We start from the raw sequence: 115,343 nt of genomic DNA, 5'->3' as shown, positions 1-115,343 counted from the left end.
TCTGCGCGCAGACCCGCGAGATCCGGAAACACCCCGCTGTTGACCTCGACGACGCAGCGCTGCAGTTCCTCGACGTAGACGTCGCCGGGCAGGCGCGCGAGCAGTTCCGGGGCGCGCGGCGTGAGGCGCCGGGTCTTCGCGTCGATGAGGTGGAATTCCTCCTCGACACCAAGCTTGCGGGCACCGCCATCGAACATGCGTTTACACGCTACGCGGCCTGAATCGTCCTCGCAGAAGGAAACCGCGGGTCACGGACATCGAAGTGGCCCTCGACCGTGTCCCCGCCCCGCGCGCCGGGACGGGGAGATGGAATCACCAGTCGTCGCCGGCCCCGATGACCGGGGCGGTCGCCGGCGGCACCTCGCCGATCACGGAGGTGGTGTTCGCCGCGGTCACCAGGATCGTCGGACGCGCCCGCCGCGGCGCGTCCTCGTCGGCGCGTCCGGCGCCCGGGACGGCGGCAGGGAGCGGATGACGTGCGGCCGCAGCCGCGGCCGTCACCGGAGCGGACGTGGGCGGTCGCGGGCCCGACGGCGCGCCGGCGAGGCTCCCTCCCGCGGTACCGAAGGCCGTGGCACCGCCCGCGCTCAGCGGCCCGGCGCCCAGCGCCCCGGCACTCCCGGCGCCCAGCGCCCCGGTGCCGGTGCTCGCCGGTGCGGTCGCGGCGGTCACCGTGGGCCCGGCGGTGACGGTGCCACCCCCGAACGCCGCGGCGTGCGTCTGCGCGGGAAGGTCGCCGGACGCACCGACCGCGCCGGCGACGGTATCCACCGCTCCCGTGGCCGCCGCTGTGACGTCGGCCGGAGCGGGCAGGCCCGGCGTGGAGACGGGGGCGGGCACGGCGATCGGTGCGGCGAGAGCGTTCATCGCCGTGGTGTGGCCGAGAAGCTCGCCGCGGGTGCGCGCGACCACCGCCAGTGCCGCGGACACGTGCTCGGCGGCGGCGGTGAGCAGCGCGACCTGGCCCGGCGGCGTCAGCGCGACGGGCGCAGTCGCGGTGGCGAAGGCCAGGAAGGACTGGGCGATCCCGCCGAGTTCGACGTTGCCCCGCTCGACACTCGCGGTGGCGGCACGCGTGACCGCCCCGATCTCGTCGCCCCGTTCGCTCAACTCGACCGCGCTGACCTGGGCCTGGCGACCCTTGTCGAGCGCCGCCTCGGCGGGTGCGCCCTCCCACGAGTCCGGCAGCGCGTGCAGTGCCGTGCGGGCCAGCGACGCCGCCCCGTCGAGCACCCGCGACGACTGCTGCAGGACCGCCGACGGGTCGAGCGCGTCGGCGATGCCGGTACCGAACAGGTCGCCGAGATCGCGCAGTGGACGCAGCATCTCGTCGATTCCCGGCACTGCCGGAACCGGAATGGACTGCAGTACTTCTGTTATCGCGTCGAGCCCGGGTTCGGGCAACCACGTCGGCGGGACCGGCGGCGGTGCGGGCAGCGGCAGGTCGAGGACCGGGCCGGCAGGGGACGCGCGCAGCGCGTCCAGGACGGTGGGCGAGGCGACCGGCGTCTCCTGTGTGATCACCGCGCGCCCCCCAGTTCCGTCGCGGCCGCACCGAGGCCCGCGGCGACCGCGGCCGCACCGAGGCCCGCGGCGACCGCGGCGTCGAGCGCCTCGTACCGGGTGGCGGCGTCGTGCGCGGCGACACCGCCGGACGCGTAGACGTATGCCAGCTGCGCGACGGTGCGGGTGTGCGCACCCTGCGTGACGGCGAACGCCGCGACGAAGTCCGCGCCGATCAGGCCCATGGCCGGACTCAGCGACGAGACGTTGGCCTGTAGATCCATCGCGCCCGCACGGGCGACCTCCTCCGCGGCGCGCAGGGATGTGCTGCCGAAGGCCCGGACACCGTCGGGCACGACACGGACGCCGCCTCCCGCCGAGAACGAGCCGACAGCGTCGAATGAACCGCTCATGATGACCCCCCAATCAGATTCGCGTGCGCAGCACTCTAACTCGAGTCGGCGACACGGGCGACGAGCGTGCGGGCGACCGCGCGCACGGGCTCCGCGGGCGCGGTGAACCCGAGCACGCGCAGCGCCGCCTCCGCCAGCACGTCGGGCAGGTCGGCGACGGCGTCCGTGCCCCGGTCCGCGCGGATGTTGATCGCGGATTCGACCAGCCGGAACGGCAGATCGGCGCGCGGGTCGTCGGCGTCCGCACCGGTGCCGAGGTGGTCGAGGACAGCGACCGTGAGCCGCCGGTAGCACTCGCGCAGGCCGGTCCGGGCGGTGTGGAACTGCGCGAAGCGCTCGGTGCGCACCTCCGGAAGCAGGTACAGCGCACCGAGATTCCAGCGTCCCGCGACGAGCTGCGCGGTGTCGAACAGTGCCAGGGCGTACAGCCGCGTCTCGGCGGGCGCGTCGTCGCCGAGGCGCTCGCAGAACGACAGGGTTGGGGTGACGGTCTGCTCGAGCAGCGCCGCGAGGATGTCGTCCTTGGTGGCGAAGTGGTTGTACAGGGAGGCCTGCCGGACGCCGACCGCCTCGGCCACCAGCCGCGTCGAGGTCGACGCGAATCCGCGAGTGGTGAACAGTTCCGCTGCGGCGTCGAGGATTTCGGCGCGCGCGGTGGAGCCGGGCCGGCGTGGCCGGTGCAGTCGGGGGCGTCCGGGACGGGCGTGGGTCACGTCCTCGACGATGGCACAGATCGGACGGTGACAGTGCCCCGGGCGGGCGGTGAGCAGACCGTCACACGGAGGAAACGTCGGTCACGAACTCGTTACGCCGCGGTCATTCGGACAAGACGTGACCTCGCGAAAACTGTCACTCGACAGTTTTTCGACGGTCACCCGGCCGCCGTCACCGCGCACAGAAACGGACACCGCCATGAGCCTGACGCTCACCCGGCCGGCTGCCGCTGCACCGACCGCCTCGCACCAGGACGCGGGCGACCTGGGCGAATTCGGTTACCAGCAGCAGTTGCACCGCAACCTCGGCAAGTTCGCCTCCTTCGCCGCCGGCTTCTCGTTCGTCTCCATCCTGACGACCATCTTCCAGCTGTTCGGCCTCGGGTTCGGCTTCGGCGGCCCCGCGTTCTTCTGGACGTGGGTGGTGGTCTTCGCCGGTCAGTTCATGGTCGCCCTGAACTTCGCCGAACTCGCGGCGCGCTACCCGATCTCCGGGGCGATCTACCAATGGGCCCGCCGGATGGGCGGCGAGGTGGTCGGCTGGTTCGCCGGCTGGTTCATGATCCTCGCCCAGATGGTCACCGCCTCGGCCGCCGCGATCGCCCTGCAGGTGGTCCTGCCGAACATCTGGAGCGGATTCCAGATCGTCGGCGACGACCCGTCGCTGACCTCCTCCTCGGGCGCCGCCAACGCCGTCCTGCTCGGCTCGGTGCTGCTCGTGCTCACCACGATCATCAACAGCATCGGCGTGAACTGGATGTCGCGGATCAACAGCATCGGCGTCACCTGCGAGATCGTCGGTGTCGTCGCCGTGATCGGCATGTTCTTCACCCACGCCGTCCGCGGCCCGCAGGTCGTCCTCGACACCGGCGTCGCCGGGGAGGCCCCCGGCTACGGCTGGGCGTGGATCGTCTCGGGTCTCATGGCCGCCTACGTCATGGTCGGTTTCGGCTCGGCCGGCGAACTCGCCGAGGAGACCCACAACCCGCGGCGTGTCGCACCCCGCACCATCCGCCTCGCCCTGTCGGTCTCCGCGATCGGCGGCGGCCTGATGATCCTCGGCGCCCTCATGGCCGCCCCCAGCCTCACCGACGGCCGCCTCGCCGCCGAGGGCCTGCCCTACGTGCTCGGCGCCATCCTGTCCTCGCCGTGGGGCACGCTGCTCCTCGTCGACGTCGCCATCGCCGTGTTCATCTGCACCCTGGCCATCCAGACCGCTGCGTCGCGCCTGATCTTCTCGATGGCCCGCGACGAGCGTCTGCCCGCCTCGAAGATCCTGTCGCACGTCAACGCCCGCACCGGCACTCCCATCGCGCCGGCCGTGCTGATCGGCGTGGTGTGCATCGGCATCCTCGCCGTCAACATGGGCAACAGTGCGATCTTCGCGACCCTGTCGAGCGTGTGCATCGTGCTCATCTACCTCGCGTACCTGATGGTCACCGTGCCGCTGTTGCTGCGCCGGCTGCGCGGCTGGCCGCACGACGGCGCGGCGACCGACGCCGACGGCAACCCGCTGTTCTCCCTCGGCCGATGGGGTCTGCCCGTCAACGCCCTCGCCGTCGCGTACGGCCTGCTGATGGTGATCAACCTGTCCTGGCCGCGCGCCGAGATCTTCGACCCGGACGGCACCATGCCGCTGCTGCAGTGGGCCGCGCCGCTCACCGTCGTCGCCGTCGTCGCCCTGGGCGCCCTGTGCTTCCCGCGCCGCGCCGCCCACCCGAACCCCGTCACGATCGGAGCCTGAGATGACCGAGGTCCTCGACACCGCCACCACCCGCGCCGCCAAGGCGCACGCCCGCGCGCAGGCCGGCACCGTCACCGACGGCATGCCCACCGTGCCCGCCACCGCGTACCCCACCCCGCCCGGCGGCCGCACCGCCGCCATGAGCTGGGCGGAGACCGTGCCCGGCGGCCGCTACACCGCCAAGGTCCTCGCCCGCGGGACCCGGCTGCGGCTGCGCGACATCGACGGCGCCGCCTGCGCCCACCTGCTGCTCTTCCGCGCCGGCGCCCCGCACGAGCGGCTCAATGTCGCCGACACCGTCAAGGTGCCGTGGCAGGCCTACCTCGGCGTCGGGCACCCGCTGCTGTCGGACCAGGGCCGGGTGCTCGCCACCGTCGTCGCCGACACCTCCGGTCGCCACGATGCCCTGTGCGGCACCACGAACGTCGCCGGAAACACGGCGAAATACGGTGCGGGCAGCCTGCATTCGCACGCCCCCGCCGGGCGGGAGCTGTTCACCGTCGCCGCCGCGAAGCACGGCCTCACCCCGCGCGACCTGCCGCCGTCCCTGTCGTTCTTCCACGGTGTGCGCGTCGCGGCCGACGGGGCCCTGACCAGCACCGGCACCGCCGGCGCCGGAGCCTGCGTCGAACTGCTGATCCACCTGCCGGTGATCGCGCTCATCGCCAACACCGCCCACCCCCTCGATCCGGCACCCGGGTTCCCCACCACCACCCTCGAGGTGCTCGCCTGGCACTCCCCGCGCGACCTCGACGCCCTGCCGAACACGGGCCCCGAATACCGGCGCGCCGTCCTCAACACCGAGGACGCGTGGACCGCCGCCACCGGAACGGAGCACTGATCATGACCTCGACCCTCGACCTGCCGGCGCTCGTCGCCGGGACCGTGATCCGCGACGAGATCGCCGGTGCCCGCGGACCGTGGTCGGCCGTCGTCGCCGCCGGCGACGTGCTCACCGTCGTCGACCTGCACGGCAACCAGGCCGTCGACACCCTGATCTACGACGCCCACGACACCACCGTCCGCTACAGCGCCGCCGCCACCGTCGCCGCGCAGGGCAATCTGTTCCTCACCGCCGGCTCGGTGCTGCGCGCCGCCGACGGCGAGGAACTGATGACCCTCGTCGCCGACGAGGTCGGCAACCACGACACCGTCGGCGGCGCCTGCTCGCAGGAGTCGAACACCCTGCGCTACGGCCACCACACCAAGCACCAGCACGCGTGCGTCGAGAACTTCCTCATCGAGGGTGCCCGGTGGGGCCTGGGCAAACGCGACCTGGTTTCCAACATCAACTTCTTCATGAACGTGCCCGTCGACGCCGACGGCACCCTCGGCATCGTCGACGGCCTCTCCGCGCCCGGCAAGCGCCTCGCGCTGCGCGCCGACCGCGACGTGCTCGTCCTCGTCTCCAACTGCCCGCAGATCAACAATCCGTGCAACGGTTTCGACCCTACCGAGGTGCGGATGATCGTCACCCGACCGGAGGCCCGACCGTCATGACCACCAAGATCACCGTCGACCGTCCCGGCATGCTCACCACGGTGCAGGACTACCCGGGCCGCACCGGCTACTGGCAGATCGGGGTCCCGCCCTCCGGCCCGATGGACGACCTGTCGTTCCGCCTCGGCAACGCCGCCCTCGGCAACCCCGAGGGCGCGGCCGGCCTCGAATCCACCATGGCCGGGCCGGCACTGCGCTTCACCGACGCCACCGAGGTGTGCGTCACCGGCGCCCCGGCGACCGTGACGGTGAACGGCATGGTGGTCCCGCAGTGGCGTCCCGTCACCGTCCCCGCCGGCGGCGTGCTCGACGTCGGCGCCGTCGCCGGCCCCGGCCCCGGCCTGCGCGTGTACGTACTCGTCGGCGGCGGACTCGACGTCCCCGAATTCCTCGGCAGCGCAGCCACCTTCACCCTCGGAAGGTTCGGCGGCCACGAGGGCCGCACCCTCACCGAGGGCGACGTGCTCGTCGTCCGGGAGGCGGCGACCGGCGCGGCCGCCCCGGTGCCGGCCGAACACGTGCCGGCCATGACCGCCCGCTGGGAGATCGCCGTCACCGAGGGCCCGCACGGCGCGCCGGAATTCTTCACCCGCAGCGACATCGACACGCTCTACGCCACCGATTACGAGGTGCACTTCAACTCCGACCGCACCGGCGTGCGCCTGACCGGGCCGAAGCCGCAGTGGGCACGCACCGACGGAGGGGAGGCCGGCCTGCACCCGTCCAATATCCACGACAACGCGTACTCCGTCGGCGCCCTCGACTTCACCGGCGACACCCCCATCCTCCTCGGGCCCGACGGCCCGAGCCTGGGCGGATTCGTCTGTCCCGTCACCGTCGTCGCCGCGGACCGGTGGAAGCTCGGCCAGCTCGCGCCCGGGCACGCGGTGCGGTTCGTGCCCGTCCGCGCCGAGCACGCCGCCTCGCGCCGCGCGCTCGGCGTCGCCCGCCGCGCCGGGTTGTCGCTGGTGGTCTCGCCCGGTGGCGACGGCGACGACGGCGTCCTCGCCCGCCGCGACGGCGACACCGCCGTCACCTACCGGCGCAGCGGTGACGACAACGTCCTCGTCGAATACGGCGACATGACGCTCGATCTCGCGCTGCGGGCCCGCGTGCACGCGCTGCACCAGCGGCTCGACGCCGAACGCCCCGCGGGCCTGCTCGAGCTCACCCCCGGCATCCGGTCGCTCCAGGTCAAGGTCGACCCCGACGTGCTGCCGGTGCCGACGCTGCTCGACCTGCTCGCCGAGGCCGAGGGGCAGCTCCCGGCGAGCGACGAGCTCGTGGTGCCGAGCCGGCGGGTGCGCCTGCCCCTGTCGTGGGACGACCCGGCCACCCGCGAGGCGATCCAGCGGTACATGCACGGGGTGCGGGCGGACGCGCCGTGGTGCCCGTGGAACATCGAATTCATCCGGCGGATGAACGGCCTCGACTCGGTCGACGACGTGTTCGACACCGTCTTTGCCGCCGACTACATGGTGCTCGGCCTCGGCGACGTGTACCTCGGGGCGCCCGTGGCGACCCCGCTCGACCCGCGGCACCGGCTCGTGACGACCAAGTACAACCCGGCCCGCACGTGGACGCCGGAGAACGCCGTCGGCATCGGCGGGGCGTACCTGTGCATCTACGGCATGGAAGGCCCGGGCGGCTACCAGTTCGTCGGCCGCACGACACAGGTGTGGAACCACCGCCATCCGCAGGCCGCGGGCCCGTTCGAGGCCGGCACTCCGTGGCTGCTGCGCTTCTTCGACCGGATCTCGTGGTATCCCGTCGAACCGGAGGAGCTGATGGACCTGCGCGCCGACCTCGCGGCGGGCCGCGGCGGGGGAGTGGACATCACCGACGGCACGTTCTCCCTGGCCGAGCATCAGCGGTTCCTGGTCGGCAACGCCGCGTCGATCGATGCCTTCCAGCAGGTGCAGTCGGTAGCGTTCGCCGCCGAGCGCGCCCGCTGGGCGGCCGCGGGCGCGTAGCGCCGGTGTGTCCTTCGGGCGGCAGGAGCAGCCCGAAGGACACACCGGCGGCGCAGCCGCCTACACGACGGCGTCGGCCTCGATCTCGATGAACAGGGCCTTGTCGATGAGGCTCGAGACCTCGAGGATGGTGGAGGCCGGGCGGATCTCGCCGAACACCTCGCCGTGCACGAGCGCGGCCTCCTCCCACCTCGACATGTCGGTGAGGTACATGCGCGTGCGGATCACGTCCGTCAGTGAGGCGCCGGCCTCGCCGAGCGCGGCCTCGATGGTCTTCAGAGCGGCGCGCGTCTGGTCGGCGAGGGTGTCGCCGGCGCCGGTGGTGCCGGACACGGCGATCTGGTTGCCGATGCGCACGGCGCGGGAGTAGCCGATCCGGGGCTCCCATTCGGAGCCGGACGAGATGTTCACGCGGGTCATGGCCCGGAATTCTGTCAGGCCGCCCCCGGCGCCCCGCACTTGACTGCCGTTAGCACGTATGTTCGACTGGCTGCATGCGGTGGGCGGCACAGACTCTCGACGTCGACGACGGCGCGCTCCCCGGCCTCGAACGGGCCGGGCTCGTCCGCAGCGTCCAGACCCCCGAGTTCGAGGGCATCACCTTCCACGAGGTGCTGTGCAAGAGCGCGCTCAACAAGACTCCCGAGGCGTCGAACCTGCCGTTCCGCTTCACCGTCAACACCTTTCGCGGCTGCTCGCACGCGTGCCGCTACTGCTTCGCCCGCCCGACCCACGAGTATCTCGACCTCGACGCGGGCCGCGACTTCGACAGCCGGATCGTGGTCAAGACCAACGTTGCGGCCGTGCTGCGCCGCGAACTCGCGCGACGGTCGTGGAGGCGCGAGCACGTCGCCCTGGGCACCAATACCGACCCGTACCAGCGGCCGAGGGCCGCTACCGGCTGATGCCCGGCGTCATCCGGGCCCTCGCCGAATCCGGCACCCCGTTCTCGATCCTGACCAAGGGCACGCTGCTGCGCCGCGACCTGCCGTTGCTCACCCTCGCCGCCGGGCAGGTCGACGTCGGCGTCGCCGTCTCCCTCGCGATCGGCGACCCCGACCTGCAGAAGCAGATCGAACCCGGCACCCCGTCGCCCAAGGCGCGCCTGGACCTGATCCGCGCGGTCAGCGACGCCGGCCTGCCCTGCCACGTCATGGTCGCCCCGGTCATCCCGTGCCTCACCGACTCCACCCGCCACCTCGACGACCTGCTCGGCGCGATCTCGGCGGCGGGGGCGACCGGCGTGACGGTGCTGCCGATGCATCTGCGCGGCGCCACCCGCGGCTGGTTCCTGTCGTGGCTGGGTCAAGAGCACCCCGCCCTGCTCCGGCGGTACCGGCAGATCTACGGCCGCGGCGCGTACGTCTCACCGGAGTACAAGGCGTGGTTGAAGGATCGGGTCGATCCGCTGGTGGCCCGCTACGGGCTCGGCGCGCGCGTGGCCGAGCACCGGCGCCCGGTCGCAGCGCCGCCGCGGCCGACAGCCGAGTCGGCGGACCCCACCCTGTTCTGAGCGGCGCCGCGAACCTGGGGACAGCGCATCGCCCTCGGGGTGAGGCAGGTACCCGCGAGGGTGACACCGGCCGGTCCGTCAGGTGGTTTCCGGGACCACGTCGGCCACCTCGGCCTTCGCGTCCACCGGCGCGACCGGGACGGCGCTGCGGCGCTGCCGGTAGACGCCGACTCCGACGACGACGGCGGCGAGGGCCGAGGACGTCAGCATCTGGCTGCGCGTGCTCTCCAGGGCGATCATGCCGGCGCACAGCGCGACGATCGCCGCGATGGTGAACCAGGTGAGGTACGGGAAGAGCCACATCCTCGGCGACAGCTCCCGGCCCTGGGCCTCGAGCGAGCGGCGCATGCGCAACTGGGACGCGGCAATGACGAGCCACACGAACAGGGCGATCGCCCCGGAGGAATTGACCAGGAACAGGAACACCGTCTCGGGGTAGAGGTAGTTCAGGCCCACGGTGAGGAAGCCGACCACGGTGGAGACGAGAACTGCGTTGCGGGGCACACCGGACCGCCCGATGGTGGCCAGCGACGGCGGGGCGTCACCACGGCGCGACAGGGAGAAGATCATCCGGCTGGCGGTGTACAGACCCGAGTTCAGGCACGAGAGCACCGACGTCAGCACGATGACGTCCATGATGGTGGCGGCTGCCGGGATGCCGAAGGAGTCGATGACCGCCACGTACGGGCTCAACGCCACCGAGGCGTCGTCCCACGGCAGCAGGGTGACGACGACGGCGATCGAGCCGATGTAGAAGATCAGGATCCGCCACACGACAGACCGCACCGCCTTGCGCACGGCCTCGGCCGGGTTGGCGGACTCGCCGGCGGCGATGGTCGCGATCTCGGCTCCGAAGAACGAGAACACCACGACGAGGACCCCGGCGAGTACGGCACCTGTCCCGTTGGGGAAGAACCCGCCGTGGCCGGTGAGGTTGCTCAGTCCCGGCGCCTCGACGCCGGGCAGAAAGCCGCAGATCGCGAGAATACCGAGCACGAGGAACGCCACGATTGCCGTGACCTTGATTGCGGCGAACCAGAACTCGAACTCGCCGAACGACTTCACCGACGCGATGTTGGTCAGCGTCAGCACGATCATGAGCACCAGCGCCCACGTCCACTGGGGCACGCCGGGCATCCAGCGGTTCATGATCACCGCGCCGGCCGTCGCCTCGATGCCCAGGACGATGATCCAGAACCAGGCGTAGAGCCATCCGATGGAGAACCCGGCCCAGCGGCCGATGGCCCGGTCGGCGTACGCCGAGAACGACCCCGTCTGCGGATTCGCCGCCGCCATCTCGCCGAGCATGCGCATCACGAGCACGACGACGACTCCGGCGAGTGCGTAGGCGACCAGCACCCCGGGACCGGTCTCCCGGATCGCAGCGCCCGAGCCGACGAACAAGCCCGCACCGATGACACCCGCGATCGCGATCATCGACAGGTGCCGCTTCTGGAGCGTGTGCCTCAGCTCGGGCTGATCGCTGTTCGACATGGGAACCCCTTCACAACCAGGTTTGGTATCGAGTGTGATGTACCTCTCGACCGCCTGAGTCTGAGGTTCCCCGTCCGACGCCGTAATAGACACATCGGCGAGCCGAAGGTTCCGGGGTTCGACGAAACGGCAGATGTGCGCCCACGGCCTGGGGTTTTCCTGCGGTCCGGGTGGCCGCGCGCGGACCGGCTTAACGGGAAGTTAACGGACGCCGTCCGGACAAAGTCGGCATCTCGGTCGCCGGGGCGAGTGCGGACGCCGGGCCGGTCGCGTGACCGGCGGCCGGCCCAGGAGGACCGGTGCGCGGCTATGCCGGGTCGGACCGTTGCCGCACGAGGATCCACCGGTTGGTGGCGTCCCGCCTGCGGTAGGACAACTCGTCCAGCGCCGCGAGGGCGATCGCCAGCCCGCGGCCCCGCTCGGCCATGTCCCCGGGCATCCGGACCGTCTCGAGGTCGACGCGCGCGGGCCGGCCGTCGTCGTGGAAGCAGGCCTCGATCCGGTCCGAGCACAGGCGCAGCTCCAGCCGCATCGTGACCGGATCCCCGTCGCCTGCATGCTCGACGATGTTGGCGGCGATCTCGGCCACCGCGATCTCGAACTGGAAGCGATCTGCGTCCTCCACCCGCCCCGCGGACATCATCTCCTCGATCAGCGCGTGCACGCCGGTGAGGGTGTCGGCGCCCGTGACAGTCGTCAGGGCCCAGGCTCGGGCGCCGGGGTCAGTCGCCATCGAACGCGGCATCCGCGGAGTCGTACGTGCGCAGCACGCGGTCGAGGCTCGTCAGCGACAGCACACTGCGCACCTGCGCCGTAGGCGACGCCAGCCGCAGATCCCCGCCGGCTTGCCGGGCGGCCTTGAGCCCCGACACCAGGGCCCCGAGCCCCGACGAGTCGATGAACTCGGTGGCGCCCAGGTCGACGACGACGCGGGCGGACCCGCCCTCGACGAGGCCGCGCAGCTGTTCCCGCAGCCGCGGTGCGGCGACCATGTTCAGCCGGCCCTCGGGCCGGACCACCACCACGTCCGAGCCGGTGGTGCGGGTTGCGAAGTGCGTCATCGTCTTCCTTCCATGTCGGGACCGCGGTAGCGGACAGCCGGTATCACCACACTCAGGATCGCCAGGTCGAACAGCACCCAGAACAGGTTGACGCCGACGCCGAGCACCGAACTCGCGCCCAGATACAAGCGCACCACGCCCACCGCCGACGCGATCACCAGCAGCGCCATCGCCGCGATCTGATATCGCACCTTGCCCCACGGGCGCGTGGCGCGGCCCTGCCGCGTCTTCGGGGTCACCGCGAAGTCGAGGGGCTTGTGCAGGTACACGTTGCGAAATGCCGTCCAGCACGCCTTGATCCACACCGGGAACAGCGCCAGACTGTACTGCTGCCCCCGCCAGGTCGGGGTGCCCCGACCGACCACGGCGAACAGCAGCTGGTTCAACAGCAGGAACGGGACGAGCCGGCCGAAGAAGTCCCAGCTGTAGGCCTGCACGGGCAGGACTCCGAAGATCAGGTAGATCACCGGCGCGGCGATGTAGGCGACGGCCGCGAAGCCCGCGAGGTAGCTCCACATCGTCGCCCAGTACATCAGCCGCTGCGGGATCGTCAATCCCCGCTGCACGAGCGGATTCTCGCGCAGCATCACCTGGATCGTGCCCTGCGCCCAGCGCAGCCGCTGGGTGAGCATCGTGCCCACGTCCTCGGGAGCGAGACCGTGCGCCAGCACCTCGTGGTGATAGACCGACTTCCAGCCCATCCCGTGCAGGCGCATCGACGTGGCCATGTCCTCGGTCACGGAGATCGTCGCCAGCGCCAGCGTCGGCTCCGCCTCGTCGTCGCGGCTGACGTCGACGGCGCGGATCATCGTGCGGATCGACTCGAGCGCCCCGAGCGGCGACCACTCGCGGTCGGCGAGGCGCGACAACGTCGTCTCGTCGAGCAGAACTCCGTCGGCGTCGGACCCGGGGGTGGCGGTCAGGGCGGCGATCGCCTCCAGGTCTGCGCGGATCGATCCGGCGTCCGCGTCGACCACGGCACGCGCGGCCTCGTCCACGCTCTGCTGGAACCGGTAGGTCACCTCGGCGAGCGGCTGTCCCTGCCGGACCGCCGCGCGGGCTGTGCGCACGGCCACCCGCACCGAATCGAGGGCGGCGAGAACCTCCGGCTGGTTCGCGCCGAGCTCGGATCGCGCCCGGTCGAGCACCTTGCCGGCCGTGCGCAGCGCCCGCACCACGCCCTCCTCGACGGCACGGACGTAGCCGGTGATGCCCAGCTGCATCAGCGCCTCGCGGCGCAGGATCGCGTTCGAGCCGCAGAAGAATGCGGCGTTCCAGCCGTCCTTGCCCTGCTGGATCGGACCGTAGAACAGCGGGGCCTGGCTGCCCAGCGGGTCGGACTCCGGCACGTTGACGAAGTACTGCGGTGTCTGCACGAGGGCCGTCCGCTCGTCCTCGAAGTAGCCGAGGGCGCGGTGCAGGATCTCCGGGTCGGGCACCTGGTCGGCGTCGAGGACGAGGATGAACTCGCCGTGAGTGTGCAACAGGGCGTTGTTGAGGTTGCCCGCCTTGGCGTGGCGGGGCTTGTTCGTCCAGCTGGCCGCCCGCGTCATGTACCGGACCCCGAGTTCGGCTGCGGCGCGCTCCAATTCGGGCCGCTCCCCGTCGTCGAGGATCCACGTCTCGTGCGGATACCGGATGCGTGCCGCCGCCTCGGCGGTCCCGATCACCAGGTCGACCGGCTCGTTGTAGGTGGTGATGAAGACGTCGACGGTCAGCCCGTCGGGCGGTGCCGGCGGCGCGGCCCGCCGGCGCCACCGCCACATCGTGAGCCCGAACAGCATCGAGTCGACGAGGCTGTACGTCTCGGCGACGACGAGCGGCACCGCGATCCACCACGCGGACCAGTTGACGGAGAACAGCCAGCGCCACACCACGTAGTTCACGCCGAGCAGCACCGTCGCGGCGATCAGGATCCGCAGGCCCGGCGACGAGTAGCGGTCCGCGCCGGTCGCACTCACGCGTCCTCGCAGCGACGGACGGCAACGACGGTGACGTCGTCCATCGGTGCGTTCCCTTCGGCCAGTGCCCGCGCCGCCCGGGTCAGGTCGTGCGGCGTCGCATGTTCGGCCACGAACCGGTACAGGGCCGCCCGGTCGCTGTGCTCGTCGAGCAGGTCGAGCAGCCCGTCGGAGCAGATCACCAGCGTGTCACCGGGTTCGAGGCGCGTGCACTGCGCCTGCCACGATGTCTCGCGGAGCACGCCGACGGGTAGCCCGGTGCCCGCCAGCGGCGCCACGGAGCCGTCCGTGCGGCGGATCGCGGCCAAGCCGTGCCCGGCGTCGACGTAGTCCACCGACCCGCTCGCGAACTCGACGGCGGCATGGAACACGGTGACGAAGGTGCCGGTGTGCTCGCAGTCGTCCGTGAGGTTCTCGGCCGCGGCGCTCAACGCGGCGCCCGTGTCCAGGACGCTGCACGCCTCGGCGTGGCTGAACCGCTCCATCACCCGGGATGCGCCGCGGAACGTGGAGCGCACCGCCGAGGACAGGATCGCCGCGCCGAGGCCCTTGCCCATCACGTCGGCGACGGTGACGACCAGTCCGCCGCGCAACAGATAGTGGTCGTAGAAGTCGCCGCCGACCACGAACGCCGGAATGCACACGGCCTGCACCTCGTATCCGGGCAGCCCGGTCAACGGTCGCGGGAGCAGCTGGGACTGCATCGCGGCGGCGCGATCGAGTTCGTCGGCGCGCTGCAGTTCCCGCTGCGCCCATTCGGCGAGTTCGGCGAACGCGTCGAGCTGGTCGGGTTCGAGTGTCCGCGGCTCGGTGTCGTAGATGCAGAACGTGCCGACGGGATGACCCGCCGGACCGTACAACGGGTAACCCGCGTAGAAGCGGACGCCGTCGTCGCCGCCGACCCCGGGAATGCCGGCGAACCGGGGATCGGCGGAGGCGTCCTCCACGATCAGCGTCGGATCACCGGGGTGGCGGTAGATGCGCGCAATCGTGGTCTTGCACATGCTCTCCTCGCGCGGCACCTGCACGAGGTCGAGCCCCTGGAGGGACTTGAACCAGAGCCGGTCCCGGTCGAGCAGCGCCACACTCGCCATGGGCACCCCGAACACGTGCCGGGCCATGCGGGTGATGTGGTCGAACCGGTCCTCCGGCGGCGTGTCGAGGACCTCGAGCCGTTCGAGGTCGCGCACGCGCTCGTCCTCGAGGTCGTCGGGAATGTGCGAGGTGTCGGTCGTCATGTCAGCGCTGCCCCCTCTGCAAGGCTTCCGCCAGCGCGGCAGCCGATTCCGGGGTGCTCGCCAGCCGCCAGTCGGTTTCCTTGTCGTGATCGAACCAGACGAACGCCGCCACGTCCGTGCGGTCGTCGAGGAAGGCGATCAGGTCGCCTACCCAGTCCGGCTTCGAACCGCCGACGTCGGTGCTGCCCACCTCGGTGACCGCGATCGGCTTGCCCGGCGCGATCCGGCCGAGTTCGTCGAGGGTCTCCTCGAACAGCTCCCGCGGCGAGGTCCAGCGGCTCCACGGCTGCGTGGCGCCCCAGTTGTACCCGTCGACCCCGACCACGTCGACGTACTCCGCCCCCGGGTACAGGTCCGCGATCGCGCTGCTGCCCTCGAACGAGACGTTCGGAGCCCACACCCATTTCACGTTGGCCACCTCTTTCGACGCGAACAACTCGTGCACATGACGCCACGCTGCGACGTAGACGTGCGGCGGTGTCCCCCCGGTCGGACTCCAGGGGTACCAGGTCCCGTTCGGCTCGTGCGCGAAACGCAGGTAGACGGTCGAACCCCACGCGGCGAGCTCGTCGGCCCAGCGGTAGAGGTAGTCGTCGTGCACGCCCGCCGCGATCGACGCCATCGTGAACTCGCTGCGCTCGTACCGTCCGTCGCCGAGCCAGCGCCACGGCTCCCACGTGACGATCGGGTCGGCGCCCAGCCGCCGTACCGCGGCGAGTCCGGCGACGGGCGGCGGTGAGGCGAAGTCGGAGAACGACAGCACCACGGTCGGGGGAGTGCCCGCGATCTCGGCGACCCGTTCGAACTCGTCGACGGCGGTCGGGCCGCCGGGCGTACTCACGCCGAATCGCAGGCACGCGCCCACCGGCTCGTGCAGCGGCGTGACCACGGCGCCGCAGTCGACGGCCGGCGCGCATCCCACGGCCGCCGACACCGCGACGGCGAGACCCGCCGCGACCGACGCCGGGCGAGCATGTCCGCTTCTCACCGTTCCACCCTCGCATCCCGGACGAACCGCCGCCGGGTTTGCGGCTTCTCGATGCGAGACGACCCGCGTCGATGCGGGGTTCCCGGATCCGTCGGCCGTGTGCAACACGATGCAACGCTGGCCGCACCCACCCCCCGTGCGGTGTGCTCTGAGTCACAAGCCGTTCAGGACGAGGAGCACGCAATGACCGACACACTGACCCCACCCGACGCCGCGCTCGCCGGACCGCAGGAACGGGTCGACGCCTGGCTGGCCGACTTCGAGGCCGCGCTGGCCGCGCGGGACGTCGAGGCCGCCGCGGGCATGTTCGCCACCGACAGCTTCTGGCGCGACCTGGTCGCCTTCACCTGGAACCTCAAGACCGTCGAGGGCCGGGAAGGCGTCGCCGACATGCTCCGCGCGCGGCTGCACGACGCCGACCCGAGCGGGTTCCGCACCACCGAGCCGCCCACCGAGGACGGCGGCGTCGTCAGCGCCTGGATCGCCTTCGAGACCGCGGTCGGCCGCGGCGTCGGGCACCTGCGGCTGAAGGACGAGGGTGCCTGGACCCTGCTGACCACGATGCAGGAGCTGAAGGAGCACGAGGAGAGCAAGGGTGTCCGCCGGCCCAAGGGTGTGCAGCACGGCGCCGACCGCAACCGCGTCACCTGGTCCGAGAAGCGCGAGGCCGAGGAGCGCGAACTCGGTTACACCACCCAGCCGTACGTCGTGATCGTCGGCGGCGGCCAGGGCGGAATCGCCCTCGGCGCCCGTCTGCGCCAGCTCGGCGTGCCCGCGCTCGTGCTCGACAAGCACGACCGGCCCGGCGACCAGTGGCGCGGCCGCTACAAGTCGCTGTGCCTGCACGATCCCGTCTGGTACGACCACCTGCCGTACATGCCGTTCCCCGAGAACTGGCCGGTGTTCGCGCCCAAGGACAAGATCGGTGACTGGCTCGAGATGTACACCAAGGTCATGGAGGTGCCCTACTGGTCCAAGACCACGTGCACCTCGGCGTCCTACGACGAGGCGACCGGCGAGTGGACCGTGAACGTGGTCCGCGACGGCGAACCCCTCGTGCTGAGGCCGAAGCAACTGGTACTCGCCACCGGCATGTCCGGCAAGCCCAACATCCCGACCTTCCCCGGCATGGACAGGTTCCGCGGCGACCAGCACCACTCCAGCCACCACCCCGGACCGGACGCGTATGCGGGCAAGAAGGCCGTGGTGATCGGCGCGAACAACTCGGCGCACGACATCTGCGCCGCGCTGTGGGAGGTCGGCGCCGACGTGACGATGGTGCAGCGCTCGTCGACGCACATCGTCAAGTCCGACTCACTGATGGACCTCGGCCTCGGCGACCTGTACTCCGAGCGGGCCCTGGCCGCGGGGATGACGACGGCCAAGGCCGACCTGACGTTCGCGTCCCTGCCGTACCGGATCATGCACGAGTTCCAGATCCCGGTCTACAACGCGATCCGTGAGCGCGACGCCGACTTCTACGCCCGGCTCGAGAAGGCCGGGTTCATGCTCGACTTCGGTGACGACGGCTCCGGGTTGTTCATGAAGTACCTGCGCCGCGGGTCCGGCTACTACATCGACGTCGGCGCCGCCGAACTCGTCGCCGACGGCGAGATCAAGCTGGCCCACGGCGGCGTCCGCGAGCTCACCGAGAACAGCGTGATCCTCGAGGACGGCACCGAGCTCGAGGCCGACCTGGTGGTCTACGCGACCGGCTACGGCTCGATGAACGGCTGGGCGGCGGATCTGATCGGCCAGGACGTCGCCGACAAGGTCGGCAAGTGCTGGGGCCTGGGCTCGGACACCACCAAGGACCCCGGCCCGTGGGAGGGTGAGCAGCGCAACATGTGGAAGCCCACCCGGCAGGAAGGGCTGTGGTTCCACGGCGGCAACCTGCACCAGTCCCGGCACTACTCGCTGTACCTGGCGCTGCAGCTCAAGGCCCGGCACGAGGGGATCCCGACGCCGGTGTACGGGCTTCAGGAGGTCCACCACCTGAGCTGATCCCGGGAAGCGACGAGCCGCCGGCGCGCACGACGCGCCGGCGGCTCGGCGTGCCGGGGCATGGTGCCGGGTCAGGCGTAGTGCCGCAGGACGAACTCGGTCAGACCCTTGCGGATCGTCTTCACCGCGTGTTTCTGGCCCTGCCTGAGCATGAAGCCCGGCACCGGGATCTTCGGGTCGGTGGACATCGTCACCCGCACGCGCGTCCCGCGCTCGGTGCGGGTCAGGAGATACTCGCCGTCCTGGGAGTGCTGCATCTCGCTCTCGAGCAGCGTCCACGAGGTGGACTCCTCGGTCCACTCGTGCTCGATCACCTGTGTGTCCGAGATGCCGAACAGTGCGAGCGTCATGCGCACGACGCGGGGCCGGCCGTCGTCGTGTCGGGATTCGACCTGCACGTCCTTGTGGGAGGACGACCATTCCGGGATGCGCTCGATGTCGGTCAACGCGCGCATCACCTGCTCGGGCGTCGCCTCGATCTCGAACTCGTCTGACACCGATGCGGCCATATGCCTTCCCACTTCCTGGTCGATTCCCATGCCGGTGTTCCGGATACCCGCCTCGCGGACCCACGACACGTGTTCCGACGAACGAGTCCCCCGGATCGCTCCCGATAGTGACATAGATCACAAAACCGCCGTACCCTGGTCCAATGAGGCACGTGACCACCGGACCCCGGGACCTGCAGGTCGCCGTGGGCGACACCATCGAACTGCACCTGCCGGAGAACACCTCCCGCGACTACACCTGGTGCCCGACCCACATCGGCAAAGGGCTGCTGCTCAGCGACGTGCGATTCGTGCCGTCCCGGAATCCGCTGCCCGGAGCCGGCAGCGAGCGCATCCTCTACCTGCGCGCCAAGCGGCCCGGCACCTGGCCGGTGTCGCTGCAGCTGCAGCGGGCCGAGCACATGTCGGCGGACGAGCGGAGCATGACCGTCACCGTGACCTGACGGACCACCGCTCGTCGCCCCCAGCCGGTTGTGGGTCGCCCAGGCTCCGGCAGTGCGCCAGGTAGCGCCGTGCCCAGTAGTGCACCGGGCGATGGTCGCTTGCCGCGGTGAGCCGGGCGAGGGCGCGGGTGCGGTCCACCAGCTGCTCGTGCAGGACCCGTTCCAGGACCGCCACCTGGCGCCGGCCACCGGACGTCGCGATCTGCTCCACGCAGCGACTCAGGCGCGCGGCCCGCGCCGACGGGCGCTCGGGCGGCGCGCCGCCCTCCCAGAGGGCCTGTTCCAGGGCGTCCCGGTAGCCGAGCGCGTACTCGAGTTGGTGGCGAAGCCCACCGAGCTCCACCGGGTCGCAGGTGCGTCGACGACGCGCCTCCAGTACCTCGACCTGCGTCCGCGTCAACTGCAGCACCGCCCGAAAATGCGTGGCCAACGTGCTCTCGTCCATCGTTCTTCCTCGCTCGCCCGTATCGTCATCGTCGAGCAAACCCGGTCGCGCTTAGCTGCGGCTTAGCGCGGATCGGCCACGATCGGGCGAGTACACCCGTTCGGAGGCTACGCTGAAATCCGGTCGTTCCGGTCGCACAGGAGGCGAACGCCATGGCAGGACGCATCGTGCACTTCGAGCTCCCCTACGACGACGGTGACCGCGCCCGGTCCTTCTATCGCGACGCGTTCGGATGGTCGCTCGCGGACGTCCCCGGCATGGACTACACCCTCGTCACCACCGGTCCCGTCGACGAGACCGGCACCTCCACCGAACCCGGGTACATCAACGGGGGCATGTTCCGACGCGACGAGCTGAAGAATCCCGTCGTGACCGTCGACGTCGAGGACATCGACGCCGCGCTGCAGAGGATCGAATCGCTCGGCGGGAAGACAGTGACGGGACGTATGCCCGTCGGCGACATGGGGTTCGCGGCGTACTTCTCCGACACCGAGGGGAACGTGATCGGGTTGTGGGAGTCCAGGCGCGACTCGTAACGCACTCCGAGGTCGTCGCTTTCGAGAACTTTCCATGACTCGAGACACTTTCCATGACTCGGGAGAAATAGGTGCGACAAGTACGGCGGCCCGGTTGGTCGGTGCGGTGATCGGAGTGTCACTGTTATCGGTCGCCGGGGGACTGGTCCGTGCGGGTGAGCAGGTGCTGGGGACCGAATCTCGCTATCAGTCGCAATGCTGTGTGCAGTTCGTATCGTCTGGTTGCGATGTCGTATCCCAGTAGCTCACTGGCGTGCCGAGGACTTGGCCGAACTTCTTCGTTCCAACGCTGCTCGTGCAGATGCCGACCGCCGTATTCCGCAAGAGAACATCGACGCGCTTGCCGCGTCGGGTCTGTTCAAGTTGGCCGTGCCGAAACGCTTCGGTGGTCACGAGGCGGACTTCACCACCTTCCTGAAGGTGACGTCCACTCTGGCCCAGTCCTGTGGTTCGACCGCGTGGGTAGCCACGCTGCTCAACGTGGGTGGATGGCTCGTCGGGCTGTACCCGGATCGGGCACAGCCCGACGTTTTCGAATCCGATCCCGATGCCCGGGTGTGTGGCGTCATTGCCCCCAACGCGACGTGCAAGGCCGTCGACGGAGGTCTCGTGGTCAGCGGGAAGTGGGGGTTCGCTTCGGGCAGCCTGCACGCGCAATGGGCGGTTCTCGGTGTGCCCGTCGTCGATGAGGACGGTTTGCAGGTCGATCAGGGGATCGCGTTGATCCCGATGAGCGAGCTCTCCCTCGAGGACACCTGGTATGTGGCCGGCATGCGCGGCACCGGCAGTAATACGTTGATCGCCGACGAGGTATTCGTGCCGGCCCACCGGATTCTCTCGGTGACCCAGGCGATCGAGGGCAACTACCCCACCGAGCACACGGAAGAGGCACTGTACCGGTCCTCGTTCGTCCCGGTTCTGGCATTGGTGCTGGCCGGCCCCGGCTGGGACTCGCGAAGGGGGCACTGGACTTCGTCAAGGCATCTCTTGCCAAGGGTCGGGGAATCTCCTACACCTTCTATGACAAGGCCAACGATTCGGGCTCGACGCAGCTCGACATGGCACAGGCGGCATCGCTCGTGGACACCGCCGAACTGCACTGCTTCCGCGCCGCCGCCGATATCGATGCGGCAGCTCGCGGTGCCGAGTATCCCGATGTCCTGAGCCGGGCCCGGGTGCGGATGGACGTCGGCGTCGTGGCGACACGTGCACGCGAGGCGATGGATTTGTTGCTCAGTGTGCAGGGCGCGGGCAGTTTCGCCGAAGGCAGCCCGCTGCAGCTCAAGTGGCGCGATCTCGAGACCGGATCGCGTCATGCCGTGGTCAACCCGTCCATCAGTGCGGAGGCATATGGACGAGCGCTGCTCAACGTCGATGAGCAGGTGACCCCGCTGATCTGACGAAACGCTGCATGCCCCGGCCGAGATCACCGAACTCCGTCCTCAGTCGATGGACAGGACCAGCTTGCCGAAGTGGGCACGGCTTTCGATGCGTTCGTGGGCGGCACGGACATCGGTCAGAGGACGTACGGAGTCGATCACCGGGTGGAGACCATGGGCATCGAACAGCGAGAGCATCCCGCCGAACTCATCTCGGGTGCCGAGAGTCGATCCGAGGATGGTGTGCTGCCCGAAGTAGAGGGAAGGGATGTCGATGTTCCCGACTGTGCCTGCGGTCGCCCCGAAGACGACGACACGGCCGCCGGGTTTGAGGCAGGAAAGGGACTGGTCGAGGTTGGCGCCGACACCGTCGACGACGACATCGACGCCACCTGTCGCGTCGATGATCTGCTGGGGCCAGTTCGGGTCGGTGTAGAGCACTCCGTCCGTGGCACCGAGCTCGCGAACCCGCTCGATCTTGTCCGTACTCGAGGAGGTGACCAGCACAGTGGCGCCGAGGGTGGCGGCGATCATGATCGAGAAGGTGGACACGCCGCTGCCGGCGCCGAGGACGAGAACGGTGTCGCCGGGGCACAGGCCGGCCCGGGTAACGATCGCGCGGTATGCGGTCAGCGCACCGACCGGCAGCGCCGCGGCTTCCTCCCAGCTGAGGTAGCCAGGTTTGGGGAAGAGGTTGGCGGCAGGTACGCAGACGAGTTCGGCGTAGGTGCCGTCGGTTTCGTCACCGAGGATCGAGAACTGTGCCGACGGGGCAGCGGGGTTGTCGCCCCAGTTCAACCCAGGATAGATGAGCACTTCCTCACCGGTGTCGCGCCGGATGCCGGCACCGTCGATGCCGAGGATGCGAGGAATCGGGAATCCGCGGCCGGAGCGACGGACGAGGATGTCGTGCCAATTGACGGCACTGGCTTTGAGCTCGACGACGGCATGGCCCGGGCTGGGGGTGGGATCGGCCACGGTTTCGAGGACGAGTTGCTCGGGACCGCCCCACTGATGGACAACTGCTGCCTGCACGTAATGGCTCCTTCTGGAGGGCTGGATGGAGTCAGCGCTGATTGTGGACAGCGATAAGTTCCTGGGCGCGCGAAAGGTCTTTGCCTGCGAGCGCTTCGACGAGATCGGAATGCAGCACCAAACGTTCGGCGAGCACTTCCGCCAGGGTCCGACCTTCGACAGGTTCCGCTGAAACAGTATGCGAGGCAAGCACGTCGAGCAGGCTGAGATAGACCGATCGAAGTACCCGACTGGGGCTGGTGCGTGCGATGGCCGCGTGCAGATCCCAATTCGCGCGCAGGAAGGTCAGCACGTCTTCGGTCTCGACCGATCGGCTCATCTCGTCGAGTGCTTGCCGCATACGGGCGATGTCGGCGCGGCCGGCGAACTGGATGGCGTCGTCGATCAACAGGGGATCCAGTGCGCTGCGGATCCGTACCGCGTCGTCGACGGAGGTTTCCGTTCGATCGAGGGCCAAAATGGCGTTGCCGATCCGCACGGCAGGTGTGGGCTCTGCGGCAAACAGGCCTCCGCCCGGACCTGAGCGGACGGTGATCAGGCCCCGCGCCTGCAGCAAACGCAGGGCCTCGTTGAAGGTTCCTTTCGAAACCCCGCAGCGCTCTTGTAGTTCCTGCTTGGTGCCGAGGCGCGCGCCGGGCTCGGCGCTCTCGGCGAGACGGCCGATCGCGAGGGCGGCCTGCTCCGGCCGGGTCAGTGACCCTCGCACCTGCAGGTCCGGCTGGGGGGTGTTCATGCCCTCCACCTGCTCTTTCGTACTCGATCGCAATTCACCATGCCTGATTCTCTCAGACCCCTTGACATGAGACCCAGATCACGTCACAGTATTAAGCATATTCAACATGCTTAATTGGTGTGTGGGTGATCCGCACCATTCCCCTTCCAAACGAGAGGACCTCGGCAATGCAGCCTGAACTGCACGATGTGGTCGTGGTCGGAGCCGGCCCGGTGGGCTTGGCCGTCGGACGGCTGCTGGGCCTGCAAGGTCACGACGTGGTGATCCTCGAACGCTGGCCCGAGCCCTACGGTTTGCCCCGGGCCGTGGTCTTCGACGACGAGATCGGACGCGCCTTCCAGTCCATGGGCCTGAGCGACGAGGTCAAGGCCATCTCCGAGCCGGTGCGCGACTCGTACGAGTGGCGCAACGCCCAAGGCCGGACACTGGTGAAGATCCCGTGGGAGCTCGAGCGCCCATGCGGGTGGGGCACGTCCTTCTTCTCCCAACCCGAGCTCGAACAGGTGCTCGCCGACGCGGTGACCGCCATGCCCAACGTGCGGCTGCGGCGCGGCGCCGAGGTGGTGCAGATCCACGAAACCGACGACGACGTGCTGGTCACCTACACCAGCGCGGTGACCAAGCAACGCCAGGTCCGAGCCCGATACGTGGTCGGATGCGACGGCGCGAACAGCTTCGTCCGCCAGCGCATGGGTGTCTCCATGGTCGACCGGGGATTCTTCTTCGACTGGCTGGTGGTGGACACGAAGCCCCACGACGACGCCGACTGGGCACCGCCGGGCTGGGACGACGTAGACCCGGTGCCGCAGAACTGGCAGATGTGCGATCCGGCGCGACCCACCACCGTGGTGTCCGGCGGACCGGGACGGCGACGCTGGGAGTTCATGCGACTGCCGGGGGAAACACGCGACTGCCTCAACGACCCCGCCAAGGCGTGGGAGTTGCTCGCAGCCTGGGGGCGAACCCCGGAAAACACCGATCTCGAGCGGCACGCGGTCTACACCTTCGGTGCCCGGTGGGCCGACGCGTGGAACAAGGGCCGACTGCTTCTGGCCGGCGATGCCGCCCACCAGATGCATCCGTTCGCAGGCCAGGGCATGTGCTCGGGCATGCGCGACGCGGCGAACCTGTCCTGGAAGCTCGACCGTGTCCTGAGCGGCCGGTCCCGCCCGGCACTGCTCGACAGCTACACCTCCGAACGGACGCGACACCTGCAGTACGCAATCGCGATGTCGGTGGCCCTCGGCAATGTCATCTGCGTCCTGGACCCGGAGCTGGCTGCCGAACGTGACGCCCGCATGCTCGCCGGGGGAGCAGATCCGGCCAAGGTTCTGCCCATCACCGAGCAGCCGGTCCTGGGGTCGGGGATCGTGGCCACGGCCGAGGGCCTCGCCGGACTCGCGGGAACCCATGCTCCGCAGTTCCCGGTGGAAACTGCCGGCGGGCACCCCGCACTGCTCGACGACGTCGTCGGCTACGGCGCGGTTCTGCTGACGTCCGACGCCGCGGTTGCTGCCCGGATCGGCGAAACGCATCGGTCCCTACTCGATGCGGCGAACGTGCGAGTGTTCTCGATCGCGGCGGAAGGCTGCGATCTCGAGGATTCCACTCACGCATGGTCGCGCTGGTTCGCCGACCAGCAGATCGTCGGCGTACTGCTCCGGCCCGACCACTACGTCTTCGGCACCGCTGCCACCCCGGAGCGGCTCACCGACCTTGTCGACGAGTACCACGCCGTCCTCGCTCCGATCTCTGCCGCCACCCCTGTTCCGACAGCCTGACCCCTCACCGCCCCGAGTTCCCTACACAATTTCAGGAGATACCTCTCATGCGTATTGCCAACCTTGCCGGTCGCGCCGCTCTGATCGTCGGAGAGCGCGGTGCCGAGCACGCCTTCGATATCGCCACTGCGAGCGATGGCCGGTTCGGTCCGGACCTGCCGTCGATCTACAACACCTGGGACGAGTTCCGCTCCTGGGCTTCGGATGTGGATTCGACGGAGCAGACCACCCCGGTGCAGCGGGCAGCGCTCGCGGCGCCGTCCCCGGCCCCGCGCCAGGTTTTCGCGGTCGGCCTGAACTACTCCGCTCACGCCGCCGAATCCGGCTTCGAGGCGCCGAGCCAGCTCCCGCCGGTCTTCACCAAGTACGTCTCGAGCTTCTCCGGTCCGGACACCGAGGTCACCATTCCCGCCGGCGGCAACGTCGACTGGGAAATCGAACTCGTGGCGATCATCGGCCGCGAAGGCTTCCAGATCGCCGAGCAGGATGCCTGGGACCACGTGGCCGGATTGACCGTCGGGCAGGACATCTCCGAACGAGTCACCCAGTTGCGCGGACCCGCACCGCAATTCGGACTCGGAAAGTCGTTCCCCGGATTCTCCCCGCAGGGTCCGTGGCTGGTCACCCCGGACGAGTTCGCCGATCCGAGCGATCTGGAGCTCGGCTGCAGCATCGACGGCGAAGAGATGCAGAAGGGCCGCACCCGCGAGCTGATCTTCCCGGTCGGCAAGCTGATCGCCGCCCTCTCGCAAACCGTCACCTTGTACCCGGGCGACGTCATCTTCACCGGTACCCCTGCCGGCGTCGGCGGTGGCCGCACCCCGAAGCGGTTCCTGCAGCCCGGCGAAACCCTCGACAGCTGGATCGAAGGCATCGGCGAACTGCACCAGCGGTTCGTCGCCGCTCCCGCCGCGAAGTAAGAGGAGAACTGTCATGGCATTGCACGGACTGGGCAAAGTCACCATCGGTGTGCCCAATGTGGACGAAAACATCTCCTACTACACCGAATTCGGGCTCGACCACCGCGGTGGCGGCATCTTCGCCACCCAGAATGGTGGCGAGCAACTCGAGATCGTCCATGCACCGATCCGTCGGCTGGTCGAACTCGAGGTCGCTGCGGACGACCCCGACGACATCGCGTCCATCGCCCGGCGACTGGCCCAGCTCGGCGTACCGGTGGTGCACGAAGAGTCTTCTCTGGTGGCCGTGGAACCGGCCACCGGCACCCGAGTGCGTGTCGCGGTACGCTCGCGCATCGTCGTGCCCCCGGTACCGGCCACCCCGTACAACGGGCCCGGACGGATCGACCGCATCGGCCGCGCGCCCTTCTCCTCGCGCACCGAGCCGGTCCGTCCCCGCAAGCTCGGCCACGCCGTGCTCGGCAGTGTCGACTACGAGACGACGCGGAGGTTCTTCACCGAAGGCCTCGGGTTCAAGGTCAGCGATTACGTCGGGGACACGGCCGCCTTCATGCGCTGCTCCACCGATCACCACAACGTGCTCGTCCAGGCCTCGCCGGTGAACTTCCTGCACCACACCAGCTGGCAGGTCGACGACATCGACGAAGTCGGACGCGGCGGATACGGAATGCTCGAAGGACATCCGGAACGGCACGCCTGGGGCCTGGGACGGCATTACGCCGGCTCGAACTTCTTCTGGTACCTGCGCGATCCCGCCGGCAATTACTCCGAGTACTACTCCGATATGGACTGCATCCCCGAAGACGAGGTGTGGACCCCGGAGGTGCTCCACGGGCTGGCCGGCCTGTACTCGTGGGGACCGCCCCTGCCGCCGTCGTTCCTCGAACCCGAAGACCTCGCCGCCCTCATGACCGGCGCGCACTCGAGCAAAGGCTGACCCGCGTGACCGATCATCTCACCCCGCTGCACGCCGGTAAGGCGGTCGCCTCCGCCATCGAGGCGGTCGCAGACATCCCGTCGGGAGCGGCCCTGGCCGTGGGAGGTTTCGGAGTCGTCGGCGTGCCCGACGTATTGATCGCCGCACTCGCCGACCGTGACGTCAGCGGATTCGAGATCTTCTCGAACAACTGCGGCAGCGCGCGCCACGGACTGGACCTGTTGCTCACCGCAGGCAAGATCCGGCGGATGATCTCGTCGTATGTGGGGGAGAACAAGGAATTCGCGCGGCAGTACCTGTCGGGTGAACTCGAGGTGGAGCTGACGCCCCAGGGAACCCTCGCGGAGAAGCTGCGGGCCGGCGGCGCGGGCATTCCCGCCTTCTTCACCCCCGCCGGGGTAGGGACACCGATCTCGCAGGGCGGCCTGCCGTGGCGATACAACGCCGACGGATCCGTTGCGGCGGCATCCCCGCCGAAGGAGATCCGCGAATTCCGCGGCAAGCGGTACGTGCTCGAGGAATCGATCACGGCGGACTTCTCGCTGGTGCACGCGCTCAAGGGCGACACCGAGGGCAACCTGGTGTTCAACAAGGCCGCGATGAACTTCAACCCGCTCGCCGCGATGGCCGGCCGGATCTGTATCGCGCAGGTCGAGGAGCTGGTGGAGCCGGGCGAGATCGATCCGGGCGAAGTACACCTGCCGGGGATCTTCGTCAACCGGATCGTGCACACCGGGGTGCAGGACAAGCAGATCGAGAAGCGGACCGTGTCGGCCGGAAAGGGTGCCTGAGATGACCGTGAGTGTGGACACACAGACCGTCGGCTGGTCGCGCACACAGATGGCGGCCCGGGCTGCTCAGGAGCTGTCGCCGGGGGAGTACGTCAACCTCGGAATCGGCCTGCCGACGCTGATTCCCAACTACCTGCGCGAGGGCGTGAAGGTCACCCTGCACAGTGAGAACGGGATCCTGGGGACGGGGCCGTACCCGACCGAGGACGCGGTCGATCCGGACCTGATCAACGCGGGCAAGGAGACGGTGACGGTCACCCCGGGTGCGGCGTTCTTCGACTCGGCGCTGAGCTTCGGCATGATCCGCGGGGGGCACATCGACACCGCGGTGCTCGGTGGCATGGAGGTCTCGGCCACGGGGGATCTGGCGAACTGGATGGTGCCGGGCAAGATGGTCAAGGGCATGGGCGGGGCGATGGATCTCGTCCATGGGGCTCGCACGGTCATCGTGCTGATGGAACACACCGACAAGCAGGGCAACCCCAAGATCGTCTCGGAGTGCTCGCTGCCGCTCACGGGGGAGGGTGTGGTGCAGCGGATCATCACCGACCTCGCCGTGATCGACGTGACCGACGACGGCCTGGTGCTGCGCGAGTGCGCACCCGGTGTCAGCGAAGAGCAGGTGCGCGCAGCCACCGGCGCCCCGCTGCACCACCTCGAAGCTCAACCCGCCTGAGAACACTGTCGCAGCCCGACCGCACTGCCGAACCCGGCCACTCCCAGAAAGAACCACCGGTCATGCCTATCGCCCACGTGGTGACCTTCAGCTTCACCGCGAACACCACATCAGAGACGATCGACGCGCTCTCCCGCGCGCTCGAGGCCGTCTCCCACTCCTGCTCGGGTATCGAGTCCTACCACCACGGTGCCGACCTGCGCCTGCGGCCGGGAAACGCGGACTACGCCGTCGCCGCCGTCTTCCGTGACCAACAGGCACTCAGCGACTACATGACCGATCCACAGCACCAACGCGTCAACACCGAGTTCGCGAGTTTCGTCGCCGCCAAGTCATCGGTGCAGTTCCCGGTGCCCTGACCCGGCCGAGACAGCAATGCATCGATCCTCGCCCCGGCCCACCCCGGATCTGCGCCGGATCCGCGATGGCGTCAACAGGCGGCGTGCCGCTCACTCGGAGACTGCAGATTGTCACTTCATGCCTCGGCTAGCTTACGTAAGGCCTGCATATCGGCCGGGGGAGTGTCCGATAAACGGTGGATCCGGCCTGGCATCGGTTAGTTGATGCGTCCTTCGAAAGTGATCGCGAAGGCGTTCAAGGCAGGCTTCCACCTCGTCGCCCATCGTGCCCTACCCCGACCGGTCGGGTCCAGCGCTCGGGTCGCGAGATAGAGGCACTCGAGGGCGGCCTGCTCGGTCGGGAAGTGCCCACGGGCCCGGATCGCACGCCGGTAGCGGGCATTGACCGACTCGATCGCGTTCGTCGAGCAGATCACGCGTCGGATCTCGACGTCGTAGTCGAGGAACGGGACGAACTCGCTCCACGCGTTGTCCCACAGCCGGACGATCGCCGGGTACTTCGGTCCCCACTTGGTGGAGAACTCGACGAATCGTTCCTTGGCTGCGGCCTCCGTCGGGGCGGTGTACACCGGTTTGAGATCCCGCGACATCTCGTCCCAATGCTGCCGTGGTGCGAATCGAAAAGTGTTGCGGATCAAGTGGATAACGCAAGTTTGCACCACAGCGAGTTCCCACACGGTGTTGATCGCCTCCGGCAGACCCTTCAACCCGTCGCACACGACGATGCACACATCGGCGACCCCGCGGTTCTTGATCTCGGTGAGCACCGCCAGCCAGAACTTCGCGCCCTCACCGCCGTCCCCGGCCCACAGCCCCAAGATGTCGCGCTTGCCGTTGACGGTCACCCCGATCGCGACGTAGATCGGCGGGTTGGTGACCTGCCCGTCGCGGATCTTGACGTGGATGGCATCGATGAACACCACCGGATACACCCGGTCCAGCGGCCGGTTCTGCCACTCGGTCATCTCCTCGAGCACCTTGTCGGTGATGCGGGAGATGGTGTCCTTCGACACCGAGGCCCCGTAGATGTCCTGGAAGTGTGCCGAGATCTCCCCGGTGGTCAAGCCCTTGGCGCTGAGCGAGAGCACGATCTCGTCGATCCCGGTCAGCCGGCGCTGCCGTTTGCGCACGATCTTCGGCTCGAAACTCGACTCGGTGTCCCGGGGGACCTCGATCTCGACCGGGCCGATCTCGGTCAGCACCGTCTTCGACCTGGTGCCGTTGCGGGAGTTGCCGCTACCACGGCCGGCCGGGTCGTGCTTCTCGTAGCCGAGGTGCTCGGTCATCTCCGCGTCCAGCGCGGTTTCGAGCACGTTCTTCGTCAACTGCCCCAGCAGCCCGTTCGGGCCCATCAGCTCGATTCCCTGCTCCTTGGCCTGGGCCAGGAGTTGCTGCGCAAGCTGCTGCTGCTCCACCTCGTCCGCCATGGGCTCCAGTGTTTCCGTCATGGTCGTTCCCTCCCGCCAAGCGCGCTGCTCGGCGTGTCAGGCCAACCCGGATCCACCGTTGTTCAGACAGTCCCTCGGCCGGATACAGGGCTGTATTGAGGCGGTGACGGTCGCGCGGGAATGCGGGTGGTGGCGGGTGAACGGACCTCAGTGGGCGAGGTAGCGCAGCATCACCACGGTATTGAAGTGCCTGGTCTCGGCCAGTCGGAGCGGCAGGCGCTTGTCCAGTGTCGGGAAGAGTGGGGTGCCGCCGCCGAGCACTACCGGTGAGAGGAACAGGTGGTACTCGTCGATGAGGCCGTGCGGGATCAGTGAGGCCGCCAGGCCCGCGCCACCGACCTCCATGGCGCCGTCGCCTGCGGCTTTGAGTCTGCGGACTTCCTCGACGGCGTTCTCACGGATCAGGGTGCTGTTCCAGTGGACCTCGGGGAGGGTCCGGGAGAAGACGACCTTGGGTTTGGTTGTCCAGAGCTCGCCGAATTCGCGTTCGATGCGCGGCGCGTTCTCGGGCACGTGCGGCCAGTACCCGGCCATCAGTTCGTAGAGTCGGCGGCCGTGCAGCGAGATCTCGATCCGGCGGTATCTGTCGTTGTGGAACTGGTGCACTTCCTCGTCGGGGGCGGTCCAGTCGATGTTGCCGTGGCGGTCGTTGATGTAGCCGTCCAGGGACACCCCGAACCCGTAGATCAGTTTCCTCATGACGGGGTAGACCTCCGGTGCGCTGTGAACTCATCGGGTCCTCGGTGTTGCTCGGTGTGCGGGGTGCGATGCCTGATCGGAGGCGGTGTCCGAGGACGCGCTCGGGAGTTGTGCGCCGTGTTCTCCCGGGCATTTCCTCGGTCTGTGTTCCATCGTCGGTGGCCGAGCTCGGACACGGTGTCGGCCTGCCTTGGCCGGGCCCGGGTGTCGACGGCCGGTGGGTTTCGGGGCGGATCGAGTCGCCGGTCCACCACTGGTGTGTTCTCTCGGGTGATCGCTCCTACCAGGGCCGACGGGATGCGGGTGTGGTGGGTGGCTGCTGGTCACCGGCGACGGCCAGGCCGGCGCCGTCCTGCACGGCGGCGAGATCGATTCGGTGATCGCGCACCGAGACTGCCCCCACTCGCGCGCGGCGCGGGCGATGCTCCGGCAGGAGTTCGACCGGATGGTTGCCGCCAGTATTGCCAGGGGTTGTGGTTTCCGGAGGCGAGGCGGTCGACATCGATGACGACAGTGCGGGTCATAGGGCCAGCGTTCCGGTTGATCACGGTCGGAAGTACAGGGCGGATTCGACTTTCGTGGCCGAGGTTGGTCCCCAGTCCTCGAGTCATGGGGTGACAGTGCGGTGCTCATGGGTGGTCGGTTCAGTGGTGGGTGTCCATCAGATCGTGAAGTGTGGCTGTTTCTCGAGCGGGTTCGTTGTCGTCGAACAGCGGCCGGATTCCGTGGGCTGCGGTGATCTGGTCGTTGCTGGCGCCGGCGGCGATCATCGGCCACACCAGCGCGTTGGTACTGACGACGAAGTCGATCACCACGGGACGGTCGTCGATGGCGCGCGCTTCGGCGATGACCGCGTCGACATCCTCGTCGCGTTCGCAGCGTAGGGCGACGCAACCGAGTGCTTCGGCGAGCAGCACGAAATCGGGGATGCGGCGTGAGTGGGTGGCCAGGTCGATGTTCGAGTACCGCCCTTGGTAGTGGACCTCCTGGAGTTGCTTGACCATGCCAAGATTACCGTTGTTGATGACGGCGACCTTGAGTGGAATACCTTCGATGGCGGCTGTGGCCAGTTCTTGATTGGTCATCTGGAAGCACCCGTCACCGTCGATCGCCCAGACCTCGCGCTCGGGTGCCCCCAGTTTGGCTCCGAGCGCGGCCGGGATGGCGTAGCCCATCGTGCCGAGACCTCCGGAGTTCAGCCAGGTTCGCGGCTTGTCGTAGGTGATGTAGTGCGCGGCCCACATCTGGTGCTGTCCGACGCCGGAGACATAGATCGCGTCGGGACCGGCGGCTGTGCCGAGTGCTTCGATGACCCGCTCGGGAGCGAGCGCCCCGTCGGCCGGGCGGTTGTAGCTGAGGGGAAAAGTGTTGCGCATCCGGTCGAGGTAGGTATACCAGTCGGTCAAATCAGGCGCTGGCGTATGGGTGCGGAGTGCGCTGATACGTTCTGTGAGTGCAGTGATCGTCTCCTTGCAGTCGCCGACGATCGGTACGTCCGCGAAGCGGTTCTTGCCGATCTCCGCGGGGTCGATGTCGGCGTGGATGACTCGGGCGCCGGGCGCGAACGAAGCGGCGTCGCCGGTGACACGGTCGTCGAATCGGGCACCGAGGGCGAGCAGCAGGTCGCCTTTCTGTAGTGCGGCCACGGCCGCGACGGTGCCGTGCATGCCGGGCATGCCGTAGTGCTGGCGGTGGCTGTCGGGGAACGCTCCGCGTGCCATCAGTGTGGTCACGACCGGGATGCCGGTCAGTTCGGCGAGTTCGAGCAGTTCGGCTGAGGCGTCGGCCTTGATGACGCCGCCGCCGACGTAGAGGACCGGTGCCTGGGCAGCGGTGATCAGCTCGGCGGCGGCGCGGATCTGCTTGCTGTGAGGTGTGGTCACCGGCCGGTAGCCCGGCAGTCTTTTCGCCGGAGGCCAGGAGAAGGTGGTCCGGGCCTGCAGCACGTCCTTGGGAATGTCGACCAGCACGGCTCCGGGGCGTCCGGTAGCGGCGATGTGGAACGCTTCGGCGAGCACACGTGGGATGTCGTCGGGGTCGGTGACGAGGAAGTTGTGTTTGGTGATGGGCATGGTGATCCCGCAGATGTCGGCTTCCTGGAACGCGTCCGTGCCGATCAGGCCTCGTCCGACCTGGCCGGTGATCGCCACGATCGGCACCGAGTCCATCTGGGCGTCGGCCAAGGGGGTGACCAGATTGGTCGCGCCCGGTCCGGAGGTCGCCAGGCACACCCCGACCTTGCCGGTGGCTTGGGCGTATCCGGTCGCGGCGTGGCCGGCGCCTTGCTCGTGCCGGACCAACACGTGGCGGATGCGCGGCGAGTCGAGCATCGGATCGTAGACGGGCAGGATGGCGCCGCCGGGAATGCCGAAGACGACCTCGACGTCGAGGGCCTCGAGGGAGCGCACCACCGCGTGTGCTCCGGTGATGGGCACCGGCGGGGTGCGCAGCGGGTTCGACGTGCCGTGGGCAGGTAGGGGCGGTGCGGAGGCGCTGTGGGCACCATGGACAATGCGGGTCGAAGCAGAGGGGACGGAAGAGATCACGTGCAGTTCCTCGAAGTGTGTCCAGTACACCGCGGGGAGCGGACGTCGGTCGGGTGTGATCGGCCCGTGGTGGTACTGGAAGTGGTCGGCTACGCCGGCGGTGGCGGTGTACCGAGCCGGCCTCGTTGGCTCGCCCGGAACAGCAGGGTGTAGACGGTGCCGGGTGTTCTGTGGTGGAGGTGGGGACAGTCGAGCACCGGACAGCAGATCCGGCAATCGACGACCCGAGGGCTGGTCGATATGCACCCCGCCGCTGTAGCCGGACGGTTCGCGACGTGCATTGTGCCAATCCCGTTTCATCGCATGTCTTTCGGTTGGGGAGTTCGCTGCGTTCCCTACCGGCAGGCGTCGACTGCGGATCCAGTTCGGCCACGGTCAACAGTTGCACGCTGGAGCCACCGCAATCGATCATCCCGTTTCGCGCCAAGGTGTTTGGGCAGACACGTCGCGGCAGTGGTCTGCACCTCGACTCGGGTGTGTACCACTGCCGCGATCGATGGTGCCGATCACGCTTGCTGCGGCACCGGGCGGTTGCCCGACCGCGTGCGGGACAGCTCGAGTGCGCAGAACTTCTGCAGGCGGTTGCGGGTGGCGAAATCGACGTCGTTGGTCGGTGTGTTCGTGACCAGATCCAGGACGCGCTGGTAGAAGATCGCCGGGGTGAGCCCGAATTCGGGGAGGATGTACTCGTCTCCGCCGCCGAAGGGGGACCACTTGGCGGCGAACGCCAACAGAGCGTGATCGTCCGGGCTCACGTTTGCTCCTTCCGAGTGTGGTGGGCGATCAGGTCAGGTCGGCTGTGGTGAAGCCGTGTTCGAGGGTGTTCTTGACTGTGGTGAGGAATCGGGCGGCGTCGGCGCCGTCGACGATGCGGTGGTCGTAGGTGATCGACAGGTATGCCATCGAGCGCACGTCGATGCGGAGTTCGCCGTCGGCTCGTATGGGGATCAGTCGTTCGACGACGGCGCCGACACCGAGGATTCCGGTCTGGGGTTGGTTGAGGATCGGGGTGTCGAACAGTGCGCCGCGGCTGCCGGTGTTGGTGAGGGTAAATGTCCCGCTCGATAATTCGTCTGCGGTGATGTTCCCGGTGCGGACGCGTTCGGCCTTGTCGGCGACGGCCCGGGCGAGTCCTTCGATGCCGAGCGTGTGGGCATCGCGGATGACCGGCACCATCAGACCTTTGTCGCTGTCGACGGCCATGCCCAGGTGGCAGTGGTTGTGGTAGGTCACCTCGGTGACCTCGGTGTTGAGCGAGGCGTTGAGAACCCGGTGCTCGGCGAGCGCATCGACGGCGGCCTTGGCGAAGAACGGCAGGAACGACAGCTTGATCCCCGTCCGCCGCAGAAAGTCGTCCTTGTGGGCGGCCCGCAGCCGGGCGATCGCGGTGACGTCCACCTCGAGCACCGTGGTCAGTTGCGCGGCGGTCTGCAGCGATTCGACCATCCGCCGGGCGATCGTGCGGCGGATGCGGGGCAGCTTCTCCACCGTGGTGCCACCGGATCCGGAGTCCTTCGGTTGCGAGGCAGCACCTGTCGGAGTGGGGGGCGGTGCCGGGGGCGACGGCCGCAGGGGAGAAGCCGCCGCCCCCGGCACCGGGGGCGCCGCCGCGACCGGGGATGCCGGAGCCGCCGCGGGTGCCGATACGGAAGGAACGGGGGACGGGTTCACCGCTCCGGTGGACGGTTCGGCGATGATCGCCAACTCGGCGCCGACGGCGACGACGTCGTTCTCCTCGGCGAGGATCCGCTGCAGGACACCGGTGACCGGCGCGGGGATTTCGGTGTCGACCTTGTCGGTGGCGACCTCGAGCAGCGGTTCGTCGGCGGTGACGTGGTCGCCGGGTTGTTTGAGCCAGCGGGTGACGGTGCCCTCGTCGACGCTGTCGCCGAGGGCCGGCATCCGCACGGTGGTGCCGGTGAGTTGTCCGGTGGTCATGGGGTCTCTTCTGTTCCTGGTGATGCGTGAACGGGGGCCGGTCAGGGGAGGAGGTCGAGGGCGGCGGTGACGATGCTGTCGGTGTCGATGCCGTGGTAGCGGTAGACATCGTCGAGCCCGCCGACCTGCCCGAACCGGGACACGCCGAGGCAGGTGCTGCGCACCCGGTTGATGCCCGCCAGGAACGCCAGGGTGTGGGGGTGGCCGTCGAGGACGGTGACCATCGGGGTGGCCCGGTCGGTGGGGAAGAGCTGATCGAGGATCCAGCTCTCACCGCGGCCGCGGCCCTGGCGGGCCTGCCAGGCCTCGAACAGCAGGCCGGGGCTGGTGATGCACAGCACGTCGGCCGGCACCCCGGAGGCCGCGAGCCGGTCCGCGGCGGCGAGCGCCTCGGTGAGCATCGCGCCCATCGCCACGATCGTGACCTGCGCGCCCTCGCGGCGCCGGATCGGGTAGCCACCGGCGACGACCTGACGGCGCCGGCGTTCGCGCGCGGCCGGGTCGGTGGGCACCGCGGCGAGGGCCTGATCCACCGGGCGGGTCGAGAGCCGCAGATACGCCGAGGTGCCGTCGGGGCGGCCGAGCCGGGCGAGGGAGGCGAGCAGGGTCCATTCGACGTCGAGGGCGAAGGCCGGTTCGTAGCTGATGCAGCCGGGTTGTTCGAGACCGATCGAGGGGGTCTTGATCGACTGGTGGGCGCCGCCTTCGGCGGCGAGGGTGACCCCGGAGGGGGTGCCGACGAGGATGGACTGGCCGCCGGCGTAGATGCCGTACGACCAGGGCTCGAGGGCGCGTTCGACGAACGGGTCGTAGAGCACCCCGATGGGCAGCAGCGGCTGACCCCAGCGGCTCCAGGTGGCGCCGAGTTCGCCGATCAGCCCGACCAGGTTGGTTTCGGCGATGCCGAGTTCCATGTGCTGTCCGGTGGGCCGCTCGTTCCAGTGCATGATCGTTTCGGCGTCGTCGGCGAACCAGTTGTGCCGCTCGGCCGCCGACCACACCCCGGCCTTGTTCACCCAGCCGCCGAGGTTGGTGGTCGAGCTGACGTCGGGGCTGACGGTGACCACCCGCCCGGCGGCCTCGGGTGCTTCGCGGGTCAGGTCCAGCAGTACCCGGCCGAGGGCGGCCTGGGTGGTGGCGGTGCCCTTGGGGGTGCGGCCGATATCGGTGGGAAGCGTCAGGTTCGGCAGCGCCGGGATCGGGTCGCGCCGCAGCCGGCCGGCGGCGGTCCGGCACAGCTGTCCTGCCGCGGTGTCGGCCGCGAACCGGCCCCACGGGTGCTGCGGGTCCATCCCCAGACTCGACGCCAGTTGCGTGTATTCGTCGACGGTCAGCAGCGCGGAGTGGTTCTGCGGGTGCCCTTCGGTGGGCAGGCCGTAGCCCTTGATGGTGTAGGCGATGATCACCGTGGGGCGGGTGTCGTCGATCTGCCGGTACGCCTGCGAGAGGGCCTGCAGGTCGTGCCCGCCGAGGTTGCGGACCGCGGCGGTGAGCGTCGCATCGTCGAGGGTGGCGATCAGCTCGGCGATCCGCGTGCTGCCGGGGCCGTCCCCGGGCAGCCGGTCGCGGACCTCGGCCGGGGTGCAGCGCAGCAGCCGCTGGTATTCCGGATTCGGCATGTCCAGGATCCGGGTGCGCAGCGCATCCCCGCCGGGGCGGGCGAACAGTGCTTCGAGCAGGGTGCCGAATTTGACCGTGATCACCTGCCATCCGGCGGCGTCGAACATCTTCTCCAGCCGGCGGGCGGCGATGTTGGGCACCACCCGGTCCAGCGACTGGCGGTTCAGATCGACGATCCACACCACCTCCCCGAGGTCGGTGATACCGGGATCGAGGATGGCCTCCCAGACCGCGCCCTCGTCGAGTTCGGCGTCGCCGACCAGCGAGTACTGCCGACCCCGACCGGTGTCGCCGAGGTGGGTGTCGACGTAGCGGCGGGCCATCGCCCCCCAGATCGGGGCGGTGGCGCCGATCCCGACCGACCCGGTGGAGTAGTCGACCGTGTCCGGGTCCTTCGACCGGCTCGGATACGACTGCAGACCCCCGAACTCGCGCAGGGTGGTCAGGTACTTCTCGTCCAGTTCACCGAGCAGATAGTTGATGCTGTGCAGCACCGGAGACGCGTGGGGTTTGACCGACACCCGATCCCCGGGACGCAGGTGCTCGAACCACAGGGCGGTCATGATCGAGACCATCGACGCGCACGAGGCCTGATGGCCACCGACTTTCAGGCCGGTGGGGTTGGGCCGGACCCGGTTCGCGTGGTGGATCATCGAGGTCGACAGCCACAGCACCCGCTGCCGGATCGCCTCGAGGGCGGCAAGGTCCTCGCACGCACCGGTGTGGCCGGTGGGGTGTGAGGTCACGGAGTCGAGGGACACGGGCTGGGGCATCGGAATTCTCCTTGAAGACAACAACGCGGAACCGGGCAGGGCTACTGCATCAGGTGCCGAGGGGAGCCGGCTCGGCCGGCGACGGATGAGAAGCGGCCGAGCGGCGAAGGAATGGGGATGCCCACCGGATCGTGTCTGGGGAGGCTTGCCCGACCTGCGGGGTGTGACAACAGTCCACCAGTGCACGACTGTATGCGCAATACTGGAACCGAAAATTGAGCACTATGCACCCCGCTGGCGGGGGTGGACGAAAGCGAGGTTGGCACTTTGCCAAGCACACACCGAGCCGACCGCATCGACGCGCGAATCCTGACCGCCTTGTCCGACGATCCGCGTGCCACCGTCATGGCCTTGGCTGATCGAACCGGTCTGTCCCGCAACACCGTCCAGGCTCGCTTGAGCAAGCTCGACGAGGCCGGGGCGCTGCGCTCGTTCGAACGCCGCATCGACCCGGCAATCCTCGGTTATCCGCTGCAGGCGTACGTGCTCACCAACGTCACCCAGCGCAAACTCGACCGCGTCGGGGCCGCACTCGACGCGATACCCGAGGTCCTCGAAGTGCACGGCCTCAGCGGCGTCGCCGACCTGCTCGTCCACGTCGCCGCCCGGGACGCCGACGATCTGTATCGCGTCGCCGGGGACATCCTGAACATCAAGGGCGTCAAACGCACCACCACGGCCCTGGTGATGCGCGAAATGGTGGACTACCGTGTCCGACCACTGCTCGACACCCTCGCGGAGTAAGCAACCCACGATCATTCCCAGCGGAGGCACTCGGTGTGCTCGAGGCGGGGAAGCCGCTCGAACCACGGGTTCTCACCGGGATGTCCGATGTTGACGACCAGCAGCGACCGCCACTGCCCGTCGGGGAAGAAGTCCGCATCGAGGGCGGCGGCGTCGAACCCGCTCATCGGCCCGGCCGCCAGACCGCGGGCCCGGACGGCGAGGATGAAGTAGCCGGCCTGCAGCGCCGCGTTCAGCTGGGCGGTGGCCGACCGGACTGCCGCGTTCGATGCGTAGAGCTGCCCGAGTTCGGGCTTGAACGGCAGCAGGGTGCCCATATGGTCGTGGAACCGGGTGTCCACGGCCAGGATCGCCGCGGCCGGAGCCGAAGCGGTCTTGGCCTTGTTGCCGTCGTTCATGTGGGCGACCAGCCGATCGCGCCCGGATTCCGTGCGAACGAACACTATTCGCAGCGGTTGGGTGTTCGCCCCCGTCGGTGCCCACCGCGCCAACTCCCAGATCTCGGTCAGGTGCGCGTCGGACACCGGGATGGGCGCGAAGGTGTTCGCAGTCCGCGCCGAGGTGAACAACACATCGAGCGCCCGTTCTCCGACAGGCTCGAGCCGGTGGGGTGCAGGGTTCTCTACGGTGTCGGTCACGACAGTCCTCACTGATCCTGTGTCTGGCGAGAGCGGTGAAAGGCATTGGCGTAGTCGATGTACCAGTCCAGGGCATCGGTATCGGCGACGGTGGCCCGGTTCAGTGCACTCTCCGCCGGGGCCCCTTGGATGAGCCTCTTGATCGGCACCTCGAGGCGCTTGCCGGTGCGGGTCATGGGTACGGCGGGGACGTCGACGATCTCGTCGGGAACGTGACGCGGTGAAACCTCGGTGCGGATGGTGGTGCGGATCTTCTCCACCAGTGCGTCGTCGAGGTCGTAGCCGGGGTGGAGCACGACGAACAGGGGCATGTGGTAGCCGCCGTCGGGGAGTTCGGCGCCGATGACCAGGGCGTCGGCGATCTCGGGGAGGGCTTCGACGGCCTGGTAGATGTCGGCCGAGCCCATCCGCACGCCGCCGCGGTTGATGGTCGAATCGGAGCGGCCGTGGATCCGGCAGCTGCCGTGGTCGGTGATGGTGATCCAGTCGCCGTGCCGCCACACTCCGGGGAAGGTGTCGAAGTACGCGTCGTGGTAGCGGGCACCGTCGGGGTCGTTCCAGAAGTAGATCGGCATCGACGGCATCGGCGCGGTGATGACCATCTCCCCGACTTCGTCGGTGACCGGGTGTCCGTCGGCATTCCAGGCTTCGACTGCGACTCCCAGGCACGGTCCCTGCAGCTCGCCCGTGTACACCGGCTGGAGGGGATTGGCCCCGACGAACGCGGTGGCCACATCCGTCCCTCCGCTGTCGGAACCGAGGTGCACATCGGACTCGACCGCCTGATAGACCCAGGTCCAGGTGGAGTCGGGCAGCGGGGAGCCGGTGCTCATGATCGACCGCAGCGAGCCGAGATCGAAGTCCGCACCCGGGTTGGCGCCGGCCTTTTCGCACAGGGTCAGGTAGGCGGCTCCGGTGCCGAAGCGGGTGACGCGTTCCTTACCGCAGACACGGAACAGGGTGTCCGGGCCGTCGGCGGTGGGGCTGCCGTCGTAGGTGACGATGGTCGCGCCGGTGACCATGGCGTCGACGAGCATGTTCCACACCACCCACGCGGTGCTGGCGGCGATGAACACCCGATCGGTGGGGCCGAGGTCGTAGTGCAGGGCGTTGGCCTTGAGGGATTCGAGCAGGATGCCGCCGTGCGAGTGCACGATGCCCTTGGGCAGTCCGGTGGTGCCGGAGCTGTAGAGAATCCACAGGGGATGATCGAACGGCACCTGCTCGTACCGGGGCTCGGCGTCCCCGGTGATCAGCTCGGCGAAATCGAGGACTCCGTCGGGAAGCGGTGTCGTGCTGTCGAGGGTGCGGACCATGACGGTGTGCGTGACGGTGGGCAGGTGGGCCTGCAGCTCGGCGAGCAGGGCACGGCGGTCGACGGTCTTGTGGTTGAACCGGTAGCCGTCGACGCCGATCAGCACGGTCGGTTCGATCTGGGTGAACCGGTCCAGCAGTCCCTTGAGACCGAAGTCCGGGGCGCAGCACGACCACACCGCGCCGACGCTGGCCGCGGCGAGCACCGCGACCACCGTCGGCGCGATGTTCGGCAGCACCGCCGCGATCCGGTCGCCGGGGCGCACCCCCATTGCGCGGAACTGTGCGGCGAGATTGGCGACCTGGGACACCAGCTGGGCCCGCCCGATCTCGGATCGGTGGCCGTTCTCGTCGAGCGAGACGATTGCGGGCCCGTCGGCGTCGATGTGCCGTAGCAGGTTCTCCGCCCAGTTCAGCCGCGCCCCGGGGAACCACTGCGCCCCGGGCATCTTGTCTGCGGCCAGCGCGGTGGAAGCGGGAACCGAGGCGAGGACGTCGAAGTAGTCCCAGATCGAGGACCAGAATCCCTCCAGATCGGTCACCGACCATTGCCACAGCGACCGGTAATCGGTGGTGCGCACGTTCTTTTCGGTGGCGAGCCAGCGCTGGTACTGCGACATCCGGCAGGCGGCGGCCCGTTCGGCAGCGGGAGACCACAGCAGTTCGGGTTCGGGACCGGACATCGATGGGTGTTTCCTTTCGGGGCTGGTATACCGCCCGGCGACCGCGGATATGCGTGGGTACTCGGTCGCCGGGACGGCATGGGCGGCGTCGGCTCAGCGGGACAGGAGGGTGCCGACGGTGCGGGCGAGGTCGTCGGCCGGATCGGTGGCGCGCTCGGCGCTGCGCCAGGCGACGTGGTTGTCGGGGCGGACCAGGATCGCCCCGTCTTCTGCGATCTCGCGCAGTTCGTTCCAACGCCCGGTGGGATCGGTGTAGTCGGCGCCGTCGGCGATCGTGACGACCTTGATGCGGATCCCGAACTTCTTCTCGACCGTATCGGCCGCGCTCACCCAGGCCTGGCCCTGGGCACCGGTGACGAGCACGAAGGCGGTATCGGTGTCGGTGAGATCGTGGGTGGAGACCCGGTGGCCGTGGTGCTCGATCCAGGCGTGGGGAAGGCGGTGTCCGGGGCGGGTGGTGGGGAAGTACACGCTGCCCATCGGGTCCCGCGGCGGGGCGTCGCTGCCGTCGGGCACCAGGGCGCCGTCCTGGTAGGCGAAGCCGATCTCGAGGTCGTGCGCCTGGAACTCGGTGCGCTGGGTGTTGGCGACCTCGAACGCCCGCGCCCGGCGGGTTTCGCCCATCGGGGTGTCGGAGAACAAGTCCCGAAACACCTGGGTGCGAAGCTCGAGAGGCTGATCGGGGCTCAGCCCGAGGCCGGCGTCGATGACCATGTGGTTGAGGAAGGTGAACATGGCCCAGTCGACGTTGCGCATGCCCACCAGGCGCCGTTCCGGCTCGTAGCTGTCGAGCAGCGCGGGCGCGGCGTCCCCCCGCAGGACGGCGGCGAGTTTCCACACCAGGTTGTGGGCGTCCTGGATGGCGGTGTTGAGCCCGAGGCCGGTGGTCGGGGGGTGCCGGTGGGCGGCGTCCCCGGCGAGGAAGATGCGGCCGACCTGGTACTTGTCGGCGAGCACCCCTTCGAGGATCCAGTGGCTGACCTTGTGCACCTGCGGTTCGAGGTCGGGCAGCTTGAGCAGTTCCCGCAGCCGGGGAACGATCGCCTCTTCATCGAAGCGGTTGGGGTCGTCCGGGCGGAAGGTGAAGTGGATGACGAACTCTTCCGAATGCTTGCCCCAGGTCGGTCCCATCGCGGCCATGGCGCCGCTGTGCCAGGAGCCGGCCCCTTCCGGGTTGACCAGCCAGGTGATCAGCACGTCGTCTTCCCAGTACTGCGACAGATCCGCGGTGAAATGAGTGCTGACCATGTCCAGGATCCCGGTCGGGCCTTCCAGCGTCACCCCCAGTTCGGGGCCGACGGTCTTGCCGCCGTCCGCGGCGACCAGGTACTGGGCGTGGACGGTGTAGGTCTCCTGCGTGTCCCGGTCGAGGATGACCGCATCGACGCCGTCGTCGTCCTGGGTGAACGAGACCAGTTCCCGGTGGAAGTGGATCGAGCCCGGTGCGCGCTGCTCGGCGTGGGCGCGCAGCAGCGGCTCGAGCCGCACCTGGGGGTAGTTGCTCGACAGGCACGGGCTGTCCTCGGCGTACTTGTTCTCGAGGCCCCCGCCTCCGAAGGAGTCGAGGGTGAACAGGGTGCGTGCGTCGAGTTCGCCGTCGCCGCCGAGGGAGGTCACCCAGCGGGTCTTGCCCATGTTCTTCGGCGGCGTGCCGACTTCGTAGATCGAGTCCGCGACGCCGTACTGCCGGAGCACCTCCATGGTGCGCTGGTTGAGGTAGTGCGCCTTCGGCAGCGGCGAGGTGCCGGTGTGCCGCTCGACGAGATGGTGGTCGATGCCGTGCTCGGAGAGCAGGATCGAGGTGGTCAGGCCACAGCCGCCGCCGCCGACGACGAGTACGGGAACGGTGATGTCAGACATGGTGCGTGCTCCTGGAAACAGTGGTGAGGGGGCGGGGACGGCCGGTGGCGACGAAGCAGTGGCGCATCTCGCCGATGCCCTCGGCGCGGCTGACGAGTTCGTCGTCGGTGCCGATGAGCCGTTTGGGCTCGCGGGTGAAGCCGATGCCCGCCGGGGTGCCGGTGAAGATCAGATCGCCCGGGCGCAGCGGCACGATCGACGACAGGTAGGACACCAGGACCGGGATCGGGAAGATCAGATGACGGGTGCGGGAGCTCTGCATGAGCTCGCCCGACAGCACGGTGCTCACCTCGATGTCGTCACGATCGGCGAACTCGTTGGGGGTGACCAGCACGGGGCCGATCGGGGCGAAGCCGGCGAAGGACTTGCCGAGCGCGAACTGCTGCGGGGGAGGTCCGGACAGCTGCAGCTCGCGTTCGGAGAGGTCCTGACCGAGGGTGAGGCCGGCGACGTGGTCCCAGCCTTGCGAGACGGGGACGTGGCGGGCGTGTTTGCCGATGACCGCGACGAGTTCGACCTCGAAGTCCACCGAGCCGCCGGGATGTTCGATGGTGTCGTACGGTCCGGTGATCGCGGCGGGGAACTTCGTGAACACGAAGGGCGCATCGGGCAATTCGAGACCGGATTCCTCGACGTGATCGGCGTAGTTCACTCCGACGGCGAAGATCTGGCCCGGCCGGGGAACCGGAGCGTGCAGCTCCGATTCGATCACCGAAGCAGCATCGGAGAAATCCACGGTCCGGGCCCACGAGACGAACTCGTCCCAGCGCTCGAAAATCTGCTGGGGATCTGCGGAGAAGCGCCCGGCGCTGGCGGTTTCGACGTCGACGCCGCGACCGTCCGCGACGAGGGTGAGCCGGCCGGATTGATTTGCCACACGCATGAGAACGAGTCCTTCGAGAGACGATCGAGTGTCGGTATCGGTAGAGACCGTCGGGTCAGCTGGTGAGCGCGACCATCGGATCGGGCAGATGGGGGCTGGTCTCGAGAGCCCAGGCATGGGTGGTGATATCCGAGACCGGGGTGCCCATCGCGAGTGCCTCGCGCATCAGCTCGGGGACGAACGACACACCGACGGGGTTGTTGCCGTATTCCGGCCCGTGCATGTACTCGGTCGCCTCCTCCGGGGTGGCGAAGTTGTCGATCTGCAGTTCGACGAAATTTCCGTCCGGGTCCTGGTAGTACAGCGACGTGGTCACCCCGTGCTGAATCGGGACCTTCGGTTCGATGCCCTTGGCCTTGAGCCTGTCGTAGCGGTCGAGTAGATCCTGCAGGGTGTCGAAGGTGTAGGCGGTGTGGTGCATGCCGGCGGCTCCGGGGTTGCGAGGCGCCAGTTCGACGGGAGCGCCGAGCAGAGCGACCCGGTGATGCTCCTCGTCGAAGGTGATGAAGCACAGGCCGTGGCCCTCGTAGACCACGTGAGCGTCGAGGACGGTGCAGTACCAGTCCCGCATCTCGTCGAATCGGCTGGTCTGCAGCACAACGTGGGCGAACCTGGGGGTGGAGGTCATCGGTGTCTCCTTCGAAGCTGAGCGTGGTCATCGGTGCGAGACCTCGGGGAATCCGGGCGGACCGCCAGTCGGGGTCGCTCCGTGCAACGGGTGTGCTCAGGCACGAGAACGTTGCTATATGTGGAAGCGACGGCACTGCCGGGACGGATTCATGGTGTGGTCTCTGTCACGTGATCTGTTCCACAATTCCATCCGACGTCGCCCGTTGCGGCTACGGGCTGGAACCCAAGAAATCCGGACAGGGTTGGTCTGTAGCCCAATAGAGTGATGTGCTCGCCGTGGCCGTGGCCGTGGCCGTGGCCGGATCGGAAGGATGCCGAAGTGCCGAATTGGACATATGAGCTCTCGGGAGCACGTGCACCGCAGCCCGAGGCCGAGTGGCTGAGCCCGGATGCCGAGCGCGTCAGGGAGGCTCTCGGGGACGGGGCGGTGACCTGGGCGGTCGAGGTCGGTCAGGACATCGCCGCCAGGATTGCTCAGAAGATTCCTGCCCTGGCGGACGAGGCGGCTGTCATGGCGGCCATACGTCGAGCCACCACCTCCACCGCACTGCGCGCACTGATGATGGTGGCCGGTCTCGGCGAGTCCGACACCACGCTGGCGAGTGCCGAGGTCGACGAGATCGCCCGGGACTTCGCTCGACGAGGCATGGAGCTCGACGACCTGCTGCGTACCATTCGCGTGGGGTACGCCGTCCTGGCCGCGGCTTTTCTCGATGCAGCGACTCTCTTGCTTCCGCCCGCGGAGAGCAGTGCCGAACTTCGGCGGATCTCGGTGTTGCTCTTCGAAGTGCACGACGACTTCACGGCCGGGGCGGCCTCGGCTTTCATCGCAGAGCAGAGTGTCTGGGCTGCGGGGGTGTCTGCAGCCCGATTCGATCTGGTGAACCAGATCCTCGGTGCCGAGGACGTCGATCGGGTCCACGCCGAGAAGGTTCTCGGCTATCCGCTCGCCGGCCCCCACATTGCACTCGTCGCGTGGAGCGGACCGCACTCCACCCGGGATCTGCGCACCGTCGTCGACACCGTCCTGCGGCAGCGAGGCGTCCCGTCGGCCTCGTTGGTACTACCGGTCGGGCTCCAGACCGTATGGGCATGGGGAACCGTGACCTCCGGGAGTTCGCCGCACCGGGGTGCGCTACCCACGTTCGACGACGCGTTCGTCGTGGTAGGCGAGGTGGGCGTCGGGGAGGAGGGCTTCCGTCGAAGCCATGCCGAAGCCAAGGCGGTCGAACGGCTGATCCGCCTTCGCCCGGTTCCGAGTCCCTGCACCGTGGCCCACGAACACGTCGCACTCGAGGTGTTGCTCCTGTCGGATCCGGAGGCGGCAGTACAGTTCGCTTCGCGGCTCCTGGGCCCGCTCGCACTGAGTGAACCTCGCATGGCAGAGCTCCGGTCGACGCTGCGCCGCTATTTCGACATGGACCACAGTTTGTCCCAGGTGGCCGCGGCGGAGCACATCTCGAAGAACACGGTGACCTATCGCGTGCACAAGGCGTTGAATCTGTGCGGTCATTCGGGGGGGACGACCACCGACCTGCGTGCCGCGCTCCGCATTCACGAGTGGCTTCGAGGAGATCCGCTCACTCGAGGGTAACGCTCAGCGGAACCGGCATCCTGCGTCCGCAGATTGGTCTGGAAACCAAGGCTGGTGCAGAACCTTGGGTTGCGCACCAATGCGCAACGCGCAACCCGTGCGGTCTACTTGTGTCCTGGAACACAGCCGGCCACCGCGGTGAGAGCAGCCGAAGCGGGTCCCGGCACCCCATCCTCCAGACCCGCGGCATGTCCCGCGGTCGATCGAAGGACACGTCCGTTGACCTCGCTCCAGGAAACATTCAAGAACGTGATGGCGCACGTAGCCACCCCCGTCGCCGTCGCAACCTCCATGAACGGCGGACTACCCGTCGGCACCACCGTCAGCGCCTTCCTCTCGCTGTCGATGAACCCTCCGATGGTCCTCGTCTCCCTCGACCGGGGGTCCGAAACCCTCGAACTCGTCACCGAGTCACGCACATTCGGCCTGAACATCCTGGCCAGTGACCAACACAGCGCGGCACTGAAATTCGCCACCAAGAACGGCCTCGGCAAGTTCCACGGGGTCCGCTGGGACATCGACCACGATCTGCCCCGGATCACCGGTGCGGCCGGATGGGTAGCCTGCACCGTCGAGCAGATCCTCGAAGGCGGCGACCACATGATCGTGCTGGGCAACGTCGTCGCCGCCGAGCAGCACGACAGCGACCCGCTCACCTATCACCGCCGCACCTTCGGCACCCACTGCGCGCTGGAAATGGTGTAACCGAACAGTTCCGGTCGGCAAAGACACCGCTCCTGCCCTCGTTTCCCAGCGCTGAACACCCTCGAAGAGAGGAAAGTCATGACCGCCTCCGTTGCATATTCCGCTCCCCCGCGGACACCGTGGTCGACTGCAGCCGAGGGCATGCGTGCCCTGGCACGAGGACAACTGATCATCCTGCGGCACGGCACTCGTCTCGTGCTCGTCGGATGTGCAGGCACCGTGACCACCGAGCAGATGGCCTTTATCATTCGACACAGCACGGGATTCGTTCAAGTGGCCCTCCACGAGCGGGACTGCGACCGGCTCGGTCTGCCCGAATCCCTTCCGAGTTCGCGCGCACCGTCGGCATGCGCATACGGCCAATGTGTTGCCGTCGACGCTTCGGCCGGAGTCACCACCGGCATCTCCGGGGCAGATCGGGCGCTCACTGCCCGGGTGCTCGCCGATCCCCGCTCGAGCGTCGACGATCTCAGCAGGCCCGGGCACCTCGTCCCCGTGCGAGTAGATCCGCATGTCCTGTGCGAGCGACGGACAGTCGCCGCCTGCGCGCTCGCGCTGACCGATCTGGCACGACCGGAATACTCCGGTGCGGTCTTCGCCGAACTCGACGGCATCAGCGACCCGACGAACACCGCCGGCCCCCACGACGCCGAAGCACTGGCCGACAGCTACGACCTCACCCTGGTAGCACCCGACGAGCATCACGAACGTTCCCGCTGACCGCCACCCTATTCCGAATCCATTCCGATCCAGCCGATGTCGCGCACCCGAGGTGTGCGGTGCCGGAGTGGGTCAGCTCTCTGCGATCAGTTCGACCACCCCATCCCGAAGCGAGGAAACCATGGACATCACCGCCGATCAACTGATGAGCCGCGTCAACGACCTGGTGCCGGTCTTGGCCGAACGCGCCCAGAAAACCGAGGAGAACCGAGCACCGCTCGACGAAACGATCACCGACCTGATCGACTCGGGGATCCTGGCGACGCTGACACCGAAAGCGTACGGCGGGCTCGAGCTCGGTCTCGATGTCGCAGCCGACATCGTTCGCGCCATCAGCGCCGTGTGCCCGTCGACGGGGTGGGTCACCTCCTTCTACATCGGCGCGGCATGGCGCGTGAACATCTTCACCGAGCAGGCCCAGCGGGAGATGTTCGCGGACAAGCCCTACACCCTCACCGCCGGTACTGCTGCCCCGCTGCGCGGAGTGGAGAAGGTCGAGGGCGGCTACCGGATCACCGGTCAGACCGCCTGGAACTCCGGTTCCGCGCACGCCGAATGGTTCACCTTCGCCGGTGTGTCCATCGAAGACGGCCGGCCGCCGGCTCCCCTGTGGTTCCTCGTGCCCCGCGATCAGGTCAAGATCCACGACACCTGGTACATCTCCGGCATGGCCGGTACCGCCAGCAACGACGTCTCCGTCGAGGACGTGTTCGTCCCCGACTACCGGACCGGCCCGTTCGACCTCGCCCTCGCCGGCGCGGCCCCCGGCATGTTGCTCCACGAGAACCCGATGTACCACCTGCCGTTCCTGCCCTTCGCGATGGCGGAGGTGACCCCCGTCGTCGTCGGGGCCATGCGGGGGGCGACGAACGCCTTCGTCGACCGCACCCGTCAACGGCAGGGAACCTTGAGTCAGGAGAAGGCTGCCGGCAAGCAGGCCGCCCAGATGCGGCTCGGTCGCGCCCTTGCCACGGCGGACGCCGCAGAGACTCTGCTGCACGCCTTCTTCGAACGCCTCACCGCCGGCCGTCCCGAGCAGTCGGACCCACGCGATCGCGCCGAAATGAAACTGAAGGCAGCGTTCATGACCGACCTGTGCCGCAATGCCCTCAACGACATGGTGCGCGGCATCGGAGGCGACGGATTCCGCACAGCCTCACCGATCCAGCGCTTCCATCGCGACCTCAGCGTCCTGGCGGTACATGCCTTCCTCGACATCGACACGGCGTCGGAAACGATGGGTCGCTTCACCCTCGACCTCCCCGTCGCCGATCCGCTGCTCTGACACCCGAGTCGGTCCTCCGACACGCCTCCAGGTGCGCGACGTACAAGCACCTCCACCGCAACGGAAGTGAACGCCATGACCTTCGACACGACCTCCCCCGATGCCACCGCCCTCGAGATCACCCGTAGCCTTCTCCATGCTGCCGACACCGACATCGCCCGATTCTTCGGTTTCTTCTCCACGGACTGCATCTTCCGCATGGGGAACAACGACCCGGTCGAAGGAAGCGAGGCGATCCAGCAGTGGGTGGCGTCCTACCTGGGATCGGTCGCCGGGATGCAGCACGTCATCCTCGAACAATGGTGCACCGGGAACGTCACCGCCCTGCATGTGAACGTTACGTACACGATGAACGACGGCACCACGTTCACTCTTCCTGCGGTCACCCGCACCCGCATCGAGAACGGGAAAGTGACCGAGTATTTGATCTTCATGGATCCCAGCCCGGTCGTCGCTGCCCGTTGACACCGAGCGGTGGCTGCCGCCACAGGCCTACCGGTGGCAGCCACCCAGCTCCGTGACGCCACCTCGCCCCACCCTCCGCCCTACCTGCGTATCCCCGCGCCCAGTCGTACTCCACGACCGCGTACAGGCGGAACACGTCGAAAGGAATCGCCATGAGCCATCCCACAAGTCGCGAGCCGGAACAGGACCCGGTCGGCCCCGAGCCGTCATCGGAAAACACTGCTACGGCGATCGATGGGTCGTCGCGGCGACCGGTGGTGATTTCCGGCGCGGGCCCGGTAGGGATGATTCTCGCGCTCGAACTCAGCCTGCACGGGATCCGCAGCACCCTGGTCGAACAGGCTCCGCAGACGACCCGCTTTCCGAAGATGGACCTGACGAATGCGCGCAGCATGGAGCTTCTCGACCGGCTCGGCCTCGTCGACGACATCCGGTCGGTCGGCGTCGCGCCGGAGCATTCGCACGATGTCGTCTTCTGCACCTCGATGGCAGGACGGCAGGTAGGTCGATGGAAGTACCCCAGCGTCGACGAGATGTCCGAGTGGATCGCGTCCAGGAACGACGGCACCACACCGGCGCACGCCTGGCAGCGGGTCACCCAGATCGAGGTCGAGAAGCTGCTCATGCGCCGCTGTCTCGCAGACGAGAACATCGAGGTTCTCCGGCCCTGGCGCGTCACCGCCGTCACCCAGGACGACAGCGGCGCCCGGATCCAGATCACCTCCCGGGTCGACGGCACCGTCCACACACTCGCGGCGGACTACATCGTCGGATGTGACGGCGCCGCCTCGGTCGTGCGCCGCGCCATGGATCTGACCATGGAAGGCGAGCGCGGCGTCATCACGTTCTGCCAGGTGCACTTCAAGTCCCGCGACCTCGAGACCCTGCACGCGCACGGCCAGTTCTGGCACACCTTCTTCGTCGGCGGCGGAGTCGGCGCGATCATCGCCCAGGACGAACGCGACACGTGGACGCTGCAGACCAGCGCCATCACCGACGGTGTGCGGACCGAAGACATCGACAAGCAGGAACTGCTGGATGCTGTCTGCGGCCGACACCTCGACGTCGACGAGGTCCTGCAGAGCAGTGTGTGGCACGCGAACGTACTCGTCGCCGACCGCTACCGCCTCGGCCGGCTGTTCGTCGCAGGCGACGCCGCCCACGAAGTCATCCCCACCGGTGGATACGGCCTGAACACCGGCATCGCCGACGCCGTCAACCTCGGATGGAAGCTCGCCGCAGTCATCCAGGGATACGGCGGCAACGACCTCCTCGACAGCTACGAAACCGAGCGTCGACCGGTCGCCGTCATGGCCCGGGACTGGTCGTTCCGCCATCTCGGCGTCCACGTCCAAGCCCAGCAGCTCGTCGACCGCGAACTCGTCGAAGCCGACACCGCCGAAGCAGACGAGCACCGGCACGCCCTGGAGGAGTACTTCGCTTCCCACACCGGTGAGCACGAGAGCTTCGGCGTCGAAATGGGGTATGTGTACACCTCGCCGGTGATCGTCCGGGACGACAGTCCTGTCCCCGACAACGACGGTTCGACCTACATTCCCACCACTCTTCCCGGCGCGCGCGCACCGCACGTGCGGCTACCGGACGGGCGATCCATGCTCGACGCCTACCGGGACACGTTCACCATCGTCAGCTTCCTCGGTGCGGACGCCGCGACGGAACTGGTGGACGCTGCAGCCGCGGCGAACATGCCCATTCAGGTTCTCGCCGTGGACGATGCAACGGCGCACACCGTCTACCAGACCGATCTCGTACTCGTGCGTCCGGACGGTCACGTGGCGTGGCGAGGAAACAGCGTCCCCGAGGACTTGTCCGCACTGATCGGGACGGTTGCCGGGCGAGTTGATGCCAGTCGGCGCGAATCCAGGAGTGTCCTGTTGTGAGCGAGTCAACTGACGGATCGATCGAGTCGATCTCCTTCGCAATCGCGGATGGTGCGTATACCGTTGACCCGGAATTGTCCGAAGTTTCACTCCGTGCCGAGGCTTTCGGCGTCAAGTGGGTCCACGGAACAATGCCAGTGGCTGACGGGGCAATCACGATCTCCGAGAACCATTTGAGTGGGAATGGCCGACTGTCCGCAGACCGCATCGATACGGGGTTGAGACCGCGAGATCGGCATCTACGATCTTCTCACTACCTTCAGACGGCTCAGCATCCGACCATTGCTGTCAATATCGACAACATGAGTCTCGTCACGGGATACCACTCTTGTGAAGTCACGATCAAGGACGTCGTATCGTGCAGCCAAGTGTGGCTCGAGACGGTGCCGTGCATGAACAACGAGCTACATGTCGAAGCGACCATGACCTCTCGGTGAGTATGAGCAGCCCGGCGAGGGTGCGACGCAGGGTGGAGCTGCCGCTGCGTCGCAGATGGTTGTGCACGATCCGTCGTCGCAGATGGGAGGCGATCCCGACGTAGATCAGGCGCACGTCGGCGATCTGAGGGTGCGCGGGTCCTGGGCACTGGCCTTTCACCCACCACGGCAGTCATGACCGGGCCCGCGCACAGCGCACTCCCGCGACGGTCCGAGCCGGGCGTCCCCAACGTCCCCGGCGAGAGCGCAGGGGCTTCCCCGTATCGCCCCGAGCTGATCGAGGGTGAAAGCAGAACCGGCCCGCAGCTGAGCGGGGCTCCCGCTCGCCGCCCGGAGGGACGGTTCCGGGGTCGTGTGGCTTCTTCAGCAGATCGTCACGAGATCTCGTGCCGGGCTGCAGCGATGGGCACCTACAGTGGGTACACCCCACCGCAACCGCACACCTTCGGGGGTCGAGGTGAGAGATGACTGCATCCGAAGCGGGTTCCGCGGAATCCGTCGTCGAGGCGGCCGGCTCGGCCCAGACCCCCGGCGCGGCTGTGGTTGCGCCGGGAGCTGGAGGTGGCGATCGGCTTCCACGTCGGCCTGGACCCGACCCGGCATGTCGGCCGGTGCCTACGTGATCGGCCCGGGGTGATTCGTGTGGGCACCGCAGCGAACGCCGAGCCCGGCGGCAGCCGGCAGCAGGTCCCGCCGGGTGCCGCCACCCGGACCGTGGTCGCCGTGTTCGGGGTGCTGGCCGCCCTGGCCGGCATCGAGCACGGGGTCGGGGAGATTCGTCAGGGCTCGGTCCCGCCGCCGGGGTGGGTGATCCGGTCCTGGCCCGAGCAGGAGGCGTTCGAGGTCCTCGGCGGCGAGCCGGCCCTGACCGTCATTCCCGACCTGCTGGTCTCCGGGGTCGCCACCGTGGTGGTGTCGACCGCTCTGGGGGTCTGGGCGATCACCGGCGTGCACCGCCGGCACGGAGGGCTGGTGCTGATCGGGCTGTCGCTGCTGCTCCTGGCCGCAGGCGGCGGGTTCGGGCCGCCCTTGCTCGGCATCGTCCTCGGCCTGGGGGCCGCCTGGCCGGCCGTACCCTCGCAGCGCTTCGGCGCAACCAGGCGCGCCCTGGCACCGATGTGGCCGTGGGCGCTGGGAGCCGGCGTGGTCGGCTACCTGGGGCTGGTTCCGGGCACGCTGGTGATGCACGCGGTGTGGCGTTCGCCGAGTCCTGCCGGGGTGTACGGGCTGATGGTGCTGGCGTTCGGTGGGGTGATCCTGGCGCTGCCGGCCGCCCGGGCCCGCGACCGGCTCGAGGGCGGGCGCGGCGTCGTGTACGCGCAATCCGACAGCGGTCACCGCAGCAGGAGCACCCGATGACCATCCGTGCCGGACCGCAACAGATCACCCCCGGCGTCCACCTGCTCCGGGTCGGCCGGAGTGCCGCCGCCGTCAACGTCTATCTGGTCGGGTCGGGGTCGACGTGGGTGCTGGTGGACGCGGCCTGGGCCGGCAGCGCCGGGACCGTCACCGCGGCGGCGGAGTCGCTGTTCGGCACGGGCGCGAAGCCGGCGGCGATCCTGCTGACCCACATCCATCCGGACCACTCCGGGGGTGCCGGGGCACTGGCCCGGACCTGGGGGGTGCCGGTGTACGTCCACCCCGCTGAGCTGCCGATGGCCCCGGGCCGGTACCTGCCGGAGTACACGATGCCGCTGGACCGGTGGGTGGTGGTCCCGCTGATGCGGCTGCTGCCCCGGCGGACTCGGGCGCGCATCGAGCAGGCGGGCAGCATCACCGACGTGGTGCGCCCGCTGGGGCCGGACGGCGTGGTGCCGGGTCTGCCCGACTGGCGATGGGTGCACACTCCCGGGCACACTCCGGGGCACGTGGCCTACCTGCGGCGCAGCGACGGCGTGCTGATCGCCGGGGACGCCGCGGTGACCGTGGACCTGAACTCGGTCACCGGGGCGCTGACCGGTCGGCGACGGCTCGCCGGGCCACCCCGGTACACCACCTGGGACTGGCCGGCGGCGGTGCGGTCCGTGGCTGTCCTGGCGGCGCTGGAACCACGGGTGCTCGCTCCCGGGCACGGGCGGCCGCTGGCCTCCGCAGCGGCCGGGGCGCTGCACCAGCTGGCACGGAAACTGGACGGGCCTCGGGCCGGTCGGCTGCGCCGGGGGCTGCGCACGCTCCGGGCCGCCGTGGCCCTGCCCCGGTACGGCGGAGCGGGCCGGTATCGGCCCCCACCGCCGGTGTACGCCCGGCTGCAGTGGCTGGGTCACGCGTTGACCCGGCTGCGGCTCAGCCCGCGATATGTCGTGACGCTGGAGGTTCCCGGGCGCCGCTCCGGTGTCGTGCGCCGGACCAACCTGGTGCTGCTGGACCACGACGGCGAGCAATACCTGCTGTCGCTGGCCGGGCAGTCCCAGTGGGCTCGTAACGTGCGGGCCGCCGGTGGGCGTGCGGTGCTGGCCCGCGGCCGCCGACGCAGGGCGGTCACGTTGGTCGAGGTGCCGGTCCCCGGCCGTGCCGGCCTCCTCCGCGCCTACCTGCTGCGGGGCGGGCGGGAACCCGGCAACCGACGGATCGTCCGGGAGGCGGACATGTACTTCGACCTGGCCGGTGCACCCACCCTGGACGAGTTGGCGGCTGTGACACCTCGCTACCCGGTGTTCCGGGTCACCGAGGGCTGGGAACCGGTGCGCCGGAAGGGGACACCGCGCTGACCGTCACGCGGGGCAGGCCCGGCCGGTACTGCGTTTCCCCTGACCTTTCTCACGAGCGGGATCGTGATCGCGGCCGTCGTGCTGCTGCGCCGACCACCCGCCCTCGTCGAGCCACGGCCGGTGGACCACCGACCGTGCGGGCGGGTGTCGTCCGCGGAGAGCGCAGGTCGGGCACCGGTGAACCACGGCGTGATCCTCCTCCTGGGACGACCTCGGGACGGCGGCCGCCGAGGCGGCTGGCGCGCTCGAGAGCCGGTCGGCGGTCGGAGGACCTCGGCCTCTATCTCTCGGGGGTCCCTTCGAGGAGACTGACCGGCAGCAAAGAGCGCGGGGGTGCGTGGAGGTGGTGGCCGTGCGCTGGGACCTGGGAATCGAGGGAGTGGGACTGCTTGCCGCCATGTCGCTGGGGTTCGGCCTGATCGCCCACCTGATCGTGGGGAAGGGCGTGACGCGGTGGCTGTGGCTCATCTGGGCGATCGCGTATTTCGTTGCGGGGATCGCGGTCAGCGAACTCTGGTTCGGTTGGGCGACGGAGGAGCAGCTGCAGCCGAACATCGACGGGCTGTCCTTCGACGAGGTGCATCTGGTCACTCTCGCGGGCCTGGGCGCCGCCCTCATCGCGCGGTACGTGGTGCACAGGAAGAGACGAGCCGGGCATCGGCCGGGCACTCCGGTTCCATGAGGGCGGAGCGCAGGCAACGACGGTTCGGTCTCCGGCGCGGTGATCGCGTCGAGGATCAGCGCCCCGCTGCAGACCGGGATTCCCGAGGAGTAGGCGTTCCACGGTGTGCTGTGTGCTGCACGGCGCGCTGAACCGGGGGCTGGGATGCGGCGCGTGGCCGCGTCGGGATCGCCGGGTCACTCACCCAGTTTCCGACGCAGCCCGGTGGCCAGGTGTCTACCCACCTCGCGGGGGGGTCCCTATGGTTCCGTCAAGCGGTGGCAGCGGCGGGGGTGCGATAGAAAGTCTTGTTCTTGAGCATGGCGTAGAGCACGTCGCAACGACGGCGTGCAAGGCAGATTAGGGCGGCGTTGTGCTTCTTGCCTTCGGCGCGTTTGCGGTCGTAGTAGGCACGGCTGATTGGGTCGTGCAACGCGGCGAACGCGGACAGGAACAACGCCCGTTTCAGCTTGCGGTTGCCCGACCGTGCGGGGTGCTCGCCGCGGATCGACGATCCGGAACGATGGGTCACTGGGGCGATGCCGGCGTAGGCGGCCAGGTGCGCCGCCGATGCGAACGCCGAGCCGTCACCGACTTCGAGCAGGATGCGCGCTGCAGTCCTGATGCCGATGCTGGGCATTGACATCAGGACTTGGGAAAGAGGGTGGTCGTCGAGCATCCTCTCGACGTCGTCTGCGATGCTCTTGCGCTGTTGCAGAATTTCTTTCAACGAGTCGGCCAGTTTCGGCAGGACGATCTCGGCGGCGTTGCTGCCTGGCACTGTCACGGTTTGGGCATCGAGTGCGGTGAGGATTTCCTCGGCCAGTCGGGTTCCCATTCGCGGGGCGTGCTTCGTCGCGAGTGCGGTGAGTCGGCGCTTGCCTGCCTTACGGATGCCGACCGGGCCGCCGCAGCGCGACAGGATTTCGAGCACGGCCGGATGCGTGATCTTGGGGCCGAGAACGCGTTCGAGGGCGGGATGGATTCCGGTGAGCAACCCGCGGATGCGGCCCAATGATCCGGGTGGCCTCACCGGCGAGGTCGTCGTCGAACCCGACGAGGACCCCGAGTTCGGCCAGGGTCTCGTCACTGACATCGACCCGGCGCAGCGTGTGCGGCATGGTCCGGGCGGTGTCGGCGATGATGAAGGCATCTCGGGCGTCGGTCTTGGTCTGGCCGGGGTACAGGTCGGCGACGCGGCGCATCGTCAGCCCCGGCAGGTACGCCACAGCGTGTCCGCAAGCCCGGGCGACGGTGACCGGCAGGGCGCCGATCGTGTTCGGCTGGTCGACGATCACCAGCACCGGCCCGTGTTCGGCCAGGCGGTCGAACACGGCGCGGAGTCTGGGTTCGTCGTTGGGCAGGGCTTTGTCGAAGAGTCGGGTTCCGGTGGGGTCGAGTGCGACGGCGTGGTGTTCGCCTTTGCCCACGTCGATGCCGCAGAACACGGCGTAGGTGGGGTCCATGAGGCGTGCCTTTCGTTCCGCTCCGGACGGTCACCGATCCGACGTCGACACCCGGCACCCACGTTACGAAGAGACCTGCCCGGTGCCCGATGCAACAGGCGGCCCTGTCCCTATCAGCGGTCCATCGACGTCACCAGGCTCGGCGACACCACCCCCCGGATCATTCGAGAGACAGGGGGCAAGAAGTCAAACCGAACTTGGCGACCGTAGCCCCGCGGGTGCGGGACTACGAAGAAGGTAACGGGGGGCATTTCGAGTCGAGGAGGGGTGGCGTTGCCGTAGACGCCTGTTTCCGGGTGGTGCAGAAGGTCGGGTCGGGATCTTCGAGGGTGAAGGAGAGTCCGATGGGTTCTGCCGGATTCGATCCGGGCATCGCGTTCGACGCGTTCCTCGAGTGGCTGAGCGTGACGTTCGGTCTCGGTATCGGGTGGAGCTGAGCACGCTTGATCCCGCGGGGCCCGTGTCACGCGCCGGCGGTACCGGCGGCGCAGAGCCAGGCGCCCGGACGCCTCCGGTTCGGCGACCGTGGCCCAGCGTGTTCCAGCCGAGTGCTCCAGCGGACGCGCTGACGCTCCGTCACCGTCCTCCGCCTTCGTGCCTCACTCCGTGTCCTGTCTCGTCGCATCGCGCACTGATGCCCGAGGAGCCGGCCGGATTCGTGCAGCGGTTCGTCCCCGGTCTTCGGGACGGCGGGCGTCGCGCCGAGGTTCGGTACATCCATTCCGCGACACTTCCACACAGCTCTCGCCTGGGCCGATCCGAACTGACAAGATTCGTACCCGTCGCGGCGACCGCCGTCGCACCCGAGAGTCCGAGGAGCCCCATGCCGAGTCGCACAGCCGGTGTCACCCTCGTGTCCATCGCCGCGATTGCGATCCTGGCCGGGTGCGCGCAGCCGCAGGACGGGCGGCCGGTGGCCGAACCGACCACCGCGACGTCCGCCCGTCAGGCACCCACCGGCGGGGTCGCCGTGTCCACGACCGTGGACGAACAGCCGTGCGACCCGGACGTCGACCTCGACGCCCCCGAGGTCTTTGCGGTGATCGAGCAGCTACCCCCGCCGCAGCAGCTCCCCGATGCCACGTGGCTGCGGGCGTACAACGGCAACTACAACCGCTGCAGCGACCTCAGCTACGCGCAGGTCGGCATCGTGGGGGCGACGGGATCGTCGCCGACGCACCTGCTGTTGTTCCACCGCGGCGGATACGTCGGCACCGCCACGCCGTGCGCGCTGAACCCGGCGGTGGTCGCCACGGCCTTCGGCTCCCTCGACGTCGAATACAACTACCCGCGCGAGGGCGAGCCGAACGCGGCCGCTACCGGTTTCGCGGAGCTGACGTTCACTTGGTCGGACGGCGAGGTCGTCACCGAGGGTCGGCTGCCGGACGAATACCTGGAGTTGACGGGCTGCGACGAAATGCGGTGATGCCGCCCGGCGATTCGGGTGCGCCGGGATCGCCGCGGACGTCGGTACGATCGCCGCAAGTTCGGGAAGCCACCCCCAGGCCTTCCCGACGGAACAGACAAGGCAGGAACGATGGCAGTCGCCCCCATCCCCGTGGACCAGCGTGTGATCGGCATCGATTCGCGACGCTTCGCCTCGATCGAGAAGGCTCTCGTCGAGCTGATCACCAACAGCGACGACAGCTACTCCCGGCTGGACAACGGCCGCGCGCAGGCGAACGGCCGCATCGACATCATCTACGAGCGCCACCAGTCGGGTGCGGTCCTGCAGGTCACCGATCATGCCGAAGGGATGCCGTTCGACCAGGCCGCCCGCATCCTGGCGTACGGGGCGGCGCACAGCCCGCTGTCGCGGGGCGAGGGCCATGGGCGGGGCTACTTCGGGCGCGGCCTCAAGCAGGCCGTGTTCGGTGTCGGGGCCGGAACGGTCGAGACCGTCAAGGACGGCCGGCTCACCCGCATCGACCTCTTCCGCGGCGAGAACGGCGGCTACCTCTACGACGACCACGGTGGCGACCGGCCGGTCTCGGACGACGACCGTGAACGCCTCGGCATCCCCGGGAACGGTACCCGGGTGACGTTGGTCGTGGAGAACCCGCACGTGGTCATCTCCCGGTTCCAGACCGTCGTGCAGGCGCTGTCCGACAACGTGTACCTGCGGGAGGTGCTGTCGCGGCGGAGCGTGGAGGTGGTGCACGTCGCCGGACGGCACGAGATCCAGCGCAGCGGCCGGGTGCTCTTCGACGAACCCCCCGCGGTCGTGCTGATCGGTCCGGACGCGCCCGGCAGTGTCGACTTCGACGGCGACGAGTACACCTTCACTCTCACCCTGAAGCGGGCCGAAGGCGCCGAGCTGACCATGTCGGGGGACGAGCGCACGAACGGTCTCGTCGTCGTCTCGGGCCTCGCGGTGCTCGACTGCCAGTTGTTCGAGTACGAGAACCAGGTGGGTGCGGAATACCTGTTCGGCACCGTGCACTGCGCTGCCCTGATCGAGCGGCTCGGGCAGGGTGAGCCGATCATCAGCGACGAGCGTGAGGGCTTGAACCACAAGGACCGGTTCGTCACCGCATTCGCGCAGGCGGTCAGCGCCCGGCTCACCGAATATGTGCTGGCCGAACGCGATCAGCTCAGACACCTTCAGCACGCGATAACCTCCGAGCACACCGCGCACATGATCGACCGGCTGCTGCACCGGATGAGCGAGTCGGCGATCCGGGATCTCGGGATCGGGCCGGCCTCGGCATCGGCACCGCCGACGATCGCGACCGGCACCGAGAAGTCGGTCGTCCTCCAGTTCACGACGCCCTTCTACTACCGCAGGCCCGGCCATCAGTTCCACATCACCCTGGAAGTCGACACCGAGCGCCTGCCCGGCGACGACAGGCTGACGGTCTCGTACACGTTGCCCGACTCGATCCGGATCGACCCGCGGCCCACCGAGATCGCCGTGGAGCAGAAGACCGGTGTGCAGCGGCTGGAATGGACGGTCGTCGGCGAGGCGGCCGGGGAACGCGGCGAGATCATGGTGCGGTCCGGGACGTTCTGGGCGTGGTGCGAGCTCGTCATCGCCGAGCACGCGCCGTCGCCGCACCATGTGCCGCGCCCGCACACGCCGCCCCATCCGGAGGAACGCCGGCGGGCGCCCCGCGACCACGGCGAGGACATGTTCGTCGGTTACGACCTGCGCTATCTCGGGGACGACGGGGGACGTGCCGTGTACGACCCCGGGCAACGAACGATCCTCATCAACACCGGCGATCCCACCGTGCAGCTGTATCTCGACGGCCGGGGCCGGTTCCGGGATGCGGCACGACTGCTGCTTGCCGAGTTGTTCCTCGACGTGATCGCCGGCGAGCTGGCGCGCCGATCGCTCGAGACCAGGGGCTTGCAGAACGACGTCCACACCTACACTGCCGCCAAGCAGAAGATCATCCGCCGCTACGGTGCGCAGGTCCACAAGTCGTTCTCCTGAACGGGATTCGAGGTGGCGCCATGACGGACCCGCGCAGGCCGATCGGCCTCCCCACCACCGATGCCATGCTCGAGGTCGCGTTGGACGAGGCCCGGACGGGCCTCGCCGAGGGCGGCATTCCGATCGGCGCGGCCCTGTTCGCCGCCGACGGGACGCTGCTCGGCCGCGGCCACAACCGGCGGGTGCAGGAGGGCGACCCGTCGCTGCACGCCGAGACCGTCGCCTTCCGGGCCGCGGGCCGCCGGCGCGACTACCGCTCGACGATCATGGTGACGACGCTGTCGCCGTGCTGGTACTGCAGCGGCCTGATCCGGCAGTTCGGCATCGGCGCGGTGGTGATCGGGGAGAGCGTCACGTTCACCGGCGGCCACGACTGGCTCGCCGACCACGGGGTGGAGGTGACGGTGCTGAACGATCGCCGCTGCATCGACATGATGGGGACGTTCGTCGCCGAGCACCCGGACCTGTGGCACGAGGACATCGGCGTCGTGCCCCTCGAGTAGGAGCGATCACCGAGCCGGGGCGATCACCGGGCCGTCGGTGGGGGAGCGGCCGGCTCGCACCCCTCGACCGTGATGCGGGCCAGTTCCGCGACGAAGTCCGCCGCGCTCCGGGCCGCCGCGAGCGCTCGCCGCTGCCGGCGCGCGCCGTTGCCCCGGCGCAGGATCCGCCGCACCGACGCGCGCGCGGACGCGAAGTCGCCGGTCTCTTCGAGACCGGGTCGCGCATGCTCGAGCAGCGAGCCCAGCAACCGGGCGGCAGGGACGGGCCGTTGCGTCAGCGGATCCATCCCGTATCCGTCGATGCCTTCGCGCGCGGCGCGCCAGCACGCGGCCTTCAGCCGGTCGGCCTCGAGCCGGGGCGCCGGGTCACCGCGGTGGACGGCGGTGAGCGCGGTGGACACGAGTCCGCGGACGAGGGTGGCGGCGGTGACGGTCTCCTCGATCGTGGCGGGCACGTCGCAGACCCGGATCTCGAGGGTGGGCAGGTGCGGCGAGAGCCGGATGTCCCAGTAGACCATCGCGGGGTCGAGGACGGTGCCGGCGTCGAGCATCATGGCGACGACGTCGTCGTAGTGCCGGGCGGACCGGAAGAAGGGCGGCGGCCCCCCGCTGGCCCAGCGTCCCCACTGGATGTGACGCCAACTGGCGTAGCCGGTGTCCGCGCCGGCGGTCACGGACGAGTTCGCCGTGAGCGCGAGCAGGGCGGGCAGCCAGGGCCGCAGGTGATTGCAGACCTGCACTGCGATGTCGCGATCGGGCACCCCGACGTGGACATGGCAGCCGCAGATCACCTGGTCGGTCACCGCCCCGAAGTGCTCGGCCATCCGCCGATACCGGGCGGCGTCCGTGAGCGCCCCGGGCGGGGTGGTGTCCAACGGGGGCACCGCCGCCGCGAGCAGGCGGGACCCGGCGCGCGCGGCGGCCGCCGCTGCCGCCGCGCGCGAGACGCGCAGTTCCTGGCGCAGGTCGTCGATCCGGGTGCAGACCGGTGTGGCGGTCTCGACCTGGCAGCGCGACAGCTCGAGCTGGAGATCGAGCCCGGCCTCGCGGGCATCGGCCACGACGGCGGCGTTGTTCAGCCGGGGCCGGCCCGAATCGGCGTCGACGAGCAGCAACTCCTCCTCGACTCCCATGGTCAGCAGCCGGTCCGGGACGTTGTCACGGTCGGATCCGGCACGGCGCGGCAGCGTGGACGTCATCGTCTCCTCCAACCGGAACGGCCGAAACAGCTCGGCAGGACCGTGGCTCCAGCCTGGCACGCGTCCCGGGCAGGTGGGAAGGAAACGGGAGGGAAATCAGGCGGCGCCGACGGCGTGGATCCCGCGGGCCCACTGCTGCAGCGGCCGGTCTCCGAGCGCGATCGCGAGGGATTCGAGGGTGCGGATGCGGTCGGCCAGCTGGTCCGCGAGGACGTGTTCGAGGGCGACGACGCTGCGCCTGTCCGCCGAGCCCGCGATGGTGGCGATGCAGTCGCTCAGCCGCGCCGCCCGCGACGACGGCGCATTCGCGGATGGCGTGTGCGAATGCAGAATTCGTTCGAGAGCGTCGCATCGTTCCGACAGATGGCGGATCTCCGCCGCAATGCGCTGCTTCGCCGTCGGATGCGAGCTGCGCTCGTGGCGAATTTCGAGTATCTGCAGTTGCGTCCGCACCAATTGCTGTACGGCCCGAATCTGGTCGCTCAGTGCGCTCGTGTTCGTGTTCATCGGGTTCCCTCTGCCGAATTCGATGATAGCCCCCGCACCGGGCGATTCGGCACATACCGGAGAAACTCGACTTCGGGCCGAGGAAGGCGCAAAGGCGACGATTCGGAATTCGGATCGGCACGGCGTCGAGGATCGGCACGGCGGCGAAGGGAACGGCGACGAAGGAAACGGCGACGAGGACCGCCCAGCAATTGTTGTCGCTTCCCGCCCCGAGCCGGTCACCGCCGTGGTGAGTCCCGCTGCCGTGGGAGCGTCCACGGCGCGATGCAGCGGCCGACAGCCGCGCGCCGCCGGGGGTTCGAGCTCAGTCCTCGGGCAGCGGCGCCGACCAGAGCAGGCGGGTGCCGCCGGTGCCGAGCGCGGTAGCGGCGAAGGTGCCGGAGGCCTCCTCGGCGCGGGAAGCGAGGTTGTGCAGTCCGCTGCGCGCGACGGTGGCCGGAATGCCGACACCGTTGTCGGTGACGTCGATGGTGAGGTAGTCGTCGACCGACACGGTCACGGTGACGTTGTCCGCGCCGGAGTGGTGCACCACGTTGCTCATCGCCTCCCGCAGCACCGCCTCGGCGTGATCGGCGAGGGTTCCGGGGACCACGTTGAGCGGCCCGGACATCCGCACGACGGTGCGCAGGCCGACGTCGGCGGTGTGTTCGGCAACGATGTCGTGCAGGGCCTGGCGCAGTTGCCGGGTGCCCTCCATCCCGCCGTGCAGGTCGAAGATCGCGGTGCGCACGTCGGTGATGATGTTCTGCACGTCGTCGATCATGTCCGCCAGGCGCCCGCGGATCTCCGGGGCCCGGGTGCGGGCGTGGGTGCTCTGCAGGTTCAGGCCGTGGGCGAACAGCCGCTGGATGACGTGATCGTGCAGGTCCCGGGCGATGCGGTCCCGGTCGGCGAGCACCGTCAGGGAATGGAGCCGTCGCTGGTCGTCGGCCAGCTTCAGCGCGAGCGCCGCCTGATCGGTGAAGGAGGTGGCGAGGAAGAGCTGACGGTCGTCGAACGGCTCCCGTCCCGGATCGCGAATGACCGACAGCACCCCCGACACGGTGTCGGTCGACGCACGCAGCGGCAGCAGCAGCGCGGGCCCGTGCCGGTCGCCGTCACCGTCGAACTCCGTGACCTGCAGCGGCTCGCCGCGCCGGTAGACGGTTCCGGTGGCGGTCCCTTCGACCCGGATCCGCTTGCCCCCGAAGCCGGCCGGGTCCGAACCGGCGTATGCGGTGACGATCAGGGCGGCGACCTCCTCCGGCGGCACGTCGGGATCCTCGGGTTGGGCGATCTGCACGTGGTCCGCCTCGGACAGGGTCAGCGCGCGCCGCGCGATGAGGGCGAGCACCTCCTCAGGGTCGGTGTCGGCGAGCAGCTCGGCGCGGATCTCGCTCGTGGCCTCCTGCCAGCGCTGCCGCAGCCGGGCCTCCTCGAACAGGCGCGCATTGTCCACCGCGATGCCGGCGGCGGCCGCGAGGGCCTGCACGATCACCTCGTCGTCCTCGGTGAACGACTGACCGTTCGCCTTCTCGGTGAGGTAGAGGTTGCCGAACGCCTCGCCGTGCACCCGGACCGGGACACCCAGGAAGGTCCGCATGGGCGGGTGATGAGCCGGGAAGCCGGACGAGGCCACGTGCTGGGCCAGGTTGTCGAGGCGGATCGGTTTCGGCTGATCGATGAGCAGGCCGAGCAGTCCATGACCGGTGGGGAGGTCGCCGATCAGCGCGCGAGTGTCTTCGGCTATGCCCTCGTACACGAAGTTCTGCAATCCGTCGCCGCGGCGATTGAGGACGCCCAAGGCGCCGTACCGGCAGTCCACCAGCTCGATCGCGGCGTGCACGATGCGCTCGAGCGTCGCCTCGAGCTCGAGCCCGGACGCGACCGTGAGCACGGCCTCGAGCAGACCGTCGATCTGATCGCGCGCGACGATCACCTGGTCGATGCGGTCCTGGACCTCCGCGAGCAGCTCCCTCAGTCGCAGCTGCGAGAGGGTCCCCGCGAGCAACGTTTCCTCGTCGGCGGCCATCGCTCACCCCTTCGGTGGATCACGGCCCCTGCGCCGCGTGCCGGGGCCGCTTCGAAAGGCCCGGTTCTTCCCATTGTGCCGAGGGTAATCCGTGGGTCACCCCCGGCGCGGTGACTTGCGCCCCGGCGGTGACGACTTTGGACCCTGCCGCGTGCCGCCTCGACGGGCGAAGGTGGAGTGCGGAGATGTCTTTGCAGGAGGGAACGCCCAGGATGACGACGGGTCCGGAAGCTCCGCTCGCGCCGGGTCGGTGCATGGCGTTGCTGCGCTCGGTGCCGACCGGCCGTCTGGTCTACACCGACAGGGCGTTGCCCGCGGTGCACCCGGTGACCTTCGCGGCGCCGAACGGCGAGATCGTTATCCCCACCGGCGACGACGGATGGTTCGAGCGCTTCGACGGCAGGCTGCTCGCCTTCCATGCCGAACAGCTCGAGGCGCCGACCCGGTCGGGGTGGAGTGTGGTCGCGATCGGCCGCGCCCGGCTCGCGCGGGGCACGGACGGTCTCCGCGGGTTCGAGGGCGCCGGCGGCGTGCCGTGGGGCATCGGCACGGAGGATCCCGTCCTCGTCATCGACGTCGAGCACATCAGCGGGCGTCGTGCCATGCTGCCGTGGTGGCCCGGCGAGCGCAGTTGACAGTCCTGTCGCCGAGCCGACCGTGAGCCGGCCCACCGTGCGGTACCGTGCTGACCGGGGATTGGAGGCTGCCGCATGGTCAAGGTCTTTCTCGTCGACGACCACGAGGTCGTCCGCCGTGGCATCGCGGACCTGCTCACCACGGATCCCGAACTGACGATCGCGGGGGAGGCGTCGTCGTTCGGCGAGGCTCTCGTGCGGGTCCCCGCCGCGGAACCCGACGTCGCCGTGCTCGACGTCCGGCTCCCCGACGGCAACGGCATCGAGCTGTGCCGGGAGCTGCTCTCGCAGATGCCGCGACTGCGCTGCCTGATGCTGACCTCGTTCACCGACGAGCAGGCGATGCTCGATGCGATCCTCGCCGGCGCGAGCGGCTACGCGCTCAAGGACATCCGCGGCACCGAGCTGATTCAGGCCGTGCGGGACGTCGGGGCAGGCAAGTCGCTGCTCGACAGCCGCGCCGCGACCACACTGATGGCGAAGCTGCGCGCCGACACCAGCAAGGACGGCGGACCGTATGCGAACCTGACCGATCAGGAACGGACCCTGCTCGCGCTGCTCGGCGAGGGGCTGACCAACCGTCAGATCGCCGAACGGATGTTCCTGGCCGAGAAGACCGTGAAGAACTACGTGTCGCGGCTGCTGGCCAAGCTCGGGGTCGAACGCCGCACCCAGGCCGCGGTCCTGGCGACGAAGGTGCCGCCGCGACGCCCCGGCGGGCGCTGAAGGTTCCGTGGCCACCTCGGCCGGGCGCCGCGTGGAGACGGGACGGGCACCATGGCCGACGACCGGCCCCGATTCGAGCGGCTGAGCCCGCTCGACGTAGGGAACCTGCGCGTCGAGGACCGCGGGGTGCCCATGCACGTGGCCGCGCTCGCCGTCCTGGACGGGGCACCGCTGCGCGATGCGGCCGGACGCCTCCGGCTGGCGGCGATCCGCGAGCACGTCGAGCGGCGCACCCGCCGCGCGCCCCGGCTGCGGCAGCGATTGCACCGCCCGCCGCCGGGTGCCGGACCCCCCGTGTGGGTCGACGACTCGCGCTTCGACATCTCGTGCCACGTGCGGACCCGTGCCCTGCCCCCTCCCGGCGACGAGGCCACCCTGCTGCGCACGTGCGCGGAACTCGACGAACCACCCCTCGACCGGTCCCGGCCGCTGTGGGAGATGTGGCTGCTCACGGACCGGGACGACGGGACGATCGCCCTGCTGCTGCGGCTGCACCATGTGGTCGCCGACGGCATCGCCGCCCTCGAACTGTTCGGCGCCCTGCTCGACACTGCCACGGCCGCGCCCGACGAGGAGCCCGGTCCCGTGCCCACCCCGGCGCCTCCGCCCTCCGTGAGTGCGCTCGTCCGCGACAACCTGCACCGCCGGACCGGGGCCGCGTGGCGGTGGATCCGGGCAGTGCGGCCGGCGGTGGCGGCGCGACGTGCCGCCCTGCGGGTGCGGCAGCTGCGCTCGCTCGCCCGGCAGGGCCGGGCCCCGCGGGTCTCGTTCGACAATCCCGTCGGGCCGCACCGCCGGCTGAGCCTGGTGCGCTGCGACCTCGCCGAGGTCAGGAGTGTTGCCCACGCGCACGGTGCGACGGTCAACGACGTCGTCCTCGCTGCCGTGGCCACCGGCGTGCGGCGGCTCCTCGAGGCGCGCGGCGAACTCGACCCGGACCTGATCCTGAAGGCGTCGGTGGCGGCGTCGCTGCGCACCGCCGACGACCGGAGCCCGGGCAACCGGGTCGGGATCCTGCTCGTGCCCCTGCCGATGGGGCCCGGGCCGGTGGCCGCCCGGGTCGCGGCCGTTGCCGCTGAGACCGCGCGGCTCAAGCGGGAGCCGCCGCTGCAACCCGGGGGCGGTTGCTGCAGCGGTGGACGGTGCGGGTGATGCGGCGCCAACGGCTGGTCAATCTGTTCGTCAGCAACCTGGTCGGCCCGTCCGTGCCGCTGTACTTCGCGGGTGCCCGAATCCTCGAGCTGTTCCAGGTCGGGGTGGTGCAGGGCAACGTCGGCCTGAGCGTGGGAGTGCTCTCCTACGCGGGCCAGCTGAATATCGATCTGGTTGCGGACGCGGTACTCGTTCCGGATCTCGAGATCGTGGCGGAGGGATTCGCCGCCGCCGTCGACGAATTGCGTGCAGCGCCGTCTGCGCGCACCGACCCTTGATGACCTGCATGAATTGCGCCAGAGGGTTCCCCGTCACCGCGGTCCGTATTGCTGGAATTCTTCGGTACGCCGGATCTGCCGGATTATGTCTCGAATTGCAGGCGATCGGAACCTCCGGTAACAATTGAGTCGGTGCACGACCCGCACCGCCGTGTACAGCATCAGAAATGGAGTTACCCTATGGACCTCGCTTTCCTCAGCGAATTCTTCGACGCCGTGTCGACCCTGTTCGACGCCCTCGATTTCTTCTCGGGTTCGGCTGAGGCCGCCGGCAGCTCCGAGGCTGCCGCGTAGGCTCGACTCGGCGAGTAAGCGGCCTGCGGTTGCAAAACCGCGGGCCGCTTTGTTCTGTGAATTCCTTCCGGTCCTCCCGGGTAAATACTCCGATATCGGAAAACAAATAACCGGCAATAATATTGTCGTTCTCCGCGCCGGTCCGCAGCGGTGGCGCCGGGCGGCGTCCGCTCAGCCGGCGTCGCGATCGGTCAGCGCCACCGGCCGCATGTAGTCGGTGATGTACTCGCGCACCCACCACGCGCCGGACTCGCGGCGCTCGCGCCACGTGGTGTACCGGTAGCTGAAGTACCGCGCCCGCACCCAGCGGGGCGGCTCGTCGGGGAACGGGTTACGGCGCAGCAGTGCCGTCACGTGCTCGTCGTTGGTCAGCAGCTTTTCGAGCAGTCGACCAAACCAGGAGCGTGCGTAGTCGGGGGACAGCGCGGCGAACCACATCAGCCAGTCCAGCCGCAGGTGATACGGCGCATACTGCCGGGGCCGGCGGCGCACGTCGCCGGGCTTGCCCTTGAACTCGTACTCGCGCCACACGGTGCCGGAGTCCACCTCCCGATCGGAGGTGCCCTCGACGATCACCTCGTGCCGGTGCCGGGTGATGCTGCCGAACGCACCGTAGGTGTTGACGAAGTGCCACCGGTTGAACGAGGCGTTCATCGCCTGCCTGTGGGAGAGCATGTTCCGCACCGGCAGGTAGCTGAGCACCGCGACCGTCCCGGTCAGCGCCACGACCGCCGCCACGAACACGGTCGGCGTGGTCCCGTACCCCGAACCGGGTTCGAGCGGCAGCAGGCGCTCCCACCAGCTGTCCGGGATCACCGACAGGCCCAGCACGATCGCCAGCCAGTTCAGCCAGGAGAAGTTGCCGCTGACCACCAGCCACAACTGGGTGACGATCATGATCACCGCGGCGATCCCCGCGACCGGTTGCGGTGCGAACAGAAAGAACGGCACCACGAGCTGGGTGACGTGGTTCCCGGCCACCTCGACCCGGTGCAGGGGCCTGGGCAGGTGGTGGAAGTACCAGCTCAGCGGGCCCGGCATCGGCTGGGTCTCGTGGTGGTAGTACAGGCACGTCAGATCCCGCCAGCACCGGTCGCCGCGCATCTTGATCAGGCCCGCCCCGAACTCGAGCCGGAACAGCAGCCAGCGCAGCAGGATCAGGACGAGCAGCGGCGGGGCAGTGTCCGCGTTGCCGAGGAAGATCGCCAGGAAACCGGTCTCGAGCAGCAACGACTCCCAGCCGAACGAGTACCAGACCTGTCCGACGTTGACGATCGACAGGTACAGCAGCCACAGCAGGAACCAGACGAGCATGGACGCGATCAGCGGCAGCCGGTCCGTCACCCCGAGCGCCGTGGCGGCGGCCAGGATTGCGCCGAGACCGGCCACCGCCGCAAAGAGACGGTCCGAGTAGCGCAGGTGGAACACGCTCGGGGCCCGGCCGAACGACGTCGCCCTCAGGAAGCGGGGGATCGGCGTCAGGCCGGTGCTCCCGAGCAGCGCCCGGAACTGGTTGAGCGCCACCAGGAACGCAACGAGGTACACCAGGGCGAGCGCGCGCGTGCACAGCAGCCGTCCCAGCGAATACCCGTCGGCGTCGTACCATTCCACGGCAGGTCACCTCGTACCGGTGCGGACCCCTCGAGCATGGCACGCGCACCGCGTTTCGGGAACGGAATCCCCGCGGTGGGCGGCGGCGTCAGCGCAGCGCCGGCGGGTTGTCCAGATCTCGCGCCGTGTACGTGTCGCACGCCGCGATCTGCCCGGTGGTGTACCCGGCGAGGAACCACTTCTGCCGCTGGTCCGACGACCCGTGCGTCCAGCCCTCAGGATTCACCCGCCCGCCGGCGGAGGCCTGGATCCGGTCGTCGCCCACAGCGGACGCCGCCGACAGCGCGTCGCGGATGTCCTGCTGGGTGAGGGGCTGCAGGAACGGCTCCCCGGTGTTCGGATCCGGCTGCTTGTCGGCATGGTATGCCCACGCCCCGGCATAGCAGTCGGCCTGCAGCTCGGTGCGGACGGCCCCGGAGTCGGCACCGCGCGGATCGGCCTGCGCGCGGCCGAGGTCCCCGAGCTGGTTCTGCAGGTGGTGGCCCACCTCGTGCGCGACGACGTACTCCTGCGCGAGCGGACCGGCGTTGGCGCCGAACCGGGTGACCAGGTCCTGGAAGAAGCTGGTGTCGAAGTACGCGGTCCGGTCGGCCGGGCAGTAGAACGGCCCGACGTCGCTCGTGGCGTTGCCGCAGCCCGTCGCGACCGCGCCGGAGAACAGCACGACCGCGGGCCGGACGTACTCGACGCCGGTCTGCGGCCCGAGCTGCTGTTCCCACACCGCGTCGAGGCTGCCGACGGTGAACTGGACGCGGCAGTCGACGCTCGCGTTGGCGTCCGCCCCGGTCTCACAGCCCTCCAGGGTGCCCGAGCCGTACTGCCCGGACTGCTCCGGGGCGCCGCTGCCGAGGAGCGAGCCGGGGTCACCCCCGAACAGCAGTGCCAGGATCAGCACCAGCAAGCCGCCGGCGCCACCGCCGATCGCGATCCTCCCGCCCGGTCCGCCGCCGCCGCCGAGCTGGACGCGGCCGCCCTCCATCCGAGCGCCCTCGTTGAACGTCATCGCCGCCTTCACTTTCTCGCCGCAGGGTGACCGACCGGTTCAGCTTGGCACGGCCGATCGGGTACGGGTGTCCTCGGCGGATGTGTGTCTTTCGTAGGATTGCAACGACGACGTCCCTCGTTAGGTTGTTTCGAAAGGAATTCCGTGCTGCGCACCCATCTCGCCGGCTCGTTGCGAGCCGAGCACGCCGAGCAGACCGTCACCCTCACCGGCTGGGTGGCCCGGCGCCGCGACCACGGCGGGGTGATCTTCATCGACCTGCGCGACGCGTCGGGTGTGTCGCAGGTCGTCTTCCGCGAGGGCGCCGTCCTCGAGCAGGCACACCGTCTGCGCGCCGAGTACTGCATCAAGGTTGTCGGTGTGGTCGAGGTCCGGCCCCAGGGCAACCAGAACTTCGACATCCCCACCGGCGCCGTCGAGGTCGATGCCGCGACGCTCGAGGTTCTCAACGAGGCCGCGCCGCTGCCGTTCCAGCTCGACGACCAGGCCGGCGAGGAGGCCCGCCTGAAGTACCGCTACCTGGACCTGCGGCGCGAGGGCCCGGGCAAGGCGATCCGGCTGCGCAGCAAGGTCAATGCCGCCGCCCGCGCCGTGCTCGCCCACCACAGCTTCGTGGAGGTCGAGACCCCGACGCTGACCCGTTCCACCCCGGAGGGCGCACGCGACTTCGTGGTGCCGGCGCGGCTGCAGCCCGGCAGTTTCTACGCACTGCCGCAGTCGCCGCAGCTGTTCAAACAGCTGCTGATGGCCGGCGGCATCGAGCGGTACTACCAGATCGCCCGCTGCTACCGCGACGAGGACTTCCGCGCCGACCGGCAGCCGGAGTTCACCCAGCTCGACATCGAGATGGCGTTCGTGAGCCAGGACGACGTGATCCTGCTCGCCGAGGAGATCCTGCACGCGCTGTGGCGCCTGGTCGGGCACGAGCTGACCACCCCGATCCCGCGCATGACCTACGCCGACGCGATGCGCCGCTACGGCTCCGACAAGCCCGACCTGCGTTTCGGCCTCGAGCTCGTCGAGTGCAGGGAGTTCTTCAAGGACACCACCTTCCGGGTGTTCCAGGCCGAGTACGTCGGCGCGGTCGTCATGCCCGGCGGCGCGAGCCAGCCGCGGCGCCAGCTCGACGCCTGGCAGGAGTGGGCCAAGCAGCGCGGTGCGAAGGGCTTGGCGTACGTGCTGGTCGGCGAGGACGGGGAGCTGTCCGGCCCGGTCGCGAAGAACCTCACCGACGCCGAGCGGGAGGGCCTGGCCAAGCACGTCGGCGCGCAGCCGGGGGACTGCATCTTCTTCGCCGCCGGCGCCACCAAGCCCATGCGCGCGCTGCTCGGTGCCGCTCGTGGCGAGATCGCCCGCAAGCTCGATCTCATCGATCCCGACGACTGGAAGTTCGTGTGGGTCGTCGACGCCCCGCTGTTCGAGCCGGCCGCCGACGCGACCGCCTCCGGCGACGTTGCGCTCGGCAGCTCCGCGTGGACGGCGGTGCACCACGCCTTCACCTCGCCGATGCCCGAGCACCTCGACACGTTCGACACCGATCCCGGCTCGGCCCTGGCCTACGCCTACGACATCGTGTGCAACGGTCACGAGATCGGCGGCGGCTCGATCCGCATCCACCGCCCCGACATCCAGCAGCGCGTGTTCAAGGTGATGGGCATCTCCGAGGAGGAGGCGAACGAGAAGTTCGGCTTCCTGCTCGAGGCGTTCAAGTACGGCGCGCCGCCGCACGGCGGCATCGCCTTCGGGTGGGACCGCATCACCGCCCTGCTCGCCGGCGCGGACTCGATCCGCGAGGTCATCGCGTTCCCGAAGTCCGGTGGCGGCGTCGACCCGCTGACCGACGCTCCGACGCCGATCACCCCCGAGCAGCGCAAGGAGTCCGGCATCGACTTCAAGCCGGAGCCGAAGAAGGCCGAGAAGTAGGGCATCGACAGGACCGCATCGGCGGCGCCTGCCCACGGGCCGGCGCCGCCGCGGTGTCAGGGGCGGCTGCGCCGCGGTGTCAGGGGCGGCTGCGCCGCGGTGTCAGGGGCGGCTGCACGGTGACACGGCGCGGCTGTGCCGCGGGTGACACGGCGCGGCTGTGCCGCGGGTGACACGGCGCGGCTGCGCCGCGGGTGACACGGGCCGGCGCGCACGACGGGGCGCGGCCTGGCACAGTGACAGCAGGCGCCGGGACGGACGGAGAGGGCGGCAACGGCATGGCCGACGTGGTCGCCACCCAGTCGCTCCGGGCGCGGTACGCCCACCGCGGACCGGAATTCGACGAACTCTTCGACCCCGCGGGCGACATCCGCGACCACTGGGCCGAACTGGCGGAGGGCCTGCAGGCACGTGGCCCCCAGGCGCTGGCTCGCTACCGGCAGCGGGTGCGCCGGCTCGTGGACGACCACGGCATCACCTACACCCCCGTCGACGCCCGCACCGAGGAGACCGGTCCGGCCGCGCCGCACCGGTGGGAACTCGACGGGGTGCCGTTCGTCCTTTCCGCCGATGAGTGGGGCGCCCTCGAGCGGGGCCTGCTGCAGCGCTCACGGCTGCTCGACGCGCTGCTCGCCGACCTGTACGGGACGATGCGCACGCTCCGGGAGGGACTGCTGCCCCCGCAACTGGTGTTCGGCCATCGCGGTTACGTGCGGGCCGCGCACGGGCTCTCGCTCCCCGGGCCGCATCAGCTGTTCTTCCACGCGGTCGACGTCGCCCGTGCCCGCGACGGCCGGTTCCGGGTGGTGCGGGACCACACGCAGGCGCCGTCCGGCGCCGGGTACGCCCTCGCCGACCGGCGGGTGACGGCACGCGCCATGCCCGACCTGTACCAGGCGGCGAACCACGGCCGCTGTCGCCGTTCGTCGAGGCGATGCGGCTCGCGCTGCGCGAGGCCGCACCCGCCGGCGCGGAGGACCCGGTGGTGGTCGTCCTCGGCCCGGGCGCGCACTCCGAGACCGCCTTCGATCAGGCCCACGTGGCGGGCGTCCTCGGGTTCCCGCTGGTCGAGGCCGCCGACCTGGTGGTGCGCGACGGCCGGTTGTGGATGCGCTCGCTCGGCTCGCTCACCCGCGTCGACGTCGTGCTGCGCCGCGTCGACGCCGCCTACGCGGACCCGCTCGACCTGCGGCCGGACTCGCGGCTCGGCGTGGTCGGGCTCGTGGAGGTGGTGCGGCGCGGCGCCGTCACCGTCGTCAACACCCTCGGCAGCGGGGTGCTCGAGAATCCGGCCCTGGCGGAGTTCCTGCCGTCGCTGTGCCGGGCGCTGCTCGACGAGGACATGCTGCTCGAGCCGGTCCCCGCGTACTGGGGCGGCACCCCGGCCGGGGTGGCGGCCCTGACGGAGAGGTTCGAGCGGCTGGTGCTGCGGTCGGCGGTCACCACCCGGTCGGTGATGGTCGGCAGCCTCGACGCGCAACACCGCGAGGGCCTGCTCGCCCAGGTGCGAGCGCAGCCGGGGCGGTGGGTCGGCCAGGAGATTCCCGACCACTCGTACGTCCCGTCGCTGTCCGGATTCTCCGGCGGGCTCGGTGCCGCGCCGGTCGGCGTCCGATTGTTCACCGTCGCCCAGCGGGTCGGATTCACCCCGATGCCCGGTGGGCTCGGCGAGATCGTCGTCCCGGGCGCGACGCCGCGCACGCGGGCGCCGATGCGCGTCGTCGCCAAGGACGTGTGGGTGCGCACCGCCGCGCCCACGGCCACCACCGGCGCGACGAGCGTTCCGGCCGGGGAGGAGGTGTCCACCTTCGCCGTCCCGCCCGTCGACGTCGTCGCCTCGCCGCGCGTGCTCAACGACCTGTTCTGGTTGGGCCGCTACGGCGAGCGTGCCGAGGACACCGCCCGCCTGCTCGTCGCGGTCCGCGAGCGCTACCAGGACTACCGCTTCCGGCCCTGGCTGCCGGGCAGCGAGTGCCTGCCCGTGCTGCTGACGGCGCTCACCGCCGCGGCCCCCGGACCGGCGATCGCGGCGCAGCTCACCGGTGCCGACGTCATGGACGACTACCACTCCGCCACGGCGGAATTCCGCTCCATGGCCGTCGATCCGGAACGGCTCGGCTCGCTCGCCCAGTCGTTCGCCGGACTCGACCAGGCGGCGCGGGCCGTGCGCGACCAGCTCTCCAACGACACGTGGGCGGTGCTCGCCGACGTCCAGCGCGCCCTCGACGCGCTCGCCGAGGACCCCGACGACGACGGCTCCCTGCTCGGCGCCACCCAGTCGGCCGTCCTCGCCGGGATGCTCGCCCTGTCCGGGCTCGGGGCCGAATCGATGGTCCGTGACCTGGGCTGGCACGTGATGGACCTCGGCAAGCGGATCGAGCGGGCGCTGTCGCTGACCACACTGCTGGCGACCACCCTCACCGTCGTCCGCGACGCCGCCACCGACCGGGCGCTGATGGAGACGGTGCTCGGCGCCGCGGAGAGCTCGGTGACCTACCGTCGCCGCAACCACCGGGTGCGCCCGGCCGCCGTCGCGCAGCTGCTGCTGCTCGACACCACCAACCCCCGCTCGCTGGCGTGGGTGCTCGAACGGCTGCGCGAGAACCTGCGGGCGCTGCCCGACGCCTCCGGGTCGACCCCGCCCGAACGCCTCGCCGACGAGCTGCTGACCCGGCTGCGCCGGGTGAACCCGGTCGATCTCGAGACCGCCACCGACGGCGTCCGCCGCGAGCTCGCCGATCTCCTCGCGGCCGTCCACACCGGGCTCGAGCAACTCGCCGAGCAGCTGCTGCGCGGGCCGCTGTCGCTGCCCGGCGGCACCCGGCCGCTGTGGGGCGGCGCCCAGCGGAGGACCCTGCCGTGACCGATCCGTTCGACCCCGCCCTGCGCCGGTACCGCATCGTGCATCGCACCACCTACCGGTACTCCGGCGTGGTGACCTCCTCGTACGGCCGCGGCTACCTGCTGCCCCGTGACACCGACAACCAGCGGGTCGTCTCGGGCAGCGTCACCGTCGACCCCGCCCCGGCCGACACGTCGGTCGGGGCGGACCTGTGGGGCAACCGCGACGTCTACTTCCACGTCGCCGAACCCCACGACACGCTCGTCGTCACCGCGGAGTCCGAGGTCACGGTGACCCCGCCGGATCCGGCACGGTTGGTCGCCGGTCCCGCCGTCGCGCCGTGGGAGTCGGCGCGGCCGGTCGGCACGTCCGGCGCCCTGGCCACCGACTTCGTCCTGGACCTCGACCCGCCCGAGATCGACGCCGAGGTACTCGCCTACGCCGCGCCCACCTTCTCTCCGGGCCGGCCGCTGGTCGAGGCGATCACCGAACTCACCCACCGCATCTTCACCGACTTCGCCTACCACTCCGGATCCACGTCGGTGTCCACGCGCGTCGCCGAGGTCCTGGTCGCGCGCTCCGGCGTGTGCCAGGACTTCGCGCGCCTGGCCCTCGCCTGCCTGCGCGCGCACGGCCTCGCCGCCCGCTACGTGTCCGGTTACCTCGCCACCGATCCGCCCCCCGGACGCGAACGCATGGTGGGTATCGACGCGACGCACGCCTGGGCGGCGGTGTGGCTGCCCGGCGGCACGTGGCTCGCCTTCGACCCGACCAACGACCAGCTCGTGGACGAGCGGTACACCACCGTCGCGTGGGGCCGCGACTACGCCGACGTGCCGCCGCTGCGCGGGGTGATCTACACCGAGGCCAAGGACAGCACCATCGACGTGTCCGTCGACGTGGCGCCGCTCGCGCCCGCCGGCGGCGACAATACCGACCCCGAACGGACAGGAGCGGCCGATGCGTGACTTCTCGTGCCCGATGTGCGGGCAGCAACTGGCCTTCGAGAACTCGGTCTGCCTGCGCTGCGGCAGCGCGATCGGCTTCGACCTCGGCACCGTCTCGATGGTCGCGATCCTGCCCGAGGACGACGCCGACGGTCCGGCCTCCGGTGCGGTGCCCGCCCACCGCTACCGGCTGTGCGACAACCTGCACCTGGCCCGCTGCAACTGGATCGTCGGCCGCGACGAACCCGGCCTGTGCCGGTCGTGCCGGCTCACCCGCACCCGCCCGGCCGACGACGACCCCGAGGCGCTGGCGGCGTTCGCCGATGCGGAGGCCGCCAAGCGCCGGCTGATCGTCGAACTCACCGAACTCGGCCTGCCGCTCACCGGCCGCGACACCGACCCGGACACCGGCCTCGCGTTCGACCTGCTGTCGAGCCGTGACGAGCAGGTCCTCACCGGCCACGCGTCGGGAGTGATCTCCCTCGATCTCGCCGAGGGCGACGACGTGCACCGTGAGCAGCTGCGGATCGAGATGGGCGAGCCGTACCGCACCCTGCTGGGCCACTTCCGGCACGAGATCGGGCACTACTACCAGATGGTCCTGATCGGCACCCCCGCCCTGCGGGCCCGGTTCGAAGCGCTGTTCGGCGACCCCGACGCCGACTACCAGGCGGCGCTGGACCGGCACTACTCCGAGGGGGCGCCCGACGGGTGGGAGGCCGAGTTCGTCTCCTCGTACGCGACGATGCATCCGGCCGAGGACTGGGCCGAGACGTTCGCGCACTATCTGCACATGCGGGACGCGCTGGACACCGCAGCCGGGTTCGGGTTCGCACCCGCCGGCGCCGCCCTGGACCGGCCCCAGCCCGGTCCGGCCGGCTTCGACAAGCTCCTCGAGCGCTGGTTGCCGCTGGCCTGGTCGCTGAACATGGTCAACCGGTCCATGGGTCACGCCGACCTGTATCCGTTCGTGCTGCCCCCGCACGTTTTGGTCAAGATGCGGTTCGTGCACGAACTGATCGTCGCCCGAACCGGGTAGATTGTCAGGCGATGACTGCAACATTGGCGGAGCCCATGTCGGAAGTGGTGGAGGCGGCCGAAAGGCTGCTGACCCGGCGCACCGGCGCACCCGTGACCCTGGCCGATCCGGTGGATCTCGGCGGCAGTGGCCGCTCGGTGGTCCTGCGCGTCCGGGTCGCGGCGAACCCGTTCTCCCTGCCGCGCACCCTGGTGCTCAAGCAGGTGCCCCCGCACGCCGACCGGCGGGTGGGCTTCCGTGGCGCCGCCACCGACGACGAGGTCGCGTTCCTCCGCGAGGCGGTGTCCTACCAGTTCGCCACCGCCCTGGCCAAGGACGACCGGCCGGGCGCCGAACTGCTGGCCTACGACTTCGACTCGCGGCTGCTGGTGCTCAGCGACCTCGGTGACGCGACCCCGATCGCCACGCTGCTGCGCAGCGACGACACCGACACCGTCACCAACACCCTCATGGCGTTCGCCCAGGCCCTCGGCCGGATGCACGCCGCGACCGTCGGGCGCGAGGAGGACTTCGCCGCCCTGCTGCGCCGTGCCGAGGTGGCGCACTTCGCCGACGCCGTCGTCGAGCAGGCCACCAGCGCGCTGCGCGGGCTGCCCGACCGCTTCGCCACCGAGTTCGGCCTCGAGGTGCCGCAGAGCGTGGTCGACCGCGCCGAGCGGGCCGCGAAACTGTTCACCGCCGGCCGGTTCCGGGCCTTCAGCCCCTCGGACCTGTGCCCGGACAACATCGTCGTCGGCGACGAGGGCGTGCAGTTCCTCGACTACGAGTGGGGCGGCTTCCGCGACGCCACTCTCGACATCGCCTACGCCCTGACCTCCTTTCCGGCGTGCCTGTGCAAGGCACCGCTCACGCTCGAGCGGGCCCGCGCGATGGCCGACGCGTGGCGCGCCGAGGTGGTGGGCATGTGGCCCTCGCTCGGCTTCGACGAGGTGCTCGCCGAACGGTTGCTCGACGCGCAGCTCGCATGGGTGTGGCTGAGCACCTACCTGTTCGTCCCCGAGGACCATGCCCGCATCGCGGCAGTGCGCGACCACCACCTGTCCGTGCCGTGGGCCGACGCGCTGCGCAGCCGCTGGGCGCTGCTCGCCGACTTCGCCGCCGACACAGGACACGACGACATCGCCGGGCATGCTCGAGACGTCCTCGAGCGTCTCGAGCAGCGCGTCGGCGACTGACCGCGGTACGCCCCGGCCCGCCTACGGCGCGGTACGCCCCGGCCCGCCTACGGCGCGGTACGTCCGGCCCGCCTAGAGCGCGGTACGCGCGCAGATGGCCTCGACGAACCGGCCCACCTCCGACTCGGACAGATGCGTGGCCAGGTCGGCCTCGCTGATCATGCCGATCAGCCGATGCTCCTCGACCACCGGCAGCCTGCGGATGCGGTGTTCCTCCATCACCGTGAGGACCCGGTCGACGTCCGCGTCCGCGTCGACCACATAGGGCTTGCCCTGGGCGAGCTCACCGGCCGTCATGGAACTCGGGTCGCCGCCCGCGGCCACGCACTCGAGCACGATGTCGCGATCGGTGATGATGCCGTGCAGCCGGTCGTCGTCGCCGCAGATCGGCAACGCGCCGATGTCCAGTTCCCGCATCCGCCGAGCCGCGGTCTCGAGGGTGTCGTGTTCGCCGATGCAGACCGCGTCGCGGTGCATGATGTCGCGTGCAGTGGTCATCACTGCCTCCTCCGTTGAAAACGGTTACTGCACTTCCATTGTCGCGCGCGACGGCGACCGGCGGAAGGGCCGTGGAGGTGCCGCCTCACCCGGCGAAGGCGTGCGTCGCGGCGCGGCCGTCCCAGCCGCCCGCCGGCTCGGCCAACCCGAACAGCGCCGCGACGGTCGGGGCGACGTCGAGGGTGCGCACGGGGTCGGCGACCGTGCGGCCGCGTCGGATACTCGCGTGCCCGCCGGCGACGAAGAACGGGATCTCGACGGTCGCGGCGTGACCGTGATTGCCCGGAATCGGATTCGACAACGGGCTCGGATCGGAGAACCGCCACCCCGCGTCGCACAACGCCACCAGATCACCCGCAACGGCGCCGAGACCCAGATCTGCACCCGCGTACAGCGCGGCCACGCCCGGGACGGCGGCGGCCACCTCCCGCATCCGCGCCACCGCGTCCACCCGGGCTGCCGGATCGCCGACCCAGTACAGCAGGTTCGCCCCGCCGTTCTGGGCGGTGCGCACCGATCCGGCGAGCAGCGGGTCGGCGCCGAGCACGTCGACGAGGCCGATCAGCTGGTCCGGCGCCGACCAGTCCATCCCGTGGTCGGCCAGCACCACCAGCACCGAGCGGTCCCACCGTCCCGTCGCGCGCAGGAACCCCGCGAACCGGGCCACCTGCTCGTCCGCCGAGCGCAGCGCCGCGGTACGCGCGAGCCGCAGCGACGCGCCGAGCACGTCCAGGTGCCCGACGCGGTCCACGTCGCCGAGGTTGGTGAACGTGAACCGCGGCGACCGCTCGTCCACCACGGAGATCAGCGCGTCGACGGTGAACCGGTCCGGCGCGTGTTCGGTGAGCGGCAGCAGCGGCACCGGATCCCACGCCACCGACGCGCGGCCGCCGAACAGGCCGTGCAGGTACCGCTTGGACAGCACGCTCGCGGTCGTCAGCCCCAGCTCGCGGGGCAGCCGGTCGAGCACCGTCCCGGCGCGCAGGTCGGTCGGCCGGTCGAGGTCCCGGGGACGGCCGAGCACCGGGTCGAAGATCGAGTTGGCGGGCACCCCGTTCCGGTGCGGCAGCACACCCGTCATCATCGCCGCGTGGTTCGGTAGCGTCTCGGCCACCGAGATCGCCCGGGCCGCGGTGTACCGGGTGCCGGCGTCGGCGAGCGCGACGAGATGCGGCGTGAGATCCGGCGCGAGCTCGTCCGGGCGCATCCCGTCGACGACGAGGACGTGCACGTCCGCGTCCGGCAGCAGCGCCGACGGCGTCGCGGCCCGGGCCGGAGCGGTGCCGATCGGGGCCGGAGCCGTGCCGATCAGGGCCGCGCCGGTCAGCACCGCCGTGCCGGCGAGCATCGTGCGCCGGTCGATCGCTCCGGCGGATCGCGTCACGGGCGGGCCTGCCGGCCGTGCGCACCCGGATCGAGCGCGGCCGCCGGCTCCAGCCGCGGCGTGCCGGCGGCGACCCGCCGGCTCGTGCCGTACCGCACGCCGGTGCCCGGGTCGGCCGGATCGAGCACGTACAGCCAGTCCATCTGCACCGCCTCGGGTGTCACGTCGAGGACACCGAAGCCGTGCGAATCCAGTTCGACGTACCGGATGTGGTGGTTCGTCGTCAGCACCGCCGCCTCGATCGACGGGGTGACGGTGCGGGGCGCGACGCCCAGCATCTCGTCGATGTTCGCCGAGGTCACGGACGGCACCACCAGTTCGGTGGCCACGGTGCCCGCGCCGGGGTAGTTCGCGGCGTCGACGGGGATGTCGGCGGCCCACGACGAGTGGATGTCGCCGGTGAGGAACACCACGTCGCGGCCGGAGGCACGAATCGCGTCGAGCAGCCGTCGCCGGTCCGCGGGATAGCCGTCCCACTGGTCGACGTTGAACGGTGCCCCCGCCGCGGGAATCCCCGCGACGGCGGTCAGCGCCGCCGTGGTCCGCTCGTCCAGCGGCGGCAGCAGCACCGGGGCGATCATCACCGGGTTCCCGATGAGCTGCCATCGCGTGCGCGAACTCGTCACGCCCGCGGTCAGCCACGCCATCTGCTCCGCGCCGGTGATGGTGCGCGCCGGGTCGTCGATGCGGCGCCCGTTCACCTGCTCGGTGCGATAGCTGCGCAGATCCAGCATCGACAGCTCGGCCAGGTCCCCGAACTGCAGCCGCCGGTACAGCCGGGGCGCGTCGGCGGTGCCGCCCGGCCGGAGGGGCTGCCACTCCAGGTAGGCCTGCAGGGCCGCGGCCCGTCGCGCCGCCCAGGCTCCCTCGACGGCGGGGTCGTGGTTCTGCGCGCCGCCGGACCACGCGTCGTTGGCGCTCTCGTGGTCGTCCCACACCACGATCCACGGCAGCAGCGCGTGCAGCTGCTGCAGGTCGGGGTCGCTCTTGTACTGGCCGTGCCGGATCCGGTAGTCGGCCAGGGTGACGATCTCGTGCCGCGGGTCGTGCGGGCGCACCACCCGGTTGCCGCGGGAGGCGTATTCGCCGGTGCCGTACTCGTACAGGTAGTCGCCGAGGTGCACGACGGCGTCGAGGTCCGGGCGTGCCGCCAGGTGCCGGTAGACGCCGAAGAACCCGGCCTCCCAGTTCGAGCACGAGACCACCGCGAACCGTAGGCGGGCCAGCTCGGCCCCCGGCTCGGGTGCGGTGCGGGTGCGGCCGACCGGGGAGGCCGCGTCGCCGGCGGTGAAGCGGTAGAAGTAGGCGGTGTCCGGCTCGAGGCCCGTCGCATCGACCTTGACCGTGTGGTCGGACGCGGGGGACGTCGTCACGGACCCGGAGGCCACCACGTCGCCGAGGTCGCCGTCGGTGGCGATCTCCCAGCGGACCGTCGTCGCGGCGCCGAGGCCGGAACCGGGCACGGCGTCCGGGGCGGGGGTGACGCGGGTCCACAGGATCACCCGGTCGGGCAGCGGATCGCCGGAGGCCACGCCGTGCGCGAACACGGCGCTCTCCGCCGCGGCGGGAGAGGCGGAGACGGCCGCCAGGGCCGCGGCGCCGAGGGCCACGCCGCCCGCGCGCAGCGCGGTCCGTCGCGACACGACACGGGATTCGGTGAGGGGCACCGGACGATCAGACCAGCGTGCCCCGCGATGAGCAAGTACCGCGACGGAATGTCCCGAACGTTCACGGCCGGTTCACGCGCCGTCGGCCCGACCCGCCGTCGGGCCGGGACGGTAGCTTCGTGGGGTGAGCACCTTCTTCGGAGCGGAGGAACCAGCCGGACCGGACGCCCTGTTCGAGACCCCCCGCCCGACCGAGCCCGACCCCGCACCCGTACCACCGGCGTCGCGCCCGTCCCGCGGTGCCGGACCGAACGCGCCGCTCGCCGCACGCATGCGCCCGGCCGACCTGGGCGAAGTCGTCGGCCAGCAGCACCTGCTCGCCCCCGGTGCGCCGTTGCGCCGGCTCGTCGAGGGCTCCGGCGCCGCGTCCGTCGTGCTCTACGGACCGCCCGGGACCGGCAAGACCACCCTGGCCTCCCTCATCTCCGGTGCCACCGGCCGCCGCTTCGAGGCGCTGTCCGCGCTGTCGGCCGGCGTCAAGGACGTGCGGGCCGTGATCGACCTGGCCCGCCGCCGCCTGAGCGCCGGTGAGCAGACCGTGCTCTTCATCGACGAGGTGCACCGCTTCTCCAAGACCCAGCAGGACGCGCTGCTCGCCGCCGTGGAGAACCGGATCGTGCTGCTGGTGGCGGCCACCACCGAGAATCCGTCGTTCTCCGTCGTCGCCCCGCTGCTGTCCCGCTCGCTGGTGCTGCAGTTGCAGCCGCTGGGCCCGGACGACATCCGGGCCCTGCTCGAGCGGGCCCGCACCGACGAACGCGGTCTCGGCGGCGGCGTGGAGATCACCGACGACGCGCTCGACCACCTGGTGCGGCTCGCGGGCGGAGACGCACGTCGCGCGCTGACCGCGCTCGAGGCGGCGGCCGAGACCGCGCTCGACCGCGGCGGTACGGGCGCGACGATCGACCTGCCGACCGTCGAGTCGAGCATCGACAAGGCCGCGGTGCGCTACGACCGCGACGGCGACCAGCACTACGACGTCGCGAGCGCGTTCATCAAGTCGCTGCGCGGCTCCGACGTCGACGCGGCGCTGCACTATCTCGCGCAGATGATCGTCGCGGGGGAGGACCCGCGGTTCATCGCGCGGCGGCTGATGATCCAGGCCAGCGAGGAGGTCGGCATGGCCGATCCGACCGCGCTGCAGACCGCGACGGCGGCCGCGCAGGTCGTGCAGCTCGTCGGCATGCCCGAGGCGCAGCTCGCCCTGGCGCAGGCCACCATCCACATCGCGACCGCCCCCAAGTCGGGTGCGGTGACCGCCGCGCTCGGCGCCGCGATCGCCGACGTCAAGGCCGGACGGTCCGGGTCGGTGCCGGCGCATCTGCGCGACGGCCACTACGCCGGCGCCCAGCAGCTCGGAAACGCCGTCGGCTACCGCTACCCGCACGACCACCCCGACGGAGTGCTGGCGCAGCAGTACGCGCCCGACGAACTCGTCGGCGTCGACTACTACACCCCGACCGGCCACGGCACCGAGCGCGAGCTGGCGCAGCGGGTGCCCAAGCTGCGCCGGATCGTGCGCGGCGAACGGTAGGGGCACCGCTGAGCCGCAGGTCGCGCCCGGCAGGCGCCGAGCGAATGAGCCATGCTGTCGGACTACGGAGGTGAACGATACATTCGCTCGTCCCCCGGCCGGGGGACGGAGCGGCGCGGGTGGTGAGAACGGCCACCGTCGCCCGCGCGATAAGCTGAACGATGGCCGATTCGCCGTGCCCGCGCGGGTTCGGCAGCCCACACCGTCAGACAAGAGGACCATCGACGTGCAGACCCACGAGATCCGCAGGCGCTTTCTCGACCACTTCGTGAAGGCCGGCCACACCGAGGTGCCCAGCGCGTCGCTGATCCTCGCCGACCCGAACCTGCTGTTCGTCAACGCCGGCATGGTCCCGTTCGTGCCCTACTTCCTCGGCCAGCAGACCCCGCCGTTCAGCACCGCGACATCGGTGCAGAAGTGCGTGCGCACCCTCGACATCGAGGAGGTGGGCATCACCACCCGGCACAACACGTTCTTCCAGATGGCCGGCAACTTCTCGTTCGGCGACTATTTCAAGGAAGAGGCGATAGGCCATGCGTGGTCGCTGCTGACCAGCTCCGCCGAGGACGGCGGCTACGGCATCGATCCCGAGAAGCTCTGGGCGACAGTGTATCTGGACGACGACGAGGCGTACTCGATCTGGCACGACAAGATCGGCGTCCCCGCCGAGCGCATCCAGCGTCGCGGCATGAAGGACAACTACTGGTCCATGGGCATCCCCGGCCCGTGTGGCCCCTGCTCGGAGATCTTCTACGACCGCGGCCCCGAGTACGGCGCCCCGGGCGGTCCCGAGGCCGACGAGGACCGCTACATCGAGATCTGGAATCTCGTGTTCATGCAGAACGAGCGCGGTGAGGGCGGCGCCAAGGAGGGCTACCCGATCCTCGGGCCGCTGCCGAAGAAGAACATCGACACCGGCATGGGCGTCGAGCGCGTCGCGTTCCTGCTCCAGGGCGTCGAGAACGTCTACGAGACCGACCTGCTGCGCCCGGTCATCGACAAGGCCGCCGAGCTGACCGGCAGCGTCTACGGCGCCGACCACGCCTCCGACGTGCGGTTCCGCGTCATCGCCGACCACGCCCGCACCGCCGCGATGCTCATCGTCGACGGCGTCAACCCCGGCAACGACGGTCGCGGCTACGTGCTGCGCCGCCTGCTGCGCCGGATCGTGCGCTCGGCGCGGCTGCTCGGCGCCGACACGCCGACGATGGCCGAGTTCATGGCCGTCGTCCGCGACACCATGAGCCCGTCCTACCCGGAACTGGCCACGGACTTCTCGCGCATCGAGACCGTCGCCGTCGGCGAGGAGACCGCGTTCCTCAAGACCCTGGGCACCGGCAGCAAGCTGTTCGAGGGCGCGGTCGAGACCGCGAAGGCGCAGGGCAAATCCGTCCTCGGCGGCACCGAGGCCTTCACCTTGCACGACACCTACGGATTCCCCATCGACCTGACGCTGGAGATGGCCTCCGAGGCGGGCCTGACCGTCGACGAGGACGGGTTCCGTTCCCTCATGGCCGAGCAGCGCCAGCGCGCGAAGGACGACGCCCGCGCCCGCAAACACGCCCACGCCGACCTGACCGTCTACAAGGAGCTGCTCGACCGGGGCCCGACCGAGTTCACCGGCTTCACCGAGCTGGTGACCGAGGCGACGGTGCTGGCGGTCATCACCGGCGGCGAGCGGCTGCACGCGGCGCAGGCCGGCCAGGAGGTCGAGCTGATCCTCGACCGCAGCCCCCTCTACGCCGAGTCCGGCGGTCAGATCGCCGACGTCGGTTCCATCACCGCCGGCGGCCTGCGCATCAAGGTCAACGACGTCCAGAAGATCGCCAAGCAGCTGTGGGTGCACAAGGTGACCGTGCTCGAGGGACAGGTCACCGAGGGCGACGCCGTGCTCGTGCAGGTCGATCCGTCCTGGCGCAAGGGCGCCACCCAGGGCCACTCGGGTACCCACCTGGTCCACGCCGCGCTGCGTGAGGTCCTCGGCCCCAACGCCGTGCAGGCCGGCTCGCTGAACAAGCCGGGCTACCTGCGGTTCGACTTCTCCTGGCCCGGCGCGCTCAGCGAGCAGCAGAAGACCGACATCGAGGCCGTCACCAACGAGGCCGTCGCCGCGAACTACCCGGTGAACACCTTCGTTACGGACCTGGACAAGGCCAAGAAGATGGGCGCGATGGCGCTCTTCGGCGAGAACTACGGCGACGAGGTCCGCGTCGTGGAGATCGGCGGCCCGTTCTCGATGGAGCTGTGCGGCGGCACCCACGTCGAGCACTCCTCCCACGTCGGCACGGTCACCCTGCTCGGCGAGCAGTCCGTCGGTTCGGGCGTGCGCCGCGTCGAGGCGTACGTCGGCCTGGACTCGTACCGGCACCTGGCCAAGGAGCGGGCGCTGCTCGCGGGTCTCTCCTCGACCCTGAGGGTGCCCTCCGAGGAGGTGCCCGCCCGGGTCGAATCCCTGATCGAGCGGCTGAAGGTGGCCGAGAAGGAGCTCGAACGCACCCGTGCCGCCGCGGTGCTCGCCTCGGCCGGCACCTTCGCCGAGAAGGCGCGGCGCACCGGGGATCTGCTCGTCGTCGCCGAGGCCGCCCCCGAGGGTGTGGCCGGGAACGACCTGCGCAGCCTCGCCTCCGACGTCCGCGGCCGGCTCGGCAGCGAGCCCGCCGTGGTGCTGCTGCTCGGTTCCGCCGACGGCAAGGTGCCGTTCGTCGTCGCCACCACCAAGGCGGCCCAGGCCAGGGGCATCAAGGCCGGCGACCTGGTGTCGAGCTTCGGGCCCGCCATCGGTGGCCGCGGCGGCGGCAAGCCCGACATGGCGCAGGGATCCGGCTCCGATCCGGCCGGGATCCCCGCGGCGTTGACCGCGTTCCGGGCCCGGCTGAGCGAGCTGGCCGGCTGACGGTGGCCGACTTCGCCGGTCCCGACCGTCCGGGCGTCGACGACCCCGGCCGCGGCCGCCGCATCGGCATCGATGTCGGAAGTGTCCGGATCGGGGTCGCCTCGTCCGACCCCGACGGCATCCTGGCCACCCCGGTCGAGACCGTGCCCCGCTCGAAGGAACGCGGGTCCGACGCGCCGGATATCCGGCGCATTGTGGACATCGTCACGGAGTACGAGGCCGTGGAGGTTATCGTCGGACTGCCGCAGACCCTGCGCGGGGAGCCCGGCAAGGCCGCGAAACTGGCCCGTGATTTCGCGGGACGGCTGCGCCGGCGCCTGACCGGGATCCCCGTGCGGATGGCCGACGAACGATTCACGACGGTCACTGCGGCGCGGGCGCTCCGCGAGAGCGGAGTCAGCGCGCGCGGTGCGCGGCCGGTGATCGACCAGGCCGCCGCCGTCGCCATCTTGCAGGGTTGGTTGGACGAGCGGAGTGCAGTTGTGAACGTGGCCGAGGACGGCAAGCCGGGGAGCGGGCAGTGAGCCGGCACGGGCGGTCGGACGACGAGTCCACCGGGGCGGACCACGACGTCCCCGGGGAGCGCTCCGGCTTCGGACCCGCGCAGCAGGACGAGTGGTACCGGCCGCGGCACGGGTCTCCGGGGCCCGAGGTCCCGGAGCCGCCGGCCCCGGCCGGGGCCGGCTACGGCTACGAGCCCCCACCGCATCCGGCCGACGGGCACCCCGGGCATCCCTTCGACGATGCGCCGACCACCGAGCACGTCTACCGGCTCGACGACTACACCCCCGGCGCCCCGTCGCAGCCCGGCCCCCGCCACGACGGGCAGGACCTCGATCCCCACGGCCGGCAGCCCTCCGACGGGCCGGGCCACGAAACCCAGGTCTTCGAGGCCCGGACCTACGAGACGCAGGGCTACGAGCCCCGGGGTTACGACCCGCGCGACCACGACGGGTACGACCCCGAGCCGGGCGCCTACCGGTACGACGACCAGGAGCAGCGGCCGACCTACGACGAATCGGGCTACGACCAGTTCGGCTACGCCGCGGTGGACGACGACCCTCGCGGATACGCCGAGACGCCCGCCGCCGGGCAGGACTGGACCGACTCCGCCGACCGCGCCGCGCCCGAACCCGTCGGGGTGTCGCCGGCCCGCCGGGCCCACGCCCGCTCGGCCCACGCCCGCCGCACTCGCGGCCGGATCGTCGGGATCCTCGCCGTCGCGGCCGTGCTGGTCCTGCTCCTCGGCGGCGGATTCTTCGCCTACCAGAAATTCACCGGCCCCGACCTGCCGCCCGACTACACCGGTGCGGGCGGTCCCGCCGTCGTAGTGCAGGTGCACCCGGGCGACACGGCCGAGCAGATCGGTGCCGCGTTCAAGGAGGCGGACATCGTCGCCAGTTCCGATGCCTTCTACAACGCCGCCGTCCAGAACCCCGGCATGAACTCGCTGCAGCCAGGCTTCTACTCGCTCGCCAGCCGGCTTCCCGCCCGCGAGGCCGTCGCCGCCCTGGTCGACCCCGCGAACCGGGTGGGCGCGGTGGTGATCTCCGAGGGCCGGCAGCTGCACGACATCCGCGACGTCAACACCGGCGCGGTGCGAAAGGGCATCTACACCCTCATCGCGGAGGCCAGCTGCCTCGACCGCGACGGGCAGCGCACCTGCCTGACGTACGAGGAGCTCGACGCGGCCGGCGCCAGCACCGACCTCGCCGGGCTCGGCGTGCCGGAATGGGCGCGGGGCGCGGTCACGAACGTGCCGGACCGCAACCGTCAGCTCGAGGGACTCATCGCGGCGGGCCGCTGGGACTTCGACCCCAGTGCCGGGGCCGCCGAGATCCTGCGCTATCTCGTCTCCACCAGCGCGCAGCGCTACGACGAGACGGGCATCACCCAGGCCGCGGCGAAGGTCGGGCTGACCCCGTACGAGATGCTCGTCGCCGCGTCCCTCGTCGAACGCGAGGCGCTGCCGGACGATTTCGCGAAGGTCGCGCGGGTGATCCTCAACCGCCTGAAGATCGGGCAGCCGCTGCAGTTCGACTCGACGGTCAACTACGCCCTCGACGAAACCGAGCTGGCGACCACCGACGCCGACCGGGCGCAGGTCACCCCCTGGAACACGTACGCGAGCCCCGGACTGCCCGCCACGCCGATCTCGTCGCCGAGCATCGAGGCGCTGCAGGCCGTGGAGAACCCGGAGGCGGGGGACTGGACGTACTTCGTGACCATCGACGCCCAGGGCACGACCCTGTTCACCAACAGCTACGACGAACACCTGACGAACACGCAGCAGGCTCTGGAAAGCGGAATCCTCGACAGTGGCAGATGACATCGTGACCGGCGGCCGCAAGGCCGCGGTCCTCGGCAGCCCCATCGCGCATTCGAAGTCCCCGCTGTTGCACCTGGCAGCCTACCGGGCGCTGGGACTGACGGACTGGACGTACGAGCGCATCGAATGCACCGGCGAGCAGCTGCCGGCCCTTGTGGCGGGGCTCGGCCCCGAGTGGGTCGGGGTGTCGGTGACGATGCCCGGCAAGTTCGCGGCGCTCGAGTTCGCCACCGAGCGCACCGACCGGGCGGTGCTGATCGGCTCGGCGAACACCCTGGTGCGGACCGCGGACGGCTGGCGGGCCGACTGTACCGACGTCGACGGCGTCACCGGCGCGCTGCGCGCCGCCGGCGTCGGGGATCTGACCGGCGCCTCGGCGGTGGTGGTCGGGGCCGGCGGGACCGCGCGCCCGGCCCTCGTGGGGCTCGCCGAGCTCGGGGTCGCGTCGGTGACCGTCGTCGCCCGTAGCGAGGCCCGGGCCGCCGAGACGTTCGACTGCGCCGAGGCGGTGGGCACGAAGCCGCGCTGGCTGCCGTTCGACGCCCCGGAACTCGGGGAGGTGTGCGCGGCCGCGGGCGCGCTGGTGAGCACCGTGCCGGCGGCAGCGGCCGCGCCCTGCGCGCAGCAGCTCGGTCGCGCGCCGTTCGTCCTCGACGCGATCTACGACCCGTGGCCCACGCCACTCGCCGAGGCCGCCGCGGCGCACGGCTCGGTCGTCGTGAGTGGCCTGCAGATGCTGCTGCACCAGGCGTTCGGCCAGGTCGAGCAGTTCACCGGTCGGCCCGCCCCGCGGGCGGCGATGGCGGCGGCCGTCGCCGGCTGACCGATCGGTATGTGCTACCGTCCGGTTGCACATCGCCCGGGTAGGTGCAACCATGAAGTTGCATGTCATCGGACGAGGAGGCTCCCATGGACACGCAGGATCGCATCGAACGGGAGATCCGCATCGAGGCGCCCGCCGCACGGGTGTGGCAGCTCGTCGCCCGGCCCGGCTGGTGGATCGGCGACGGCGACCGTTCCGGGCACACTGTCACCACCGACGGCGACCTGATCGTCGTCCACGACCCGCGGTACGGGAACTTCCCGATGTACCGGGTGGCGTCCGACGAGCCCCGGTACCTCGCGTACCGCTGCTCGGCGGTGATCGACGAGCCGCCCCGTGACGGCGCCACCACTCTCGTCGAGTTCTTCCTCACCGAGGTCGGCGGCGGCACCGTCCTGCGTGTCGTCGAGAGCGGATTCGGCGCCCTGGACCGGACCCCCGAACAGCGCCGCGAGGCGTTCGAGGGCAACACCGATGGCTGGCGGCAGCAGCTCGACATCGCCAAACGGGACGTCGAGAGTGCCTGACCCCGCCGATTCCGCTGTCGGCGCGGTGCTCGCGGCGCTGGCCGACCCGACCCGCCGGCTCCTCCTCGGCTCACTCGCCGAACTGGGGAGGGCCAGCGCCACCACGCTCGCCGGGCGGGTCCCGGTCTCGCGCCAGGCCGTGGTCAAGCAACTCCAGATCCTCGAGACCGCGGGCCTGGTCGACGCCGCCCGCGCCGGGCGGGAGGTGCTCTACACCCCGCGCCCCGAGACCCTGGACGGCTCGGCCCGGTGGCTCGCCGAGTTGGCCGACGCCTGGGACCGCCGGCTCGGGGCGGTGAAGCGCGCCGCCGAAGAGGGCCGGCCCTCCCGCTGACCGGCGGAGGAAAAAAAATTCCGCGCCGGATGTCGATCCACGCGCCGGCCGTTCGTGTACAGGTTGGATCACCGGCACCGGGCCGGGGACCGCCACCGCGAGGAGGATCGGCCATGACCCAGTACCTGCTGAGCATCTACCAGCCCGACGGTGACCCGCCGCCGCCGGAGTTCCTCGACCCGATCATGCGCGACGTCGAGGCCGTCGATGCCGAGATGCGTGCCGCGGGCGCCTGGGTGTTCGCCGGGGGCCTGCACCCCCCGGGCACCGCCACGGTGCTCCGGCTCGAGGGCGACGGCATCCTCACCACCGACGGCCCGTATCTCGAGGGCAAGGAGCACATCGGCGGGTTCACCGTGATCGAGGCGCCCGATCTCGACGCCGCGCTCGAGTGGGGCCGCAAGCTCGCCCGCGCGATCACGCTGCCGATCGAGGTGCGGCCGCTGCAGGGCGGGCACTGCGGGTGACGCGTCCGTGCCCGGGGTGACGGACGCGGAGATCGCGCGCGTGTTCCGCGCCGAACACGGCCGTGCGGTCGCCGCGCTCGTCCGCGCCTTCGGGGACATCGACCTGGCCGAGGAGTCCGTGCAGGACGCGTTCGCCGTCGCCGTCGCCCGGTGGCCGGCCGACGGGCTGCCGCCGAGCCCGGCCGGCTGGATCGTCACCACCGCCCGGCGCCGCGCGATCGACCGGATCCGCCGGGAGAAGGCCCGCGCCGGCAAGCACGCCGAGGCCGCCCGGCTGCACGAGTCCGGGAACACCGCCGGTGCCGCCGACGGCGAGGAGACCGTCGTGCCCGACGACCGGCTGCGCCTGATCTTCACGTGTTGCCATCCCGCGCTGGCGCCCGCCGCCCGCGTCGCCCTCACGCTGCGGTTGCTCGGCGGCCTGACCACGGCCGAGATCGCCCGCGCCTTCCTCGTCCCGGAGACGACGATGGCGCAGCGGCTGGTGCGCGCCAAGGGCAAGATCCGCGACGCCCGCATCCCGTACCGCGTCCCGGACCCCGGTGAGTTACCCGCCCGCCTCGGCTCCGTGCTCGCCGTCGTGTATCTCGTCTTCACCGAGGGGCACACCGCGGCCGGTGGGGGCCGGCTGGTCCGCGACGACCTGTGCGCCGAGGCGATCCGGCTCGCCCGCCTGCTGGCCGAGCTGATGCCCGACGAACCCGAGATACTGGGCCTGCTCGCCCTGCTGCTGCTCGCCGACGCGCGACGACCGGCCCGCACGAACGCCGACGGGGATCTGGTGCCCCTCGCCGAGCAGGACCGCAGGCTGTGGGACCGCGACCGGATCGCCGAGGGACAGGCCCTCGTCCGGCGCTGCCTGCGGCTCGGGCGGCCCGGCCCGTACCAGATCCAGGCCGCGATAGCCGCCGTCCACAGCGACGCCCTCACGGTCGAGACGACCGACTGGCGGCAGGTCGTCGCGCTCTACGATCAGCTGCTCGTCGTCGCACCCACCCCGGTCACCGCCCTGCACCGGGCGGTCGCGGTGGCCGAGGTCGACGGCCCCGCCGCGGGTCTCGCGCTCGTCGACGCCCTCGACCTGGATCGCTACCACCTGTTCCACGCGGTGCGCGCCGATCTGCTCGGCCGGCTCGGCCGTATCCCGGAGGCCGTCGCGGCGTACGACGCGGCGCTCGCGCGGACCGCCAACGCCGCCGAGCGCGGCTTCCTGCGGCGCCGGCGCGCCGAGCTCAGCTGACCGACGGCTCCTCCGCCTGCGGCCCGGTCCGGCCGTTCTGCCACGGCCACCGGCCGGAGATCTCGAGCTGCAGGGACCAGCTCAGGAAGGTCCGGATGAGGACGATGATCGCCAGTACCCCCACCGAGGTGAAGGTGGGGGTGACGGCCACCGTCTTGATGATGTCCGCGGCCACCAGGAATTCGAGGCCGAGCAGGATCGACCGCCCCAGATCGCGCCGGTAGCGTTCGTAGATCGGCGCGGCGGCGGAGCGGCGCCAGGACCGCACGGCGATCCAGCTCGCCACCGCCGCACCGACGACGATCACCGCCACCCCGACCACGTCGACGGCGCCGCCGACGGTCTCGAGAACGCGGGACAGCTCCATGCGAACCTCCGGGGTGCGGACGGGACGATTCGGTCATGCTCGCAGGTCCGGCCCGATCCGTCCCGGCAACGAGTTTGTCCACACCCGGCCCGTCCATCCACAGATTCCGCCCGCGGGCGACGAGATCGCCGTGCCGGCGCCGTGCGCGCGGCAGGCTGCCGCCATGACCGTATTGCTGTTCGCCGTGCTCGGCGCCGCGGCCGGCGCCGGCGCGCGCCGGCTCGTCGCCCGCCTCGCCGAGCGCCGCCCACCGCGCGGGGTGTGTGAGGCTGCCGGCGCGGCCGGTGGCGCCGTGGCCGTGCTCGCCACCGCCACGGCGCCGGGTGCGGCCGCCGTCGCGGCGCTGATCTGGTGGTGCGTGTGCCTGAGCGCGGCCGACCTGTTGGCGCGGCGGCTGCCGAACGTCCTGACGGTGCCGGGCGCCGCCGTCGTCCTCGCGGTCGCCGCAGGAGCGGGACACGCGGCCTCTGCCTTCGCCGGGGCGCTGCTGCTGGCCGGGCCGTACCTGCTCGCCCATCTGGCCGCCCCGGGAAGTCTCGGCGCGGGTGACGTGAAGCTCGCCGCCGGGCTGGGGGCGGCCGCGGGCGCGAGCGGCGCGGCGGCGTGGACGACGGCCGCCCTGCTGCCGCCGCTGCTCACCGCCGCGGCGGGCGCCGTGGTCGTCGGCGTGGGTTGGGTACGGGCACAGCGTCGCCCGCGCGGTGTGGTGCTGCCGCACGGGCCGTCGATGTGCGCGGCGGCCGTCGCCGCGGTCCTGGCGGCGGCTTGACCGGGGCGGCGTCCTGCCGGTGGCGGCGCACGTGGAAGGATGGGTCTGTGCTGCGCTGGATAACTGCTGGAGAGTCCCATGGTCCCGCCCTCGTCGCGATGCTCGAGGGGATGGTCGCCGGCGTCGAGGTGACGTCGAGCGACATCTCGGAGCAGCTCGCGCGGCGGCGCCTCGGTTACGGCCGCGGCGCGCGCATGAAGTTCGAGGCCGACAAGGTCACCGTCCTCGGCGGCGTCCGGCACGGTCACACCCTCGGCGGCCCGGTGGCCATCGAGATCGGCAACACCGAGTGGCCCAAGTGGGAGACCATCATGTCTGCCGACCCGGTGGACGCCGAACTGCTCGCCGGGCAGGCCCGCAACGCGCCGCTGACCCGTCCGCGCCCCGGCCACGCCGACTACTCCGGCATGCTCAAGTACGGCTTCGACGACGCCCGGCCCGTACTCGAGCGGGCCAGCGCCCGGGAGACTGCGGCCCGCGTCGCCGCCGGCACCGTGGCCCGCAACTTCCTGCGCCAGGCGTTCGGCGCCGAGGTCGTCTCGCACGTGATCTCCATCGGCGCGTCCGAACCCTACGTGGGTGTGGAGCCGACCGGGGCCGACCTCGCCGCCATCGACGCCAGCCCGGTGCGTGCCTTCGACAAGTCGGCCGAGGAGTCGATGATCGCCGAGATCGAGGCCGCCAAGCGCGACGGGGACACCCTCGGCGGCGTCGTCGAGGTCGTGGTGCACGGCCTGCCCGTCGGTCTCGGCTCGTTCATCAGCGGCGCCGACCGGCTCGACGCCCGGCTGGCCGCGGCCCTCATGGGCATCCAGGCCATCAAGGGCGTCGAGGTCGGCGACGGCTTCGAGACCGCCCGCCGCCGCGGCAGCGTCGCCCACGACGAGATGCGGCCCGGCCCCGACGGCGTGCTCCGCTCGACCAACCGGGCCGGCGGCCTCGAGGGCGGGATGACCAACGGCGAGGCGCTGCGGGTGCGGGCCGCGATGAAGCCCATCTCCACCGTGCCGCGCGCCCTCGCCACCGTCGACATGTCCTCCGGCGAGGAGGCCGTCGCGATCCACCAGCGCTCCGACGTGTGCGCCGTGCCCGCGGCCGGCGTCGTGGCCGAGGCGATGGTGGCGCTCGTCGTGGCGCAGGCCGCGCTCGAGAAGTTCGGGGGCGACTCGATCGACGAGACCCGCACCAACGTCCGCAACTACCTCGAGGCCGTCGCGGCCCGGGTGCCACGGTGACGACATGACGCCACGCGCAGTTCTGATCGGGCCGCCCGGGGCCGGCAAGTCGACCATCGGCCGCCGGCTCGCCCAGGCCCTCGACCTGCCGTTGCTCGACACCGACGCCGAGATCGAGCGCACCACCGGGCGCACGATCCCGGAAATCTTCGGCACCGACGGCGAACCGGAGTTCCGGCGGATCGAGGAAGAGGTGGTGGCCGACGCGCTCGCCCGTCACGACGGGATCGTCTCGCTCGGCGGCGGCGCGATCCTGTCCGAGCGCACCCGTGCCCTGCTCGAGGGGAGGACGGTGATCTACCTCGAGATCAGCGTCGCCGAGGGCCTGCGCCGCACCGGGACCAACACCACGCGGCCGCTGCTCGCGGGGGCGGATCCCGCGGCGAAGTACCGGGAGCTGATGCGCCGGCGCCGCCCGCTGTACCGGCAGGCGGCCACCATCCGGGTGCGCACCGACGGGCGCAGCCCCGGCCGCGTGGTGCAGCAGGTCCTTGCCAAGCTGGAGGCGCAGACGGATCTGGCCGCCACCGGTGCCCACCCGTCCGCTGCCAGCAGGACCAGTACAGAGAATCGGAGCAATCAACCGTGACCGAACCGGTACGCGTCGACGTCCAGACCGCCCAGCCCTACCCGGTGATCATCGGTCGAGGCCTGCTCGGTGAGCTCGTCGACGAACTCACCGGCACCCGCACCGTCGCGATCCTGCACCAGCCGCCGCTCGCGGAGACCGCCGAGGCGGTGCGCACCGCGTTGGCGGAGAAGGGGATCGACGCCCACCGGGTCGAGATCCCCGACGCCGAGGACGGCAAGGACCTCGCCGTCGCGGGATTCTGCTGGGAGGTGCTCGGGCGCATCGGGCTGACCCGCAGCGACGCGATCGTCAGTCTCGGCGGGGGAGCGGCCACCGACCTGGCCGGGTTCGTCGCCGCGACGTGGATGCGCGGGGTGCGGATCGTGCACGTGCCCACCACGCTGCTCGCGATGGTCGACGCCGCGGTCGGCGGCAAGACCGGCATCAACACCGACGCCGGCAAGAATCTCGTCGGCGCCTTCCACGAGCCGTCCGCGGTGCTCGTCGACCTCGCGACACTCGAGACGGTGCCGCGCAACGAGATCGTCGCCGGCCTCGCCGAGGTCGTCAAGACCGGCTTCATCGCCGACCCGAAGATCCTCGAGCTGATCGAGGCCGACCCGGAGGCCGCGCTCGACCCGGCGGGAACGGTGCTGCCCGAACTGATCCGACGCTCGATCGAGGTCAAGGCGAAGGTCGTCGCCGCGGACCTCAAGGAGTCGAGCCTGCGCGAGATCCTCAACTACGGGCACACCCTCGGCCACGCCATCGAACGGCGCGAACGTTACCGGTGGCGTCACGGCGCCGCCGTCGCGGTCGGCCTGGTCTTCGCCGCCGAGCTGGGCCGCCTCGCGGGGCGCCTGGACGACGCCACCGCCGACCGGCACCGCAGCATCCTCGAGCTCGTCGGGCTGCCCACGACCTACGACGCCGACGCCTTCCCGCAGTTGCTCGAGGGCATGCAGTCCGACAAGAAGAACCGCGCGGGCATGCTCCGGTTCGTCGTCCTCGACGGCCTCGCCAAGCCCGGCAGGCTCGAGGGACCGGATCCGTCGCTGCTCGCGGCCGCGTACTCGGCCGTCGCACGGGAGGGTACCGCCGACCCGGGCACCGTGCTCCTGTGATCTGCTGAGCCCCGGGCCGGCGCACCGAGGGGTGCGCCGGCCCGTTCGCTTTTCGGGATCCCCCGGCTCACCGGGCCCGAGGGAATTCGCACTGGACGGAATGGAAGAGTTTTCTGAATATGGATCACGACCTCCGCCGAACGGCCGTCCGAAGAAACGAACACGGAAGAGCTTTCGCCGCAGCGTGTTCGGATTCTTCTCCGCCTCTTCGTTGATTTCCGGGTGAAACCGGCCGTACGATTCCGGTCATGATGAACGCTCAGCAGGTCACGACGACGCCGGGTGCCTTCCGGCGCCGCGTCGCTCACTGCTGACCCACCACGCGAGCCCCGGGAGTCGACGTCCCGGGGCTTTCGTCGTGTTCGGGCACGTCGCTTCCTCTCGCCGATACGAGAGTCGAGGAACAGGACATGAACGGTGCAGATCACCGAGTGCTCGGTCGCGAACTCGAAATGTTCGCCACCGCACCGATAGTGGGTGCGGGTCTTCCGCTGTGGCTGCCGGACGGTGCGATGATCCGTGCCGAACTCGAGGCCTTCGCCGCCGAGGTGGCGGCCGAAACCGGCTGTCGCCGCGTCTACACCCCGGTGCTCGCCAAGAAGGAGTTGTTCGTCCGGTCCGGCCACTGGTCCAAATTCGCCGACGACATGTTCCCCGAGATGCGGGTCGGCGGCGAGAGTTTCGTCCTCCGGCCCGCCAACTGCCCCCACCACGCCCAGATCTTCGCCTCGCGGGGCCGCAGCTACCGCGACCTGCCGATCCGCCTGTCGGAGCTGGGATCGATGTTCCGCAGCGAACTGTCCGGCGTGCTCGGCGGCCTGAGCCGGGTCCGGCAGATCAGTCTCGACGACGCGCACGTGTTCTGCGCACCCGAACAGGTCGGCGCGGAGGTGGAACTCGCGCTGAGCGCGATCGAGCGCTGCTACGGGGTCCTCGGGCTCGACGACCGGCGTTACCGCCTGTCCCTGGGTGGCGCCGGCGGGCGGTACCTCGGCACCGGCGAGCAGTGGGCGCATGCCCAGGATCAGCTGCGCGGTGCGCTCGAGCGGCGCGGGCTGGACTTCTTCGAAGCCGAAGGGGAGGCCGCGTTCTACGGTCCGAAGATCGACATCCAGGTTGCCGGCGCGCACGGGCGCGAGGAGACCGTGTCCACCGTCCAGCTCGACTTCACTCAGCCCGAGCGCTTCGGCCTCGAATACACCGGCGAGGACGGGCGCAGGTACCGGCCCGCGATGATCCACCGGGGTGTGCTCGGGTCGATGGAGCGGCTGATCGCGATGCTCGTCGAACGCTTCGAAGGGCGCATGCCACCCTGGCTGTCGCCCCGACAGGTGGCGGTCCTGCCCGTCGGTGAGGTCCACGGCGACGGGGCCGGCAAGCTGCGGGACAGGTTGGTGGACGAGGGGATTCGCGTCGACGTGCTCGCCGGTGGATCGCTGGGCAGCCGTATCCGGGCCGCGCGCCTGCACCGCGACCCGTACATCGCGATCGTCGGCGACGAGGAACTCGCGGACGAGACCGTCAGCGTACTGGTGCCGCAGTCGGGGCAGCGGGCGTGCGTCGGGCGCGAGCAGTTCGTGCGCCGGGTGCGGGCCGACGTCCGGGGCCGGGTCCTGCGTCCGTCCGCACTGCCGTGAACGCTCCCTCGTGGAGACCGGCGAGGGGGAGCCGGAGTCCCGCCGGGAGTCATGACCGGGTTCCGGCGATCGGCTCGGCCGCCGTCGGCGCTGGTCGTGCCGTCGCAGTCGGGTCGTGGGCGCGCCCGGCCCGGACTCCGTTGGCGATCACGACGATCTCGGCGACCTCGTGGACGAGGACGACCGCGGCCAGGCCGAGGACTCCGAACAGGGCGAGTGGCATCAGAACGGTGATGATCGCCAGGGACAGTCCGACGTTCTGCAGCATGATCGTCCGCGACCGTCGCGCGTGACGGAGCGCTCGGGGCAGGTGCCGTAGGTCCTCGCCCATCAGGGCGACGTCGGCGGTGTCGATGGCGACGTCGCTGCCCATCGCGCCCATCGCGATGCCGAGGTCGGCGGTCGCGAGCGCCGGGGCGTCGTTGACCCCGTCGCCGACCATCGCGGTCGGCCGGATGGCGCGCAGGGTCTCGACGAGGCGGGCCTTGTCCTCGGGGCGCAGGTCGGCGTGTACCTCGTCGATACCGGCGTCGGCGGCCAGGGCGCGGGCGGTGCGGTCGTGGTCGCCGGTGAGCATCGCGACGGTGTAGCCGTCCCGGCGCAGCCCGGCGACCACCTCGCGCGCTTCCGGGCGGAGCTCGTCGCGGACGGCGACCGCCCCGATCGCGGTGCCCTCGCGTTCGACGAGCACCGCGGTGGCCCCGGCGTGCTGCATCCGCTCGATGTCCGCAGCGAGCGGACCGGGGTCGATCCAGCCGGGCCGGCCCAGCCTGACGGGAGCGTCGGCGATGCGGCCGGTCAGGCCGGCACCGGGGACCGCGTCCACCTCTTCGGCCGGCACGTAGTCGTCGACGGCGGCGAGAATCGCCCGGGCGAGGGGGTGTTCGCTGCGGGCCTCCAGCGCGGCGGCCACGGCGAGAACGTCGTGGGGGGTCGTTCCATCCGCGGTGGCGACGTCGAGCACGGCCGGCCGGTTCCGGGTGAGGGTGCCGGTCTTGTCCAACGCGATGCCGCGGATGCGGCCGAGGGCCTCGAGGGCGGCGCCGCCCTTGACCAGGACGCCGAACTTGGATGCGGCGCCGATCGCGGCGACGACCGTGACCGGGATTGCGATCGCCAGCGCGCACGGTGACGCGGCGACCAGCACGACCAGGGCGCGTTCGATCCACACGCGCGGATCCCCGGCCAGGCTGCCGACGACGGCGATGGCCGCGGCCGCGACCATCACGGCCGGGACGAGTGGGGTGGCGATCCTGTCGGCCAGACGTTGCGCTTCGCCCTTGCGGGACTGCTCGGCCTCGACGATTCGCACGATCCTGGCCAGCGAGTTGTCCTGCGCGCCAGCGGTGACCTCGACCTCGAGGACGCCGGTGCCGTTGATCGACCCGGCGAACACCGCGTCGCCCGGACCGGCCTCGACGGGCATCGATTCCCCGGTGACGGCGGAGGTGTCCAGGGCGGTGCGCCCGGATCGGACGACGCCGTCGGTGGCGATCCGCTCCCCGGGTTTGACGATCATGACCTCGCCGACCGCGAGGTCGGCAGGCGAAACGGTCTGCTCGCGACCGTCGCGCAGCACCGTGGCGCTGTCCGGGACCAGGGACAGCAGTGCGCGCAGACCGCGGCGGGTGCAGGTGACGGCGTATTCCTCGAGTCCCTCGCTGATCGCGAACAGGAACGCGAGCATCGCGGCCTCGCCGACCTCACCGAGCAGCACCGCACCGACGGCCGCGATCGTCATCAGGGTCCCGACGCCGATCCTGCCCTTGGCCAGACGTTCGAGCGTGGAGGGGACGAAGGTGTAGCCGGCGACGGTCAATGCCACGGCCTCGAGTCCCACACCGAGGGCATCGGGTCCGCCGCCGGCCCGGACGATCAGGGCCGCCACCAGCAGGAGGCCCGCGGCCGCGGCCGCCCGGATCTCCGTGACCTGCCACAACGTCTCGGGCGCGTGCTCGTCCTCGCCGGGGAGGCGGGGTTCGGCGTGGCCGCAACCGCAGGCGTCGCTCACGACTCGCTCCCGGCGCCGGCGCCGTAGTTCGGGCACAACGCGACCGCGTTCCCGGTCGCGGTCAGCAACGTCTCGGCCGAGGCGAGCAGATCCATCAACTCGGGCCGGGCCAGCGAGTAGAACACCTGCCGGCCCTGGGGGCGGCCCTCGACGAGGTTGCAGTCCCGCAGGCACGCCATGTGCGCCGAGACCGTCGACTGCGCCAACCGCAGCTCACCGACGAGGTCCGCCACCCGCGCCTCACCCTCGGCGAGCCGGCGCACGATCGCCAATCGGGTGCCGTCCGAGAGGCTGTGGAACAGCGCCACTGCGGCGTCGAGGTCCGGCACCGGCCCGGTCGACGGCCGGACCGCACCACCGTCGTGATTGATCGCCATACGTCGATGATAGCGGTTTCAGTCGATGTACCGCTGCGGCTACTCGGCGCCGTGCACGACCTGCAGGCCGGCCCGGCCGGCACGCGCCGGCGCGTGCGTTCCGCGGCGGCCCCGGTCGTCCCGGGCGGGACGGGCGATCCGGTGGGCGTGCAGGTAGGCGACGCCCACGCGGGAATACCAGGCGGCGGTCCAGGAGGGAATGCCGCCCAGCATCGACAGCGCGAACCCCTGGTGGCGGTCGACGAAGTCGACGGTTACCGCGTACAGATCCACTCCCGGGCACTTCCTGGCCGCCGCCTCGATGTCGAGGTCGTCGGGCCACCAGCTCGCGGGCAGGACGGGATCGGCCGCCTCGGGGGTGCCCGGGTGGCGGCGAGCGAGCACCCGTCCGCTCACCACCGCGGCGGCGGCGCTGCACGAGCCCTTCGCGAGCCCCCACGTCGTGGACCACAGGCCGGCGGGGTGCGTCATCGGCAGGATCGCCCCGAGCAGTCGCCCCAGTTGCGGTTCACCGCCGGTCCGGGAGTGCGGAGGCCCACCCTCGTCCGAGCCGTTCGGAGCCGTCTTCCCGTCGGGACATACCGGAGCGCGCTCTCCCATGGTTCCCTACTCTAAATGTATTGGGCGCCAGTCAGATTGATTTTCGATGATCGCATCGCGGCAGAGGGGTCCGACCGGGTGGCTCCGCGTGCCCGGCACCCGGGTCGCGGACGGGACGGTGCTCGTGCGGTCGCCGCGTGTGGGGACCCGGCCGAGGATCGGCCTCATCCGCCGTCGAGGCTCCGGTGGGCCAGTTCCTCGCGCGCGGCGGTCTCGACGCCGACCGGGAGGGCAGGGGTGCGGCCCAGCTCGAGGTCGGCGACGAACTCGGCGAGCAGGTCGGTCGGCCATCGATCGAAGTCGGCCATCGCAATCCCCCTCGGTGCGTCCGATCGGGCGAGCGGCTTTCTCTCGCCTGTTCCCGATTCTCGATCCCGATGTTTCACAATTACACCACCGGCACGTCGTGTGACACGACTCCTCGCATAATCGGTCCGTTCCGCCCGTCGCGTCCGGTTCGTCGCCGGTCGGCGATCGTCGCCGGCCGGGGCCCGCAGACGGTCGACCCGGCACTCCCGCCTCGTCCGGCGGTTCCGGACGTGCCGGGCGCCCGCTCCGGGGTCCGGACCCGCGCGTCGATCCGGAATGCGCCGCGGCACGTTCCGGGGGATTCCGTCCGGGCGCGGATCACGCCCGGACGCCCTCCACGGCCGGCGCGGAGCTCGGTTCGGCGCCGTGTGCCCGGCCCAGGTCGGCGATCGCGGAGGTGAACTCCGGGTCGAACAGCAGGAAACTGAGCAGGTCTCCGCGATCCTCGTCGTCGCCGCCGATCAGCCGCGCGACGACGGACGGCGCGGGGTTGCGCAGGAACCGGCGCACGGCGGGCCGGCGACGAACCACGTCCCCCGCGATCTCGGCGATCCGGCCGGCCTGGCCCGGCGGTGGGCCGGCGAAGTCGATCCCGATGGGACGGTCGGTGGGGGACACCGCGCGGGTCTGCGCGATCCGTGCGTTGCGGAATTCGAGCGTGTGCAGATCCTCGATCATCCGGTAGCCGAGCATCGCGCGCAGTGCCAGGGCCGCAACGCCGGCCACGTCGGGAGGTGCCGGCCGGTGCCTCCCGGTGTGCGCGGAGACCGGCGGCGGCCACACCCGCGGCTGCGTCGCCACGACGCCGACGTCGTTCGCGCCCAGGAGCAGCGCGGGTTTGATCGGGGTGTTGAGCAGCAATCCGCCGTCGATGTACCAGCCGGAGCGCTGCGGGGCGCATCGATCGGTGATATGGATGGGCCGGAACAGGATCGGGACCGCCGAGGAGGCCAGCAGGTGGTCGACGGTCAGTGTCGTCTCGACGTAGCTGATGTTGCGGCGGATGTCGTACTCGGGCAGGCGCACCGAGCCGTTCTTCTCCACGAACACCACCGTCCCGCCGGTGGCCACGGACGTCGTCGCGACGGCGACCGCGTCCACCAACCCGGCCCGGATGTTCTCGTGCAGCCGGGCCCATGGGACGAGGCGCTCCAGGGTCCCCCGGATCGGGGTCGTATCGAGCAGGCTGACGAGACGCGTGCGGGGAAAGCCGATCGCCTGGCCCAGGAAGGCCGCGCCGGTGCCGAGGACGCTGTGCACCGACGAGTACACGTCGGACGAGACCACCCCGGTCCACAGGTCCACGACCCGTTCCGCGGCCGTGGGCAGTCCCTCGTCGGCGAATGCGGCGAGCCCGAGCACGTTGATCGCGCCCGCGCTGGTCCCGACGAGAATCGCGGGCGCTGGGCTGTGCCGCGTCATCCGGGGAAGCAGTGACGTGATCGCACCGGCCTGATAGGCGCCGCGCGCGCCCGCGCCCGCGACGACCAGGGCCGTCCGCCGGCGTCCGTGGGTACCGCGCGTCCCGCGTCCGGCCATGGGCGGAACGGTACCTGCCGGTCTCCGGCCACGGACCCGATTCCGCAACCGGCCCGGGCCCGGTCGGGAGACGCTAGGGGCGGCGGTCCGGATCGATCCGTTCGAACACCTCGGTCGGGGCGTCGTCGTCGCGCCACCCCGGATCCGGCGCCGCGGCCGCCCCGACCGGCGTCGCCCCGGCTTCGGCCTGCGCCGCCGGCGCGGACGTGCGCTGCTCCCGACGCACCAGGAACCGTCCGAGCATCACCGCGGCCGTCGCGGGGACGAACACCAGCAGCACGGTGAACGCGGCACCCGAGGTCAGTTCGAATAACAGCGACTTGACCCCGACCTGGATCGGGCTGACCGTGTCGATCAGCCAGGTGAGCAGGCCGGCGACCAGACCCGTGACCGCCGCCGCCTTCAGCCACAGCATTGTCAGGTCCGCGCCGTCCTCCGACTGCGGGTGCGCCCGCTGGTCGCGGATCCCGTCGAGCCCGGCCCACACGATCGCGGCGAGCACGACGACGGCCAGCGCGGCCATCCGCAGCACCGAGCCTTGCAGCGGCCATTGCACCAGGGCGGCCCCCAGCAGGACCCGCACCAGCACGTGCACGAGGGTCAGGCCGAGCCCGCGAAGCAACCAGGGTTTCATGTACCTCAGAGTAACGTCTGGATCGGCGGAAGTGTGTCCCGCCCCACATCGTCCCCGCCCCGGCGACGGCCGTCCCGGCTGCCGCCGCGGGAGTACGTTGAGCCCATGCCCGCCGATCACGCCTCCCGCCGCGCCGCGCTGCGCCGGCTGCTCGCCGACCGGGACCTCGATGCGCTCCTGGTGACGGACCTGCTCAACGTCCGGTACCTCACCGGATTCACCGGTTCGAACGCCGCGCTGCTCGTCACCGCCGACGACGACGCCGACGAGTCCCGCACCGTCGTGTGCACCGACGGCCGCTACCTCACCCAGATCGCCGCGCAGGTGCCCGACCTGCGGGCCCGGATCGCCCGTGCCAGCGCCGAGCACCTGGTCGGTTCCGCGGCGACGCCGGCCCGGTGGGGCTTCGAGAGCCACATCGTCACCGTGGACCAGCACGTGCGCTGGGCGGGGCTGGACAGCCCGCTCACGCTCACGCCCGCGCCCCGGCTGGTCGAGCAGTTGCGCATGATCAAGGACGAGCACGAGGTCGGGCTGCTGACGGCGGCGTGCGCCGCCGCGGACCGGGCGCTGGCCGACCTCGTCGCCGCCGGCGGGCTGCGCCCGGGCCGCACCGAACGGCAGGTCGGCCGCGATCTCGAGGCCCGCATGCTCGACCACGGCGCCGACGGCATCTCCTTCGAGACGATCGTCGCGACGGGGGCGAACTCGGCTGTGCCGCACCACCGGCCCACCGACGCGGTGCTCGCCGCCGGGGACTTCGTCAAGCTCGACTTCGGCGCGCAGGTCGGCGGATACCACTCCGACATGACCCGCACCTACGTCCTCGAGCGGGCCGCCGACTGGCAGCGGGAGGTGTACGACCTCGTCGCGCGCGCCCAGGCGGCCGGGCGGGCGGCGCTCGTGCCGGGCGTCGACCTGGCCGCCGTGGACGCCGCGGCCCGCGGCGTGATCGCCGGCGCCGGGCACGGTGATCTGTTCCTGCACGGACTCGGCCACGGGGTCGGTCTGGAGATCCACGAAGCACCCGGAATCGGCCAGGCCGCGACCGGTACACTTGCCTGCGGTGCGGCGGTGACCGTCGAACCGGGCGTGTACTTCTCCGGGCGCGGAGGCGTGCGGATCGAGGACACGCTCGTGGTGCGTGAGCGGGGACCGGAGCTGCTCACACTCACCGACAAGACATTGACCGTCGTGTAAGGGCGGTACCTCGACTCTAGGAGACGCGAAACCAAGTGGCCGATACCAGCGATTTCAAGAACGGGCTCGTGCTGAAGATCGATGGTCAGCTGTGGCAGATCATCGAGTTCCAGCACGTCAAGCCCGGCAAGGGACCGGCGTTCGTCCGTACGAAGATCAAGAACGTGCTCTCCGGCAAGACCGTCGACAAGACCTGGAACGCCGGGGTGAAGGTCGAGACCGCCACCGTCGACCGCCGCGACATGACGTACCTGTACCACGACGGCACCGACTACGTGTTCATGGACGGCGAGACCTACGACCAGATCTCCATCAACGAGGAGACCCTGGGCGACGGCGCGAAGTTCCTGCTCGAGAACATGCAGGTGCAGGTGGCCACCCACGAGGACACCCCGTTGTTCGTCGAACTGCCGGTCACCGTCGAACTCGAGGTCACCCACACCGATCCCGGTCTGCAGGGCGACCGCTCCACCGGCGGCACCAAGCCCGCGACCCTCGAGACCGGCGCCGAGATCCAGGTCCCGCTGTTCATCAACACCGGCGACAAGCTCAAGGTCGATTCCCGTGACGGCAGCTACCTCGGGCGAGTGAATTCCTGAGTGTCCGGTACGCAGAAGAAACTCGGAGCCCGGCACAAGGCGCGTAAGCGCGCCGTCGACCTGCTGTTCGAGGCCGAAGCCCGGGACATCGACCCGGTCGGTCTCGCTGCCGACCGCATCGCGCTCGCCGTCGCCGACGACCAGGTCGCCCAGGTGCCGCCGTACACGCAGACCGTCGTGCGCGGTGTGGCGGAGCATCTCGACGAACTCGACCAGGTGATCGCCGAGCACCTGCACGACTGGACGCTCGAGCGGCTGCCCGCCGTGGACCGGGCGATCCTGCGCCTCTCGGTGTGGGAGCTGTTCCACGCCCCCGACGTGCCGCCGGTGGTGGCCGTCGACGAGGCCGTCGAGCTGGCCAAGCAGCTGTCCACCGACGACTCGCCCGCCTTCGTCAACGGCATCCTCGGCCAGATCGTGGCGCTCGCCGACCAGGTCCGTGCCGCCGCGGCGGCCACCTCGTCGCGCGCCGCCGAGCCGGCCGAGCACCGGGAGTCCGAGCGGCCCTGACACCGCAGCGTGAGCGGGCCCGGCCGGGGACGGATGTCGCCGGCCGGGCCCGCTCGTCGCTGCCGGGACGGCGGCCTGTGGCACGCCTCACCCCTCATCCGTGTCTGGGGGTCACCGGCCGCTGATAGGCTGATGCACCGTCAGGCATCCTTTAACGATCCGTCCAGCGAGGCGGAGAAGGAGGTCGCAGTATGGCCATGTCCGAAGACGGGTCACCGGCATCCACGCCCGGTCCGGCCCGCGAATTGCTCACCGCAGCCGACGTCGGCCGCACCGTCGCCCGCATCGCGCACCAGATCATCGAGAAGACCGCGCTCGACGCTCCCGAGGGCGAGGCCCCCCGCGTCGTCCTCGTCGGTATCCCCACCCGCGGTACCACCCTCGCGCACCGGCTCGCCGGACGCATCGCCGAGTTCTCCGGGGTGACCGTGCCCGTCGGCTCCCTCGACATCACGCTCTACCGCGACGACCTGCGCACCAAGCCGCACCGGCCGCTCGAGCGCACGTCGGTGCCCGAAGGCGGCGTCGAGGACGCCCTCGTCGTCCTCGTCGACGACGTCCTGTTCTCCGGCCGCTCGGTGCGCGCCGCGCTCGACGCCCTGCGCGACCTCGGCCGGCCCCGCGCCGTGCAGCTCGCCGTCCTGGTCGACCGCGGCCACCGCGAACTGCCGCTGCGCGCCGACTACGTCGGCAAGAACGTCCCCACCGCCCGCGCCGAGGACGTGCGGGTCCTGCTCACCGAGCAGGACGACCGCGACGCCGTGGTGATCTCCGGAGGCAAGATTTCGTGAAGCACCTGCTCTCCATCGCGGACCTGACCGAGGAGGCCGCGACCGAGCTTCTCGACGAGGCCGAGCGGTTCGGGCAGGCGCTGCTCGGCCGTGAGGTACGCAAGCTGCCGACCCTGCGGGGCCGCACCGTGATGACGGTGTTCTTCGAGAACTCCACCCGCACCCGGGTCTCGTTCGAGGTCGCCGGCAAGTGGATGAGCGCGGACGTGATCAACGTCAGTGCCTCGAGTTCGTCGGTCGCCAAGGGCGAGTCGCTGCGCGACACCGCGCTGACCCTGCACGCCGCCGGCGCCGACGCGCTGATCGTGCGGCACCCCGCCTCGGGCGCCGCGCACCGCATCGCCGACTGGACCGGCGACGGCAACGGCGGCGGGCCGGCGGTGATCAACGCCGGCGACGGCACCCACGAACACCCCACGCAGGCCCTGCTCGACGCGCTGACCCTCCGGCAGCGGCTCGGGTCGATCGCCGGCCGGCGCATCGGGATCGTCGGCGACATCCTGCACAGCCGTGTCGCCCGCTCCAACGCGCTGCTGCTGTCCACGCTCGGCGCCGAGGTGGTGCTGGTCGCGCCCCGCACGCTGCTGCCGGTGGGCGTGGAGACCTGGCCGGTGACCGTGGCGCACTCGCTCGACGCCGAACTGCCCGGCCTCGACGCGGTGCTCATGCTGCGGGTGCAGGCCGAACGCATGAACGGCGGGTTCTTCCCGTCGGCGCGCGAGTACTCGATCGGCTACGGGTTGTCTGAGAAGCGGCTGGCGATGCTCGCCGAGCACGCCGTGGTGCTGCACCCCGGCCCGATGCTGCGCGGCATGGAGATCGCCTCCGCGGTCGCCGACGCCCCGCAGACCGCGGTGCTGCAGCAGGTGAGCAACGGCGTGCACGTGCGCATGGCCGTGCTGTTCCGTCTGCTCGTCGGCACGGAGAGCGCGATCGCATGACCGGCTCGCACGCGGACCGGGCAGCCGCGCCCGATACGAAGAACACTGGGACAGGAGAAGATTCGGTGTCGCCGCAGGTGCTCATCCGCAATGTGCTCGTCTACGGGGAGGGGGCGCCGACCGACGTGCTGCTCGGCGACGAGCAGATCCTCGGGATCGGGACCGATCTCGATGCCGGCTCCGACGCCGAGGTGATCGACGGCGCCGGACGGGTCCTGCTACCCGGCTTTGTCGACCTGCACACGCACCTGCGCGAGCCCGGCCGCGAGGACACCGAGACCATCGATACCGGATCCGCCGCGGCGGCGCTCGGCGGCTACACCGCGGTGTTCGCGATGGCCAACACCGACCCCGTCGCGGACTCCGTCGTCGTCACCGACCACGTGTGGCGGCGCGGGCAGGAGGTCGGCCTCGTCGATGTGCACCCCGTCGGCGCCGTCACCGTCGGCCTCGCGGGCAAGCAGCTCGCGGAGATGGGCACCATGGCCGCCGGCGTCGGCCGCGTCCGGATGTTCTCCGACGACGGGCACTGCGTGTACGACCCGCTCATCATGCGCCGGGCGCTCGAGTACTCGAGTTCGCTCGGGGTGCTCGTCGCCCAGCACGCCGAGGAACCGCGGCTGACCGCCGGTGCCGTCGCGCACGAGGGCCCCACCGCGGCCCGGCTCGGCCTGGCCGGCTGGCCGCGCGCGGCCGAGGAATCCATCGTCGCGCGCGACGCCCTGCTCGCCCGGGACGCCGGGGCCCGCGTGCACATCTGCCACGCCTCCACCGCCGGCACCATCGAGCTGGTCAAATGGGCCAAGACGCAGGGGATCCCGATCACCGCCGAGGTCACCCCGCACCACCTCCTGCTGGACGATTCGCGGCTCGAGACCTACGACGGCGTCAACCGTGTCAACCCGCCGCTGCGTGAGCGCTCCGACGTCGAGGCGCTGCGCCGCGGCCTGGCCGAGGGCGTGCTCGACTGCGTCGCCACCGACCACGCCCCGCACGCCGAGCAGGACAAGTGCTGCGAGTTCGCCCAGGCCCGCCCCGGCATGCTCGGCCTCGAGACGGCCCTGTCGATCGTCGTCGAGACGATGGTCCGTCCCGGGCTGCTGGACTGGCGCGGCGTCGCGAAGGTGATGAGCGAACGGCCCGCCGAGATCGTCGGCCTCGACGACCAGGGGCGGCCCCTCGAGGTGGGCGAGCCCGCCAACGTGGTGCTCGTCGACCCCGACGCCGAGTGGACGGTGCGCGGACCGGAGCTGGCCTCGGTCGCGCACAACACGCCGTACGAGGCGATGACCCTGCCCGGCAGGGTCGTCGCGACCGTGCTGCGCGGCCGGATCACCGCGCTCGACGGCACGGTCCGGCCGGCCACCGGAAGCGGGGTGCGGTGATGGACCGCGTGTGGCTCACGCTCGGCTTCGTCGCCCTGTGGGTGGTGCTGGCCCTGCTGATGTGGAAGGGCTGGCGCGGGCGTGGGCGACGCCAGGCCGACGCCGTCGGTGCCCTCCCCCCGGTGCCGGCCGAGCTGGGGGAGCAGCTGGTGGCCCCGAGCACCGGCCTGTACGTGGGCAGCACCCTCGCGCCGAGCTGGCAGGACCGGATCGCCGTCGGCGACCTCGGCCACCGCGCGGCCGGCGAGATCAGCCGCTACCGCGCCGGAGTGCTGCTCGAGCGCGACGGCGCCTCGCCGATCTGGATCCCGCAGGACTCGATCCGGGCGATCCGTACCGAACGGGGCCTCGCCGGGAAGGTGATGACCAAGGACGGTGTGCTGGTGATCCGCTGGCAGCTGCCCTCCGGCACCGAGATCGACACGGGATTCCGCGGCGACGACAAGACCATCTACCCCCTGTGGGTGCAGGAGACGAACGAGAATTACCGGGACAGTGAAAGCTAGGACGACAGCCTGGACGGCTGGTACAGCGACGACGGTACGCGAGATTTCGGCTGATGCGGCGAGCTCCGGTGAGGTCGAGCAGAACGGAGAGAACGCATGAGCGACAACAACTTCGACACGGACACCGCGATCCTGGTGCTCGAGGACGGGCGCACGTTCCGCGGCACCGTCTTCGGTGCGGTGGGGCAGAGTCTCGGCGAGGCCGTGTTCAGCACCGGCATGACCGGCTACCAGGAGACCCTCACCGACCCGAGCTACCACCGGCAGATCGTGGTCGCCACGGCCCCGCAGATCGGCAACACCGGGTGGAACACCGAGGACAACGAGTCCGTCGGGCCCACCGGTGACCCCGCCGGCGCGAAGATCTGGGTCGCCGGCTACGTCGTGCGCGACCCGGCGCGCCGCACCTCGAGCTGGCGCGCGTCCGGTTCCCTGCAGGACGAGCTCGAGCGGCAGCACATCGTCGGCATCGCCGGGATCGACACCCGCGCCCTCGTGCGGCACCTGCGCACCCGCGGCTCGATGCGGGCGGGCGTCTTCTCCGGCGACGCCCTCGCCGACGAGCAGACCCTGCTGGATCGCGTGCAGAGCCAGCCGTCGATGCTCGGCGCCGACCTGGCCGGCGAGGTCACCACCTCGAGCGGCTACGTCGTCGAACCCGACGGCGAAGCCCGCTTCACCGTCGCCGCGATCGACCTCGGGATCAAGACCAACACCCCGCGGATGTTCGCCCAGCGCGGCATGCGCGTGCACGTGCTGCCGTCCACCGCGACGCTGCACGACATCCTGGACCTGAAGGCCGACGGGGTCTTCCTCTCGAACGGCCCCGGCGACCCGGCCACCGCGGACGGCGCGGTGCACCTGACCAAGGAGGTGCTCGGGCAGGGACTGCCGCTGTTCGGCATCTGCTTCGGCAACCAGATCCTCGGCCGCGCCCTCGGCCTGGGCACCTACAAGATGAAGTTCGGCCACCGCGGCATCAACATCCCCGTGATCGAGCACGAGACCGGCCGCATCGCCATCACCGCCCAGAACCACGGCTTCGCCCTCGAGGGCGAAGCGGGGCAGGAGTTCGACACGCCCTTCGGCCGGGCCGTGATCAGCCACACCTGCGCCAACGACGGCGCCGTCGAGGGCGTGCGCCTGCTCGACGGGTCCGCCTTCTCCGTGCAGTACCACCCCGAGGCGGCGGCCGGCCCGCACGACGCCTCCTACCTGTTCGACCGGTTCACCAGCATGCTCGAGGGAGAGAAGAACTAAATGCCACGCCGTACCGATCTCTCCCACATCCTCGTCATCGGCTCCGGCCCGATCGTCATCGGCCAGGCCTGCGAGTTCGACTACTCCGGCACCCAGGCGTGCCGGGTGCTGCGCGAGGAGGGCCTGCGGGTCTCCCTCGTCAACTCCAACCCGGCGACGATCATGACCGACCCGGAGTTCGCCGACTCCACCTACGTCGAGCCGATCACCGCCGAGTTCGTCGAGAAGGTCATCGCCGCCGAGCAGGCCAAGGGCACCCCGATCGACGCGGTGCTGGCCACCCTGGGCGGGCAGACCGCGCTCAACACCGCCGTCGCCCTGCACGAGCAGGGCATCCTCGCCAAGTACGACGTCGAGCTCATCGGCGCCGACTTCGACGCCATCCAGCGCGGGGAGGACCGGCAGAAGTTCAAGGACATCGTCGCCAAGTGCGGCGGCGAGTCCGCGCGCTCGCGGGTCTGCTACACGATGGACGAGGTGCGCGACACCGTCGCCGAACTCGGCTACCCCGTCGTGGTGCGCCCGTCGTTCACCATGGGCGGCCTCGGCTCCGGCATGGCCTACGACGAGGCCGACCTCGAGCGCATCGCCGGCGGCGGCCTCGCCGCGTCGCCGACCGCGAACGTGCTCATCGAGGAGTCCATCCTCGGCTGGAAGGAGTACGAGCTCGAGCTCATGCGCGACGGCCGCGACAACGTCGTGATCGTCTGCTCGATCGAGAACGTCGACCCGGTCGGCGTCCACACCGGCGACTCGGTCACCGTCGCCCCGGCGATGACCCTGACCGACCGCGAGTACCAGGAGATGCGCGACCTGTCGATCGCGATCCTGCGAGAGGTCGGCGTCGACACCGGCGGCTGCAACATCCAGTTCGCGATGGATCCGCGCGACGGTCGCCTCGTGGTGATCGAGATGAACCCGCGCGTGTCGCGCTCGTCCGCGCTGGCGTCGAAGGCCACCGGCTACCCGATCGCCAAGATGGCCGCCAAGCTCGCCATCGGCTACACCCTCGACGAGATCGTCAACGACATCACCAGGGAGACGCCGGCCTGCTTCGAGCCGACGCTCGACTACGTCGTCGTCAAGGCCCCGCGGTTCGCGTTCGAGAAATTCCCCGGCGCCGACGGCACCCTGACCACCACCATGAAGTCGGTGGGGGAGGCCATGTCCATCGGCCGCAACTTCACCGAGGCGTTCGGCAAGGTCCTGCGGTCCCTCGAGACCAAGCGTTCCGGGTTCTGGACCGGCCCCGAGGTCGAGACGGCAGATCTCGGCAGCCTGCTCGAGGAGCTGAAGGTCCCGCACGACGGCCGCTTCTACGGCATCGCCAAGGCCTTCGAGCTCGGCGCCACCGTCGAGCAGCTGTTCGACGCCACCAAGATCGACCCGTGGTTCCTCGACCAGATCCAGCAGATCGTCGAGCTGGGGGAGAAGGTGCGCGCCGCCGGGACGTTCGGTGAGCGGGAACTGCGCTTTTCCAAGCACCACGGCTTCTCCGACCGGCAGATCGCGGCGCTGCGCCCCGAACTCGGCGACGAGGACGCGGTGCGTGCCCTGCGCGAGCAGCTCGGCGTGCACCCGGTGTACAAGACCGTCGACACCTGCGCCGCCGAGTTCGAGGCCAGGACCCCGTACCACTACTCGACGTACGAGCTCGACCCGGACGCCGAGACCGAGGTCGCCGAGCAGCGCGAGCGGCCGAAGGTGCTCATCCTCGGCTCGGGCCCCAACCGCATCGGCCAGGGCATCGAGTTCGACTACTCGTGCGTGCACGCCGCCCTGACCCTGTCACAGGCCGGCTACGAGACCGTCATGGTCAACTGCAACCCCGAGACGGTCTCGACCGACTACGACACCGCCGACCGCCTCTACTTCGAGCCGCTCACCTTCGAGGACGTCCTCGAGGTGTACCGGGCCGAGTCGCAGTCCGGCACCGTCGCCGGCGTCATCGTCCAGCTCGGCGGCCAGACCCCGCTCGGGCTCGCGCGGCGGTTGAAGGCTGCCGGGGTGCCGATCGTCGGCACCAGCCCGGAGGCCATCGATCTGGCCGAGGACCGTGGCGAGTTCGGCCGGGTACTCACCGAGGCAGGCCTGCCCGCCCCGAAGTTCGGCACCGCCACCACCTTCGAGGGCGCCCGCGAGATCGCCGCCGGCATCGGCTATCCGGTGCTGGTCCGCCCGTCCTACGTGCTCGGCGGGCGCGGCATGGAGATCGTCTACGACGAGAAGGCGCTCGAGGGCTACATCTCCCGCGCCACCGAGATCTCCGAGGACCGCCCGGTGCTGGTCGACCGCTTCCTCGACGACGCGGTCGAGATCGACGTCGACGCCCTGTGCGACGGCACCGACGTCTACATCGGCGGCATCATGGAGCACATCGAGGAGGCCGGCATCCACTCCGGCGACTCGTCGTGTGCGCTGCCGCCGATCACCCTCGGCCGCTCCGACCTCGACAACGTGCGCCGCTCCACCGAGGCCCTCGCGCGCGGCATCGGCGTCAAGGGCCTGCTCAACGTGCAGTACGCCCTCAAGGACGACATCCTCTACGTGCTCGAGGCCAACCCGCGCGCCTCCCGCACCGTGCCGTTCGTCTCGAAGGCCACCGCGGTGCAGCTCGCCAAGGCCTGCGCCCGGGTCATGATGGGTGAGACCATCGCCGACCTGCGCGCCGAGGGCATTCTGCCCGCCCACGGCGACGGCGGGCACGCCCCGGCCGACGCACCCGTCGCGGTGAAGGAGGCGGTGCTGCCGTTCAACCGGTTCCGCCGCGCCGACGGCACCGGCATCGACTCGCTGCTCAGCCCGGAGATGAAGTCCACCGGCGAGGTCATGGGCATCGACGACGACTTCGGCACCGCGTTCGCCAAGAGCCAGACCGCCGCCTACGGGTCGCTGCCCACCTCCGGCTCGGTGTTCGTCTCGGTCGCCAACAAGGACAAGCGGTCGCTGATCTTCCCCGTCAAGCGGCTCGCCGACCTCGGCTTCCGGGTGCTCGCGACCATCGGCACCGCGGAGGTGCTGCGCCGCAACGGCATCCCGTGCGAGCACGTGTACAAGGTGTCGGAGGAGGAGCGGCCCGAGGGGGCACACACCATCGTCGAGAAGATCCGCGCCGGCGAGGTCGACATGGTGATCAACACCCCGTGGGGCAATTCCGGGCCGCGCATCGACGGCTACGAGATCCGCACCGCCGCCGTCGCCGCGAACATCCCGTGCATCACCACGGTGCAGGGTGCCTCCGCAGCCGTCCAGGGCATCGAGGCCGCCATCCGTGGCGACATCGGGGTCCGCTCGCTGCAGGAGATGCACGCCGGGCTCCGCGAGGACCACGGCAGTCTCCGCGAGGACGCGTCGGCGGCGTCCGGCGGCGTCGGCGGCCTGCGCGACGGTCTCGCGGACCCGGCGTCGTGACGACGTTCGGGCAGCGCCTGCACGCGGCCCTCGCCGACCGCGGGCCGCTGTGCGTCGGCATCGACCCGCACCCGGAACTGCTCACCGCCTGGGGGCTGACGGTCGACGTCGCGGGGCTCGAACGGTTCGCCGAGGCGTGCGTCGACGCCTTCGCCGGGCACGTGGCCGTGGTCAAACCGCAGGTCGCGTTCTTCGAGGCGTTCGGTTCCGCGGGCATCGCGGTCCTCGAACGCACCGTCGCGGCACTGCGGGGCACCGGCACCCTCGTTCTCGCCGACGCCAAGCGCGGCGACATCGGCTCGACGATGGACGCCTACGCCCGCACGTGGCTGACCGACGCGTCCCCGCTCGGCTCCGACGCGGTCACCGTCTCGCCGTACCTGGGGTTCGGGTCGCTCGAGCCCGCGCTGCGCCGCACCGCCGACGGGCGCGGGGTGTTCGTCCTCGCGGCCACCTCCAACCCGGAGGGTGCGCAGGTGCAGCACGCGCGCGTCGCCGACGGGCGCAGCGTCGCGCAGGTGATGGTCGACGAGGCCGCGGCGCGCAACGCCGGTGCCGACACCCTCGGCTCGGTGGGCGTCGTCGTCGGCGCGACCCTCACCCGGGCGCCGGACCTGAGCGCGCTGCACGGGCCGATCCTGATGCCCGGCGTGGGCGCCCAGGGCGGCACCGCCGAGGACGTGCGCCGTCTGGCGGGTGGGCATCTCGACGCCGTCGTGCCGAACGTCTCCCGCGAGGTGCTGCGGGCCGGCCCGGCGGTCGCGGCGCTGCGCGGCGCCGTGGCCCGGACCGTGGACTCGTTCGCCTTCCTGCGGGCCTGACCGGCCCCGCACCGCCACCTCCGGCTCGGCCCGGATCCGTTCCCCGGATCCGGGCCGAATGTCCGTTCCGATGCAGGTGGGAGCACCCCGACACGCTCACGCGCGGAAATTTTTCCGATCCGTTTCCGGCCGGGAGGAACCGGCGTCGGCGTCGCTTCGCAGGCGGACGTCCGCACCGGCCCGCCACAGCGTGTGCAGCGTCTCTACCTGCGGTTATACCGTGTTCGCCGAGGTGGCGGACGGTGCCCGCGGCGCCCGGCCGGGCCGGGCCGGGGACGGCGGTGCGGGCGCACTACCGCACGTGTTTTCGAGCCGAAACGGCGGGGGGTGGGTTCGCAATCGTCGTCCGGCGTGAGTACGGTCGCTATCGCCGCTGGTTAACCGGCGGATGAGACTGTTTGCCAACGATGAGACGGAGGAACCGTGGCCCTTCCCCAGCTGACCGACGAGCAGCGCGCCGCTGCTCTGGAGAAGGCGGCTGCTGCCCGTCGTGCCCGGGCTGAGCTCAAGGACCGCCTGAAGCGCGGCGGCACCGACCTCAAGCAGGTCCTGGCCGATGCCGAGAACGACGAGATCCTCGGCAAGATGAAGGTGTCCGCCCTGCTCGAGGCCCTGCCGAAGGTCGGCAAGGTCAAGGCGCAGGAGATCATGACCGAGCTCGAGATCGCCCCGACCCGTCGCCTGCGCGGCCTGGGCGACCGTCAGCGCAAGGCGCTGCTCGCCAGGTTCGACTTCGACGCCTGAGCGAACGGTGGGAGCTGACGCACACACCGTGTCGGACAGTGGTTCCACGACGCGGAGGGGCCGGCTGGTGGTGCTGGCCGGCCCCTCCGCCGTCGGGAAGTCGACCGTCGTCCGCCGGCTCCGCAGCCGGGTGCCCGACCTGCTGTTCAGCGTGTCGGCCACCACCCGCGACCCCCGGCCCGGCGAGGTGAACGGGGTGGACTACCACTTCGTCGGCCGCGACGAGTTCGATCGGATGATCGAGTCCGGGGACCTGCTCGAGTGGGCCGAGATCCACGGCGGTCTGCAACGCTCGGGCACGCCCGCGGGACCCGTGCGGGACGCGCTGGCCTCGGGACGCCCCGTGCTCGTCGAGGTGGACCTGACCGGTGCCCGCTCCGTGCGCGCCGCCATGCCGGAGGCCGTGCTGGCCTTCCTGGCGCCGCCGAGCTGGGATGTGCTGGTCGCCCGCCTCACCGGCCGCGGCACCGAATCGGACGAGGTGGTCCGCCGCCGGCTCGAGACCGCCCGGACCGAACTCGACGCGCGTGACGAGTTCGATACGGTGATCGTGAACGAGGACGTCGACCGCGCGTGCGACGAATTGGTATCCTTGTTGGTCGGTCCCCGCGACGATCCCGCCGACCGTCCGCGGCCGATCACCACATCCCCGGCC

Annotated in this window: 103 protein-coding genes and 4 pseudogenes (1 of these 107 running past the window's edge); 64 read left to right on the top strand and 43 right to left on the bottom strand. The window is 70.4% G+C overall.

The window, feature by feature from the left end; genetic code table 11:
* The 4 genes from G6038_RS01660 to G6038_RS01645 form a co-directional block, all read right to left on the bottom strand.
* Positions 1-197, bottom strand: partial view of a carboxylate--amine ligase/circularly permuted type 2 ATP-grasp protein gene (locus G6038_RS01660; protein WP_165035585.1) — the beginning only. 2,419 nt of this gene lie to the left of the window's left edge; the window shows 197 of its 2,616 coding nt (coding positions 1-197); its start codon is at positions 195-197; its stop codon lies off the left edge, out of view.
* A 115-nt stretch (positions 198-312) separates the two neighbouring features.
* A complete protein-coding gene (locus tag G6038_RS01655; protein ID WP_165035584.1) occupies positions 313-1,524 on the bottom strand; it encodes a hypothetical protein in 1,212 nt (403 codons plus the stop codon).
* Positions 1,521-1,916 carry a type VII secretion target gene (locus G6038_RS01650; protein WP_165035583.1) on the bottom strand — a complete coding sequence of 132 codons (396 nt, stop codon included), beginning with the start codon at positions 1,914-1,916 and terminating at the stop codon, positions 1,521-1,523. The genes G6038_RS01655 and G6038_RS01650 overlap by 4 nt, the downstream gene beginning before the upstream one ends.
* Before the next feature lie 35 nt (positions 1,917-1,951).
* The gene (locus tag G6038_RS01645) at positions 1,952-2,629 is read right to left on the bottom strand and encodes a TetR/AcrR family transcriptional regulator (RefSeq protein WP_165035582.1); all 678 of its coding nucleotides are present in this window, start codon (positions 2,627-2,629) and stop codon (positions 1,952-1,954) included.
* Between the two features lie 199 nt (positions 2,630-2,828).
* On the opposite strand from G6038_RS01645, the gene G6038_RS01640 reads away from it, so the two are divergent.
* The 4 genes from G6038_RS01640 to G6038_RS01625 are packed head-to-tail and all read left to right on the top strand — an operon-like array spanning position 2,829 to position 7,846.
* Positions 2,829-4,373: an amino acid permease gene (locus tag G6038_RS01640; protein ID WP_165035581.1), complete on the top strand. Its 1,545-nt coding sequence runs from the start codon at positions 2,829-2,831 to the stop codon at positions 4,371-4,373.
* A 1-nt stretch (position 4,374) separates the two neighbouring features.
* A complete protein-coding gene (locus G6038_RS01635) occupies positions 4,375-5,214 on the top strand; it encodes an urea amidolyase associated protein UAAP1 (protein WP_165035580.1) in 840 nt (279 codons plus the stop codon).
* Positions 5,215-5,216: 2 nt separating this feature from the next.
* Complete coding sequence (locus G6038_RS01630; RefSeq protein WP_165035579.1) at positions 5,217-5,873, top strand: urea amidolyase associated protein UAAP2; 657 nt, start codon at positions 5,217-5,219, stop codon at positions 5,871-5,873.
* The gene (locus tag G6038_RS01625; protein WP_165035578.1) at positions 5,870-7,846 is read left to right on the top strand and encodes a 5-oxoprolinase/urea amidolyase family protein; all 1,977 of its coding nucleotides are present in this window, start codon (positions 5,870-5,872) and stop codon (positions 7,844-7,846) included. Before G6038_RS01630 ends, G6038_RS01625 begins: the two co-directional genes overlap by 4 nt.
* Positions 7,847-7,906: 60 nt before the next feature.
* Here G6038_RS01625 and G6038_RS01620 read toward each other — a convergent pair whose 3' ends face one another.
* Complete coding sequence (locus G6038_RS01620; RefSeq protein ID WP_165035577.1) at positions 7,907-8,266, bottom strand: RidA family protein; 360 nt, start codon at positions 8,264-8,266, stop codon at positions 7,907-7,909.
* A gap of 74 nt (positions 8,267-8,340) precedes the next feature.
* On the opposite strand from G6038_RS01620, the pseudogene G6038_RS01615 reads away from it, so the two are divergent.
* Positions 8,341-9,359: pseudogene (locus tag G6038_RS01615) on the top strand (Rv2578c family radical SAM protein).
* A gap of 78 nt (positions 9,360-9,437) precedes the next feature.
* On the opposite strand, the gene G6038_RS01610 reads toward G6038_RS01615, so the two are convergent.
* The 6 genes from G6038_RS01610 to G6038_RS01585 form a co-directional block, all read right to left on the bottom strand.
* Positions 9,438-10,853 (bottom strand): amino acid permease, encoded by a 1,416-nt coding sequence (locus G6038_RS01610; RefSeq protein ID WP_165035576.1) that lies wholly within the window; start codon positions 10,851-10,853, stop codon positions 9,438-9,440.
* Between the two features lie 307 nt (positions 10,854-11,160).
* Complete coding sequence (locus tag G6038_RS01605) at positions 11,161-11,586, bottom strand: ATP-binding protein (protein WP_165035575.1); 426 nt, start codon at positions 11,584-11,586, stop codon at positions 11,161-11,163.
* Positions 11,576-11,914 carry an STAS domain-containing protein gene (locus tag G6038_RS01600; protein WP_165035574.1) on the bottom strand — a complete coding sequence of 113 codons (339 nt, stop codon included), beginning with the start codon at positions 11,912-11,914 and terminating at the stop codon, positions 11,576-11,578. The genes G6038_RS01605 and G6038_RS01600 overlap by 11 nt, the downstream gene beginning before the upstream one ends.
* On the bottom strand, positions 11,911-13,875 hold the full coding sequence (locus G6038_RS01595) for a glycosyltransferase (RefSeq protein ID WP_165035573.1): 1,965 nt from the start codon (positions 13,873-13,875) through the stop codon (positions 11,911-11,913). Before G6038_RS01595 ends, G6038_RS01600 begins: the two co-directional genes overlap by 4 nt.
* Complete coding sequence (locus G6038_RS01590; protein ID WP_165035572.1) at positions 13,872-15,113, bottom strand: SpoIIE family protein phosphatase; 1,242 nt, start codon at positions 15,111-15,113, stop codon at positions 13,872-13,874. The genes G6038_RS01595 and G6038_RS01590 overlap by 4 nt, the downstream gene beginning before the upstream one ends.
* A 1-nt stretch (position 15,114) precedes the next feature.
* A complete protein-coding gene (locus tag G6038_RS01585) occupies positions 15,115-16,101 on the bottom strand; it encodes a glycosyl hydrolase (RefSeq protein WP_346772721.1) in 987 nt (328 codons plus the stop codon).
* Positions 16,102-16,284: 183 nt separating this feature from the next.
* Between G6038_RS01585 and G6038_RS01580 the strand changes: the two genes are divergently transcribed.
* The gene (locus tag G6038_RS01580) at positions 16,285-18,105 is read left to right on the top strand and encodes an NAD(P)/FAD-dependent oxidoreductase (RefSeq protein WP_165035571.1); all 1,821 of its coding nucleotides are present in this window, start codon (positions 16,285-16,287) and stop codon (positions 18,103-18,105) included.
* 71 nt (positions 18,106-18,176) lie between these two features.
* On the opposite strand, the gene G6038_RS01575 is transcribed toward G6038_RS01580, so the two are convergent.
* Positions 18,177-18,614 carry an SRPBCC family protein gene (locus tag G6038_RS01575; protein ID WP_165035570.1) on the bottom strand — a complete coding sequence of 146 codons (438 nt, stop codon included), beginning with the start codon at positions 18,612-18,614 and terminating at the stop codon, positions 18,177-18,179.
* Positions 18,615-18,757: 143 nt separating this feature from the next.
* Between G6038_RS01575 and G6038_RS01570 the strand changes: the two genes are divergently transcribed.
* Positions 18,758-19,057 carry a protease inhibitor I42 family protein gene (locus G6038_RS01570; RefSeq protein WP_040271220.1) on the top strand — a complete coding sequence of 100 codons (300 nt, stop codon included), beginning with the start codon at positions 18,758-18,760 and terminating at the stop codon, positions 19,055-19,057.
* On the opposite strand, the gene G6038_RS01565 is transcribed toward G6038_RS01570, so the two are convergent.
* The gene (locus G6038_RS01565) at positions 19,044-19,502 is read right to left on the bottom strand and encodes a hypothetical protein (RefSeq protein ID WP_165035569.1); all 459 of its coding nucleotides are present in this window, start codon (positions 19,500-19,502) and stop codon (positions 19,044-19,046) included. The two genes, G6038_RS01570 and G6038_RS01565, sit on opposite strands and share 14 nt — an antisense overlap.
* Before the next feature lie 152 nt (positions 19,503-19,654).
* Here G6038_RS01565 and G6038_RS01560 point away from each other — a divergent pair, with 152 nt between their 5' ends.
* The 3 genes and pseudogenes from G6038_RS01560 (at position 19,655) to G6038_RS31100 (ending at position 21,438) form a co-directional block, all read left to right on the top strand.
* A complete protein-coding gene (locus G6038_RS01560) occupies positions 19,655-20,038 on the top strand; it encodes a VOC family protein (RefSeq protein ID WP_165035568.1) in 384 nt (127 codons plus the stop codon).
* A 195-nt stretch (positions 20,039-20,233) separates the two neighbouring features.
* A pseudogene (locus G6038_RS31105) lies at positions 20,234-20,473 on the top strand (acyl-CoA dehydrogenase family protein); the annotation flags it as partial.
* A gap of 377 nt (positions 20,474-20,850) precedes the next feature.
* Entirely contained in the window at positions 20,851-21,438 is a 588-nt protein-coding gene (locus G6038_RS31100; protein WP_346772725.1) for a hypothetical protein, read from the top strand.
* Between the two features lie 42 nt (positions 21,439-21,480).
* On the opposite strand, the gene G6038_RS01550 is transcribed toward G6038_RS31100, so the two are convergent.
* The gene (locus G6038_RS01550) at positions 21,481-22,452 is read right to left on the bottom strand and encodes a zinc-binding dehydrogenase (protein WP_165035567.1); all 972 of its coding nucleotides are present in this window, start codon (positions 22,450-22,452) and stop codon (positions 21,481-21,483) included.
* A 31-nt stretch (positions 22,453-22,483) separates the two neighbouring features.
* Positions 22,484-23,185, bottom strand: coding sequence for an FCD domain-containing protein (locus tag G6038_RS01545; RefSeq protein ID WP_165035566.1), 702 nt, complete (start codon positions 23,183-23,185; stop codon positions 22,484-22,486).
* Positions 23,186-23,352: 167 nt separating this feature from the next.
* On the opposite strand from G6038_RS01545, the gene G6038_RS01540 reads away from it, so the two are divergent.
* The 6 genes from G6038_RS01540 (at position 23,353) to G6038_RS01515 (ending at position 28,649) form a co-directional block, all read left to right on the top strand.
* A complete protein-coding gene (locus G6038_RS01540; RefSeq protein WP_165035565.1) occupies positions 23,353-24,966 on the top strand; it encodes a bifunctional 3-(3-hydroxy-phenyl)propionate/3-hydroxycinnamic acid hydroxylase in 1,614 nt (537 codons plus the stop codon).
* 47 nt (positions 24,967-25,013) lie between these two features.
* Complete coding sequence (locus G6038_RS01535) at positions 25,014-25,886, top strand: fumarylacetoacetate hydrolase family protein (protein WP_165035564.1); 873 nt, start codon at positions 25,014-25,016, stop codon at positions 25,884-25,886.
* A gap of 13 nt (positions 25,887-25,899) precedes the next feature.
* Entirely contained in the window at positions 25,900-26,823 is a 924-nt protein-coding gene (locus G6038_RS01530; RefSeq protein WP_165035563.1) for a VOC family protein, read from the top strand.
* Between the two features lie 5 nt (positions 26,824-26,828).
* Positions 26,829-27,614, top strand: a complete 786-nt coding sequence (locus G6038_RS01525) for a CoA transferase subunit A (RefSeq protein WP_165035562.1) — start codon at positions 26,829-26,831, stop codon at positions 27,612-27,614.
* 1 nt (position 27,615) lies between these two features.
* A complete protein-coding gene (locus G6038_RS01520) occupies positions 27,616-28,290 on the top strand; it encodes a CoA transferase subunit B (RefSeq protein WP_165035561.1) in 675 nt (224 codons plus the stop codon).
* A gap of 62 nt (positions 28,291-28,352) precedes the next feature.
* Positions 28,353-28,649 (top strand): Dabb family protein, encoded by a 297-nt coding sequence (locus G6038_RS01515; RefSeq protein WP_165035560.1) that lies wholly within the window; start codon positions 28,353-28,355, stop codon positions 28,647-28,649.
* A 197-nt stretch (positions 28,650-28,846) separates the two neighbouring features.
* Here the strand turns inward: G6038_RS01515 and G6038_RS01510 are convergent, their stop codons facing one another.
* The 6 genes from G6038_RS01510 to G6038_RS01485 all read right to left on the bottom strand — a co-directional run bounded on the left by G6038_RS01510 (position 28,847) and on the right by G6038_RS01485 (position 37,673).
* Complete coding sequence (locus tag G6038_RS01510) at positions 28,847-30,097, bottom strand: IS256 family transposase (RefSeq protein ID WP_165035559.1); 1,251 nt, start codon at positions 30,095-30,097, stop codon at positions 28,847-28,849.
* A 147-nt stretch (positions 30,098-30,244) separates the two neighbouring features.
* Complete coding sequence (locus G6038_RS01505; protein WP_165035558.1) at positions 30,245-30,796, bottom strand: dihydrofolate reductase family protein; 552 nt, start codon at positions 30,794-30,796, stop codon at positions 30,245-30,247.
* 644 nt (positions 30,797-31,440) lie between these two features.
* The gene (locus G6038_RS01500) at positions 31,441-33,342 is read right to left on the bottom strand and encodes an acetolactate synthase large subunit (protein WP_165035557.1); all 1,902 of its coding nucleotides are present in this window, start codon (positions 33,340-33,342) and stop codon (positions 31,441-31,443) included.
* 506 nt (positions 33,343-33,848) lie between these two features.
* Positions 33,849-34,097, bottom strand: a complete 249-nt coding sequence (locus tag G6038_RS01495; RefSeq protein WP_165035556.1) for a DUF3263 domain-containing protein — start codon at positions 34,095-34,097, stop codon at positions 33,849-33,851.
* 28 nt (positions 34,098-34,125) lie between these two features.
* Complete coding sequence (locus tag G6038_RS01490; protein WP_165035555.1) at positions 34,126-35,280, bottom strand: 2-oxo acid dehydrogenase subunit E2; 1,155 nt, start codon at positions 35,278-35,280, stop codon at positions 34,126-34,128.
* A gap of 41 nt (positions 35,281-35,321) precedes the next feature.
* Complete coding sequence (locus G6038_RS01485; protein WP_206024124.1) at positions 35,322-37,673, bottom strand: transketolase C-terminal domain-containing protein; 2,352 nt, start codon at positions 37,671-37,673, stop codon at positions 35,322-35,324.
* Positions 37,674-37,940: 267 nt separating this feature from the next.
* Between G6038_RS01485 and G6038_RS01480 the strand changes: the two genes are divergently transcribed.
* Positions 37,941-38,417, top strand: a complete 477-nt coding sequence (locus G6038_RS01480) for an Lrp/AsnC family transcriptional regulator (RefSeq protein ID WP_165035554.1) — start codon at positions 37,941-37,943, stop codon at positions 38,415-38,417.
* 11 nt (positions 38,418-38,428) lie between these two features.
* Here the strand turns inward: G6038_RS01480 and G6038_RS01475 are convergent, their stop codons facing one another.
* From G6038_RS01475 to G6038_RS01455, 5 genes are all read right to left on the bottom strand, one after another.
* The gene (locus G6038_RS01475) at positions 38,429-39,055 is read right to left on the bottom strand and encodes a malonic semialdehyde reductase (protein ID WP_165035553.1); all 627 of its coding nucleotides are present in this window, start codon (positions 39,053-39,055) and stop codon (positions 38,429-38,431) included.
* An 8-nt stretch (positions 39,056-39,063) separates the two neighbouring features.
* Positions 39,064-41,052, bottom strand: a complete 1,989-nt coding sequence (locus tag G6038_RS01470) for an acetoacetate--CoA ligase (RefSeq protein WP_165035552.1) — start codon at positions 41,050-41,052, stop codon at positions 39,064-39,066.
* Positions 41,053-41,145: 93 nt separating this feature from the next.
* Entirely contained in the window at positions 41,146-42,912 is a 1,767-nt protein-coding gene (locus G6038_RS01465) for an FAD-dependent monooxygenase (RefSeq protein WP_165035551.1), read from the bottom strand.
* On the bottom strand, positions 42,905-43,795 hold the full coding sequence (locus G6038_RS01460) for a fumarylacetoacetate hydrolase family protein (RefSeq protein WP_165035550.1): 891 nt from the start codon (positions 43,793-43,795) through the stop codon (positions 42,905-42,907). Before G6038_RS01460 ends, G6038_RS01465 begins: the two co-directional genes overlap by 8 nt.
* Before the next feature lie 55 nt (positions 43,796-43,850).
* Positions 43,851-44,423 (bottom strand): VOC family protein, encoded by a 573-nt coding sequence (locus tag G6038_RS01455; protein WP_165035549.1) that lies wholly within the window; start codon positions 44,421-44,423, stop codon positions 43,851-43,853.
* A gap of 321 nt (positions 44,424-44,744) precedes the next feature.
* Here G6038_RS01455 and G6038_RS01450 point away from each other — a divergent pair, with 321 nt between their 5' ends.
* From G6038_RS01450 to G6038_RS01425, 6 genes are all read left to right on the top strand, one after another.
* Positions 44,745-46,019, top strand: coding sequence for a helix-turn-helix domain-containing protein (locus tag G6038_RS01450; protein ID WP_165035548.1), 1,275 nt, complete (start codon positions 44,745-44,747; stop codon positions 46,017-46,019).
* A 252-nt stretch (positions 46,020-46,271) separates the two neighbouring features.
* On the top strand, positions 46,272-46,724 hold the full coding sequence (locus tag G6038_RS01445) for a flavin reductase family protein (RefSeq protein ID WP_165035681.1): 453 nt from the start codon (positions 46,272-46,274) through the stop codon (positions 46,722-46,724).
* A gap of 78 nt (positions 46,725-46,802) precedes the next feature.
* A complete protein-coding gene (locus G6038_RS01440) occupies positions 46,803-47,444 on the top strand; it encodes a 3,4-dihydroxy-2-butanone-4-phosphate synthase (RefSeq protein ID WP_165035547.1) in 642 nt (213 codons plus the stop codon).
* Positions 47,445-47,565: 121 nt separating this feature from the next.
* Positions 47,566-48,729 (top strand): acyl-CoA dehydrogenase family protein, encoded by a 1,164-nt coding sequence (locus G6038_RS01435; protein WP_165035546.1) that lies wholly within the window; start codon positions 47,566-47,568, stop codon positions 48,727-48,729.
* A 75-nt stretch (positions 48,730-48,804) separates the two neighbouring features.
* On the top strand, positions 48,805-49,194 hold the full coding sequence (locus tag G6038_RS01430) for a nuclear transport factor 2 family protein (protein WP_165035545.1): 390 nt from the start codon (positions 48,805-48,807) through the stop codon (positions 49,192-49,194).
* A 152-nt stretch (positions 49,195-49,346) separates the two neighbouring features.
* On the top strand, positions 49,347-51,095 hold the full coding sequence (locus G6038_RS01425; protein ID WP_165035544.1) for an FAD-dependent monooxygenase: 1,749 nt from the start codon (positions 49,347-49,349) through the stop codon (positions 51,093-51,095).
* Positions 51,096-51,437: 342 nt separating this feature from the next.
* Here G6038_RS01425 and G6038_RS32010 read toward each other — a convergent pair whose 3' ends face one another.
* The gene (locus G6038_RS32010; protein WP_346772720.1) at positions 51,438-51,647 is read right to left on the bottom strand and encodes a GIY-YIG nuclease family protein; all 210 of its coding nucleotides are present in this window, start codon (positions 51,645-51,647) and stop codon (positions 51,438-51,440) included.
* Positions 51,648-52,174: 527 nt separating this feature from the next.
* On the opposite strand from G6038_RS32010, the gene G6038_RS01415 reads away from it, so the two are divergent.
* The 3 genes from G6038_RS01415 (at position 52,175) to G6038_RS01405 (ending at position 54,922) form a co-directional block, all read left to right on the top strand.
* A complete protein-coding gene (locus G6038_RS01415; protein ID WP_165035542.1) occupies positions 52,175-52,891 on the top strand; it encodes a hypothetical protein in 717 nt (238 codons plus the stop codon).
* Positions 52,888-54,240: a nitroreductase/quinone reductase family protein gene (locus tag G6038_RS01410; RefSeq protein ID WP_165035541.1), complete on the top strand. Its 1,353-nt coding sequence runs from the start codon at positions 52,888-52,890 to the stop codon at positions 54,238-54,240. Before G6038_RS01415 ends, G6038_RS01410 begins: the two co-directional genes overlap by 4 nt.
* 352 nt (positions 54,241-54,592) lie before the next feature.
* Positions 54,593-54,922 carry a hypothetical protein gene (locus G6038_RS01405; protein WP_206024122.1) on the top strand — a complete coding sequence of 110 codons (330 nt, stop codon included), beginning with the start codon at positions 54,593-54,595 and terminating at the stop codon, positions 54,920-54,922.
* Between the two features lie 250 nt (positions 54,923-55,172).
* Here G6038_RS01405 and G6038_RS01400 read toward each other — a convergent pair.
* Positions 55,173-56,367 (bottom strand): annotated as a pseudogene (locus G6038_RS01400) (IS110 family transposase).
* Between the two features lie 823 nt (positions 56,368-57,190).
* Between G6038_RS01400 and G6038_RS01395 the strand changes: the two are divergent.
* The 3 genes from G6038_RS01395 to G6038_RS01385 all read left to right on the top strand — a co-directional run bounded on the left by G6038_RS01395 (position 57,191) and on the right by G6038_RS01385 (position 60,309).
* Complete coding sequence (locus G6038_RS01395) at positions 57,191-57,793, top strand: LppP/LprE family lipoprotein (protein WP_165035540.1); 603 nt, start codon at positions 57,191-57,193, stop codon at positions 57,791-57,793.
* A gap of 111 nt (positions 57,794-57,904) precedes the next feature.
* Positions 57,905-59,806 (top strand): ATP-binding protein, encoded by a 1,902-nt coding sequence (locus G6038_RS01390; RefSeq protein WP_165035539.1) that lies wholly within the window; start codon positions 57,905-57,907, stop codon positions 59,804-59,806.
* A 65-nt stretch (positions 59,807-59,871) separates the two neighbouring features.
* Entirely contained in the window at positions 59,872-60,309 is a 438-nt protein-coding gene (locus G6038_RS01385) for a nucleoside deaminase (protein ID WP_165035679.1), read from the top strand.
* Between the two features lie 23 nt (positions 60,310-60,332).
* On the opposite strand, the gene G6038_RS01380 is transcribed toward G6038_RS01385, so the two are convergent.
* The 3 genes from G6038_RS01380 to G6038_RS01370 form a co-directional block, all read right to left on the bottom strand.
* Positions 60,333-61,508, bottom strand: coding sequence for a glutamate--cysteine ligase (locus tag G6038_RS01380; RefSeq protein WP_165035538.1), 1,176 nt, complete (start codon positions 61,506-61,508; stop codon positions 60,333-60,335).
* A gap of 96 nt (positions 61,509-61,604) precedes the next feature.
* The gene (locus G6038_RS01375; protein ID WP_165035537.1) at positions 61,605-62,015 is read right to left on the bottom strand and encodes a hypothetical protein; all 411 of its coding nucleotides are present in this window, start codon (positions 62,013-62,015) and stop codon (positions 61,605-61,607) included.
* 304 nt (positions 62,016-62,319) lie between these two features.
* Positions 62,320-64,026 (bottom strand): GAF domain-containing protein, encoded by a 1,707-nt coding sequence (locus tag G6038_RS01370; RefSeq protein ID WP_165035536.1) that lies wholly within the window; start codon positions 64,024-64,026, stop codon positions 62,320-62,322.
* 212 nt (positions 64,027-64,238) lie between these two features.
* Between G6038_RS01370 and G6038_RS01365 the strand changes: the two genes are divergently transcribed.
* The 4 genes from G6038_RS01365 to G6038_RS31095 all read left to right on the top strand — a co-directional run bounded on the left by G6038_RS01365 (position 64,239) and on the right by G6038_RS31095 (position 66,817).
* Positions 64,239-64,661, top strand: a complete 423-nt coding sequence (locus G6038_RS01365; protein ID WP_165035535.1) for a pyridoxamine 5'-phosphate oxidase family protein — start codon at positions 64,239-64,241, stop codon at positions 64,659-64,661.
* A gap of 75 nt (positions 64,662-64,736) precedes the next feature.
* Positions 64,737-65,387: a response regulator transcription factor gene (locus tag G6038_RS01360; RefSeq protein ID WP_165035534.1), complete on the top strand. Its 651-nt coding sequence runs from the start codon at positions 64,737-64,739 to the stop codon at positions 65,385-65,387.
* Positions 65,388-65,438: 51 nt separating this feature from the next.
* A complete protein-coding gene (locus tag G6038_RS01355) occupies positions 65,439-66,539 on the top strand; it encodes a wax ester/triacylglycerol synthase domain-containing protein (RefSeq protein ID WP_240918251.1) in 1,101 nt (366 codons plus the stop codon).
* A complete protein-coding gene (locus G6038_RS31095; RefSeq protein ID WP_240918250.1) occupies positions 66,539-66,817 on the top strand; it encodes a WS/DGAT domain-containing protein in 279 nt (92 codons plus the stop codon). Before G6038_RS01355 ends, G6038_RS31095 begins: the two co-directional genes overlap by 1 nt.
* A gap of 465 nt (positions 66,818-67,282) precedes the next feature.
* Here the strand turns inward: G6038_RS31095 and G6038_RS01350 are convergent, their stop codons facing one another.
* Together G6038_RS01350 and G6038_RS01345 are read right to left on the bottom strand one after the other, a co-directional pair.
* Positions 67,283-68,722, bottom strand: a complete 1,440-nt coding sequence (locus G6038_RS01350) for a lipase maturation factor family protein (RefSeq protein WP_165035533.1) — start codon at positions 68,720-68,722, stop codon at positions 67,283-67,285.
* Between the two features lie 88 nt (positions 68,723-68,810).
* Positions 68,811-69,725 (bottom strand): neutral zinc metallopeptidase, encoded by a 915-nt coding sequence (locus G6038_RS01345; RefSeq protein WP_165035532.1) that lies wholly within the window; start codon positions 69,723-69,725, stop codon positions 68,811-68,813.
* A 144-nt stretch (positions 69,726-69,869) separates the two neighbouring features.
* On the opposite strand from G6038_RS01345, the gene aspS reads away from it, so the two are divergent.
* The 5 genes and pseudogenes from aspS (at position 69,870) to G6038_RS01320 (ending at position 77,651) form a co-directional block, all read left to right on the top strand.
* Positions 69,870-71,648: an aspartate--tRNA ligase gene (aspS, locus tag G6038_RS01340; protein ID WP_165035531.1), complete on the top strand. Its 1,779-nt coding sequence runs from the start codon at positions 69,870-69,872 to the stop codon at positions 71,646-71,648.
* 278 nt (positions 71,649-71,926) lie between these two features.
* Positions 71,927-74,511, top strand: a pseudogene (locus G6038_RS01335) (circularly permuted type 2 ATP-grasp protein).
* A complete protein-coding gene (locus G6038_RS01330) occupies positions 74,508-75,458 on the top strand; it encodes a transglutaminase family protein (protein ID WP_165035530.1) in 951 nt (316 codons plus the stop codon). The pseudogene G6038_RS01335 and the gene G6038_RS01330 overlap by 4 nt, the downstream one beginning before the upstream one ends.
* Positions 75,451-76,476 (top strand): putative zinc-binding metallopeptidase, encoded by a 1,026-nt coding sequence (locus G6038_RS01325; protein WP_165035529.1) that lies wholly within the window; start codon positions 75,451-75,453, stop codon positions 76,474-76,476. The genes G6038_RS01330 and G6038_RS01325 overlap by 8 nt, the downstream gene beginning before the upstream one ends.
* Positions 76,477-76,511: 35 nt before the next feature.
* Positions 76,512-77,651 carry a kinase gene (locus G6038_RS01320; RefSeq protein ID WP_165035678.1) on the top strand — a complete coding sequence of 380 codons (1,140 nt, stop codon included), beginning with the start codon at positions 76,512-76,514 and terminating at the stop codon, positions 77,649-77,651.
* Between the two features lie 72 nt (positions 77,652-77,723).
* Here the strand turns inward: G6038_RS01320 and G6038_RS01315 are convergent, their stop codons facing one another.
* From G6038_RS01315 to G6038_RS01305, 3 genes are all read right to left on the bottom strand, one after another.
* Positions 77,724-78,149 carry a CBS domain-containing protein gene (locus G6038_RS01315; RefSeq protein WP_165035528.1) on the bottom strand — a complete coding sequence of 142 codons (426 nt, stop codon included), beginning with the start codon at positions 78,147-78,149 and terminating at the stop codon, positions 77,724-77,726.
* An 85-nt stretch (positions 78,150-78,234) separates the two neighbouring features.
* On the bottom strand, positions 78,235-79,533 hold the full coding sequence (locus G6038_RS01310; RefSeq protein WP_346772719.1) for a nucleotide pyrophosphatase/phosphodiesterase family protein: 1,299 nt from the start codon (positions 79,531-79,533) through the stop codon (positions 78,235-78,237).
* Positions 79,530-81,176: an alkaline phosphatase D family protein gene (locus G6038_RS01305; protein ID WP_165035676.1), complete on the bottom strand. Its 1,647-nt coding sequence runs from the start codon at positions 81,174-81,176 to the stop codon at positions 79,530-79,532. Before G6038_RS01305 ends, G6038_RS01310 begins: the two co-directional genes overlap by 4 nt.
* 148 nt (positions 81,177-81,324) lie before the next feature.
* On the opposite strand from G6038_RS01305, the gene G6038_RS01300 reads away from it, so the two are divergent.
* The 9 genes from G6038_RS01300 (at position 81,325) to G6038_RS01260 (ending at position 91,347) form a co-directional block, all read left to right on the top strand.
* Complete coding sequence (locus tag G6038_RS01300) at positions 81,325-82,734, top strand: replication-associated recombination protein A (RefSeq protein WP_165035527.1); 1,410 nt, start codon at positions 81,325-81,327, stop codon at positions 82,732-82,734.
* A gap of 226 nt (positions 82,735-82,960) precedes the next feature.
* Entirely contained in the window at positions 82,961-85,627 is a 2,667-nt protein-coding gene (alaS, locus tag G6038_RS01295) for an alanine--tRNA ligase (RefSeq protein ID WP_165035526.1), read from the top strand.
* Positions 85,628-85,629: 2 nt separating this feature from the next.
* Positions 85,630-86,151: a Holliday junction resolvase RuvX gene (ruvX, locus tag G6038_RS01290; RefSeq protein ID WP_006947015.1), complete on the top strand. Its 522-nt coding sequence runs from the start codon at positions 85,630-85,632 to the stop codon at positions 86,149-86,151.
* A complete protein-coding gene (gene mltG / locus G6038_RS01285; protein WP_165035525.1) occupies positions 86,148-87,956 on the top strand; it encodes an endolytic transglycosylase MltG in 1,809 nt (602 codons plus the stop codon). Before ruvX ends, mltG begins: the two co-directional genes overlap by 4 nt.
* Positions 87,946-88,779 carry a shikimate dehydrogenase gene (locus G6038_RS01280; RefSeq protein WP_165035524.1) on the top strand — a complete coding sequence of 278 codons (834 nt, stop codon included), beginning with the start codon at positions 87,946-87,948 and terminating at the stop codon, positions 88,777-88,779. The genes mltG and G6038_RS01280 overlap by 11 nt, the downstream gene beginning before the upstream one ends.
* An 86-nt stretch (positions 88,780-88,865) precedes the next feature.
* Complete coding sequence (locus G6038_RS01275) at positions 88,866-89,306, top strand: SRPBCC domain-containing protein (protein WP_165035523.1); 441 nt, start codon at positions 88,866-88,868, stop codon at positions 89,304-89,306.
* Complete coding sequence (locus tag G6038_RS01270) at positions 89,299-89,640, top strand: metalloregulator ArsR/SmtB family transcription factor (RefSeq protein WP_165035522.1); 342 nt, start codon at positions 89,299-89,301, stop codon at positions 89,638-89,640. Before G6038_RS01275 ends, G6038_RS01270 begins: the two co-directional genes overlap by 8 nt.
* A 113-nt stretch (positions 89,641-89,753) precedes the next feature.
* Complete coding sequence (locus G6038_RS01265; RefSeq protein ID WP_165035521.1) at positions 89,754-90,107, top strand: YciI family protein; 354 nt, start codon at positions 89,754-89,756, stop codon at positions 90,105-90,107.
* A 7-nt stretch (positions 90,108-90,114) separates the two neighbouring features.
* Entirely contained in the window at positions 90,115-91,347 is a 1,233-nt protein-coding gene (locus G6038_RS01260) for a sigma-70 family RNA polymerase sigma factor (RefSeq protein ID WP_165035520.1), read from the top strand.
* Here the strand turns inward: G6038_RS01260 and G6038_RS01255 are convergent.
* Entirely contained in the window at positions 91,340-91,714 is a 375-nt protein-coding gene (locus G6038_RS01255) for a DUF1622 domain-containing protein (RefSeq protein WP_165035519.1), read from the bottom strand. The two genes, G6038_RS01260 and G6038_RS01255, sit on opposite strands and share 8 nt — an antisense overlap.
* A 163-nt stretch (positions 91,715-91,877) precedes the next feature.
* On the opposite strand from G6038_RS01255, the gene G6038_RS01250 reads away from it, so the two are divergent.
* From G6038_RS01250 to thrS, 5 genes are all read left to right on the top strand, one after another.
* The gene (locus G6038_RS01250; RefSeq protein WP_165035518.1) at positions 91,878-92,483 is read left to right on the top strand and encodes a prepilin peptidase; all 606 of its coding nucleotides are present in this window, start codon (positions 91,878-91,880) and stop codon (positions 92,481-92,483) included.
* 47 nt (positions 92,484-92,530) lie between these two features.
* Positions 92,531-93,718 (top strand): chorismate synthase, encoded by a 1,188-nt coding sequence (gene aroC, locus G6038_RS01245; RefSeq protein ID WP_165035517.1) that lies wholly within the window; start codon positions 92,531-92,533, stop codon positions 93,716-93,718.
* A gap of 4 nt (positions 93,719-93,722) precedes the next feature.
* Positions 93,723-94,307 (top strand): shikimate kinase, encoded by a 585-nt coding sequence (locus G6038_RS01240; RefSeq protein ID WP_165035516.1) that lies wholly within the window; start codon positions 93,723-93,725, stop codon positions 94,305-94,307.
* Positions 94,304-95,413, top strand: coding sequence for a 3-dehydroquinate synthase (gene aroB / locus G6038_RS01235; RefSeq protein WP_006947002.1), 1,110 nt, complete (start codon positions 94,304-94,306; stop codon positions 95,411-95,413). Before G6038_RS01240 ends, aroB begins: the two co-directional genes overlap by 4 nt.
* Positions 95,414-95,823: 410 nt before the next feature.
* Positions 95,824-97,050 carry a threonine--tRNA ligase gene (gene thrS / locus G6038_RS01230; protein ID WP_165035515.1) on the top strand — a complete coding sequence of 409 codons (1,227 nt, stop codon included), beginning with the start codon at positions 95,824-95,826 and terminating at the stop codon, positions 97,048-97,050.
* A 49-nt stretch (positions 97,051-97,099) separates the two neighbouring features.
* Here the strand turns inward: thrS and G6038_RS01225 are convergent, their stop codons facing one another.
* The 6 genes from G6038_RS01225 to G6038_RS01200 form a co-directional block, all read right to left on the bottom strand.
* Positions 97,100-99,061: a cation-translocating P-type ATPase gene (locus G6038_RS01225; RefSeq protein WP_165035514.1), complete on the bottom strand. Its 1,962-nt coding sequence runs from the start codon at positions 99,059-99,061 to the stop codon at positions 97,100-97,102.
* Positions 99,058-99,438, bottom strand: a complete 381-nt coding sequence (locus G6038_RS01220) for a metalloregulator ArsR/SmtB family transcription factor (protein ID WP_165035513.1) — start codon at positions 99,436-99,438, stop codon at positions 99,058-99,060. Before G6038_RS01220 ends, G6038_RS01225 begins: the two co-directional genes overlap by 4 nt.
* A gap of 39 nt (positions 99,439-99,477) precedes the next feature.
* Positions 99,478-100,038 (bottom strand): hypothetical protein, encoded by a 561-nt coding sequence (locus G6038_RS01215; protein WP_165035512.1) that lies wholly within the window; start codon positions 100,036-100,038, stop codon positions 99,478-99,480.
* A gap of 164 nt (positions 100,039-100,202) precedes the next feature.
* Positions 100,203-100,346: a hypothetical protein gene (locus G6038_RS01210; RefSeq protein ID WP_006937614.1), complete on the bottom strand. Its 144-nt coding sequence runs from the start codon at positions 100,344-100,346 to the stop codon at positions 100,203-100,205.
* A gap of 319 nt (positions 100,347-100,665) precedes the next feature.
* Complete coding sequence (locus G6038_RS01205) at positions 100,666-101,886, bottom strand: patatin-like phospholipase family protein (RefSeq protein ID WP_165035511.1); 1,221 nt, start codon at positions 101,884-101,886, stop codon at positions 100,666-100,668.
* Between the two features lie 73 nt (positions 101,887-101,959).
* A complete protein-coding gene (locus tag G6038_RS01200) occupies positions 101,960-102,520 on the bottom strand; it encodes a B-4DMT family transporter (protein ID WP_165035510.1) in 561 nt (186 codons plus the stop codon).
* Between the two features lie 105 nt (positions 102,521-102,625).
* On the opposite strand from G6038_RS01200, the gene G6038_RS01195 reads away from it, so the two are divergent.
* The 12 genes from G6038_RS01195 to gmk all read left to right on the top strand — a co-directional run.
* Positions 102,626-103,720, top strand: coding sequence for an aminopeptidase P family protein (locus tag G6038_RS01195; RefSeq protein WP_165035509.1), 1,095 nt, complete (start codon positions 102,626-102,628; stop codon positions 103,718-103,720).
* A gap of 35 nt (positions 103,721-103,755) precedes the next feature.
* On the top strand, positions 103,756-104,319 hold the full coding sequence (gene efp / locus G6038_RS01190; RefSeq protein WP_165035508.1) for an elongation factor P: 564 nt from the start codon (positions 103,756-103,758) through the stop codon (positions 104,317-104,319).
* Positions 104,320-104,829 carry a transcription antitermination factor NusB gene (nusB, locus tag G6038_RS01185; RefSeq protein WP_165035507.1) on the top strand — a complete coding sequence of 170 codons (510 nt, stop codon included), beginning with the start codon at positions 104,320-104,322 and terminating at the stop codon, positions 104,827-104,829.
* A gap of 191 nt (positions 104,830-105,020) precedes the next feature.
* Positions 105,021-105,620, top strand: coding sequence for a bifunctional pyr operon transcriptional regulator/uracil phosphoribosyltransferase PyrR (gene pyrR, locus G6038_RS01180; protein ID WP_165035506.1), 600 nt, complete (start codon positions 105,021-105,023; stop codon positions 105,618-105,620).
* A complete protein-coding gene (locus G6038_RS01175) occupies positions 105,617-106,561 on the top strand; it encodes an aspartate carbamoyltransferase catalytic subunit (RefSeq protein ID WP_165035505.1) in 945 nt (314 codons plus the stop codon). Before pyrR ends, G6038_RS01175 begins: the two co-directional genes overlap by 4 nt.
* A gap of 65 nt (positions 106,562-106,626) precedes the next feature.
* Positions 106,627-107,946, top strand: a complete 1,320-nt coding sequence (locus G6038_RS01170) for a dihydroorotase (protein WP_165035504.1) — start codon at positions 106,627-106,629, stop codon at positions 107,944-107,946.
* Positions 107,946-108,452: a transporter gene (locus tag G6038_RS01165; RefSeq protein WP_165035503.1), complete on the top strand. Its 507-nt coding sequence runs from the start codon at positions 107,946-107,948 to the stop codon at positions 108,450-108,452. The genes G6038_RS01170 and G6038_RS01165 overlap by 1 nt, the downstream gene beginning before the upstream one ends.
* 96 nt (positions 108,453-108,548) lie before the next feature.
* Positions 108,549-109,712, top strand: a complete 1,164-nt coding sequence (carA, locus tag G6038_RS01160; protein WP_165035502.1) for a glutamine-hydrolyzing carbamoyl-phosphate synthase small subunit — start codon at positions 108,549-108,551, stop codon at positions 109,710-109,712.
* Positions 109,713-113,123 (top strand): carbamoyl-phosphate synthase large subunit, encoded by a 3,411-nt coding sequence (gene carB / locus G6038_RS01155; protein WP_165035501.1) that lies wholly within the window; start codon positions 109,713-109,715, stop codon positions 113,121-113,123.
* Positions 113,120-113,944 (top strand): orotidine-5'-phosphate decarboxylase, encoded by an 825-nt coding sequence (gene pyrF, locus G6038_RS01150; protein WP_165035500.1) that lies wholly within the window; start codon positions 113,120-113,122, stop codon positions 113,942-113,944. Before carB ends, pyrF begins: the two co-directional genes overlap by 4 nt.
* Before the next feature lie 423 nt (positions 113,945-114,367).
* Positions 114,368-114,688, top strand: a complete 321-nt coding sequence (mihF, locus tag G6038_RS01145; protein WP_003935409.1) for an integration host factor, actinobacterial type — start codon at positions 114,368-114,370, stop codon at positions 114,686-114,688.
* A gap of 67 nt (positions 114,689-114,755) precedes the next feature.
* On the top strand, positions 114,756-115,343 hold a 588-nt coding region (gmk, locus tag G6038_RS01140; RefSeq protein ID WP_346772724.1), incomplete at its 3' end, for a guanylate kinase.

It is taken from the genome of Rhodococcus sp. 14C212, from assembly GCF_011058195.1.
In the GTDB taxonomy this organism is placed as follows: Bacteria; Actinomycetota; Actinomycetes; order Mycobacteriales; family Mycobacteriaceae; genus Rhodococcus; species Rhodococcus aetherivorans.
This window is presented reverse-complemented; position numbering and strand designations above follow the sequence as displayed.

Coding starts and splice junctions, on each gene's coding strand:
- G6038_RS01650 (WP_165035583.1), bottom strand. CDS start 1,916: ATGAGCGGTTCATTCGACGCTGTCGGCTCGTTCTCGGCGGGAGGCGGC.
- G6038_RS01640 (WP_165035581.1), top strand. CDS start 2,829: ATGAGCCTGACGCTCACCCGGCCGGCTGCCGCTGCACCGACCGCCTCG.
- G6038_RS01635 (WP_165035580.1), top strand. CDS start 4,375: ATGACCGAGGTCCTCGACACCGCCACCACCCGCGCCGCCAAGGCGCAC.
- G6038_RS01630 (WP_165035579.1), top strand. CDS start 5,217: ATGACCTCGACCCTCGACCTGCCGGCGCTCGTCGCCGGGACCGTGATC.
- G6038_RS01625 (WP_165035578.1), top strand. CDS start 5,870: ATGACCACCAAGATCACCGTCGACCGTCCCGGCATGCTCACCACGGTG.
- G6038_RS01620 (WP_165035577.1), bottom strand. CDS start 8,266: ATGACCCGCGTGAACATCTCGTCCGGCTCCGAATGGGAGCCCCGGATC.
- G6038_RS01610 (WP_165035576.1), bottom strand. CDS start 10,853: ATGTCGAACAGCGATCAGCCCGAGCTGAGGCACACGCTCCAGAAGCGG.
- G6038_RS01605 (WP_165035575.1), bottom strand. CDS start 11,586: ATGGCGACTGACCCCGGCGCCCGAGCCTGGGCCCTGACGACTGTCACG.
- G6038_RS01600 (WP_165035574.1), bottom strand. CDS start 11,914: ATGACGCACTTCGCAACCCGCACCACCGGCTCGGACGTGGTGGTGGTC.
- G6038_RS01590 (WP_165035572.1), bottom strand. CDS start 15,113: ATGACGACCGACACCTCGCACATTCCCGACGACCTCGAGGACGAGCGC.
- G6038_RS01580 (WP_165035571.1), top strand. CDS start 16,285: ATGACCGACACACTGACCCCACCCGACGCCGCGCTCGCCGGACCGCAG.
- G6038_RS01575 (WP_165035570.1), bottom strand. CDS start 18,614: ATGGCCGCATCGGTGTCAGACGAGTTCGAGATCGAGGCGACGCCCGAG.
- G6038_RS01570 (WP_040271220.1), top strand. CDS start 18,758: ATGAGGCACGTGACCACCGGACCCCGGGACCTGCAGGTCGCCGTGGGC.
- G6038_RS01565 (WP_165035569.1), bottom strand. CDS start 19,502: ATGGACGAGAGCACGTTGGCCACGCATTTTCGGGCGGTGCTGCAGTTG.
- G6038_RS01560 (WP_165035568.1), top strand. CDS start 19,655: ATGGCAGGACGCATCGTGCACTTCGAGCTCCCCTACGACGACGGTGAC.
- G6038_RS01545 (WP_165035566.1), bottom strand. CDS start 23,185: ATGAACACCCCCCAGCCGGACCTGCAGGTGCGAGGGTCACTGACCCGG.
- G6038_RS01540 (WP_165035565.1), top strand. CDS start 23,353: ATGCAGCCTGAACTGCACGATGTGGTCGTGGTCGGAGCCGGCCCGGTG.
- G6038_RS01535 (WP_165035564.1), top strand. CDS start 25,014: ATGCGTATTGCCAACCTTGCCGGTCGCGCCGCTCTGATCGTCGGAGAG.
- G6038_RS01530 (WP_165035563.1), top strand. CDS start 25,900: ATGGCATTGCACGGACTGGGCAAAGTCACCATCGGTGTGCCCAATGTG.
- G6038_RS01520 (WP_165035561.1), top strand. CDS start 27,616: ATGACCGTGAGTGTGGACACACAGACCGTCGGCTGGTCGCGCACACAG.
- G6038_RS01515 (WP_165035560.1), top strand. CDS start 28,353: ATGCCTATCGCCCACGTGGTGACCTTCAGCTTCACCGCGAACACCACA.
- G6038_RS01510 (WP_165035559.1), bottom strand. CDS start 30,097: ATGACGGAAACACTGGAGCCCATGGCGGACGAGGTGGAGCAGCAGCAG.
- G6038_RS01505 (WP_165035558.1), bottom strand. CDS start 30,796: ATGAGGAAACTGATCTACGGGTTCGGGGTGTCCCTGGACGGCTACATC.
- G6038_RS01490 (WP_165035555.1), bottom strand. CDS start 35,280: ATGACCACCGGACAACTCACCGGCACCACCGTGCGGATGCCGGCCCTC.
- G6038_RS01485 (WP_206024124.1), bottom strand. CDS start 37,673: ATGCCCCAGCCCGTGTCCCTCGACTCCGTGACCTCACACCCCACCGGC.
- G6038_RS01470 (WP_165035552.1), bottom strand. CDS start 41,052: ATGTCCGGTCCCGAACCCGAACTGCTGTGGTCTCCCGCTGCCGAACGG.
- G6038_RS01465 (WP_165035551.1), bottom strand. CDS start 42,912: ATGTCTGACATCACCGTTCCCGTACTCGTCGTCGGCGGCGGCGGCTGT.
- G6038_RS01460 (WP_165035550.1), bottom strand. CDS start 43,795: ATGCGTGTGGCAAATCAATCCGGCCGGCTCACCCTCGTCGCGGACGGT.
- G6038_RS01455 (WP_165035549.1), bottom strand. CDS start 44,423: ATGACCTCCACCCCCAGGTTCGCCCACGTTGTGCTGCAGACCAGCCGA.
- G6038_RS01445 (WP_165035681.1), top strand. CDS start 46,272: ATGGCGCACGTAGCCACCCCCGTCGCCGTCGCAACCTCCATGAACGGC.
- G6038_RS01440 (WP_165035547.1), top strand. CDS start 46,803: ATGACCGCCTCCGTTGCATATTCCGCTCCCCCGCGGACACCGTGGTCG.
- G6038_RS01435 (WP_165035546.1), top strand. CDS start 47,566: ATGGACATCACCGCCGATCAACTGATGAGCCGCGTCAACGACCTGGTG.
- G6038_RS01430 (WP_165035545.1), top strand. CDS start 48,805: ATGACCTTCGACACGACCTCCCCCGATGCCACCGCCCTCGAGATCACC.
- G6038_RS01425 (WP_165035544.1), top strand. CDS start 49,347: ATGAGCCATCCCACAAGTCGCGAGCCGGAACAGGACCCGGTCGGCCCC.
- G6038_RS01410 (WP_165035541.1), top strand. CDS start 52,888: ATGACCATCCGTGCCGGACCGCAACAGATCACCCCCGGCGTCCACCTG.
- G6038_RS01395 (WP_165035540.1), top strand. CDS start 57,191: ATGCCGAGTCGCACAGCCGGTGTCACCCTCGTGTCCATCGCCGCGATT.
- G6038_RS01390 (WP_165035539.1), top strand. CDS start 57,905: ATGGCAGTCGCCCCCATCCCCGTGGACCAGCGTGTGATCGGCATCGAT.
- G6038_RS01385 (WP_165035679.1), top strand. CDS start 59,872: ATGCTCGAGGTCGCGTTGGACGAGGCCCGGACGGGCCTCGCCGAGGGC.
- G6038_RS01380 (WP_165035538.1), bottom strand. CDS start 61,508: ATGACGTCCACGCTGCCGCGCCGTGCCGGATCCGACCGTGACAACGTC.
- G6038_RS01375 (WP_165035537.1), bottom strand. CDS start 62,015: ATGAACACGAACACGAGCGCACTGAGCGACCAGATTCGGGCCGTACAG.
- G6038_RS01370 (WP_165035536.1), bottom strand. CDS start 64,026: ATGGCCGCCGACGAGGAAACGTTGCTCGCGGGGACCCTCTCGCAGCTG.
- G6038_RS01365 (WP_165035535.1), top strand. CDS start 64,239: ATGACGACGGGTCCGGAAGCTCCGCTCGCGCCGGGTCGGTGCATGGCG.
- G6038_RS01360 (WP_165035534.1), top strand. CDS start 64,737: ATGGTCAAGGTCTTTCTCGTCGACGACCACGAGGTCGTCCGCCGTGGC.
- G6038_RS01355 (WP_240918251.1), top strand. CDS start 65,439: ATGGCCGACGACCGGCCCCGATTCGAGCGGCTGAGCCCGCTCGACGTA.
- G6038_RS31095 (WP_240918250.1), top strand. CDS start 66,539: ATGCGGCGCCAACGGCTGGTCAATCTGTTCGTCAGCAACCTGGTCGGC.
- G6038_RS01345 (WP_165035532.1), bottom strand. CDS start 69,725: ATGACGTTCAACGAGGGCGCTCGGATGGAGGGCGGCCGCGTCCAGCTC.
- G6038_RS01325 (WP_165035529.1), top strand. CDS start 75,451: ATGCGTGACTTCTCGTGCCCGATGTGCGGGCAGCAACTGGCCTTCGAG.
- G6038_RS01320 (WP_165035678.1), top strand. CDS start 76,512: ATGTCGGAAGTGGTGGAGGCGGCCGAAAGGCTGCTGACCCGGCGCACC.
- G6038_RS01315 (WP_165035528.1), bottom strand. CDS start 78,149: ATGACCACTGCACGCGACATCATGCACCGCGACGCGGTCTGCATCGGC.
- G6038_RS01275 (WP_165035523.1), top strand. CDS start 88,866: ATGGACACGCAGGATCGCATCGAACGGGAGATCCGCATCGAGGCGCCC.
- G6038_RS01265 (WP_165035521.1), top strand. CDS start 89,754: ATGACCCAGTACCTGCTGAGCATCTACCAGCCCGACGGTGACCCGCCG.
- G6038_RS01255 (WP_165035519.1), bottom strand. CDS start 91,714: ATGGAGCTGTCCCGCGTTCTCGAGACCGTCGGCGGCGCCGTCGACGTG.
- G6038_RS01250 (WP_165035518.1), top strand. CDS start 91,878: ATGACCGTATTGCTGTTCGCCGTGCTCGGCGCCGCGGCCGGCGCCGGC.
- G6038_RS01240 (WP_165035516.1), top strand. CDS start 93,723: ATGACGCCACGCGCAGTTCTGATCGGGCCGCCCGGGGCCGGCAAGTCG.
- thrS (WP_165035515.1), top strand. CDS start 95,824: ATGAACGGTGCAGATCACCGAGTGCTCGGTCGCGAACTCGAAATGTTC.
- G6038_RS01220 (WP_165035513.1), bottom strand. CDS start 99,438: ATGGCGATCAATCACGACGGTGGTGCGGTCCGGCCGTCGACCGGGCCG.
- G6038_RS01215 (WP_165035512.1), bottom strand. CDS start 100,038: ATGGGAGAGCGCGCTCCGGTATGTCCCGACGGGAAGACGGCTCCGAAC.
- G6038_RS01210 (WP_006937614.1), bottom strand. CDS start 100,346: ATGGCCGACTTCGATCGATGGCCGACCGACCTGCTCGCCGAGTTCGTC.
- G6038_RS01205 (WP_165035511.1), bottom strand. CDS start 101,886: ATGGCCGGACGCGGGACGCGCGGTACCCACGGACGCCGGCGGACGGCC.
- G6038_RS01200 (WP_165035510.1), bottom strand. CDS start 102,520: ATGAAACCCTGGTTGCTTCGCGGGCTCGGCCTGACCCTCGTGCACGTG.
- G6038_RS01195 (WP_165035509.1), top strand. CDS start 102,626: ATGCCCGCCGATCACGCCTCCCGCCGCGCCGCGCTGCGCCGGCTGCTC.
- pyrR (WP_165035506.1), top strand. CDS start 105,021: ATGGCCATGTCCGAAGACGGGTCACCGGCATCCACGCCCGGTCCGGCC.
- G6038_RS01165 (WP_165035503.1), top strand. CDS start 107,946: ATGGACCGCGTGTGGCTCACGCTCGGCTTCGTCGCCCTGTGGGTGGTG.
- carA (WP_165035502.1), top strand. CDS start 108,549: ATGAGCGACAACAACTTCGACACGGACACCGCGATCCTGGTGCTCGAG.
- carB (WP_165035501.1), top strand. CDS start 109,713: ATGCCACGCCGTACCGATCTCTCCCACATCCTCGTCATCGGCTCCGGC.